Annotated in this window: 93 protein-coding genes, 1 pseudogene, 1 riboswitch and 1 other annotated feature; of the genes and pseudogenes, 12 read left to right on the plus strand and 82 right to left on the minus strand. The window is 35.5% G+C overall.

Annotated elements, in window-relative coordinates; all coding sequences use genetic code 11:
- Nucleotides 1–841 precede the first annotated feature (841 nt).
- From HCJ50_RS09490 to HCJ50_RS09520, 7 genes are all read right to left on the minus strand, one after another.
- Nucleotides 842–1,408 (minus strand): LOG family protein, encoded by a 567-nt coding sequence (locus HCJ50_RS09490; RefSeq protein ID WP_185348079.1) that lies wholly within the window; start codon nt 1,406–1,408, stop codon nt 842–844.
- Between the two features lie 14 nt (nt 1,409–1,422).
- A complete protein-coding gene (locus HCJ50_RS09495) occupies nt 1,423–2,148 on the minus strand; it encodes a uracil-DNA glycosylase family protein (protein ID WP_185348081.1) in 726 nt (241 codons plus the stop codon).
- Nucleotides 2,149–2,263: 115 nt separating this feature from the next.
- Nucleotides 2,264–3,988 carry a class I mannose-6-phosphate isomerase gene (locus HCJ50_RS09500; RefSeq protein WP_185348083.1) on the minus strand — a complete coding sequence of 575 codons (1,725 nt, stop codon included), beginning with the start codon at nt 3,986–3,988 and terminating at the stop codon, nt 2,264–2,266.
- A 6-nt stretch (nt 3,989–3,994) separates the two neighbouring features.
- Nucleotides 3,995–5,134, minus strand: a complete 1,140-nt coding sequence (locus HCJ50_RS09505; RefSeq protein ID WP_185348085.1) for a glycerate kinase family protein — start codon at nt 5,132–5,134, stop codon at nt 3,995–3,997.
- Nucleotides 5,131–6,813: a sugar phosphorylase gene (locus tag HCJ50_RS09510; protein ID WP_185348087.1), complete on the minus strand. Its 1,683-nt coding sequence runs from the start codon at nt 6,811–6,813 to the stop codon at nt 5,131–5,133. The genes HCJ50_RS09505 and HCJ50_RS09510 overlap by 4 nt, the downstream gene beginning before the upstream one ends.
- Nucleotide 6,814: 1 nt before the next feature.
- On the minus strand, nt 6,815–9,460 hold the full coding sequence (locus HCJ50_RS09515; protein WP_185348089.1) for a glycoside hydrolase family 38 N-terminal domain-containing protein: 2,646 nt from the start codon (nt 9,458–9,460) through the stop codon (nt 6,815–6,817).
- A 69-nt stretch (nt 9,461–9,529) separates the two neighbouring features.
- Nucleotides 9,530–11,485 carry a fructose-specific PTS transporter subunit EIIC gene (locus HCJ50_RS09520; protein ID WP_185348091.1) on the minus strand — a complete coding sequence of 652 codons (1,956 nt, stop codon included), beginning with the start codon at nt 11,483–11,485 and terminating at the stop codon, nt 9,530–9,532.
- Between the two features lie 156 nt (nt 11,486–11,641).
- Between HCJ50_RS09520 and HCJ50_RS09525 the strand changes: the two genes are divergently transcribed.
- Nucleotides 11,642–12,385: a MurR/RpiR family transcriptional regulator gene (locus tag HCJ50_RS09525; RefSeq protein WP_074673866.1), complete on the plus strand. Its 744-nt coding sequence runs from the start codon at nt 11,642–11,644 to the stop codon at nt 12,383–12,385.
- Nucleotides 12,386–12,468: 83 nt separating this feature from the next.
- On the opposite strand, the gene HCJ50_RS09530 is transcribed toward HCJ50_RS09525, so the two are convergent.
- From HCJ50_RS09530 to HCJ50_RS09540, 3 genes are all read right to left on the minus strand, one after another.
- On the minus strand, nt 12,469–18,543 hold the full coding sequence (locus HCJ50_RS09530; protein ID WP_185395668.1) for a LapB repeat-containing protein: 6,075 nt from the start codon (nt 18,541–18,543) through the stop codon (nt 12,469–12,471).
- Between the two features lie 212 nt (nt 18,544–18,755).
- Nucleotides 18,756–20,231, minus strand: a complete 1,476-nt coding sequence (locus HCJ50_RS09535) for a MucBP domain-containing protein (protein WP_185348093.1) — start codon at nt 20,229–20,231, stop codon at nt 18,756–18,758.
- Between the two features lie 184 nt (nt 20,232–20,415).
- Nucleotides 20,416–21,585, minus strand: a complete 1,170-nt coding sequence (locus HCJ50_RS09540) for a thiolase family protein (protein ID WP_185348095.1) — start codon at nt 21,583–21,585, stop codon at nt 20,416–20,418.
- Between the two features lie 154 nt (nt 21,586–21,739).
- Here HCJ50_RS09540 and HCJ50_RS09545 point away from each other — a divergent pair, with 154 nt between their 5' ends.
- Entirely contained in the window at nt 21,740–22,906 is a 1,167-nt protein-coding gene (locus HCJ50_RS09545) for a hydroxymethylglutaryl-CoA synthase (RefSeq protein WP_185348097.1), read from the plus strand.
- Between the two features lie 22 nt (nt 22,907–22,928).
- Here the strand turns inward: HCJ50_RS09545 and HCJ50_RS09550 are convergent, their stop codons facing one another.
- The 5 genes from HCJ50_RS09550 to murB form a co-directional block, all read right to left on the minus strand.
- Nucleotides 22,929–23,522: a VanZ family protein gene (locus tag HCJ50_RS09550; protein ID WP_185348099.1), complete on the minus strand. Its 594-nt coding sequence runs from the start codon at nt 23,520–23,522 to the stop codon at nt 22,929–22,931.
- 69 nt (nt 23,523–23,591) lie between these two features.
- The gene (locus HCJ50_RS09555; RefSeq protein WP_185348101.1) at nt 23,592–24,836 is read right to left on the minus strand and encodes an MFS transporter; all 1,245 of its coding nucleotides are present in this window, start codon (nt 24,834–24,836) and stop codon (nt 23,592–23,594) included.
- An 18-nt stretch (nt 24,837–24,854) separates the two neighbouring features.
- On the minus strand, nt 24,855–26,123 hold the full coding sequence (locus HCJ50_RS09560; RefSeq protein WP_185348103.1) for an alkaline phosphatase family protein: 1,269 nt from the start codon (nt 26,121–26,123) through the stop codon (nt 24,855–24,857).
- Nucleotides 26,124–26,187: 64 nt separating this feature from the next.
- Complete coding sequence (locus HCJ50_RS09565) at nt 26,188–27,225, minus strand: AI-2E family transporter (protein ID WP_185348105.1); 1,038 nt, start codon at nt 27,223–27,225, stop codon at nt 26,188–26,190.
- A 29-nt stretch (nt 27,226–27,254) separates the two neighbouring features.
- The gene (murB, locus tag HCJ50_RS09570; RefSeq protein WP_185348107.1) at nt 27,255–28,151 is read right to left on the minus strand and encodes a UDP-N-acetylmuramate dehydrogenase; all 897 of its coding nucleotides are present in this window, start codon (nt 28,149–28,151) and stop codon (nt 27,255–27,257) included.
- 215 nt (nt 28,152–28,366) lie between these two features.
- On the opposite strand from murB, the gene HCJ50_RS09575 reads away from it, so the two are divergent.
- Together HCJ50_RS09575 and HCJ50_RS09580 are read left to right on the plus strand one after the other, a co-directional pair.
- A complete protein-coding gene (locus HCJ50_RS09575; protein ID WP_185348109.1) occupies nt 28,367–29,353 on the plus strand; it encodes an ABC transporter ATP-binding protein in 987 nt (328 codons plus the stop codon).
- The gene (locus HCJ50_RS09580; RefSeq protein ID WP_185348111.1) at nt 29,350–30,864 is read left to right on the plus strand and encodes an ABC transporter permease/substrate-binding protein; all 1,515 of its coding nucleotides are present in this window, start codon (nt 29,350–29,352) and stop codon (nt 30,862–30,864) included. Before HCJ50_RS09575 ends, HCJ50_RS09580 begins: the two co-directional genes overlap by 4 nt.
- A gap of 47 nt (nt 30,865–30,911) precedes the next feature.
- Here the strand turns inward: HCJ50_RS09580 and HCJ50_RS09585 are convergent, their stop codons facing one another.
- The 8 genes from HCJ50_RS09585 to HCJ50_RS09620 form a co-directional block, all read right to left on the minus strand.
- Nucleotides 30,912–31,742 (minus strand): hypothetical protein, encoded by an 831-nt coding sequence (locus HCJ50_RS09585; RefSeq protein WP_185348113.1) that lies wholly within the window; start codon nt 31,740–31,742, stop codon nt 30,912–30,914.
- A gap of 137 nt (nt 31,743–31,879) precedes the next feature.
- Nucleotides 31,880–33,226 (minus strand): Nramp family divalent metal transporter, encoded by a 1,347-nt coding sequence (locus tag HCJ50_RS09590; RefSeq protein WP_185348115.1) that lies wholly within the window; start codon nt 33,224–33,226, stop codon nt 31,880–31,882.
- Between the two features lie 111 nt (nt 33,227–33,337).
- A complete protein-coding gene (locus HCJ50_RS09595; RefSeq protein WP_185348117.1) occupies nt 33,338–34,009 on the minus strand; it encodes an ABC transporter permease in 672 nt (223 codons plus the stop codon).
- Nucleotides 34,010–34,023: 14 nt separating this feature from the next.
- Nucleotides 34,024–34,950: an osmoprotectant ABC transporter substrate-binding protein gene (locus HCJ50_RS09600; protein ID WP_185348119.1), complete on the minus strand. Its 927-nt coding sequence runs from the start codon at nt 34,948–34,950 to the stop codon at nt 34,024–34,026.
- 1 nt (nt 34,951) lies between these two features.
- Nucleotides 34,952–35,608, minus strand: coding sequence for an ABC transporter permease (locus HCJ50_RS09605; RefSeq protein WP_185348121.1), 657 nt, complete (start codon nt 35,606–35,608; stop codon nt 34,952–34,954).
- 3 nt (nt 35,609–35,611) lie between these two features.
- Nucleotides 35,612–36,805: a betaine/proline/choline family ABC transporter ATP-binding protein gene (locus HCJ50_RS09610; RefSeq protein ID WP_185348123.1), complete on the minus strand. Its 1,194-nt coding sequence runs from the start codon at nt 36,803–36,805 to the stop codon at nt 35,612–35,614.
- 301 nt (nt 36,806–37,106) lie between these two features.
- Nucleotides 37,107–37,667: an energy-coupled thiamine transporter ThiT gene (gene thiT / locus HCJ50_RS09615; RefSeq protein ID WP_185348125.1), complete on the minus strand. Its 561-nt coding sequence runs from the start codon at nt 37,665–37,667 to the stop codon at nt 37,107–37,109.
- Between the two features lie 67 nt (nt 37,668–37,734).
- A riboswitch (TPP riboswitch) is annotated at nt 37,735–37,845 on the minus strand.
- 69 nt (nt 37,846–37,914) lie between these two features.
- The gene (locus HCJ50_RS09620) at nt 37,915–38,298 is read right to left on the minus strand and encodes an MmcQ/YjbR family DNA-binding protein (protein ID WP_185348127.1); all 384 of its coding nucleotides are present in this window, start codon (nt 38,296–38,298) and stop codon (nt 37,915–37,917) included.
- 139 nt (nt 38,299–38,437) lie between these two features.
- On the opposite strand from HCJ50_RS09620, the gene HCJ50_RS09625 reads away from it, so the two are divergent.
- Complete coding sequence (locus HCJ50_RS09625; RefSeq protein ID WP_185348137.1) at nt 38,438–40,039, plus strand: ABC-F family ATP-binding cassette domain-containing protein; 1,602 nt, start codon at nt 38,438–38,440, stop codon at nt 40,037–40,039.
- Nucleotides 40,040–40,078: 39 nt separating this feature from the next.
- On the opposite strand, the gene HCJ50_RS09630 is transcribed toward HCJ50_RS09625, so the two are convergent.
- The 8 genes from HCJ50_RS09630 to HCJ50_RS09665 all read right to left on the minus strand — a co-directional run bounded on the left by HCJ50_RS09630 (nt 40,079) and on the right by HCJ50_RS09665 (nt 50,173).
- Entirely contained in the window at nt 40,079–40,726 is a 648-nt protein-coding gene (locus tag HCJ50_RS09630) for a hypothetical protein (RefSeq protein ID WP_185348139.1), read from the minus strand.
- Between the two features lie 52 nt (nt 40,727–40,778).
- Nucleotides 40,779–42,119: a dihydrolipoyl dehydrogenase family protein gene (locus HCJ50_RS09635; protein WP_185348141.1), complete on the minus strand. Its 1,341-nt coding sequence runs from the start codon at nt 42,117–42,119 to the stop codon at nt 40,779–40,781.
- Between the two features lie 92 nt (nt 42,120–42,211).
- Nucleotides 42,212–43,879 (minus strand): ribonuclease J, encoded by a 1,668-nt coding sequence (locus tag HCJ50_RS09640; protein WP_185395667.1) that lies wholly within the window; start codon nt 43,877–43,879, stop codon nt 42,212–42,214.
- A 19-nt stretch (nt 43,880–43,898) separates the two neighbouring features.
- Nucleotides 43,899–44,780 carry a 4-hydroxy-tetrahydrodipicolinate synthase gene (gene dapA / locus HCJ50_RS09645; RefSeq protein WP_185348145.1) on the minus strand — a complete coding sequence of 294 codons (882 nt, stop codon included), beginning with the start codon at nt 44,778–44,780 and terminating at the stop codon, nt 43,899–43,901.
- A 14-nt stretch (nt 44,781–44,794) separates the two neighbouring features.
- Nucleotides 44,795–46,006 carry an aspartate kinase gene (gene dapG / locus HCJ50_RS09650; RefSeq protein WP_185348147.1) on the minus strand — a complete coding sequence of 404 codons (1,212 nt, stop codon included), beginning with the start codon at nt 46,004–46,006 and terminating at the stop codon, nt 44,795–44,797.
- A 21-nt stretch (nt 46,007–46,027) separates the two neighbouring features.
- A complete protein-coding gene (locus HCJ50_RS09655; RefSeq protein ID WP_185348155.1) occupies nt 46,028–47,071 on the minus strand; it encodes an aspartate-semialdehyde dehydrogenase in 1,044 nt (347 codons plus the stop codon).
- Nucleotides 47,072–47,269: 198 nt separating this feature from the next.
- A complete protein-coding gene (locus tag HCJ50_RS09660; RefSeq protein WP_185348157.1) occupies nt 47,270–49,435 on the minus strand; it encodes a peptidoglycan D,D-transpeptidase FtsI family protein in 2,166 nt (721 codons plus the stop codon).
- Nucleotides 49,436–49,564: 129 nt separating this feature from the next.
- Entirely contained in the window at nt 49,565–50,173 is a 609-nt protein-coding gene (locus HCJ50_RS09665; protein WP_185348159.1) for a superoxide dismutase, read from the minus strand.
- 306 nt (nt 50,174–50,479) lie between these two features.
- Here HCJ50_RS09665 and HCJ50_RS09670 point away from each other — a divergent pair, with 306 nt between their 5' ends.
- The 3 genes from HCJ50_RS09670 to HCJ50_RS09680 all read left to right on the plus strand — a co-directional run bounded on the left by HCJ50_RS09670 (nt 50,480) and on the right by HCJ50_RS09680 (nt 52,447).
- On the plus strand, nt 50,480–51,277 hold the full coding sequence (locus HCJ50_RS09670; RefSeq protein WP_185348161.1) for a DUF1189 domain-containing protein: 798 nt from the start codon (nt 50,480–50,482) through the stop codon (nt 51,275–51,277).
- Nucleotides 51,278–51,422: 145 nt separating this feature from the next.
- Nucleotides 51,423–52,130, plus strand: coding sequence for an AzlC family ABC transporter permease (locus tag HCJ50_RS09675; RefSeq protein ID WP_185348163.1), 708 nt, complete (start codon nt 51,423–51,425; stop codon nt 52,128–52,130).
- Entirely contained in the window at nt 52,121–52,447 is a 327-nt protein-coding gene (locus HCJ50_RS09680; RefSeq protein WP_185348165.1) for an AzlD domain-containing protein, read from the plus strand. Before HCJ50_RS09675 ends, HCJ50_RS09680 begins: the two co-directional genes overlap by 10 nt.
- Before the next feature lie 82 nt (nt 52,448–52,529).
- Here HCJ50_RS09680 and HCJ50_RS09685 read toward each other — a convergent pair whose 3' ends face one another.
- The 16 genes from HCJ50_RS09685 to recO all read right to left on the minus strand — a co-directional run bounded on the left by HCJ50_RS09685 (nt 52,530) and on the right by recO (nt 69,560).
- Nucleotides 52,530–53,417, minus strand: a complete 888-nt coding sequence (locus HCJ50_RS09685; protein ID WP_185395666.1) for a peptidylprolyl isomerase — start codon at nt 53,415–53,417, stop codon at nt 52,530–52,532.
- A gap of 146 nt (nt 53,418–53,563) precedes the next feature.
- Entirely contained in the window at nt 53,564–53,989 is a 426-nt protein-coding gene (zurR, locus tag HCJ50_RS09690; protein ID WP_185381144.1) for a transcriptional regulator ZurR, read from the minus strand.
- On the minus strand, nt 53,970–54,848 hold the full coding sequence (zurM, locus tag HCJ50_RS09695) for a zinc ABC transporter permease ZurM (protein ID WP_185348846.1): 879 nt from the start codon (nt 54,846–54,848) through the stop codon (nt 53,970–53,972). Before zurM ends, zurR begins: the two co-directional genes overlap by 20 nt.
- Nucleotides 54,823–55,596 (minus strand): metal ABC transporter ATP-binding protein, encoded by a 774-nt coding sequence (locus tag HCJ50_RS09700; RefSeq protein WP_185348848.1) that lies wholly within the window; start codon nt 55,594–55,596, stop codon nt 54,823–54,825. Before HCJ50_RS09700 ends, zurM begins: the two co-directional genes overlap by 26 nt.
- Nucleotides 55,597–55,740: 144 nt before the next feature.
- The gene (locus HCJ50_RS09705) at nt 55,741–56,667 is read right to left on the minus strand and encodes a manganese-dependent inorganic pyrophosphatase (RefSeq protein WP_185348850.1); all 927 of its coding nucleotides are present in this window, start codon (nt 56,665–56,667) and stop codon (nt 55,741–55,743) included.
- A 15-nt stretch (nt 56,668–56,682) separates the two neighbouring features.
- Nucleotides 56,683–57,576 (minus strand): deoxyribonuclease IV, encoded by an 894-nt coding sequence (locus tag HCJ50_RS09710; protein ID WP_185348852.1) that lies wholly within the window; start codon nt 57,574–57,576, stop codon nt 56,683–56,685.
- A gap of 15 nt (nt 57,577–57,591) precedes the next feature.
- Nucleotides 57,592–58,899 (minus strand): DEAD-box ATP-dependent RNA helicase CshB, encoded by a 1,308-nt coding sequence (gene cshB, locus HCJ50_RS09715; RefSeq protein ID WP_185348860.1) that lies wholly within the window; start codon nt 58,897–58,899, stop codon nt 57,592–57,594.
- A 162-nt stretch (nt 58,900–59,061) separates the two neighbouring features.
- On the minus strand, nt 59,062–60,183 hold the full coding sequence (locus tag HCJ50_RS09720; RefSeq protein ID WP_185348868.1) for a Nif3-like dinuclear metal center hexameric protein: 1,122 nt from the start codon (nt 60,181–60,183) through the stop codon (nt 59,062–59,064).
- A complete protein-coding gene (locus tag HCJ50_RS09725; protein WP_185348870.1) occupies nt 60,180–60,884 on the minus strand; it encodes a tRNA (adenine(22)-N(1))-methyltransferase in 705 nt (234 codons plus the stop codon). The genes HCJ50_RS09720 and HCJ50_RS09725 overlap by 4 nt, the downstream gene beginning before the upstream one ends.
- A gap of 67 nt (nt 60,885–60,951) precedes the next feature.
- A complete protein-coding gene (rpoD, locus tag HCJ50_RS09730) occupies nt 60,952–62,076 on the minus strand; it encodes an RNA polymerase sigma factor RpoD (RefSeq protein WP_185334743.1) in 1,125 nt (374 codons plus the stop codon).
- 95 nt (nt 62,077–62,171) lie between these two features.
- On the minus strand, nt 62,172–64,052 hold the full coding sequence (gene dnaG, locus HCJ50_RS09735; protein ID WP_185348872.1) for a DNA primase: 1,881 nt from the start codon (nt 64,050–64,052) through the stop codon (nt 62,172–62,174).
- A gap of 19 nt (nt 64,053–64,071) precedes the next feature.
- Nucleotides 64,072–64,512 carry a YaiI/YqxD family protein gene (locus HCJ50_RS09740; RefSeq protein ID WP_185348874.1) on the minus strand — a complete coding sequence of 147 codons (441 nt, stop codon included), beginning with the start codon at nt 64,510–64,512 and terminating at the stop codon, nt 64,072–64,074.
- Nucleotides 64,513–64,701: 189 nt separating this feature from the next.
- Nucleotides 64,702–65,526, minus strand: a complete 825-nt coding sequence (locus HCJ50_RS09745) for a pyruvate, water dikinase regulatory protein (protein ID WP_185348876.1) — start codon at nt 65,524–65,526, stop codon at nt 64,702–64,704.
- 34 nt (nt 65,527–65,560) lie between these two features.
- The gene (gene glyS, locus HCJ50_RS09750; RefSeq protein WP_185348878.1) at nt 65,561–67,627 is read right to left on the minus strand and encodes a glycine--tRNA ligase subunit beta; all 2,067 of its coding nucleotides are present in this window, start codon (nt 67,625–67,627) and stop codon (nt 65,561–65,563) included.
- A complete protein-coding gene (gene glyQ, locus HCJ50_RS09755; RefSeq protein WP_003766904.1) occupies nt 67,620–68,510 on the minus strand; it encodes a glycine--tRNA ligase subunit alpha in 891 nt (296 codons plus the stop codon). Before glyQ ends, glyS begins: the two co-directional genes overlap by 8 nt.
- 67 nt (nt 68,511–68,577) lie before the next feature.
- Nucleotides 68,578–68,752: a binding site (T-box leader), on the minus strand.
- Between the two features lie 40 nt (nt 68,753–68,792).
- A complete protein-coding gene (recO, locus tag HCJ50_RS09760) occupies nt 68,793–69,560 on the minus strand; it encodes a DNA repair protein RecO (protein WP_185348880.1) in 768 nt (255 codons plus the stop codon).
- A gap of 136 nt (nt 69,561–69,696) precedes the next feature.
- On the opposite strand from recO, the gene HCJ50_RS09765 reads away from it, so the two are divergent.
- Entirely contained in the window at nt 69,697–70,308 is a 612-nt protein-coding gene (locus tag HCJ50_RS09765; RefSeq protein WP_185395665.1) for a DUF4352 domain-containing protein, read from the plus strand.
- A gap of 38 nt (nt 70,309–70,346) precedes the next feature.
- Here the strand turns inward: HCJ50_RS09765 and era are convergent, their stop codons facing one another.
- The 16 genes from era to lepA form a co-directional block, all read right to left on the minus strand.
- Complete coding sequence (gene era / locus HCJ50_RS09770) at nt 70,347–71,252, minus strand: GTPase Era (RefSeq protein ID WP_185348884.1); 906 nt, start codon at nt 71,250–71,252, stop codon at nt 70,347–70,349.
- Complete coding sequence (locus tag HCJ50_RS09775) at nt 71,249–71,644, minus strand: cytidine deaminase (protein ID WP_185348886.1); 396 nt, start codon at nt 71,642–71,644, stop codon at nt 71,249–71,251. Before HCJ50_RS09775 ends, era begins: the two co-directional genes overlap by 4 nt.
- 24 nt (nt 71,645–71,668) lie before the next feature.
- Entirely contained in the window at nt 71,669–72,064 is a 396-nt protein-coding gene (locus tag HCJ50_RS09780; RefSeq protein WP_185348888.1) for a diacylglycerol kinase family protein, read from the minus strand.
- On the minus strand, nt 72,042–72,527 hold the full coding sequence (gene ybeY / locus HCJ50_RS09785; protein WP_185348890.1) for an rRNA maturation RNase YbeY: 486 nt from the start codon (nt 72,525–72,527) through the stop codon (nt 72,042–72,044). Before ybeY ends, HCJ50_RS09780 begins: the two co-directional genes overlap by 23 nt.
- A gap of 17 nt (nt 72,528–72,544) precedes the next feature.
- Nucleotides 72,545–74,701, minus strand: a complete 2,157-nt coding sequence (locus HCJ50_RS09790) for an HD family phosphohydrolase (RefSeq protein WP_185348892.1) — start codon at nt 74,699–74,701, stop codon at nt 72,545–72,547.
- 15 nt (nt 74,702–74,716) lie between these two features.
- Complete coding sequence (locus HCJ50_RS09795; RefSeq protein WP_185348894.1) at nt 74,717–75,676, minus strand: PhoH family protein; 960 nt, start codon at nt 75,674–75,676, stop codon at nt 74,717–74,719.
- Nucleotides 75,677–75,863: 187 nt separating this feature from the next.
- Nucleotides 75,864–76,310 (minus strand): GatB/YqeY domain-containing protein, encoded by a 447-nt coding sequence (locus HCJ50_RS09800; protein ID WP_185348896.1) that lies wholly within the window; start codon nt 76,308–76,310, stop codon nt 75,864–75,866.
- Nucleotides 76,311–76,329: 19 nt separating this feature from the next.
- On the minus strand, nt 76,330–76,503 hold the full coding sequence (rpsU, locus tag HCJ50_RS09805; protein ID WP_003719762.1) for a 30S ribosomal protein S21: 174 nt from the start codon (nt 76,501–76,503) through the stop codon (nt 76,330–76,332).
- Between the two features lie 197 nt (nt 76,504–76,700).
- On the minus strand, nt 76,701–77,468 hold the full coding sequence (locus HCJ50_RS09810; RefSeq protein WP_185395664.1) for a 16S rRNA (uracil(1498)-N(3))-methyltransferase: 768 nt from the start codon (nt 77,466–77,468) through the stop codon (nt 76,701–76,703).
- Nucleotides 77,469–78,413: a 50S ribosomal protein L11 methyltransferase gene (gene prmA, locus HCJ50_RS09815; RefSeq protein WP_185348900.1), complete on the minus strand. Its 945-nt coding sequence runs from the start codon at nt 78,411–78,413 to the stop codon at nt 77,469–77,471.
- 72 nt (nt 78,414–78,485) lie between these two features.
- Complete coding sequence (gene dnaJ, locus HCJ50_RS09820) at nt 78,486–79,613, minus strand: molecular chaperone DnaJ (RefSeq protein ID WP_185348902.1); 1,128 nt, start codon at nt 79,611–79,613, stop codon at nt 78,486–78,488.
- A gap of 141 nt (nt 79,614–79,754) precedes the next feature.
- Complete coding sequence (gene dnaK, locus HCJ50_RS09825; protein WP_185348904.1) at nt 79,755–81,596, minus strand: molecular chaperone DnaK; 1,842 nt, start codon at nt 81,594–81,596, stop codon at nt 79,755–79,757.
- Between the two features lie 32 nt (nt 81,597–81,628).
- Nucleotides 81,629–82,204, minus strand: coding sequence for a nucleotide exchange factor GrpE (grpE, locus tag HCJ50_RS09830; protein WP_185348906.1), 576 nt, complete (start codon nt 82,202–82,204; stop codon nt 81,629–81,631).
- Between the two features lie 41 nt (nt 82,205–82,245).
- Entirely contained in the window at nt 82,246–83,283 is a 1,038-nt protein-coding gene (gene hrcA, locus HCJ50_RS09835) for a heat-inducible transcriptional repressor HrcA (RefSeq protein ID WP_185348908.1), read from the minus strand.
- 146 nt (nt 83,284–83,429) lie between these two features.
- Complete coding sequence (gene hemW / locus HCJ50_RS09840; protein WP_185348910.1) at nt 83,430–84,587, minus strand: radical SAM family heme chaperone HemW; 1,158 nt, start codon at nt 84,585–84,587, stop codon at nt 83,430–83,432.
- 207 nt (nt 84,588–84,794) lie between these two features.
- A complete protein-coding gene (gene lepA, locus HCJ50_RS09845; protein WP_185348912.1) occupies nt 84,795–86,621 on the minus strand; it encodes a translation elongation factor 4 in 1,827 nt (608 codons plus the stop codon).
- Between the two features lie 244 nt (nt 86,622–86,865).
- Here lepA and rpsT point away from each other — a divergent pair, with 244 nt between their 5' ends.
- Nucleotides 86,866–87,120, plus strand: a complete 255-nt coding sequence (gene rpsT, locus HCJ50_RS09850; RefSeq protein WP_003726526.1) for a 30S ribosomal protein S20 — start codon at nt 86,866–86,868, stop codon at nt 87,118–87,120.
- 85 nt (nt 87,121–87,205) lie between these two features.
- Here the strand turns inward: rpsT and holA are convergent, their stop codons facing one another.
- The 12 genes from holA to HCJ50_RS09910 form a co-directional block, all read right to left on the minus strand.
- A complete protein-coding gene (holA, locus tag HCJ50_RS09855) occupies nt 87,206–88,237 on the minus strand; it encodes a DNA polymerase III subunit delta (RefSeq protein WP_185395663.1) in 1,032 nt (343 codons plus the stop codon).
- A 133-nt stretch (nt 88,238–88,370) separates the two neighbouring features.
- Nucleotides 88,371–90,593 (minus strand): DNA internalization-related competence protein ComEC/Rec2, encoded by a 2,223-nt coding sequence (locus HCJ50_RS09860; protein WP_311769593.1) that lies wholly within the window; start codon nt 90,591–90,593, stop codon nt 88,371–88,373.
- Between the two features lie 33 nt (nt 90,594–90,626).
- Nucleotides 90,627–91,187, minus strand: coding sequence for a ComE operon protein 2 (locus tag HCJ50_RS09865; protein WP_185349339.1), 561 nt, complete (start codon nt 91,185–91,187; stop codon nt 90,627–90,629).
- 71 nt (nt 91,188–91,258) lie between these two features.
- The gene (locus tag HCJ50_RS09870) at nt 91,259–91,864 is read right to left on the minus strand and encodes a helix-hairpin-helix domain-containing protein (RefSeq protein WP_185381130.1); all 606 of its coding nucleotides are present in this window, start codon (nt 91,862–91,864) and stop codon (nt 91,259–91,261) included.
- 103 nt (nt 91,865–91,967) lie between these two features.
- Nucleotides 91,968–92,699: a class I SAM-dependent DNA methyltransferase gene (locus tag HCJ50_RS09875; RefSeq protein ID WP_185349343.1), complete on the minus strand. Its 732-nt coding sequence runs from the start codon at nt 92,697–92,699 to the stop codon at nt 91,968–91,970.
- A 59-nt stretch (nt 92,700–92,758) separates the two neighbouring features.
- Nucleotides 92,759–93,115 (minus strand): ribosome silencing factor, encoded by a 357-nt coding sequence (gene rsfS / locus HCJ50_RS09880; RefSeq protein WP_185349353.1) that lies wholly within the window; start codon nt 93,113–93,115, stop codon nt 92,759–92,761.
- Nucleotide 93,116: 1 nt separating this feature from the next.
- Nucleotides 93,117–93,695 (minus strand): bis(5'-nucleosyl)-tetraphosphatase (symmetrical) YqeK, encoded by a 579-nt coding sequence (gene yqeK / locus HCJ50_RS09885; protein WP_185349355.1) that lies wholly within the window; start codon nt 93,693–93,695, stop codon nt 93,117–93,119.
- Nucleotides 93,682–94,248 carry a nicotinate-nucleotide adenylyltransferase gene (locus HCJ50_RS09890; protein ID WP_185349357.1) on the minus strand — a complete coding sequence of 189 codons (567 nt, stop codon included), beginning with the start codon at nt 94,246–94,248 and terminating at the stop codon, nt 93,682–93,684. Before HCJ50_RS09890 ends, yqeK begins: the two co-directional genes overlap by 14 nt.
- Nucleotides 94,249–94,265: 17 nt before the next feature.
- Nucleotides 94,266–94,556 (minus strand): ribosome assembly RNA-binding protein YhbY, encoded by a 291-nt coding sequence (gene yhbY, locus HCJ50_RS09895; RefSeq protein ID WP_185349359.1) that lies wholly within the window; start codon nt 94,554–94,556, stop codon nt 94,266–94,268.
- Nucleotides 94,556–95,377 (minus strand): shikimate dehydrogenase, encoded by an 822-nt coding sequence (gene aroE / locus HCJ50_RS09900; protein ID WP_185349361.1) that lies wholly within the window; start codon nt 95,375–95,377, stop codon nt 94,556–94,558. Before aroE ends, yhbY begins: the two co-directional genes overlap by 1 nt.
- 19 nt (nt 95,378–95,396) lie before the next feature.
- On the minus strand, nt 95,397–96,497 hold the full coding sequence (yqeH, locus tag HCJ50_RS09905) for a ribosome biogenesis GTPase YqeH (RefSeq protein WP_185349363.1): 1,101 nt from the start codon (nt 96,495–96,497) through the stop codon (nt 95,397–95,399).
- Nucleotides 96,494–97,015: a YqeG family HAD IIIA-type phosphatase gene (locus HCJ50_RS09910; protein ID WP_185349364.1), complete on the minus strand. Its 522-nt coding sequence runs from the start codon at nt 97,013–97,015 to the stop codon at nt 96,494–96,496. Before HCJ50_RS09910 ends, yqeH begins: the two co-directional genes overlap by 4 nt.
- Nucleotides 97,016–97,177: 162 nt before the next feature.
- Between HCJ50_RS09910 and HCJ50_RS09915 the strand changes: the two genes are divergently transcribed.
- Entirely contained in the window at nt 97,178–98,986 is a 1,809-nt protein-coding gene (locus HCJ50_RS09915; RefSeq protein ID WP_187127553.1) for a M3 family oligoendopeptidase, read from the plus strand.
- 34 nt (nt 98,987–99,020) lie between these two features.
- Here the strand turns inward: HCJ50_RS09915 and HCJ50_RS09920 are convergent, their stop codons facing one another.
- From HCJ50_RS09920 to mltG, 6 genes are all read right to left on the minus strand, one after another.
- A complete protein-coding gene (locus tag HCJ50_RS09920; RefSeq protein WP_185349366.1) occupies nt 99,021–99,725 on the minus strand; it encodes a 5'-methylthioadenosine/adenosylhomocysteine nucleosidase in 705 nt (234 codons plus the stop codon).
- Between the two features lie 52 nt (nt 99,726–99,777).
- Nucleotides 99,778–100,404 (minus strand): DUF1510 family protein, encoded by a 627-nt coding sequence (locus HCJ50_RS09925; protein WP_185349367.1) that lies wholly within the window; start codon nt 100,402–100,404, stop codon nt 99,778–99,780.
- Nucleotides 100,405–100,461: 57 nt separating this feature from the next.
- Nucleotides 100,462–100,944 carry a transcription elongation factor GreA gene (greA, locus tag HCJ50_RS09930; protein WP_185349368.1) on the minus strand — a complete coding sequence of 161 codons (483 nt, stop codon included), beginning with the start codon at nt 100,942–100,944 and terminating at the stop codon, nt 100,462–100,464.
- Between the two features lie 190 nt (nt 100,945–101,134).
- Nucleotides 101,135–101,764 (minus strand): uridine kinase, encoded by a 630-nt coding sequence (gene udk, locus HCJ50_RS09935; RefSeq protein WP_185349369.1) that lies wholly within the window; start codon nt 101,762–101,764, stop codon nt 101,135–101,137.
- A complete protein-coding gene (locus HCJ50_RS09940) occupies nt 101,761–102,414 on the minus strand; it encodes an O-methyltransferase (RefSeq protein ID WP_185349371.1) in 654 nt (217 codons plus the stop codon). Before HCJ50_RS09940 ends, udk begins: the two co-directional genes overlap by 4 nt.
- A 76-nt stretch (nt 102,415–102,490) precedes the next feature.
- Complete coding sequence (mltG, locus tag HCJ50_RS09945; RefSeq protein ID WP_185349373.1) at nt 102,491–103,561, minus strand: endolytic transglycosylase MltG; 1,071 nt, start codon at nt 103,559–103,561, stop codon at nt 102,491–102,493.
- A gap of 202 nt (nt 103,562–103,763) precedes the next feature.
- On the opposite strand from mltG, the gene HCJ50_RS09950 reads away from it, so the two are divergent.
- Nucleotides 103,764–104,390: a DedA family protein gene (locus HCJ50_RS09950; RefSeq protein ID WP_185349375.1), complete on the plus strand. Its 627-nt coding sequence runs from the start codon at nt 103,764–103,766 to the stop codon at nt 104,388–104,390.
- A gap of 81 nt (nt 104,391–104,471) precedes the next feature.
- On the opposite strand, the pseudogene HCJ50_RS15810 reads toward HCJ50_RS09950, so the two are convergent.
- Nucleotides 104,472–104,723 (minus strand): annotated as a pseudogene (locus tag HCJ50_RS15810) (IS3 family transposase); the annotation flags it as partial.

Genomic DNA, 104,723 nt, shown 5'->3' on the forward strand with positions numbered 1-104,723 from the left:
TTTGACACTTGGGTTTTCTTTCTTTTATTTTATCATTTTTTCTCTAACCCTGGGTCTACTTTTATTGTACTATGTCAATTTGTTCAGTATTATCTTGCTTTTCACTTTCATAAACTAACCTTCCCCTGTGTCTATCCCTAGACATTAGCACTTTTTTTCTATTAATCTCTACTTTGGTAATTCTCATAGTTTTCACCTCAATGATTTTTTGTTCTCTCTCCTATTGTACATATAATCACAAAAAAATAAAACACCTAAATGATGGATAAGTGTTATTAGACTTATCCACATTAGACGTTTTAGTCCTCTTTCATATAGAGGTAGTCTTTTACATCAAGCATTCTACGGCATTTATCTTTGAAGTTTTAGTCCTCTTTCATATAGAGGTAGTCTTTTACTTATGCAAATTTAAGTGGAGCAAATTTAAGGTTTTAGTCCTCTTTCATATAGAGGTGATATGTCTCTTACTTCAATAATAGTAATTAAAGTAAAAAATGTAAAGCGTTTAATGGAATAGTTTGAGGTTTGCGTGAGAATACATTGTTTTCCAGATACTCTATATCGCTTTAGAGCCATTTTCCATAAAGAAATATTTAGTTATCCTCTTGTTTATTAGACTTTTTAGATAGATACTTATGATATAAAAACCAATTGAATATTGTACCTAAGAACAAAAGTATTCCTGCAATCCATTTAAAGTTTTGATTTAGATGTGCATATGAAAAATACAGGGCGATAATTACTAGAATAATCATTCCGAAAAATAAATGAATGAAGCTTTTTTTCAAGACAATCATCTCCTTTTATGCTTTTTATGTAATATAACATAGAGTGACTTTTATTAAACTGAATATTTTCGAACTTCAGCTGGGACGTAATCAGTTATAAACTGGTTGATTTCTTCTAATGAATTTGAAAATAGGGTTTTATCTCTATCGGCTTGCGTGAGAAAAGCGTTTTTTACCATGCTGTCATATAAGTCTTTTAAAGGATCATAAAAACCATTTTCGTTAAATAGAATGCAAGGATTGGGGTTTTGACCGATTCTCGACCAGGAAATCATTTCGGTAATTTCTTCTAGCGTACCAGGTCCTCCAGGTAGTGCGATACAAACATCTCCTAGATCAAGCATTTTTTGTTTTCGTTCTGCCATTGTATGAACAGAATACATCTTGGTTAAATGCATATGTGCTAGTTCTCGGTCCATTAAAAATCTAGGCATTACGCCAATTACTTCTCCTTCTCCCTTAATTACAGTATCAGCAATTACGCTCATCAGTCCAACTTTTCCTCCGCCGTATACTAGTGTATGTTTTTGCGCGGTAATCCATTCACCTAACATTTTCGCGGCTTGTTCATAAGCTGGATTATTTCCTTTGCTTGCTCCACAGTAGACAATGATATTCAAATAAGTTCATCCTTTCATTTCATATAATCTTTGTTTTTTAATAATGCATTTAAATATTTCTCCATATATTTATCTTTATGTTGTGAATTGTATTGTGTGATAAAACGAGGATGTTCTAATGGAATAATGGTATGGAAAAACTGATATTGCTCATTTAGTTTTGATAAAAAAGCATAATTTTCGCCACTTCCTATACAATAACATACAGAGGTATCAATACCAAAATTTATTTGGCTACGTATGGATTCGATAATAAATGGTAATAAAATGGCTTGGATTTTTTTGTTTTCATAGTAATTACAATTGACTTCTTTTCCGTTTGGCTTTATTTTTGCTATACCTAGCGGGCAGACAAAATTCATATAGAAGTCTGAATAAAATTGCTGACAACCGCCATATTCATTAATAACATCATATAAAAAGCCTGACGAGGACTTATTTATATGAAATTTATCTATAAAAATACCAGTCTCGTTTTGGAGATGTTTAGCGTCTTCAAATGGCACACCTGTTACCGCTGATCCTTGACGTGCGGGTGAGCTTCCAAGTATTAGGCGACGAGGCTTGGTGTCATTATAATATTTTTGGTAAAATGCGGTCGTTATTTTATTTACTTGGTCTTTTTGGTTACCGTTATATGGATTGATTAATTTAAATCCAGTTGGTAATGCTAGTGTATCAAGTGAAAGCGTTTTGTTAAATTGAAGTATTTGTTTAGCAAATGTCTGGCTTTTCTTCATGTCATAGAGTCCCCTCAATGTTGTAATTTAATCTATTATCATATAAATTTTAACATATATTTTGAATGAATGAAAAAATAAGTAAAACCTCGATTGCAGGCTTTACTTATTTAGGTTAATTTTTTACAAATGCTTGAATAATGGCATGTTTTTTAATTGAATCTATAGCATGTACACGATATGTTTTGACTTGCTCAGGGACAATGAATGTTTCTCCATAATGAACAATGAAGGGTTGGAAGGAATTATCTAAGGACTCAATTTGTGCTGTCTCCCCTTCGACTAGATTTAACATATTAACGCTGCCATTTGTGTTTAAGATAATTGAACCTGTGAACCAGTGACGTTCGGTTTGGATGAACTCTAATTCATGGAGACCTGTTTGTTCGGATGTGATTTCGGAATCTTTATACAATATTTTTGTTTGGTTTATCAAATTATTTTGGACCCAGTTGGTATCTCGTTCCATTTGGATATTTGCTGACCCATGATCGATATGAAGTGGCCGCGGCAAGCCATCTAAACCAACACGTTCCCAGTCCCAAAGTTTAAAAGTAAAAATATATGGTGTGGCGCTTATTTCTAGAACGACGGTATCTGGACCGCCACAGTGAATAGTACCAGCTGGGATGGAGATATGATCATGTTTTTTTACTGGGAAGACATTAATATGCTTTTCATCGGGAAATCTAAAGTGACCTTGTTCTGCTTTTTTTAAATCTGCCAGAAGCGCTTCTTTGGTTGTATCTGATTTTACGCCAAGATAAATGGTGGATTTTTCCCCAGCTTCTAAAATATAATAGCTTTCATCTTGTGTATAGTGAATTCCAAACTTTTCTTGAGCATATTCAACGAGTGGATGTACTTGCAAGCTTAAATTTCCGCCGCCAACTGTATCAAGGTAGTCAAAACGAATCGGGAATTCTTTTCCGAAGCGACTATGCACTTTCGGTCCTAGTAGCTCATTTGGAAATTGATGTACAATATTGATTGCTGGAACTTCCACTTTTACATTATCAAAGCTTAAAATAATACTGTTTTCTTCTGGTATACCGTCAAAAGCCCAGCCATAGTTGGCGACATTTTGGTCTAATTGGAAGTTTTCTTTCATCCACTGGCCGCCCCAAACACTTGAATCAAAGTAAGGAACAAGGCGGAAAGGTTGTTCTGTAAACTGTTTTAAACCAGTGCGATAAGCTGCAGCTGAAATCATTTTAGGTTGATTTTTATTATTAGTGTCTAAAATGAAATCTGTCGTTTCGTAAAGTTGATTTTTTAAACGATCGGCCATACGCCACTCAAAAAAATAGCCGCGTTTAAATTTGCGAAGTGCATCTTCACTTGGGTTATTCGTTTTCCAATTTGTTAGGTTCTCGTATCTAAAACGGCGCTGAATTTCCCAACGTGTGAGATCCGCGTAGACGATAATATCTGGATCTGCAATAAGTGTGGCCCCTGTTCCATAGATAACAATAAGTCCAGGTGTTTCATTTATTTGTTTTTTTAATTTATAAACTTTTTCTGGGTCTAAAAATTCATTGAATACATAATTCGACATAATGCCGAAGACGCGATCTTCAGTTATTGTTCGCTTTATCATTTCTTGGACTTCTTGAGTAGTTATCATTGCATCATCTGCTAAAATGATTTTTTGGGGATTTAAAAGAGATATAAGATTGGTTTTAATTTCTTCTAAATTTACTCCTGGATAACATTCAATGGCAATAATTTTAGAAGTCGAACTTTTTTCTTTAAGTACTTTTGCTATATCTGCATAATTATCCCAACCAGTCTCAGATGATTTTATTTTTATTTCTGGTTTTAAGTCGTATTTAGCCATTCAAAGCTACTCCTTTTTAAAAAGTGATGTTAAATTAGCGATGTTTTCTGCTGTTCTTGCTAAATTGTCGCTTGTTTCACAAAAAATAGTCACGGAATCTGTTAGTTCGGGAATGATTGGGAATACTGCATCTATACCATTTTGATAAGCAAGCGAATTTTCAATACTTGTACTACCAACAATTGCTAAAACAAATGCACCCGCTTTTTTAGCTTCTGAGGCTACTCGAACAGGTATTTTTCCCATCACTGATTGTGCATCCATTTTTCCTTCTCCGATAATAACTAAATCTGCATTAGCTAATTGTTGCTTTAACTCAGAAAGTTTGATAACAAGGTCTGCTCCACTAACTATTTCTGCATTTAGAATAGCGGTCAGTCCTGCTGCAATACCTCCTGCTGCCCCGCTTCCCTTCATTAGAGAAACTTTTTTAGCAGCAAATGCATCTAACTTCTCTCCGTAATTGGTCATTGCTAGTTCGAGTTCGATAAGCATCTCCGGGGTTGCCCCTTTTTGCCTACCAAATGTGAATGTAGCTCCCTTCTCTCCCAATAATGGATTGGATACATCACTAGCAATTTGGAAGGAAACTTGTTTTAAGCGTGGATCTAGTTGCGTGACATCTAAATGGTTGAGGTTGGTTAAATGAATTCCCCCTTGCTCGATGCTGTCGTTATTTTTATTAAGAAGTTGAACCCCTAGTGCTTGCAATAATCCTGCTCCACCATCATTTGTGCCGCTACCTCCAAGTCCAATAATAATCTTATGGATGTTTTGATCTAAGGCAGCGAGTATAAGTTCACCAACACCAAATGAGCTTGCAAGTGCAGGATTTCGTTTATCAGTAGCAATTAAGTCTAGGCCAATGGCGCGCGCTGATTCAATCACTGCAGTTTTTTGATCTTTTAAAATACCATAGGAAGCAAGTATTTTCTTTCCATCTAATCGTGTAATTTCTGTTTGATATAACTCCATATCACAATTTTCTTTTAAAACATCTAAGAGCCCTTCACCGCCATCTGAAACTGGTGATAAATGAATCGTGTCAGTTGGTCGCGCTTTTTGCCAGCCAGTTTTTATTGCCTTCGCAACTTGCATGGCACTAGCACTTTCTTTAAAAGCATCTGGTGCAATGACAATGTTCATTTATGCCCTTCTTTCAACCAAATCACTTCATAAGGAAACAATGTTATCTCTCCTTCGATAGTTTGATTATTTAATAGATTTTTTCCTGCGCAAGGTAGCTGTTTGGTAGTTTTTTTACAGGAGACATTAACGATTCCATAGATACACTCATCGCTAGATTCACGTTTTAATGCAAAAATATCCGCTCCTAAATCTACTATTTCCTGCTTAGCAAATGGTGAGAAGGCTTGGTGGTTACGACGAATGCGGATTAGTTTTTTTAAAGAAGAAAAGATTTTGTTGCGATATGGATTTGATTTTAGTTCGGTGTATAGTTGATTTATTTCCAACTTTTCTCGATTAATACGGCGATTTATTCCCGTAGACTCTAGTCCGTTATAGTCATTTTTAGAGCCAACCAATGAATGGTAATAAATTGCCGGCACACCTTGTAACATAAGTAAAATGGCATGAGCTGCAACCGTTTTTTGTGTAATAAGCGCTTCTGTTATATCTTCCGTTTTATTTTTTAACGCCTCACTGTAATTAATATTTAATTCGTATACGGATTGCGTACCATCAGGATTATCTTTATAGGACACTTGTCCCCCATTTTCTTTCGTTTTTTCCACTAAAAAACCAATTTCTGCTTCTGATAAAATACCTGTAGCAGGACGCATTCCAATGCCATCGTGACTAGCTAGGAAATTGAAATAGGTGGCTGTGTCGGATATAGGAGAGATACTACTCGCCCATTTAGAAAGTTTATTAGAGTTATGGGTTGTCATTGTATGCAAAACGAGTGGCGGTAGTGGAAATTGGTAAACCATATTCGCTTCATTTTCACCATTTCCAAAGTAACGAATGTTTTCTTCGTGTGGGACGTTTGTTTCAGTAATAATTTGTAAATTAGGATAAAGTTCATCAATTAAAATACGCCAAAGTGAAATAATTTCATGCGTTTCTTTCAAATGCATACAAGTTGTTCCTGATTCTTTCCACAAAAAACCAATCGCATCTAATCTAATGCTTGTTGCGCCTTTTTCGGCATATAAAAGAAGGACATTTGTTAGAGCAATAAGACAATCAATCTCTTTCACATTTAAATCTAATTGATCTTCACTAAAAGTGGTCCACAGTTCTTTGCCATTTTCGTATTGATGAAAAAGTGGCGACGTTCTCGGGCGAACAACATTTCGATAGTCAAAATGAACATCTTTTTCAATGAAAAAATTTGTAAATGGTGCTTCTTGTTTTATATAACTTTGGAACCAACTACTTGATTTAGAAATATGATTAGCGACAAAATCAAGCATGACACGAAAATCTTTAGACAAATTTTGCACATCTTTCCAATCACCTAATGATGAATCAATCGCAGTATAATCTGTCACTGAAAAACCATCATCTGATGTATAAGGGAAAACTGGTAATAAATGCACATCTGTAATGACATCGGACGTCTCTTTTATTAAAAATTCATGCAATGTCTGTAGTGGTGCTTTTCCGGTTTCGTAAAAACTATCGCCATACGTAATAAGATAAATATTTTGCTCAGAAATGGTTGCAATTGCCTTTTGAGGGATTTCTTTGTAAGCATTTATACAATGAAGCATTTTTTCTAGATAGTCCGGTTGATAATTTTCTTGATAAATTAATTGCAATTTTTCTTCTATTTTCTCTGTAAAAGTTGTTTGCATATTACTTTTCCTCCAATAATAGTGTGACAAATCCTTTTTGTGGAAGACTTATGCTATTATTTGTAATTGGTGTTAGTTTTTCTTCTGCCAGTGAAACTAGCCAGCTACCCGCTCCAAGCGATGTTTTAAATGAAAGTATTTCGTCTTTTTCAGTTGGATTGAATAAACGGATGATAATGCCGTCACTCTCCCAAGCGTTTTTACAGGTACTCATAAAGATGGCGGGATTATTTATTTCGAATAAGGAAGTTTGATTTGGCAATTCTTGTACCGGATAATCAATTTCAAATCGTTCTAACCGTTCTTCAAAGGTGTTGAGAGTTTGTAACTGGTAACTTTCGATATGACCTTCAAACTGATTGGATTTTTCAAATAGATCCCGTTCATTTAAAGCTTCTTCTTGCGTGTAAATAGCATATTCGAATACCATTTCCTCTAGCATTTGTCCATCAGGGGTTGGAACGACTTTATTGTTAATGCCTGATGCCCTACCTGGTCTCCACATTAAATCATCTTTTCCAAGCAAACCATTACTTCTAAAAAGGGTTAAGGCAATTTCATTTGTCTCAGGTAAGATTTCATATTCTTTCATACCTCCGCCAAGAACTGCAAATGTCTTTGCTGCTTCTGAAACTGCTACGATATTTTCAAGTGGATAAATTGGTACGGGTGCTTCTACAAAGCCTTCCTCACGCCAATTAGCTAAGTAAGGGTTCGTTGTGCTTCGCTTCAGTAAACTATAACCTTGATCCGCATAAGAATGTTGTGGGTTAGTTATTTGTGTTTTTACTAGTGTGCGAATACGGTGGTCACAAACTTGATTATTTATTATATGGCGTACTCGAGCAAATTCTTCTCCATGAATCAATTCAATTTCTGTCATAATATCTAAAACTTTTGTCCGTTTTTTAGTTATTCGTTCTTCTAAATTACTAGGAATCGTCATGGAATGTTTTAACTGCATTTTACTAAATAACTGATTTTTTTCTACTGTTAATAGTTCACATGTTTCCATATAAATAGTTTCATCATTTGGTAGTGGAGAGAAATCAAATGAATCACCTGCATCTGCTACATTTTCAAAGCGAATAAAATTTGGTATTTCTGTTTTGGTTTTTTTATTGATTAGATTCAGTTTGCCATTTTGAAAATGAACGGCTATATTTTCGTTCTCAATGGATTGATCAGAAACAACCACGAGTTGATCTGCATTCTTTGCAGTAACATTTATCTCTACTGTCATGTATCCTAGTGCGGGAAGTACCCGTTCTTCTAAAAGCAGTTCTGTACGGTAATAGGCTGGAATGGTCACTTCTTTTTCTCCCGCCGCAGTTACGATTATTTTTCGCCCACCATCAAGTTGTTCTCGTTTAAGGATGCTATAAGGCCAGTTTTCTCCATTTGAAACTAGTTCAAATGATTTTTCAGCTGTAAAGACGACTAATTTTACGGCTTGTTTCGTTTTTCGTGGATTAGTATTGAAAACTAGTGCAATATTACTGTTTTCTTGTTTTTGGCTAACAGCGTGTGCAATTTGTTTTTTCAAAAGATTAATTAAGTCATCAGTCATTCGAAGCGCGCTAGTAAGACGGACGACAATATCGTGGTTGGCATCATCTGAGTTGGAAGCGCCAATTCCATTATGGGCATGACTATCAAACAATTTTTTCCAAATAATATCGAGCCATGGTTGTGGGTATTCTAGCCCAGCATTTTTTGCAATAACGGCTAAAGGCTCTAAAATATTAACAATTCTATTTTCAACTAAATAGTTAAGCCATTTTATGTCATAACGTTCTGAACGACAAGTATTATGGATACGAGACTTCTGACAAGCAATTAACTCCCCGCTTATTTCATTAGGGAAATTTGATTCCCAGGCCTCATCCATAAAGCTTTCATAATCAGATAAGACAAAGTGGTAGCCTAAATTCATTTCGTTTAGTTCGGCAATAATTTCAGGGAAGTTTTTACGAGCTAACACCTGATCTCCTCCTGCTGGCAAAAGAAGAACATCTGTATGCTCATTCATAGCTGCTAGTTTATCTAAAATCGGCAATAACCTAGTTGCTACGTATTCTTTGTCGCTGCTTAAAAATTTTCCAGGGCCATAACCAAAGAAAATATTATTCGTTGGTATGGTTGTTTGATCGGGAGCTACCCAAGTGAAATTTACATCATTTTGAACTTGTTCATTGTAAACGCCACGCTGGAAAATGCTATGCGTCATATTAAATGATTTATATATAGCTGGTAAGTAAGCATGTTGACCGAAAATATCTGGTGAATAACCAATCCGCATACTATGACCAAATGCTTCCCCCATTTTGTATCCATATAGCAGGTTTCGAATAACTGCTTCTGTTTTTACAAGTAACGAGTCTGTCTGTGTATACCAAGGTCCAACAAAAAGTTTTCTTTGCTGGATTAATTTCTCAACTCGAGCTTTATTTTCAGGACGAATTTCTAAATAGCGTTCAATAATTGACATCTGTCCATCAAATGAATAACTTGAAAAAGATTCTTTTGTTTCTAGTAAATGTAATAAATAATCCATATTTTCAACCAATAAGATATGGGAATCTTCCATGGTAAAATACCATTCATGATCCCAGTGGGAATGCGCAACCACATGTACTTTTTTCATTATTTAACAACCTCTCAATTCAATTGACAGATGCAATGAAATATACAATACATCTGTCAAAATTTCTACTTATTTTGTTTTATTTTCTTTGCGTTTAATTAAACCATAGCGAACAAAAATATTAGCAAATGTAATAAATCCGATACCAACAATCAGTCCAATTGCATACGCCCAAAAATTCTCTACTAATGGCCAACCCCAAATTGCTGGGAGTGGCAACCATTGAACAGCACCAAGTAAAACAGCAGTAACGGCCCCTAAAGATGCTCCTATCATATTAATTGGAATAGTAATAAGTGGATTTTGAAGCATAAATGGAATAGCTCCCTCACCTATTGCAATAAATCCTAAGAAAATGGAAGTCGTACCAGCAACGCGCAAGTTCTCATCGAATACACGACGTCTAACTACATATTTATCTAAAACAGTTGCAAGTCCAATACCGATTGGTGGAATAACGATTGCTAAAACACGAGCAGTTAGTGGGAAAATATTATCTGCTGCAAGTCCGATGGCAATTGCTCCGGCAGCTTTATTTACTGGGCCACCTAAGTCAAATGCAGTTAAGCAAGCGATAATGGTAGAAAGCACTACTGCGCTCGAATCTTTATTTTGAATGATTAAATTTTGTAACCAGAGATTTATTTGACCAAACACTGGATCAACAAAGTAAAAATTCAGTAAGAAAATGATCAGCACGGTAATCCCAGGAATAATAAACATCGGTTTCATCGCTTGTAAATTTTTATGAAGATGAATTTTTTCATTTAAGAATTTTGCTGTAAATCCAGCTACTGTGGCTAAGATAAGAACTCCAAAGAACCCAGATGGAATTCCGCCTTCTGTACCCCAGAAAGTATAGTGCAATCCACCAGCAAATGCACCGGCAATAAACCCAGGTGCAAGACCAGGACGATCCGCAATCGAATAGGCTAAAAATGCCCCAAATACAGGATAAATAAATTTCATTATCATATTTCCGTATAAACCAAGATAATGGAAAATCACGATTAGCTCATTGGAGTTTTTAGCAAATTCTGGGTTGGCAATTACTTTTTGAAGTCCAAATGCTGCAGCACCAAGTTGAGCAATCCCAATCATTAAACCTCCTGCGACAATGACAGGTAACATATAGGAAATCCCAGTTAGAATCCCTCGATAAATTTGAGAAAAGAAGCTACTTTTTCCCTCGTCATTAGGAACTGAAGCATCATCATCAGCTTTTACATGTCCATCAGGATTAGTTAGCACGGTTTCAATCATTTCTTTACCACTGCGTAATGGTTCAGCAACTCTTCTTTGGATAAACGGAAGTCCTTTAAAACGATGCTTATCTTTAGCAGTAATATCTGTCGCAAAGATGACGGCTTCTGCTCCTTTAAGTACTTCGGGAGTTATACGGTCTTCAATTCCGTTTGCTCCCTGCTTTTCTACGAGCACTTGAATTCCAAGCTCTTTCCCTGCTTTTTCAAGCGCTTCTGCTGCCATATATGTGTGAGCAATCCCAGCAGCACATGCGGTTATGGCCACGATTTTTCTTGTATAAGCAGTTTCTGTATCAACAGCTTTTTCTGTGTCCAATATAGTTAAAAATTCAGATACATTTTTTGCTTGGGTAATATTTGTAATAAATTGATCTTCGAGTAAACGCTTACTTAATTCTGCTAAAAGCTCTAAATGTGTGGATCCTGCTTCTGCCTCTGGAATTGCTAGCAAGAAAACATATTTTACTTGATTTGTTGGATCAATACTTTCCCAATTGGTAATTGGTCTATTTAATCTAGCAAATGCAAATGCGGCCTTTTTCACCGTTTTTGATTTACCATGCGGAATAGCAAATCCTTTTTCTAAACCAGTTTCTGAAATGGTCTCCCGTTCCAGAACAGCTTCTTTAAATTCTTTGGAGTCTTCTATTATTCCTTGTTTATGCAGTGCATCAATTAAATGATCAAAAACAGCTTCTTTAGAGTGCCAGTCTTGATCTAAAAACACAAGTTCTTTTGATGTGATATTACTTAGCTTCAATGCAATCATCTCCCTTAAAATAAGTTGGCCACCTAGGTTATCTTAGTTATACCATATTTAATTTTTTCAAATGTACGAAATGCGTACATTTGTACACTATTGTATTAAAATACGTATTTATGTATACTAAACGTATTAGTGAGGGGAGGATTTACTGTGGCATTAAACACCTTATACAATCTATTTGCAAAAGATATTGAATTACTAAGCATTGCTGAAAAACAGGTGTTTTTTTATATAGATAATCATGTTACAAACATCGAACAATTGACACTTGTTTCTCTTGCAGAAGAAACCAATGTTAGTACTACAACGGTCATACGAATGTGTCATAAATTAAAACTCTCGGGCTTTTCAGAACTTAAATTTTTACTTAGTTCGACAAAAAAAGAAAAGAAACCCACATCAAAAGATTTCACAGTTACTTTTCTGGAAAACGTTCAATTGGGTGTTCAACAATTACCCAAGGAGCAAATTGAACAACTTGCCACACGTATTTTACATGCCCCTAAGATTTATATTGCCTGCCTTGGTATGACTAAAATCTTAGGTGAATATTTTTCGAAAAACTTAGTAACTTCAAAAAAAAATGTTGTTTTTACTTATGACTCTTTTATTATCGATATTCTTCCTCAAATTGTGGAACGAGATGATTTGATTATTATTATTTCAGAGAGTGGAAACACAGCGAGTACATTATCACTTGCGGAGCATTTGAAGTATAACTTATCCAATGTTGTGGCACTAGTGAACAATCCAAATGCCAAAATTGCTCAATATGTGGAAACGTTAATTTGCGCTTCCAGTGAATTGTTTGATGAAAATATATATAAACATCATCATGCCCCCCTTTTGATTGCCATTGATTTAATTCTTAATTATTTTGAGCAGATTAAGTAAAATTTATTTTTGAAACGAAAAACAGAGATGCTAATTGGTTAGTAAAAATCAATTAGCATCTCTGACTCTATTTTCTGCTTATTTTATTTTGCTTTTTTTCTGCGGAATAACCAAATTCCGATTAGAAGAAGGATGATTCCAGTAAGGAGTAACATTGTGTTCCACGTGTCCCCTGTTTCTGGTATGTTTTTCTTGTTTTTGGAAGAGTCATTGTTATTTTGATGATTGCTGCTTTCTGAAGGGATGACAACCGCTGATTTGTCTCCTTGAATCGTTACTTGAATCGTTTTCTTGGTAACATTACCAGATGAATCAGTCGCAGTAACCGTCACTTTATAGGTGCCTGATTGGTTCCAGTTGACTGATTTGTTAATATCGGTTGTAATAGTCACATCTCCATTATTGTCTGTTGCACTTGCGCCAATATCTTGCAGGAATTGGATCTCGGATACCGTTTTGCCTTTTGGATAACTGATTTTATCTTTGGTAACCATTAATTCTGGTAAACTAGTATCGACTACTTGGACTGTCGTAGTTAATCGTTTTGCAGCATTACCAGCTTGGTCAGTCGCCATGAAGTAAATGTGATAGGTACCGAGTTTCGCTAAATTGACTTCCTTTGCATCCACTTGAACTTCCTTTGTAACCTTCCCATCGACAATGTCGCTTGCTTCGATACCAAAGAAAGTCAGCCAGTTTGGTGCTTTCGTGTTGATTTCTAGTTGTTTGGTTGTTTTAGATGTGGTGAAGCTTGGTGCAGTTGTGTCAACAATGGTTAAAGTAGCGGTTGTTTCTGCGGTATTCCCTACAGTATCTTTTGTGCTGACTTTTATTGTGTACGTCCCCGGCACATTTCCTTGGATGGGTTGACCTGGAGTATAGGAAATTTTTAAAGCTTCTCCAGTCATATAATCGGTTGCTTGGATACCGAAAACAGTGGACAATGCTGGCATTTGGTTGGTTGCCTCCATCGTTTGATCAGTCACATTTTCTAAAGTAGGAGCCACTTTATTTTCGATTTGCACGTACACGATGACCGGATTGGCTTTATTCCCGTAAGAGTCTTTTGCATTTAAAGTCACTTCATAACTGCCGACTTTATGTTGGTTTACTTTTTGGGAAAAATTGCTTGTCACTGGTACGTCTTTCTCTAGTTCATCCGTCACAGTTGCGTGAATATCACTTAAGAATTTCGCTTCGCTGACATTCGTTTTTCCTTGATACGTAATTTCTTTATCGGTGGAAATGACAGGTTTGTCTTTTTCTACCTGCACTTGGACTTTTTTCGTGGACTCGTTCCCTGCAGTATCGATTGCGCTTATGGTGACTTCGTATTTCCCTGGTTTTGCGAAATGGACTTGGGTAGCGAAATCAGTGCTGACGGTTAAATCTTTTGCGTCATCATTGTTGTCGGTCACTTTTACATGTGCATCTTGAAGGAAATCCGCCTCCGTTTTGCTCGCATTGATATGATAAGTCACATCGTCTGCGGTTATAACAGGTGCTTCTGTATCTTGCACGATAATGGAAATTGTTTGTGGAATTGCTTCGTTTCCGCTCGAATCTTCCAAGTTGACCTGTACTTGATACGAACCTTTTTTCACGGTAGAAATAGCGTCAAATACCGTATTAAAGTCACTAGTGAAAATCATGGGCCTTTTGTTTGGTTGTGGTGCTTGCCCTGGTGCCAAATCATAGTTGTCTCCACCAATCAGACCTGCTGCTTTGAATAAGTCTTGTTCGGTCAAAGCACGCATGTCTTCCACCGTATAAGTGAGCTTGTTGTTCGTTACTAAAATAGTCGGAGCAATGGTATCCACTACTTGGACTTGGACCGTTTGCGTGGACTCATTTCCAGACGCATCCGTGGCCTGGATAGTGACTGGATAAGTGCCGAGTTCATTCCAAACGACTTGGCGGTAATCAATGGTCGGTGTAATCGCTCCATCATGTGCATCATTAGCCGTTGCAATTAAAGGCTTCACCCAATTTATATCGGCTTCCGTGCTGTTCACTTCGATGGAAGCATCTGGATTGATAGCCAACACTGGTGCCGTGTTATCCATATCAAATGTTTTTTGCGCAGTTGCCGTATTCCCTGCTTCATCTGTAGCTGTGTTTGTAGCAGTATAGGTACCTTCATCATTTGGAATACGAATTATCTTTCCAGTCCCTTCATAAACGAGTACTCCTTGCTCATCTTCTACCGTCCATTTGTTGGTTACTTCCGTCGCGGTATCTTTCGAATCAATCGTAATGGCTTTGGGTGAAACGGTGCGATCTAATTCAATGGTCGTTGTTGGTAACCCATCATCAGTAATATAAATTTCTGAAGTGTTACCGACACCAGGTGTTAAATTGTTTAATGCATACACTCCGGTAGTACGGTTAAATGCTATATTCTGTGGTGCATAGACTATTTTAGTTCCTGATGGTGCGGTCACTTGTAAGGTATAATTGACCGGACTTTGAATAACGACATCACGAAAGGCAAATTCTCCTTTACTATTTGTGGTCACAGTGGGTTTCACTTCTTTACCGTCCTCATCTAGCAGTGATACTTGGTAGCCTTCTCCATAGGGCGTGATTTTCCGTTCGCCGGCTTTGTTCATAAAGATAACCGCTCCTTGGACAGGTGTGGACATATATATAGGTAGCTGAATGCCTGTGATAGCTTTTTGGTTTCCACTTGCTAAGTCATCAATAGTAAACTCCGTCGAGTCATTTTTGGTTAGCCAGCCAAGACTCGCATCTTTCGTGTCTACCACCACTTTGTTATTTCCTGTAGTAACAAAGTCGGCATTTTTATTTGGTAAATGAGCGGCAATTTTGTAAGTGCCATTTCTTAAGCCAGCAAAGTTAAACAACCCATTTTTTTGATTAGCAGAGTCAGGAGAAGTATAAATCGTGTCTGTTTTCTCCCATTCTCCGTTTTCTTTTTTATATAAATCTAACTGAACTGAGTTAAGCCCATTCTCTCCACTATCCTGTACACCATTTTTATTCAAGTCAATAAAGGAATCCCCTGCGAGACTTAAATCGGTAGCTGGTGTAGTACTTTTCACACCGCCGCGTGGTGGTTCAGAAGCTAGCTTACTCGTACCAGATGCGGTTTCTTTATCCACTCGGTAAGCGATAGAGTTATAAGCAATTTCACCGTTCCGTGGCGCATCGGTTGGAACAACCCCTTCAAAATGAAGGTCAATTTGGTCGCCTACTTTGAATTCGGTATTCGGTAATTTGATTCGGAAGCTTTTAACATCCGCCATGTTGGTTGGTGCGGTCATTTGCCACGCTGCACCAGGAACATCTTCCCCATCTGCATTAAATCGTTCTGGTGTGGTGCTAGTAGAATACTCGACGGTCGCAGTATCACTTTTCTTCCCATTAACGAGCACTTCGATTTCGCTTGTTGGGATGACGGAGAACTGCGAACCACGATCTCCGGTGCCAAGAACATATTGGTCGCCTACATAGGGTAAGATGTCGATAATTTCTAAGTTGTTCATATTTTTGGTTCCGTTATTTTTAAAATTTAAATTGTAGTCAACTTTTTTACCAGGAATTGTTGTTGCGGTGGTGGTGCTAACATCAACGAGTTCTTTATTCTCGCTTCCTTTGATTTTCATTTTGGTCGTTAAGCTGTTAGAAATACCTACGTTCGCGATCATTGTGGTGGATAAATACTTACTGGTAGTCACTCCAGGTAGTTTAGATTGGAGTTCACTGGATAAGGTTTTAGCGCTGAGCCCATTGTTACCTGCACCATTTACGGTCCAGCTAGTATCCGTCATCGAGCCCATTCCAAATTCTACTTTATTTTCACCACTGTTCACTTTATTTAGCTTAAAGTTTAAATCTATTGCCAACATTTCACATTGATTCAAACCTGGTGACAAACTGGTGTTAGGCGCCTCCCAGTAAAGCAACGTAGAACCGTCTGTTAGAGTTTCTTCACCACTAACATCTGCGGAAGCTTTTGGATAAAGTGTATCTATTCCATTACTCGGTGCGTATGTGTAGTTTAAGACACTAGCATAAGGCTGTTGAATATAATTTCTTAATAAAGTTACATCCATCCCTTTTGGAACAATAACAAAAATATAGGGATTTTCTAATTTATTGGCATAACTCGCCAGACGAACAGATTGGGCAATACTATCCCCATTAAAGAAAATCGAGCTATCAAAATTTTGACCATAATAACTTACACTTGATGGATAAAATACAGCACCATTGATTTTAGCTGGACTAGTGGTTGGCTCCACTACCTGAATCGTTTTCTTTAAGGCATTGGTAGTTGCATCCACTGTTTTACTTGTTTTATCAAAATCGGTATAGGTTATTGATTCTGGTTGTAATACGAATGAGTCACCAGCTTTTATGCCAGTATTTTGAAGGCGAAATGTGCCTGGGCTATAAGGAGGTAAGTCACTTGTGCTTACAATACCATCTTTATAAGTAATTCGGTACTTTTCGATTCGTTGCGAAGATTGGTCCACTTTTGTCAAATCCCACCCACTTCGAGTATTGGCAGCCATCGCTTTCCATACACCATTTTGATAATACTCTAATTTCTTTATTGAGTTAAGAGAATTATTGTTGGGGATAAAAGAGAGTGGCTTGAGTCCTTCGGGAACCGGTGCAGTAATTTGTAAGTCATTTACTCCGGACATAGAAGAAGCTACTCTGGGTGTGAATCCCCATTCGATAATATCATTTTCAGACATACTGGTTTTGGAAACATAACTATCGACAGTTACAGTGGATTTTGGAGCAAGTGCAGTAGAGCTCACTTTTAAGGTTGTAACTAAAACATCTTCATCATAGACATTTATAGTTCCTGTATAAACTGTACCTGCTACGGCATTTGCAGGCATGTTAGAAGATACTGTTAGTTGTACTTGGTTATACATATTAGCATTAATTGGACCAAACTCTACTACTTGTTTTTCGGATGTATTGCTAATTTGAGTAGGTGCTCCATTAATCGCACTAAGGGAAGACCAATATTCACCTGGTTTAATGATATTTAAATTAGACATACTAAAGTTAACAATACCTGCACCATTTTCTTTAAGATATTCTAATTTTAAATTTTTAAAGCTCTTATTCCCGCTACTCTTTTTAGTAATTGTGGGCCAAGTAATATCATACCCCTTTGGCATAAGCGAAAAAGATATGTTTCTACTTGGGGCAAAATCCCAACTGCCATCTCCAGCAGTGATGGGTTCATATTCTTTATTCGTGTCACTTCCAGCAAACGTGACGCTTACTGTCTTCTCGACAGGTTCATAGGTATCTCCATTATTGTTTGAAGCAGAAAGAGTCGCTTTTAAGTCTTTTGTCTTTCCAGGTGATGCATCATAGCTAGCTCGAACGACAATAGGAATATCAAACGGTGCTCCACTTGGAATGTTATCAACTAGATTAATAGTTAACTTATCTGTAGAAGAGCTATACGTTGCAGACTTCACATTCAGATTAGCCGCTATATTTTTTGGATAGTTCACTGGTTCTAGCCCGGAGCCAGTGAAATCAATTACAAGTTTCCCATCTTTTAATGTCGCTGAACCATCAAGAAAATTAATCGAGTAACTGACGGTCATTTGTTCCGTGTAATTGCTTAAGGTGGTTTTACTTGCTTCAGCTTGAAGTGAAAGTTTATCAGAAATAGACGAAGCAACTATTGGCTCATTTCTCAATAGATTGTTTCCTAATTTATTATTATCTTTAGGAAGTTCGCTTTCTGATTTTTGGATAACTAAATTTAAACTAGCAGCGATATTTGTGCCTGCTTTTAGTTCTAATTTATAGTTACCTGCTTTAGAAGCAATCAATAATAGAGATATTTTGTCTCCTGTTCCTGTAATTGTTACCTCATTCTTGGTTTTACCATAATCGATATTTTCAGTGATTTTTTTTGTATCGAGTTGCAGTTGTTCCGGCAGAACTAATGTGTAGACTTGACCTTTTACAGTGTTTTGGATGATTACTTCATTGTTATTTAGACCTGTATTTTCAGAGGACACTTGCATCTCCACGCTATCTTGTTGCGTCTTAGTCTCGGTTGCACTGGCTATAATGAATGTGGGGGCGACCGTTGCTTGTACTAAAATAGCACCTGCTAAGACGCCTGAGAAAATTTTTCTAATCATTTGTTCGCTCCTTTTAGGATTATATTGTTGCATCTAGTTCTATAATATCCTGCTCGCCCCTTATATTTTTGGCTATATTCATAAAAAAATAAGCCATTTCCCCTTTTTATGAAGAATTAGTGAATAATATGAGAAAATTCACTTTATTATTTTGCTAATTTGCATAAAAATAAGCCCTAATCGTGTTTACGACTAGGACTTACATGAAAAATTTATTTAATTTTTTTTCGGGCAGTAATCATATAACCCGCGCCTATTATTAATGTGATTCCAATAATTAAAGGAGTATTACTACTTGTATCCCCTGTTTTTGGAAGCGAATTTGGCATTTTTGTTAGACTTTGACTTGTAGCAAGATTCGCTTTTTCCGTGCTCTTGCTCGCAATTCCAGTTAATTTTAAAGGTTCCCTTGGAATTATTTTCGCATTATCTTTGTTCTTAGTATACACATACAATACATCTTGTGCGCTAGTGGTAAATGTTCCAATTTTATTGGTAGGTTGTTTAGTTAATGTGTAACCAACAAAAGATTTTGCTTCTGTTTCAAAAATTTCTCCAACATTTCCTTTTAAAATAATCGAATCAGAAAGGACATTTCCATTTGTATCTTCATAGGATACCGTTACATCTTCTGCAACAATCGGTTTCGTTTTCTCATAAATATAGTGAACGGATTGTGCTTCCGTCGTAAATGTTCCGGTGCTATTAGCGGGTTTCTTTGTTAGTGTATAGCCAACAAAAGATTTTGCTTCTGTTTCATATGATGTACCTAAATTACCAGTTAAAATGATTGGTCCCATTAAAGTCTTACCATCAGTAGCCTGATAAGTTACTGTTATATCTTGAGCAATAGCTGGTGGAGTAACTTTTTTATATTTGTAAATGACTGTTTGTGCGTCTGCAGAAAAGATTCCAGATTGGTTGGATGGCGTTTCAGCAAGTTCGTATCCATCAATCGTTTTAGCAGCTGCTTGATAAGAAGCTCCGATGTTTCCAGTGAGAGTTTCTGATTGGGCAATGGCTTGATTGGTTGCTTCATCAATATACTGAACAGTAACATTTTCACCTATAGATGGAGCTATTTCGTACACATAATTCACTTCTGTTACTTCAGTATTCGTTGTAAATGTCCCAGTTGCGTTATTGGGAGTTATTTTTAGCTGATAGCCATCAATTACTTTTGGTGTGGTGGTATAACTTTCACCGATTTTACCTTTTAGTGTATCAGAATTAGTTAATGGTTGACTAGCTTCATCTAGATAATTAACTTGAATCTCAGCTTTTTCAATAGGTGTAAATGGTCCCGCCATTTTGTAAGATTCTTGTCCAGGGTAAGCAACTGGATCTAATACGTTTCCTGTAATAGCAAAATAATTTAATGTGTCTCCTGCTTCAAGCGTTTTTGGTAACTTAAGACGGAAGTAAGTGTCGTTTTCAACCGTATAATCAAACACGTTGTATTGTTTATTGTTTAAAAAGACAAATGCTCCATTACCAGGATAATGCATGGGAACTTCTTGTTGTAATGTTCCGGTTATATAGTCATCACCAATATAAAGTTGATCAACTTGTGGAGCAGGAATATTTAACATTAATGGGGCTGCTTTGGCAGTATAAGGGACTAAAGTCATACTCACGATGGAAAATAATAAAAGAAATGATATATATAGTTTTCTTCGCTGTTTCATTAAAGACCTCCTGTTTCTCTGAATATACTATATTCTAGCACTAAAGAGATTCAGTATTGAGGCTAATAGGCACTTTTCATAATATTGACACATAAATATTCACACTTTAGACACAAATGAATAGTGGAAATAAAAAGCTAATGCAAGAAATTCTTGACATTAGCTTCGCAATGTATTTTTTATTTTATGCTTTTTCAACCACTATCGCAATTCCTATTCCACCACCGATACACAAAGAGGCTAGACCAGTTTGCTTGTTTTCGTGTTTTAATTCATTTAATAATGATACGACAATGCGTGCTCCAGAAGCGCCAATTGGGTGCCCTAATGCAATAGCACCGCCATAAATATTTAATTTATTTTCTGGAATTTCAAGGTCTCTAGCAACAGCAACCGATTGAGAAGCAAATGCCTCATTAAGATGGAATAAATCTATGTCATTAATCGAGTAGCCGCCTTTAGTTAAAGCTTCATTAACAGCGTAGTATGGCGCATATCCCATAATTGCAGGATCAACACCGACTTCTGATGTAACCTTAATTGTTGCTAAATAAGGAATATTTTCTGCTATAGCTTTTTCTTTAGACATTAAAATAATGGCAGAAGCACCATCGTTAATACCAGATGCGTTCCCTGCTGTTACCGTTCCCCCTTCTTTGAAAGCGCTTTTTAGTGTAGCAAGCTTTTCTAAAGTCGAATTAGCACGAATGGTTTCATCTTTTTGGAAAAAAGCTCCATCTGTAAGTTGTACTGGAATAATTTCATCTTCAAAAAGATTTTTTTCTTGGGCTCTAGCTGCTTTCATTTGCGAATTATGAGCGAAGGCATCTTGTTCTTCACGCGACACAGCAAATTTTTCTGCAACGTTTTCAGCGGTAATTCCCATATGGTATTCGCCAAATACATCGGTTAAACCATCGATTAACATACTATTTTTTAGGTTTTTAGGATTGAATTCTTCCTCAACTAATTCAGGATTAAGTAATAACGGTGCTTGGGACATATTTTCAGTCCCTCCTACTACAACAATATCTGCTTCTCCTAGTTGGATTGCTTGTTTACCAAACATAATGGATTTTAGACCAGATCCACAAACTTCATTAATAGTTACACCTGGTACTTGATAAGGAATTCCTGCATTAATAGCGATTTGTCGAGCTACATTCTGGCCAAGACCAGCTTGTAGCACATTACCAAATATAACTTGATCTACTTTTTCAGGTGCAATGTTGGTTCTTTCTAGTAGGCCTTTTACAACGGTTGTTCCTAGTTCTACTGCATTTACATCTTTTAAACTTCCACCAAATTTTCCGATTGGTGTTCGAGCGGCATCTATTATAACTACTTCGTTCATAGCAAACTCCTTTAAATGTAATAATGTATTAGTTATTATATCATGAAACTTGCTAAAAACTCACTAGATTAAGCCCGATGTATTGTATTTTCCTTCTTTTTCTACTAAAATTAAAGTACTTACAAATAAAATATAAAGGACTTGAGACGAACATATGAAAATTGGAATTGATAAGATAGGTTTTTATACTCCGGCGTTTTATGTGGATATGGTAGAACTTGCTGAAGCGAGAAATATTGATCCGAATAAATTTACGATTGGAATTGGTCAAGATAAAATGGCCTTTGCTCCGATCACCCAAGACTCCGTTACAATGGGAGCAAATGCAGCAAGACAAATTTTAGATGAAGCTGATTTGAAAGCGATTGATATGGTTATTTTAGCAACAGAATCGGGAATTGATGAATCAAAAGCTGGAGCGGTTTATATTCATCGTTTACTTGGTATTCAACCTTTCTCACGTGCGATTGAAATAAAAGAAGCTTGTTATGGGGCAACTGCTGGGATTAATTTAGCGAAAGATTATGTAGCAAAAAACCCTGAGAGTAAAGTATTAGTTATTGGTTCTGACATTGCTCGTTACGGCCTTTCTACAGCTGGTGAAGCAACACAAGGTGCTGGAGCAGTTGCTATGGTTGTTTCCGCTAATCCACGCTGTATTGCGCTCCAAGATGATAATGTGTTTTATACAGAGGATATTATGGATTTCTGGCGCCCTGTCTATTCTGAATATGCATGTGTTGAAGGAAAATATTCCACAGAACAATATATTCATTTCTTTGATACAATTTGGACGAGGTATACAGAAAAATTCAATCAAAAATTGGAAGATTTTGCAGCTATTTGCTTTCATTTACCTTATACGAAAATGGGCAAAAAAGCGTTAGATTTAATTATTGAAACAGCACCACCAGCAGTACAAGAAAAATTATTGGAAAACTATCGACTAAGCACTTTATATAGCCGGAACATCGGTAATATTTATACCGGTTCTTTATATTTAAGCTTTATCTCGCTATTAGACCATCAAAGTAACTTACAAGAAAATGATAAAATTGGTTTCTTTAGTTATGGCTCAGGCGCAGTTGGCGAGTTTTTCCATGGTGTACTACAACCAGGTTTTAAAAAATATCTTCAAACACAGACACATGAGGAATTATTAAATAACCGCTCTAAATTAGCGATTACCGAATATGAAACTAAATTTAAACAACAATTACCAAAAGATGGCTCAACACTTGAAATCAATCCATCAAGCGACCCAGCTGAAATAATGTTAACTGGAATTCAAGATCACAGACGACAATATGTAAGAAAATAACAGAAAAACCGACGAAGCTAAATTAGCTAGTCGGTTTTATTTTGTAGTTTTTTCTTATATTCAAAAAACGAATAAGCATATATCCAAACATAATACCAGAAACATTTAAAAATACATCCCCTGTATCAAAGTAACCTACATGCAAAATATATTGAGCGCCCTCTATCGCAAAAATCATCATCATGGCGTAAAGTATTGCTTTGATAAATCCTACTTTTTTTAATAAGAAGCCAATTGGAATAAAAGCTAGCACATTCCCAATAATAATTACACGTAAATTTCCTGATAAAAAAGTATCGATAAAACCAAAAGTATCACTAGAAAACCCTTGCGTATTCGAGGCTTTACCAAACAATAAACAAAGGAGAATGCCAAAATAAATCATATAGCAAAGGACAAGTAACGCTTTATTAATTTTCCAATTTATTAATTGAACAGTAACAAAATAAAGTAACAAAGCTGTGATGCCAACTGTAATATAGCCCATATGACTAACTGAGGCCATGACATGCTTTAAGTAAAAGTAGAGCCATTCCTGGAACCAGGAAAAATACATTGCCACTGCTGCAAAAACAGACATAATTGGTAGAATTAGAATAATAAAGTATCTTTTCATCCTGGCTTCCTCCCTTTCAAAAGTTACATTTAGAATAACATTTGAATATAAGGACTTTCTTAAAAGGAATTAAAGATTTTCTAAGTTTTTCTCTTTGACAAAAAGAAATAAAATTCCACCAACTAGAAAAAGAACGATTAAACTTGCTACACCATACTGCGTTTTCCCTGTGATTTGTGCAATAGCTCCCATTAACGCAGGACCAATTATAGCAGAAAATTTTCCGAAAATATTATAAAAACCATAAAATTCATTAGAACGCTTTTTAGGAATAATTTTTCCGAAAAAAGATCTGCTAAGTGCTTGAATCCCTCCTTGAGACGTTCCAACCAACATAGCTAAAATCCAAAAGTCCAATGCTGTTTTCATAAAGATGGCATAAATACAAATAATGATATACACAAAAATAGCTGTGAAAATAAGTGGTTTTGCACTAAAACGTTTCGCTAAAAAACCATATAACAAAGTAAATGGAAAAGCTACTAGTTGCGTCATTAATAAAATAAGAATTAAAGTTGTTTGTGATATCCCTAAATCAATTCCATAAGATGTTGCCATTCGAAAAATAGTGTCCACCCCATCAATATAAAAGAAATAAGCAATTAAAAAGAGGACAATATTCTGATGCTCACGAATATGACGAATAGTGTGGAAAAGTCTTTTAAAACTTGTTTTAACAGGATTTTTCACTGCTGGAATATAGTGGATTTGCTGGACATTTTTCCACATTGGGATGGAGAAGAATAGCCACCAAAGCGCTGTTAGGATAAAACCAATGTTAACAAGAGCTACATCACTAATTGGCAAAATACCAGTTGCTTGAAAAATAATAAAAATGATAAAAGGAATACAACTGCCAAGGTAACCAAATGCATAGCCTGCAGAAGATACTTTATCCATGCGCGCATTCGTTGTAACATCAATTAAAAAAGCATCATAAAAAATATTCGCCCCCGAAAAACCAATAAGTGATAAAACATAAAAACCTAGTAACAATAGCCAAGCATCTGTCGGGATAAAAATTAATAAAAAAGTAAAAGCAATCCCAATAGCTGTAAAAACACCAAAAAAACGTTTCTTGAAAAATTGGTAATCCGCAATGGTCCCTAAAATCGGGGCTAGTAATGAAATAAGCAACGTACCGATGGAGTTAGCATACCCCCAATATGCTGTTGATGTGGTGTCTGCAATACCTGCATTCGCCGCAACTCCTTTAAAATAAATAGGCAAAATTGCCGTTGTAATCATAATCGAATAGGCCGAATTTGCCCAATCTTGAAAAATCCAACTTTTTTCTTCTTTTGTATACGCCACTTAGATTTCTCCCCTTTTTTATTCGAATATATCACTTAGTATCTTGCCTGCTGTAGTTGGGAATTGTAACCCAAGTATTTTGGCAAATGTAGGTGCTTCATCAACTAATCTTGCATTAGCTATTTTCATTCCAGCTTTCATACCTGGACCGTTGAAGAGTATAGTTGTATTGTAATTCGCTTTTTCAGGAGAATAACCATGAACAGCTCTATAATAACCAGGTTTTCCAAGCTTTTCTTCCGTCACCTCTTCAATTAATGGACCATATAAATCATCCGTAAAATAGTAACCAACTTGCCCTTCCAACATTAGTGCGGCATTTGGATCTGCCCCTAAATGACAAATTTCTTCATGGGAAATAATGTTTTCAATTCCCTTTACTTCTTGAAGAACCTTGATAATTTCTGGAATTAGTTTATTACTATTGGTGTAAATATAACAAGAACCATCACAACTTTTTGCATAGACTTGCCATTCCGTGATTTTATTATCGACCGATTGACTCCATCCTTTTTCCGCAAAAAGAAGGTTTAAGCGAATCGCATGGGTAACATCTATCTGATAATGATCTCCAAGAACAGCAAAAACGGTATTTTCATAAATCCCTGCTTCTTTGGTGGCTTGAATAATTTGTCCGAGTCGGTTATCGTGACGTTTTAAAGCTTCTTTAGCTTCTACAGAATGAACCCCATGTGCATGACGCATACTATCCATATCAACTAAATGAGCTAAAAGTAAATTAGGTTTTTTTGTTTTTATTGTATCAACCACTCCAGCTGTTAAAAAATCATCTAGTGCAGGTTGATTAATACCATTTCTCAGATTTCCAAATTTCCGTTCCATATCAATTAAAAAAAGCGGAGAGCTACTATTTAAAGAAACCATCATCTGAGTTAACCAAAAGCGATTTGGGAAAATTTCAGCAATGTTATAATCAATTCCACTCTTTGCTGCTACAGGCCATAAAAATGCCGCTGTTGTCATTTGTTTTTCTTTCGCTAACTCATATAAAGTAGGTACTTGAATTGCTTTTTTATACCAATACCAATCAGGCGAGTCTTTTTCTGGCTGGATTCTCGTATTATTTACGATACCATGTGTTTTTGGATAGTGTCCCGTTATAATAGATGTGTGCGCTGGATATGTAAGAGATGGATAAATGGTTGTTACTTCTTCAATATGTGTCCCATTTTGAATTAATTCGTGTAACACAGGCAATTCACTCATATCTTTTAAATCAAGCGAGCCTAGAGCATCTAATGAAATAATAAACAGATGTTTTGTCACAATGTTTCTCCCCTTTCAAAAAAACAGGGGTTTTCCAACAAATATGGAAGAACCCCCGTACGAATTAAGTATGACTGATGGTGTCTTTTGGCTGTTCTATTTCTTCTTGCCCTGTTACACCTAAAACATCTAAGAAGAACATAACGACTGGTATACCAACGATTAAACCCCAGATTCCAAAGAAATGCTCTCCGAAAATCAAGATTATAAACGTATAAAATACTGGTAAATTAGTTTTTGCTGACATTAATTTTGGATTTAGTACATAAGATTCTAAAGCATGAATAATAACTACAACGATTAAAATGTAGAAAATGTATTCTACGCCACCGATTGAGTAGCCAATAATGGTTAATGGCACAAGAGAAATAATAACCCCTGCAACTGGAATTAGCCCAAGTAAGAAGACCATAATTGATAAAGTCATTAATTGCGGGAAACCAAGAATCCAAAGCGCAATAGTTGTTAAGACTGCATTGACTAGCGCAATAATAAACTGAGCTTCAATCACCTTTCCAAAAGTCCCAACAAATTTTGCTCCGAAAAACTTCACTTCATCGTAAATAAAGCCAATTTTACTTGTGGAAAACTGATTTGTGAAAGAAATTAAGTGATCTTTTCCTAGCGAGAAAAATAGACTTAACATCAAAGCAATAAAAACGTTCATAAGGACAGTTCCAACATTAGTTAAATACGTTAAAATAATTGATACGCCCTGCTCTGTGTATTTCATAATATCAAATTGATTTGCTAAACTAACAATATAATTAATAAAGTCATTATTGCTTTCAGTAGTAAAGAAACTATTAACAAATTTGACTAATTGATTTACTTGATCTCCTAAAACTGGAATATATTTAACAAATACAAACACAATAACAACAGCAATGAGAGCATATAGTAATAAAACAATAATTTGTCGATAAATCGAGATTCTCCGTAGAATAAAGTTCTCTAAACGAGTAATCAAGAAAGAGAATATAAATGTTAATAAAATAATGTTCATTTGACTCCGGAGTAGATATAAAACAAAGGCGATTAAAAGAAACACTCCAACACGCTTGACACTCTTATTTTGTAATAAAGAACTCAGCTCTTTCAAAAATGTATTACCTCCTATTTTCGATTTGGCTACTTATCTTCGCCAATAATTTTAACTTCAGTTTCAAGTTCAACATCCCATTTTTCGCGAACGGTTTTTTGAACATAAGCTATTAGGTTCATATAATCTGTCGCAGTTGCTCCACCGATATTAACAATAAAGCCAGCGTGTTTTAGTGAAACCTGTGCTCCACCTATAATATGACCTTGTAATCCACTATCTTGAATTAATTTCCCAGCAAAATGACCGGGCGGACGTTTAAAGACACTACCACAAGAAGGATATTCTAACGGTTGTTTAGCCTCTCTTGCAGCTGTAAGTTCATCCATTTTAACTTGAATAGTATTTTTATCTTCTAATTGCAAGGAAAAAGTAGCATCTAAAACGATATAATTTTTTTCAGCAATTGTACTAAAACGATAGGCAGCTTTTAATTCAGAGCGCTTCAATTTCTTTAGTTTACCAGAGGGAGTTAATACAGTAGCAGCTTCTAAACAATCGCTAATTTCACCACCATACGCGCCAGCATTCATATGTAATGCTCCACCAATCGACCCAGGAATTCCACAAGCAAATTCCAGTCCGCTTAAACTTTCATCTAAGGCAAACTTTGCCGTATCAATTAATTTGGCTCCACTCATCGCGATAATTTGAGTATTTTTTCTTTCTATTGTTTGTAGTAAGTCAAGATGCACGATTACGCCACGAATTCCACCATCTTTTATGATTAAGTTTGAGCCATTTCCAAGGATGGTTAAAGGAATCTTTTTTTGGTGACAATAAGATACAATTTCTTGTGTTTCTTCTATTGTTTTTGGCATCACAAATATATCGGCATTTCCACCTGTTTTCGTATACGTATATTTAGATAATGGCTCATTTAATTTAATCGCTATATGCGGAAATTCTGTTTGGATATTGTTCATTATTTATTTCAAACCTTTCATGGATGTAGTTTTAAAAATCACTGCCTCTATTTTATCATGGAACCACTTTTTTACAAAGAATTCCAGAGATTTTTATTAGATTAGGAATAATTTAAATAAATTTAGAGTAATTGGAGGGTATGTTCTTGTACTTTAAAAGTAAAAACGTTATAATTTAGAACATATATTCTACTAACAAAGAAAGGGATGAAAAAATGATTCGTTTTGATCGTGTGTCTAAAAATTATAATAATGATAAAACTGCAGTGAAAAATGTGACACTTGACATAAAAGATGGTGAATTTTTCGTTTTCATCGGTCCAAGTGGTTGTGGGAAAACAACGACACTCAAAATGATTAACCGATTGATTCCATTAACAACCGGAACGATCTATATTAATGAAAAAAGAATTAGTGATTATGATATTCATGAACTTCGCTGGGATATTGGTTATGTCTTACAACAAATCGCCCTTTTCCCCCATATGACAATTGAGGAAAATATTGCCATCGTTCCAGAATTAAAAAAATGGGATAAGGACAAAATTCGTGATCGGATTACTGAACTGTTAGAGAGCGTTGGCCTTGATCCAGAGACCTATCGACACCGCAAACCTGCTGAACTTTCAGGCGGAGAGCAACAGCGTGTTGGTGTTGTCCGCGCGCTCGCAGCTGATCCGGAAATTATTTTAATGGATGAACCTTTTAGTGCGCTAGACCCAATTTCAAGACAACGACTACAACAAGATATTTCGGCACTTCAAAAGAAAATCAAAAAAACGATTGTCTTTGTTACACATGATATGCAAGAAGCACTTGCTCTCGGTGACCGAATTTGTGTAATGCAAGATGGAGAAATCGTCCAAGTTGCAACCCCACAAGAAATTCTTAAAAATCCAGAAAATGATTTTGTGAAAGATTTCTTAGCATCTGGACATGTGTTTAAAACGCCTGTTTTAGAAGGTAGTTTTATAGTAAACGATTTAGTAGAAGCTGATTTATACCACAATTATCAAACAAGTGATGGCACGCTAAGTATTTCTTTAAAAGAACCTGTTGAGACTTTAATACGTCGTGTGGCAGAGGAAGAGTCTATCCCTGTTCTAGATGAAGCATCTGGCAATTTTGTAGGCACGATTACAAATAAACATGTCATGCAATTTTTAGCTCGCCACATAGAAAGTTCAGGTGAATTAGTATGAATACATTATTAGATACTTTTGCTGTTCGTAAAGATGAACTTTTCACTGCTTTGGTGCAACATATCCAAATTTCGTTTGTTTCGCTTTTTATTGCAGTGTTAATTGCTTTACCTCTTGGTATTTATTTAACTAGACATAAGCGACTTGCTGAACCAATTATTCAAGTAGCTGCAATTTTCCAAACGATTCCTTCACTGGCATTACTAGGTTTATTAATACCGCTTGTTGGTATTGGTATTGTTCCAGCGATTATTGCGCTAGTTATTTATGCCCTACTTCCTATTTTAAGGAATACATATACGGGAATTAAAGAAGTTGACCCAGCGCTTGTGGAAGCTTCACGTGCTATGGGAATGAATAAATGGAAAAGATTATACAAAGTACAACTTCCTCTAGCAATGCCAGTTATTATGGCAGGTATTCGTACTGCGATGGTGCTTATTATTGGAACAGCTACTCTCGCCGCATTAATTGGTGCAGGTGGTTTGGGGGATTTAATCTTACTTGGGATTGATCGTAATGATAACAGTTTAATCTTACTAGGTGCCATTCCAGCGGCATTACTAGCCATTTTATTTGACTTTTTATTACGTTTCCTCGAAAAAGCATCATTTAGAAGTACTGTAATTACAATCTCTGCTGGGATTTTACTAACAGCAGCAATTATTGTTGTCCCTTACCTAACTTCTGACAAAAAAGAAATTACTATTGCTGGTAAATTAGGTGCTGAGCCAGAAATTTTGATTAATATGTATAAAATTGTGATTGAAGATGAGACTGATTTAAAAGTGAACGTTAAGCCAAATATGGGGAAAACTAGTTTTGTATTTAATGCTTTAAAATCTGGAGACATTGATATTTATCCGGAATTCACTGGTACAGTTTTGGAAACTTTCTTAAAAGAAGATGCCAAAACACATAATCCGGAGCAAGTCTATGAACAAGCACGTGACGGCTTAGCGAAAGATTTTGATATGGCTTATCTAAAACCAATGAAATATAATAATACTTATGCCTTAGCCGTCTCCCCTGAGTTTGCTAAGGAGCATAAATTAGAAAAAATATCTGATTTAGGGCCAGTAACAGATCAAGTAAAAGCTGGTTTCACATTAGAATTTAAAGATCGTTCGGACGGATATAAAGGTATTCAAGAAAAATATGGTCTTACTTTTCCTAATTTGAAAACAATGGAACCTAAATTACGCTATAATGCCATTAAATCAGGTGATATTAATTTAATTGATGCGTACTCAACCGATAGTGAATTAGCGCAATATAAATTAAAAGTACTAGAAGATGATCAGCAGCTCTTCCCTCCTTATCAAGGTGCGCCGCTGTTGTTAACAGAAACACTTAATGAGTATCCAGAGCTTAGGAAACCATTAAACAAACTTGCTGGTAAAATTACAGACGACCAAATGAGGAAAATGAATTATGAAGTCAATGTAAATGGAAAATCAGCTTATACTGTTGCGAAAGAATTTTTACAAGAACAAGGATTAATAAAATAAAAAAAGAAGCTAAGCGGAAAATGAGAAATTTTCGCTTAGCTTCTTTTTTATTGTCGGATTAAATTTTTGACTTTGTTGATATTAGGTTTGTAGAAACGACAATGTGTTTCAAATTCCTTATTAAATTCAGCCGCAAGTTGAGTTAATGATTGTTCATGATCAAGCATCAAACCTTCTTCTAAGAGCGGTTTAAGTGAAATAATTTGATCGAAAACAAGACCTGCATTCGTGTCACTTAAGACAGAGATAATCTTGCTTAAGGATTTTTGTTTTTCAGAAGGCAATGCTTTTTGATGAAGATGGAACCATTTCGCTAATTGCTTTCGGTTTTTTCGAGTAGCCTCTAGATAGATAGTTTGCGCATAAGCAGCTTTAGCAAATGAAATAGATAGATTTTCAGCAGATATCCAGTCTTCCTCTAATATCTCGCCTTGCATTTTTATTTTTTCATTGAGCAAAGTTATATCTTCTTGGTAAATATCCATTTTTCGTTGTTGTTGTTTGTATATTTCCATTGCTAAATTAAGTTCGTCAACGGTTGCTTGCAGTGGTTCTCCAAAAATGGTATTATCATTTAAAATTAATTGGGTTTGTTCGATTTTTTCTGCAATAACGCTATCACGTTCTTTAATAACATGCGCGCGTTTTCCTAAGTATTCAAAATAAAAGTTGTATTTTTGGATGCGATTAACTACTGCTTCTGCTTCTTTTATTGTTGTCGGTTCTTCGTTTGCGTTTAAAACAGTTACACCAGCCACTTTACTTAATTTTGTATAAATAACAACTGAGAAGATTTCTCCGTCCAAATTAATTGTGTACGGTAGTTTATGTTGCTGTTCTAAAAGTCGTTTATGTTGTTTTAATAATTTATCCGTCATCTTTAATCAACACCTTTACTACGCCATTAGTATTATATAACTTAATTATATAGCATAAAGATGAAAATTTCGAGGGAAAGAAATGAGAAATTGTTTTTTAATAGTTTACATAATATAATTATTGTCTTCTTTCCTCGTTATAAAGACGTTAAAGTATAAAATAATAAGTAGATATTTAAGATGGCGATAAAAATTGCTACTGCCCAAGAAATAATTTTTAACCAAGGTGGATTAACAAATTCGCCCATTTTCTTTTTATCACTAGTAAACATGACAAGTGGAATTACGGCAAAAGATAATTGCATAGAAAGAATAACTTGACTAAAAATTAAAAGTTCGTTAATACCATTTGCTCCATAAAGTGCAGTGATGATAACGGCTGGAATAATTGCGAGAACACGTGTTAATAAACGTCTTACTACTGGTTTTAAACGAATATTTAAAAAACCTTCCATAACAATTTGACCAGCTAATGTACCAGTTAAGGTTGAGTTTTGACCAGAAGCAAGTAAAGCAACCGCAAAAATAGTACTTGCAATACTACTTCCAAGTGTAGGATTTAATAATTTATAGGCATCTTCAATTCCTGCAACACTGTTTTGACCAGTTGTGTAAAATGCAGCAGCAGCTAAAATTAAAATAGAAGCATTGATTAATAAAGCGATAGTTAAAGAAAAAGTAGAATCTATAAATGAAAAACGAATCGCTTCCTTCTTCCCTTCTTTTGTTCTATCGTACTGTCTTGTTTGCACGATGGATGAATGTAAATATAAATTATGTGGCATAACAGTAGCACCTAAAATACCAAGTGCAATATAAAGTATCGCTGGATTGGTTATGATTTCAGTTTGTGGAATAAATCCTTTGGCGATCGCTTGTACATCCGGATGGGACATAATCATTTCCGCTCCAAAACAAACTAAAATGGTGACCATTAAGGTAATGACAATAACTTCGATGTAGCGAAAACCTTTGTGCTGCAAAAATAGGACAAGAAAAATATCTAATGCTGTAATACAAACGCCCCAAATTAACGGAATACCAAATAATAAGTTAAGAGCAATTGCACTCCCTATTACCTCCGCAACATCTGTCGCAATAATCGCAAGTTCGGCTAAAATCCATAAAACAAATCCAAATGGTTTAGAAAAGCTGTCGCTAGAGGCTTGTGCTAAATCTCGTCCAGTAACAATACCTAATTTTGATGCCAGTGATTGTAATAAAATAGCTAAAATATTAGAAATTAAAATAACTGATAATAACGTATATCCAAATTCTGATCCCCCAGCAATTGATGTCGCCCAGTTTCCCGGATCTACGTAACCTACTGCAATAAGCGCTCCTGGACCCATAAATGCTAGTAATTTCCGGAAAAATTTCGCGTCCTTTGGTATTTTCACGGAATTATTTACTTCGCTCAAGCTGGGAGCATTCTGTGCTTTTTTCCAGCTTTCTTTTGTTCGTTCTGTTTTCTCTCTTTTCATGCTCCCTGACCTTCTTTCGTTTATGGTAAAAAGTTTACTACGGGAAACATTCTTTGTCAAATGAAAAAACACAACCTTTTAAAAAATAATAGGTTGTGTTTTTCAGTATGACTATAAGGCTTCTGTTAGGGTTTTTCGTTTGTTTTTCACAGGATTTAATTTACGTTCCAGCCAACCAAGTAAGAGGTCCGCTAAAATTGCCATAAATGCTGTTGGGATAGCTCCAGCAAGGATAATCGCTGTCCCATTCGTGGCATTTGTTCCCCGAACGATAATATCACCTAATCCGCCTGCTCCAACGAATGTTCCAATTGCAGCTACACCGATTGCGATGACTAATGCGTTTCGAATACCTGCCATAATAACAGATAATGCAAGTGGCATTTCTATTAACCGGAGAACTTGCCATTTAGTCATTCCCATTGCTTTACCAGATTCAAGAAGTGCCCCATCGACATTTCTAATACCTGTGTAGGTGTTTTTTAGAATTGGCAATAAAGAGTATAGGAATAAGGATAAAACAACAGTATTCGTTCCTAGCCCCATGACTAGCATTAATACCGCAAGCATTGCCAGTGCGGGAATCGTTTGGATAATATTAGCCGTTTGAATAACCCAGCCAGCTAAACGTTTTTTCCTAGCAATATATACTCCGAGTGGTATCGCTACGATTGCTGCGAAAATAACTCCGTAAGCACTCATTAAGAAATGCCGCCAGAACTCTTCCATGACATAACTTCCATTTGTTTGATAATAGTCAATTAATTGGCTTAATGTGTCCATCTTTTGGCACCTCCTTAGTTTTCACCTTCAAAGTAATTATTTTTTTCTAGGAACTCTTTTGCTACAATAGATGGTTCTTTGAGTTCTCCATCCGCTGCATAGTTAAGTTTTTGCATTTGTTCTGTAGAAATTTTGCCTTTTAATTTATTTATAGTAGATTTTAATTCAGGGTGTTTTTCTAAAATTTCATCTGTTGCAAGCGCTGAAGCATCATAAGGTGGAAAGAATTTTTTATCGTCTTCCAATAATTTAAGGTTGTAAGTTGGAATCCGACCATCTGTAGAATAACCGAGCGCTACATCCATTTGTTTATTTTTTAGCGCTGTATAAATTAAGCCAATTTGCATCGGAAAGATTTTTTTGAATTCGATGTCATATGCATCAGAAAAAGCTTTATAACCATCTCCAGCACGTTCCATCCAAGAGTTATCAACGCCAGCAGTTAGTTGGTCTTCCACTTTTCGCATATCACTTACGGTAGATAAATTATATTTTTTTGCTGTATCTTGACGCACCATAAACACATAAGTATTAGCGAAACCATAGGAATCAAACCAAGTCTGTTGAAAACGATCTTCAAAACCTTTTTGGACAGCTGCTAAGGCTTTATCTGGGTCTTTAATAGCTTCTTCTCCAAGTGGACCAACTAAATCTGTTCCAGTGTATCTTGTGGCAGTAATATCAACATCTCCATTTAGCATTGCTTGATGTTGAACGATGGTGGAACCTAGGTTATTTACAATTTCTACTTTTAAGCCAGTATCATGTTCAATTAATTCTTTTAAAATATTTGATACGATTTGTGATTCTGTGGTGGCCATTGCACCAATTCGTATGGTATCTTTGGAACCTCCGCCAAGGCCAGGCAATGCACAGCTTGATAAGAAGAGCGAACTAGTTATAAGTAAAACGCTCACTAAAGCAATAAGTTTTTTCTTCATGTTATTCTCCCCCTTCCCGAGCTTCGCGGATGGCTTTAGGTGTTAAACGATACTCTAATTTTCCAAGTGCGAATTCTACTAAAAGGGCTAAAATAGTAACTGGGATAGCTCCACCGAGTATTAAATCAGGACGATATAAATTTAATCCGTTGAAAATAAAGTCTCCTAATCCACCTGCGCCAATATAAGAAGCAAGCGTTGCCCAAGCAATAACATACACAGCGGATAAACGAATCCCGGCCATAATAACGGAAATGGAGTTGGGAATTTCGACATTAATAATTAATTGCCAGTTGGTCATTCCCATACCACGCCCAGATTCAATCAAATTTTTATCTACACCTCGAACGCCAATAAAGGTATTACGTAAAATTGGTAGTAAGGCATAAATAAACAATGCGACAATTGCAGGCAGCGTCCCTACGCCAAGAAACGGAATAATAAACGCTAAAATAGCAAGCGATGGTACAGTTTGAAGTACACTAACAATACCAATAACAAAATTTGCTACTTTTGGAGATCTTGTTAATAGAATCCCGGTCGGAACAGCAACAGCGATACCTAAAATCACCGCAGAAAGAGAGATAAATAAATGTTGCCATGTTTGAACGAGCAAGTTATGGCCGTTTTCTTGAAAAAAAGTAACAATAGCGTCCATAGCTTATCCCTCCTGCTTCATTTCTGGTTCTGTCGTTTCGGAATCCGGTTGTTCCTCCTGATTTACTGATTCCGCGTCAAATGAACCCCAAATGGAATCATAGACTATATCAACTAAACTAGCTCGTGTTACAATACCGACTAGTCGATTTTCTTTATCTACTACAGGAATATACTTGTAACCACGTTTTAAAATCCGTTGAACTGTATCGCGAAGCAACGTGTCTTCATGAACATAAAAGACATTTTTCTCAAGAATATCTACTACTGAAGTGGCTGTGCGACGATTTAAATCAATTTGTTCCACATCAATAAATCCTTTTAGTACATTTCCTTCATCTACAACAAGCAATGTATCTACGCGTTTCTCTTTCATGACTGTAATTGCAGCTTGCAAGGACTTATCTGCTGTAATCGAAACTGGATTTGTATTCATAATTTGTGCTACTTGAGTTACATCCGGTTTTGCTTCAATTAAACGGTCTTTCCCAATAAAGTCTTCTACAAAGGAATTAGCAGGATTACGTAAAATTTCGTCTGGGGTATCAAATTGCACTATTTCTCCAGCTTTCATAATTACGATACGATCAGCTAGTTTTATAGCTTCATCCATATCATGAGTGACAAAAATAATTGTTTTTCCAAGTTCTTTTTGTAAGTTTTTAAATTCTTCTTGCAAAGAATCACGTGTAATTGGATCTAGTGCCCCAAATGGCTCATCCATCAAAATTAAATTTTGTTCTGCCGCAAGTGCGCGAAGTACACCAATACGTTGTTGTTGTCCGCCACTTAGTTCATATGGGTAGCGATCTAAAAATTCTTCTGGTAAATCTACCAACTTAATTAACTCTTTTGCACGTTCTTGTTTTTTCTCTTCGGACCATTTAAGTAGTTTTGGAACGAGGACGATATTTTCTCTAATCGTCATATGTGGCATCAAGCCAATTTGTTGAATTACATAACCGATAGAACGACGTAATTTAACAGGATCTTCCGCCATGATGTCTTTATCATTTATGAATATTTTTCCTTCTGTAGGTTCAATAAGCCTATTAATCATCTTCATTGTTGTTGTTTTCCCACAACCACTTGGACCGATAAAACAAACAAATTCGCCTTTATCGATGTTAAGTGTTAGATCATTAACTGCTTTTTTGCCCCCTTTATAAGTCTTCGTTACGTGTTCAAATTTTAACACGCTTACACACCTCCATTTTTTTCTTTACCACTACCAAAAAATTGGCAATCAATAAATCTTTTCCCTAACTAGGATGATTGAAACTTTAAAATACAGAAAAACAGGTTAAAAACAAGTGATACACTCAAATAGAAGTCGCTTATGAGGTGTTTTCCTACATATGTATGTGGCTGGCGCTAAACTGCTATTCATCGTAAAAATGAGCATTGTTATTAAACTGCTTAATAGTATAACTTTTATTATAACATACTTATTTTTCGTAAAAAAAAGGTCTGCAAGCAAATGCTCACAAACCTGTTCCTTATTTTGGCAAGAATAGCTTAGGTGACGTTTTTAATAATATCGTAATAACTATTCCACTAACAGCTACGGTGGCCAGGCAAGTAGCTCCGTTCATTACTAGCGAAAATAATGCAGCACCCCAACCTTTAAAAGCATAAGCACCCCAAAATAAAACACCAGCAACATAATGCCAGAAATATCTAGCAACCCCACCAATTATCATAGTACCCCATGCCCACTGTATGGCTTTTTTTAGTTCTCCAGCTGCTAAATTACTCCGGACTTGCTTACTAAATACGCCACTAAAAGCAACAAAGCTAAAGGCGATAACATATTCAATCAATGCTTGTGATGGCATTAAAATATATGCTTTCCCAGTTAAGAAATGTAGTAACCCCCATAATAATCCGGCAAATCCCGCAGCCCAAAAACCTCGACGAATGGCAATCACATACATTGGTATCATGCCTAGTGAAATTGAAAAGCTTGATCCAATATCTAGTGGAATAAAGCTTAATACCATTGCAATTGCAGCAAAAATCGCACACTCCAGTAAAATAATTAATCGTTTGTTTTGCATAAAAAATAAACTCCCCTCTTCTTTTTGGTCAAAAACGTACCCCAGAAGAAAGCAGTTTCTATTGTTAGAAATGCAATCGCCACAATCCCTACGCTCGTATTAACGAACAGGTTCAAAGGGTCAGAATCCAAAAACATGTGGATTCAATCTCAGCTAAGAAGCCCCCCCTGTGGTAACGTCTATGAAATTAATTGTACAACCATTATTATAGCATGGCTTTGTTTTTTGTAAAGAATTTTTTCTTTTATTAGTCATTAGTAGAAAATCGTACGGTATTTTGTGCTTTTTTAGGAAGTTTTTGAAAAATAAGTTGATAACTATTTTGGATTAAAGCAAATTCTATTTCTGCTTCCACATCATATTGTTCATTGATAACTAATGTAATCCAATGTTTTTTATTTAGATGATAGCCAGGTTTGATACTGTTATACTCATCGCGTAATTGGTCTATTCTTTCTGGTTGGCATTTTAGGCTAACATATAAATCTCCATGATACATATGAATAAGCGCAAAAATCTTGCCACCAAGCGTTAGCGCATGCATTTTTTTATCAAATGGAAATGTTTCCTTAGCTCCTTGCAAAGTTAAGCAAATAGCCACTTTTTCTTCTAGCATTTGTTGATAATTCATGCTACTTCCCTCCTTATTCTAGTATTATAACATTTATTTATGTGTGTATACTTTCTTTGCATCACTAACCGTGTTAAAATAGTAGTAATTGTGTTTTTTCTGAAATTAAGAGAAAACAACTTAGTATTGGAGGAAGAAAATGTTAACTGTAAATAATGTCGGTTTACGCTATGGCGATAAAAAGCTATTTGAAGATGTTTCTATTAAATTTTTACCGGGTAACTGTTATGGTCTTATCGGAGCAAACGGAGCTGGAAAATCTACTTTCCTAAAAGTTCTTTCCGGTGAGCTTGATTCACAAAGCGGAAATGTGCATATTGGTTCTGGTGAGCGTCTTGCTGTCCTTCGCCAAGATCATTTCCAATATGATGAAGAATTAGTTTTGAATACTGTAATTATGGGGCATGAACATCTATATAAAATTATGGACGAAAAAAATGCCATTTACATGAAAGAAGATTTTAGTGATGCAGACGGAATTCGGGCTGCTGAACTAGAAGGTGAATTCGCTGAGCTAGACGGTTGGGAAGCAGAATCAGACGCAGCTGTTTTACTTAATGGTTTAGGTATTTCAACAGAATTACATGGTAAATTAATGAAAGATTTAACTGGTGGAGAAAAAGTAAAAGTACTTCTTGCCCAAGCATTATTTGGTAAACCTGATATTTTACTATTGGACGAACCAACTAACCACCTTGATATTCGAGCAATTCACTGGTTAGAAGAGTTTTTAATCAACTTTGATAATACTGTTATTGTTGTATCACATGATCGTCACTTCTTAAATAAAGTATGTACTCATATTGCCGACCTAGATTTCAGTAAAATTAAACTTTATGTTGGTAACTATGATTTCTGGTATGAATCAAGTCAATTGGCGCAAACAATGATGGGCGATCGTAATAAGAAAAAAGAAGAAAAAATGAAAGAATTACAAGACTTCATTGCTCGCTTTAGTGCCAATGCATCTAAATCAAAACAAGCAACAAGCCGTAAAAAAATGTTAGAAAAAATTACACTTGAAGACATTCAACCTTCCAGTCGTCGTTACCCTTTCATTCAATTTAAACCAGAACGAGAAGTTGGGAACGACCTTCTAACAGTAACCAATCTTTCTAAAACGATTGATGGTGTGAAAATTTTAGATAATCTTTCTTTCTCTATTAATCGTAATGATAAAGTGGCTTTAGTTGGTGATGATGAAGTAGCGAAAACAGTATTATTTCAAATACTTGCTGGTGAAATGGAGCCAGATGAAGGCAGCTATAAATGGGGAATTACAACCAGTCAAAGCTATTTCCCAAAAGACAACTCCGAGTTCTTTGAAGAAAATGATATGAGTCTTGTGGAATGGTTGCGTCAATTCTCTCCTGAAGATGACAGTGAAGCTTTCTTACGCGGTTTTCTTGGGCGTATGTTATTTAGCGGAGATGAGGTATTGAAGAAAGTTCGTGTCCTATCTGGAGGCGAAAAAGTGCGTTGTATGTTATCAAAAATGATGCTATCGGGATCTAATGTTCTTCTTTTGGACGAACCTACTAATCACTTGGATCTAGAATCTATCACAGCGTTAAACAATGGCTTAGAAGCTTTCAAAGGTGCGATAATCTTTGCTTCTCATGACCATCAATTACTACAAACAATTGCAACACGTATCGTTAACTTATCTAAAGACCAATTTTATAACAAAGAAATTTCTTATGATGAATATTTAAAAGAAGTTATGAATGTAACAGAATAAAAAAGTGTCCATACCCTTTTGATAGGATATGGACTTTTTTTATTTTAATTCTATTTTGTCAGTTTTTGTTGTAAGTGGTGTGGAAGAATCTTTAAAGTAACTAAGAAAACTATATGAAATCCAAGTAATATCAGAAACATTGTCTAATTTTTCTACTGGGAAAACAATTTTTCCTTTGACAGTTTCTCCTGGCTGAACTTCAGTTTTCTCAAATTCCGATAATACCGCATCTCCTCCGTTTATTTCCATCTTATTAGTCTCAAGTTGTCCTTGATTTGGGTATGTTTCCAGTATTTTATCAGCATTATTCGTAATTTCCAGAGCTAACGTAATATTACCTGGAACTGATTTCCCTTCAATAGTTGAGTAAGTTTCTTTCTTTTCAACTGTAACAGAGCTGATTTTTTTCTTAAAATTATCTGCGGTATCTTCATAATTTATTTGATAGGTTTTTGTTTCTGTGGCAGTTTGATTAGAGCCAGCAGAAGAATAATTAAACACATCATTTTGGACTTGCTGATAGTGTGAGAAACTAACAATAATACCAATGATTGAACCAACTAATAACAGCATTCCAGCGCTAGTCATAATCGCGCCTATTTTTCGTTTAGCTGGGAAGAATAAAATCACAATTCCTGCGATAAAAATTAAGAAAGCTGCTATTCCGACAATAATCCAAAGTTCCATCTATTCTGCTCCTTTTATGCGAATTTCTCCCCCACTATACCATATTTGACGTTCAGTTCAAAGCAGTTAAATCACTTGCTGGAGATGGATATGCAAAAAGAACGGTTTGTAAATCGGTTAATGTAAGATTTGCTTTCATTAAGAGAGCCATATAGTTAATCATATAATCTGCTTCTTCGCTTAGAAAATGTGCACCTTTTACCTGCTGCGTATTTTTATCGGTTATTATTTTTGCAAGTGCAAGTGATTCATTAGTTCGTTTATAGGTGTACCATTCTGTTGTGTCATGGCTTTTTATTTCATATTTGTCAGGTTGTTCTTGTGCTTCTGCTATACTAATACCAATGCTTGATAGTTTAGGGCTAGTGAAAACAACACTTGGTATCGCTGGATAGTCTATTGCAACTTGTTTACCAAGAATATTTTCGGCTACAATAGCTGCTTCCATGCTAACAACTGGGGTAAGCGCTGCCCCTTTGGATGCAGCAACATCTCCGCAAGCATAAATATGTGGATTATTTACAGTTTGCAAGTTTTTATTTACACTTATACCTTTTCTAGTATATTCAATCTGTGCATTTTCTAGGTTTAAATGCGCAATATTAGGCGCTCTTCCTGTGGCTCCAATAATTACATCTGTTCGAAGAGAAAAGGAATTTGGACCTGAAATTTCTAATGTATCTGCTTTTTTCTCCACTTTAGAAATATCTGTATCAAAATGAAAATGAACACCTTCTTCTTTCATCAATGAAACTAGCGCGGCAACAAAATCAGGATCGAATTTTTTTAGAGGTTTACTATTGTGATGAATTATATGTACCTCTTTTCCAGCAGCTAAAGCTATAGAGGCAAATTCAAAGGAAATATAACCCCCGCCAATAAAAGTGATACTGTCAGGGAGTTCCTGTAAAGACAAGAAATCATCACTTGTTTGGATATATTCGTTTCCTGGTATTTTCATTTTATTTGGTGCTGCTCCGGTAGCTAGGACAATATTTTTAGCTTTTAATATATCTTCTCCCACTTGTAATGTATTATTTGATTGGAATGCTGCTTTCCCAAAGAAAGTTTCGATTCCACTATCTTGAAAACTCCGCAAACGCTGCTCTGGAACATCTTCCACAAAGGTTTCTTTAAAAGCCATTAATTCAGTCCAACTTATTGTTGCAGCTTGTTTAATGCCTTTTCCACGTAATCGTTTTGAAAAATTGGTAGCTTCTGCAGCACCAATAAGTACTTTTTTTGGATCGCATCCTCTAAGTACACAAGTTCCTCCCCAGCTACGTTCTTCTACAATAGCTACACTTAAACCTCTACTCCTAGTTTCAAAAGCAACCGTAGTTCCACTTGCTCCGCTTCCGATTACGACAACGTCATATGTATATTCTGTCAATTGAATCACTCCTTCTAAATTAGTTTTCCCGTCTATTTTAGTTTTAAACGAAAAAACTGCCGCACATTCATGTATGTACAACAGTTTTATTACTATACTTCCATAATGATTGGTAAGATCATTGGACGACGCTTGGTTTGCTCAAATAAATAGCGATTTAATTGATCGCGAATATCTTGTTTTAATTTAGCCCATTCAAACCCAGCTTCTTGTAAATTTTTCTCCACTATTTTTGTCACTACTTTGGATGATTCTTCAATTAAATGCTCGGATTCGCGCACATAGATGAATCCGCGAGAGATAATTTCTGGTCCAGAAGTAATTGTTTTTGTTTTTCGATTTAATGTTACTACTACAATAAAAATCCCATCTTCTGAAAGTAATTTGCGGTCTCTTAGGACGATATTACCAACATCTCCTACACCTAATCCATCAATGAGTGTATTACCAGAATATACACGGTTTCCGGCAGTCATTTTATCATTTTTATATTCTAGGATTTCTCCTTTACCAACGATAAATACATTTGATTTTGGCATGCCAACTTCATGAGCTAGTTTTGCATGACTGATAAGCATACGATATTCACCGTGAACAGGAACAAAATAACGTGGTTTTAGTAAATTTATCATTAATTTTAAATCTTCTTGACTCGCATGACCAGAAATGAAAAGTGTATTACTCATGGTTAATACTTTTGCTCCAGCTTTATAGAGCATATCCATTGTTTTAGCCATCATTGTTTCAAGTGATGGAGATGGGGTTGTTGTAATATAAACAGTATCACCAGGTTTGATATTAAACTGTGGATGATTTCCTTTTGTCATCAATTTTAGGGATTGGATTGGTTCCCCTAAATTCCCTGTTTCGATAATCGTAATTTCATCATCATTATATTTTTTTACATCTTTTAAAGGAATGATTAAATCTTCCTCAATAATTATTTTATCTAGGCTACCAGCAATCTCAAAAACGCGTTCTAACTCTTTACCGACGATAGCTACTTTTCGTTTAGTTGCAACGGATGCATCAAGAACCTGTTGTAAACGAATTAAATTGGAAGCAACACAGGCTACAATGATTCTGCCATCTGCCATTCGAAATGCATGTCTAATTTCCTCTTCAATCAAGCTATCACTAGAAGTAGTTCCAGGATGTTCTGCTTCAGAGCTATCAGATAATAAGGCAAGTACTCCTTTTTCACCAAATTCAGCAATATGGCTTAAATCTGATGCATAACCATCTTGTGCTGATTGATCAAATTTAAAATCTCCAGTGTAGATAATAGAGCCTTCGCTTGTTTCCAGTACAATCCCAACAGAATCAGGAATAGTGTGTGTTGTGCGGAAAAAAGATACATCAATTTTAGGAAATGATAAAGTAGTGTCCGCATCAACAATATGGAAATTTTTAAATCTTAGTTTACGATGTTCTTTTAGCGCAGATTTAGCTAGGGCAATAGTTAATTCTGTACCATAAACAGGCGCTTTTACTTTTTGAAGTAAGTAAGGTAGTGCGCCAATTGCGTCTTCATGGCCATGTGATAGGAAAATCGCTTTAATTCTATCTTTATTTTCTTCTAAATATTTAAAATCTGGGATAACAATGTCGATTCCCAGTAATTCATTTTCTGGGAACATTAAGCCAGCATCTAATATAAAGATATCTTCGTCTATTTCTACCACATACAAATTTTTGCCACTTTCATCGACACCGCCGAGTGGGATGATTTTTATGTTTTTCGCTTTTTTTATTGTCAAAGCGTAGACCTCCTTTGAACTATTTAGAAAGTCCTTCTAATATAGCTTGTAATTTCGTTCCTTGTGCAGCGTTTAAATCTACTAGGGGCAATCTAACTGGACCAACATTAACTCCTTGTTGGTTTAATAGATATTTTGTTGGCGCTGGATTTGGTACAGCAAAAAGTTCATTCATTAGTGGAAGTAAATTGCGATGAATGCTCGCAGCTTTTTGAACGTCCCCTTTTTCAAACGCTTGTATCATTTCCTGCATTTCATTTCCAACAAGATGACTTGCAACAGAAATAACACCATGTCCGCCAACTGATAATATTGGTAATGTTAAACTATCATCACCACTATATACTAAGAAATCATCGGAAGTTCCAGCAATAATCGCACTAATATTATCTAAATTACCGCTTGATTCTTTTACCCCAATAATATTAGGTAGAGCAGCTAAACGAATAATTGTTTCTGGTTCGATATTTACGACACTACGTCCAGGAATATTGTAAATAACAACTGGTAGGTCAGATGCTTCTGCTACTGCAGCAAAATGAGCATATAAACCATCTTGATTTGGTTTATTATAATATGGCGCAACAATTAATACGGCATCAATTCCACCTAGTTCTGCTACTTCATTCGTAAATGCAATTGTTTCTGCTGTATTGTTTGAACCAGTACCAGCGATTAATTTTGCACGTCCATCATTTGTTTCAATAACTTGACGGAATAATTTTATTTTTTCATCATGTGATAAAGTGGGTGATTCGCCAGTCGTACCAGCAATTACTAAACCATCTGAGCCATTTTCGATTAAGTGGTTCACAAGATGATGAATTCTTTTTTTGCATACTTTATTTTTTTCTGGGTGAATTGGTGTCACCATTGCTGTAATAACTTTTCCTAAATCCATCTTTCTTTTCCTCCTTACTTAATTTCTAAACAAAATATGTCATGAAGGGCATTGACTGCCGAAATTAAGTCCTCTTCTCTTACTAATACCCAAATAGTAGTGTGACTATCCGCTGATTGTAAAATTGGTATATTTTTTTCAGATAATGCAGCTACTATTTTAGCTGTTACTCCAGGAACTCCAGTTATTCCAGCTCCAACAATAGAAACCTTCGCACAAGATTCACGGACATTTGTTTGTAAACCGGCTTCTGCTAAAAGTACTTTTACTAGTTGACGTTTTTCTTCTGGAACCGTGAAAACAACGGAATTCGTTGATATATTGATAAAGTCCAGACTTATGCCAGCATCTGCCAGTATTTTGAAAGCTAGTTGTTGTGTTTTTACTGTGTCTGTTAAAATTGATACCTGTGTTAGATTTGTTACATGAGCCACTCCTGTTACCAAGCGTTCTTTGACATCGAAATGATCAACTTCATCTGCTAAAGACGTAACAAGTGTTCCAGTAGACTCTAAATAAGTAGAACGAATCCGCATTGGGATCTTAGCAGTCATAGCAATTTCTACAGCACGCGGGTGAATAACTTTGGCACCTTGATAGGCCATGTTGCTTACTTCATTATAGCTTACTCTTGGAAGTGAACGAGCATGCTCCACAATACGAGGATCTGCCGTCATCATTCCGTCTACATCAGTAAAGATATCAATATAGTCAGCTTGTAAAGAAACGCCAAGGGCAGCAGCAGAAGTATCGCTACCACCACGACCAAGTGTTGTAATATCGCCGTTCTCTGCCATACCTTGAAATCCAGCAACCACTGCAACATCAAGTGATTTAAGTGCATTTTGGATTCTGGCGGTATCCACTTTTGTAATTTTAGCATTTAGATGGTTACTTGAGGTAATAATACCTGCTTGGCCGCCAGAAAATGATTCGGCTTTAATATTTGCTTCTTTTAACATATTGGTAAATACTGAAGCAGAAATAGTTTCACCAACCGAAAGCAGTGTATCCTGTTCTCTAGCAGACAATTTTGTTTCTTTTGCACCAATCAATTCTAATAGTGTATCTGTTGCATAAGGGTCACCATATCGCCCAATTGCAGAGACTACAACCACAACTTTGTAGCCATCTTTAAGTGCACGTTTTATGTGATCAAATGCCATTAACCTAATTTTTTCATTTTGGACAGATGTACCGCCAAATTTTTGTACGATGATTTTCATTTCTTACACCTCAAAATAGCTTTAAATAATCGCTAATTTTACTAAACTTTCAGCGATTTGAATAGAATTCCAAGCAGCCCCTTTTAGTAAATTATCGGAAACAATCCACATATGGAAGCCTTTTGTGTCATCTAAGTCAGCACGAACTCGACCAACAAATACTTCTTTTTTTCCAGCGGCATAAATTGCTTGCGGATATAGTTGGTTGGCAGGATCATCTTCTAAAATAACTCCAGGAGCAGTTTTTAGGATGTTTTGAATAGCTGTAGCATTTACTCCTTCTTTGTCTACTTCAATATAAACACTTTCGGAATGTCCACTTACTACTGGAATACGAACACAAGTAGCTGCTACTTTCATGCTAGCATCTTCCATGATTTTTTTCGTTTCATTGATCATTTTCATTTCTTCGTATGTATAATCATTTTCCGTGAAAACATCAATTTGTGGTAGAGCATTAAAGGCGATTGGATAGTGTTTTTTATCCCCTTTTACTGGCATGATTTCAGGGGTAAAGGCTTTATTGTCTAACACAGCTCTACTACCTTCTTGTAATTCTTGAATAGCACTTACTCCAGAACCAGAAACAGCTTGATAGGTGGAAACAATCACTCTATTTAAACCAAAAGCTTTTCGAATCGGTTCGAGCGCTGTCACCATTTGAATTGTAGAACAGTTTGGATTCGCGATAATCCCGTTATGTGAATGAAGTGCTTGTTCGTTTACTTCAGGAACTACCAATGGAACAGTCGGGTCCATTCGATACGCACTTGTATTGTCAATAACAATTGCTCCACGTTGAACAGCTTCTTTAGCTAATGCTTTAGAGACAGAACCTCCAGCACTAAATAAAGCAATATCAACACCTTCAAAACTTTCTGGTTTCGCTTCTTGAATCGTTATTTCTTCATCACGGAATATTAATTTTTTTCCTGCAGAGCGAGCTGAAGACAAGAACGAAACTTGCTTTATCTTAAAAGTCGCCGCCTCTTCTAGTAATTCAATCATTTGAGTACCAACTGCACCAGTAGCGCCTACAACTGCGACATGATAACTTTTTGTCATTGTTTACAATTCCTCCTTCAAATTCATCCTCTTATCTCTGCATTAAAACAGAAATCTGGTTAATTTTACACTTACTTCATCATACCATAAAAGGAGCTATTTCGCAGTTTTTTATGTGTGTTTGCGTTTATTTTTTTAATTGTTTGTCAGTTTATATTAAAAAAAACCACTTTCGCAAAAATGAAAGTGGTTTTTTGGTTAATTTTCGGTTTGTTTTGACTGAGCTTCTGCTGCTTCTTTTTTGTTATTGATAGGTTGTTCTACTTTAGAATCGCTTTTATTTGCTTTTGCGCGTTCTTGTTTTAGTTCAAAATATTTATCGAATACTTCTTTGGAAATGGTCATATTCGTTTTGTGATCCGTACCATACGGACGATAAATCCAAGGAACAACAACGGATATAGCAATTTCTGGTTTTTTGACTGGTGCGTAACCTACAAACGTAGTATTCCACACACTAGCCATTTTATTTCCTTCTTTCGGTCCATCATAAAAGGCATCCGCAGTCCCTGTTTTACCAGCAACATCGTATTCGCTAGAAGTAAAGACTGTTCTAGCAGTACCCGTTGAACCATGTGTTACTTCATAGAATCCTTGTTGTACGGTTTTCATATCGCTCTCTGAAACGCCAATTTTGTTTAACACTTTAGGCTCATTGGAGGTTGCGAGAGTTCCGACAGTATCACCATTTGTACTTGGATTTCTAATTTCTTTTAACATGCTTGGGGCAATTCTTGAGCCGCCATTAGCAATAGTTGAAACGTATTGTGCCATTTGTAGTGGTGTATAGGAATCGTATTGTCCAATAGCAAAGTCGAGAATTTTACCAATTGTTTGGTCATCCCCTTTGTAACCAGTTTGTTCTCCTGGTAGGTCGATTCCGGTTTTTACACCTAGCCCAAATTGATTGTAATAATAACGCATATCATCAAAAGTACTTAATGGTGCTTTTAGCGGGCCGTTTGGAACATATTTAGCGCCCCCCATTTTCATAGCTACTTGATACATATAGGAGTTAGATGAAATTTCTAGTGCACCAATTGGGTCAAGTGGTCGGTTACCAGCTCCAGTTCTGTTAAACCAAGAACTCTTTGGTTTCGTTCCTTTTAGTGCAATTGGTTGATCAGTAAATACTGTGTCTTTTGTGATAGCACCATCCATAATACCGCCTAAGATGGTAGAGCCTTTCACTGCCGAGCCCATGGCATATGCAGTAGTAAATGTCCCAAGTGAGTAGTCTTCAAATTTGCCTTTTTCATTTAGTTTTTGTCCAGCAAGCGCAAGAACTTCACCAGAATATGGATCCATAGCAACAACGAAGGCACGGTCAAATAAATCAGAACCGCCATATTGTTTTCCTTGTGAAATATTTTTACGCAAGATTTCTTCTACTGCTTTTTGGAACTCAACATCTACAGAAAGAACTAAATCTTTTCCTTTAGAACCTTCATATTTGCTGACTGTTTCAATAATATTCCCTTTAGAATCTAGTACGCTTTCCGATTGTGATTTGGATCCTGCAAGCACGCTTTCGTATTGTGCTTCTAAATAACTTTTACCTACACGATCATTACGACTATACCCCTGCGATAAATAGTATTCCGCCTTATCTTTTGGCAAACCTTCTTTTGCACTAGATACGGAACCTAAAATAGAGCGTAATGTTTCATCGTATGTGTAATAACGATTCCAATCCGTTGTTGTATCAACTCCTGGCAAGCTATCCATGTTTTCACTAACACGTGCAATTTCTTCATCAGTAACATCTTTATTCTTCACTACTGATTCAGTCATTGCATATCCAGTAGTCATTTTTTTATAGATGGTCGCAACTTTTAAGTCTTCTTTACTAAGACTGTCAATATCTGCTTGTGTAACATTTTCTACTTGAATCTTGTATGCTTTCGAAGCTTCTAGTGCTTGCTCCTTGGCAGAAAGACGGTTTAAAGACTCTGTTTGGTGTGTTAAAATCCAGTAATCTTGTAAATCACGCTCTGTTAATTTCTCTGGCTCAACAGTTATTAACTTTTCAAGTGTTTGAGCAACATGTAGCGTTTCTGATGTTTCTGTTTGCTGACTTCGTGTGTAAGTGATTGATTTAACCGCTGAATTTCCGACTAATAAATTGTAGTTGCGGTCATAAATACTTCCACGTGGAACATTTTTTGAAACAGTTACGTTATCTGTCTCTTCTAATTGCCGTTTGTACGTATCCCCTTGAACGATTTGAACAATACCTAATCGTAAAATTAAAACAGAGAATAATATAAAAATAATAAAGAATAGAATATTTAAACGTAATGGAATAATGGCGCGTTTTTTCTTAGTGGAATCTTTTTTCTTTTTTCTAAAATTTAGTTTCACGCAAAGTTACCTCACTTTTCAATAATACCTTTCCCTATTGTAGCTGAAAAACCGTCATTTTTCCACTGTAAGTTTATTAGAAATTCATTAGAAATAAAAAAAGACCCACCTAAGTGAGCCTTCTAGTTATTATTTTGCTGCGTCAAAGCGTTTGTTTGCTTCATCCCAGTTAATTACATTCCAAAATGTGTCAATGTATTCAGGACGACGATTTTGGAATTTAAGGTAGTAAGCATGTTCCCAAACATCTAAGCCAAGAACAGGAGTTTTACCTTCGCTAAGTGGAGAATCTTGATTAGCAGTTGAAACGATTTCTAGTTTACCGTTGTTCACTACTAGCCATGCCCAACCTGAACCAAAACGCGCTGCTGCTGCCGCATTGAATTTTTCTTTGAAATCATCAAATGTGCCAAATTCGCTTTCGATTGCTGATTTTAAGTTACCAGTTGGAGCACCACCACCATTTGGGCTAAGAATAGACCAGAATAAAGTATGGTTAGCATGACCACCACCATGGTTACGTACAGCACCACGAATTTCTTCAGGAACACTATTTAAATTAGCAACTAATTCTTCTGCAGTTTTGTTTGCAAGGTCTGGATGTCCTGCAACTGCTTCATTTAGTTTTGTTACATAAGTATTGTGGTGCTTTGTATAATGAATTTCCATTGTTTCTTTGTCAAAATTCGGTTCCAAAGCATCATAAGTATAAGGTAATTTTGGTAATTCGTAAGTCATAAAAAATTCCTCCTCGGATAGTTTATTATTTATGTGAAAAGAAATTAGCTTATAAGGCGAAAGTTATAGAACCTATTTCCATAGAACTATGTAACACCTTAAATAACGTTTCTCTTTACACCATTTAGCCTACCACGACCTAGATATGCTTGCAATTTTTCTGCTTAGTGATGTTTCAATATTGATTTTGCAATCATTTCAAGCTATGATTAAGGTTAGGTGGAAAAGAACATCCTTTTGCACATACAGGTATCTTTTTCCCGAAAAACGAAAAGTTAAACCATTAGGCGAGGTGTTGAAAAAAGAATGAATATTTTTAAACGCTTCTGGAAAAGTTTATATTCCCCTGCGGATATTGCATCGTTCCGAAATGATAAAATCAGAAAAAGCATTGTCTATATCATCGTTTTATCATTTGTTACTTTCCTTCCATTAGCATACTTTACGAGTGTTACAACAAAAAATGCGTTAAAAGTTGGCGAAGAAACTATTACAAAGGAAATTCCGGATTTCAAAGTGACAGACGGAAAACTTGTTTTAACAGATAGCCAAGTAAAAAACTTACCTATCTCTATCGATCAAGATCAATTACATATTTATTTTGATGCTTCTGGAACGCTTGATGAAGATGATGTGGATAATAAAATAGCTTCTTATGATAGTGCAGTTGCCTTTCTTTCAGATGGTATTTATATTACTGCTGCTGGGGTATCACAATCATTTAGCTATGAAACGGCTGGTATTAGTGATAAAGGTGATTTGGTTAACTTATATACATCAATTGAATCTCTCGCGAAGTACTTTATTCCTATCGCTCTACTAGTGTTATTTATTTTTACGTTAGGTTCCGTTTTCTTCCGAGTGGCACTTTATGCACTCTTTGGTTTTATTTTATCAGGTTTTGGAAGAACTGGAATTGCTTTCCGCCAAAATTGGATGATGGCCTCTTACAGTATTACTTTAGCGGCTGTTTTCACAATGGTCATGGAAGCTTTACAAATAATTGTCCCATTTGGAATGGAAATTAATATGGTTGTTAGTATGATTTTTGTTTTCCTTGCGATCCGTTCTATTCCACCAAATGAAACAACACTAGAACAGTAAAAATGGACCACTTGTACTTTTACAAGTGGTTTTTTTATTTGAATGAAGCTGATTTTAAGTGGTATGATTAAAAAATCAATGTTATCAATGAATGATTACATCGAATAGTTATTGCTGCATTTGTTTTGAGGGGAGAGATATTTTTTTGGATAAAGAAGTGGAATTAAGTTTTTATGATGGTGTAAAAGCTTGTTTACCAACTGTGTTAGGTTATGCTGGGATTGGTATTGCTGCTGGTGTAGTTGGAAAAGCCTCGCATTTAAGTGTACTTGAAGTAACTTTACTCGCAATTATTGTTTATGCAGGAGCTGCTCAATTTATTATATCTGGTTTATTATTATTACAAAGTCCAATTTCTGCTATTATATTTACTACTTTTTTAATTAATTCGAGACATTTTTTAATGGGAATGGCTGAAGCACCGCACTTTAAGCAATACTCTCTTTGGAATAATATAGGAGTTGGTTCATTACTAACAGATGAGACATTTGGCGTTTCAATGAATCAGATTGGAAATAAAAAACCAGTGAATGCCAAATGGATGCATGGAATCAATGTGACAGCTTATCTTTCTTGGATTATTGCATGCATTGTTGGCGCGTTTATTGGAAATTGGCTTCCAAATCCAGAAAAATTTGGGCTTGATTTTGCCTTATCAGCTATGTTTATAGGGTTGCTTTATTTACAAGTTATCAGTGATAAAAGTAAAAAAATTAGTACTAGCTTATCTGTTATGTTGATGGTTGCATTGTTTTTAGTAATTTTTATGCGATTTACGACACCTGAAATAGCTATTTTAATTGCAACACTGTTGGGTTGTTTGATTGGAGTGATAATAGAAAAATGGCAATAAGTACATATACATTATTTGTGATTATTGGTTGTGGAATTGTTACCTTTATTCCTCGAGTACTTCCTTTTATTTTTGTGCGCAAATTAGCCTTGCCTGATATCGTCATTCGTTTTTTATCTTTTGTTCCATTAGCAATTTTAACTGCTCTTTTTGTTCAAAGCTTGCTTACAACGAGTAAAAATGCTTTTCCAGTCATTAATATGGAAAACTTACTCGCATCTCTACCTACTATTATAACTGCTATTTTAACTAAAAATTTAATGTGGATTGTGATTGTTGGCATTATTTCTATGGCAGTTATTCGATTAATTTTATAGAAAAACCCTTTACTGGCGTGTGTTTTTGACGGGAATCAAAGCCAGTAAAGGGTTTTTATTTATGGGTAGATCAGAAGTAAGCTTAATTGGATGTTGTGGTACTTGTTGTTTCCGTGTTAGTACTTGTATAATCAGAAAATGCATCTTTTAAATCACTATCTTTTATATCTATGTTAGCTGCTTTTAATTCTTTTTTTAGGGCAGCAGTCATATTTTCAGAGGTTAGTTGTGATTCGATATAGGAAGCTTTTACGGCTGCTTTGTCTTTTGCATACGTCGTTTTATCGGTTTTCTTCACTAATTGAATTAAATGATAACCATAGCTAGATTTAACTATTTCGCTAACATCATTTGTATTCTCTAATGCATAGGCAGCTTTTTCGAATGTTTCATCCATTTCACCAGTACCAAATGGATCAAGTAGTCCACCATTTGTACTTGTTGCTGTGTCTGTCGAATATTCTTTTGCTAAATCAGTGAATTTTTCTCCATTTTTTAATTTTGTTTGTATTTCTTTTGCTGTTGCTTCGTCATCGACTAAAATATGGCGGACAGTAATATCCGGTTGCCAAGTTTTATAATATTTTTTTAGCTTACTTTCGCTAACATTCATATTTGCTTCTGTTGCTTTTTGAATAAGTAAATTATATTCAATATTTTCTTTAAAGGAAGTTTTCGTTAAATTACTTGAAGCAAGCGTTGATTCAAAAGAATCGCCATATTGTTCCTCGTATTTTTTATATTCTGCATTAACTTCTTTTTCTGAAACAGTGTATTTATCCTCTAGTATTTTTTTAAAAGTTAGTTGTTGTACGACCTCATTCCCATATGTAGCTTTCATCGCTTCATAAAGATCATCTTGTGTTACACTCCCAGCATCTGTTTTTACGACAGCGCTACTACCACATCCTGCGAGAATAAGTAATGTTGCTGTTATAACTGAAATAATCATTTTTTTTAATATTGTCAAGCTGTTCCTCTCCTTCTACTTTCGGCTACTTCTTACTTTAACCATAAAAAGTGTCTAGAATGAGAAACAAATATGAAATAATTATGAACATTCTCGGCAAAATAAAAATGGTACGAGTTTAATAAAGTTCCTCGTACCATTCACTATTAAGAAGCTTGCAAACACTCTGGGCATTCACCATAAACTTCAAATTTATGACCATCAATCTGATAACCAGGTAATGCTTCTGTTAAAAAGTCCATTGGGCACATCATAATTTCTTTTGTTTTACCACATTTCATACAAATAAAATGATGATGATGATGCTCATGTGTACAAGCAAGACGAAAATTCCGCTCCCCAGAAAGATCCGTTTCTTCAAAAATACCTAACTCAACAAATAACGAGAGGTTTCGGTAAATCGTATCAAAACTTATTCCAGGAAAATCATCTTTCATATTTTCTAATACATCTTTGGCAGTTAAATATTTATTTTTGCGTGCTAATAAATTAATTAGAAATTCACGTTTATCTGTGTGTTTATAACCTTGTTCCTTCATTTTCATCAATGCTTCAGTTGCTGTAAGTCCCATTTTCTTCACCTCGATTAGCAATTAAGATTTTTTGACGTATTTTTTGGTATAGTATCGTGACGATTAAAATTAACACGGAAATAATAACGATTGCTCCACCTGGTGCTAAGTTTAAATAATAAGCAATAAATAGACCACCGATAACAGCTATTTCCCCAAATAATATGGATAAAAGAATTGTTTGTTTAAACCCTTTTGCAAGTCGAATTGCTGCGGCAACTGGTAATGTCATTAGTGATGAAACAAGCAAAATACCAACAATTCTCATGGAGGATGCAATAACAAGTGCAACTAAAACCATAAAAATAATATCAAATACTTTTGCTTTTAAACCAGAGACTTTTGCATATTCTTCATCAAAAGACAATAAAAATAGTTCTTTGTATAGAGATAAAATAACGATAAACACAATAATTGCTATTACAACAATTGTAAGCATATCTGTGCGACTAACGGCACTTACACTTCCAAATAAATAACTAAATAAATCTGTGTTAAATCCATTAGCAAGAGAAATAAAAATAACTGAAAAACCCATACCAGCGGACATTATTATCGGAATTGCTAGTTCTTCAAAATGTTTATATACGGTCCGTAATTTTTCCATTAATAAGGAGCCAACAACCGAAAAACCAAATCCAAGGTATAGTGGATTGAGTGTCGCAAGCGGTAAATACATTTTACTTAAAAATAAACTAACCGCAATTCCTCCAAGTGTCACATGGCTTAATGCATCTGCCATCAATGATAGCTTTCTAACTACAATAAAACTACCTAATAGCGGTGCAATGACCCCAATTACTAACCCCACTACAAACGTATTTCGGATGAAATCATATTGGAAAAGTGTCGCAATCAATACAATCTGCCTCCCTTCTACGCTGTTCTGTTAATATTTCAAGTTCTCGGTCTGCTAAATAATGTTGGTATTCATGGGCAGTACCATCAAACACAATCCGTTTATTAATACTAATTACATGATTAACGTAGGTGTTAACAGCCATTAAATCATGTGTCACTAGTAAGAGTGTCATTTGCTCTGTTTGATTTAATTCTTGAAGTAGTTCATAAAATGCTTTCACATTCTCGACATCCACTCCGACTGTTGGTTCATCTAAAATAAGTAACTTTGGTCGACTAACTAATGCACGAGCAATAAAAACACGTTGTTGCTGTCCACCAGAAAGTTCACCAATATTTCGATGTAAATAATGCGTCATCTCTACTTTATTTAGCGCATAGTCAATTGCTTCTTTATCTGCTGTATTTAATGTTTTAAATAATCCCTTTTTTTTCGTTAAACCACTTGCAACGACTTCTTTGACAGTTGCTGGAAATGCGGAGTTAAACGCATTGGATTTTTGGGAGACAAAACCAATTTTCACCCAATCTTTAAAATCTGCTTGTTTTTCACCAAATAGCGAGATACTGCCTTGTTGTTTTTTTAGAACGCCTAAAATTAATTTTAGCATAGTAGATTTTCCTGAGCCATTCGGACCTATCAAGCCGGTAAAACTGCCTTTCTCTACTTGAAAATGAATGTTTTCTAAGGCATGCTCTTTATCATAATGATAGCTTACATTATTAATTTCTATGATTTTATCCATTCATTTGCTCCTTTGGCAGTATTTGCTTGTCGCTTGTACTAGTATATAAAATAATTGCTTAAATGTAAATCGGAATAACTTCGAATTAAAAAAATCTACAAAAAACCTGGAAATGAATGGCGCTCATCTCCAGGTAAGTATTTATTATTTTGCAAAATTCTCTGTAAGAATAGGTACTACTTGTTTTTTACGAGATACTACACCTTGTAATGGTGCTTGGTTATCGATAAATTTAACACTATAGGCTTGCTCCACAACATTAGTTTTCTCACCGATAGCTATACCAACAGAATCATTAGTAAGAATATTGGTAATTACAAATAAGTATAAATCTAATCCTTTTTCAGCAATAATATTTGTCATAAGTGCTTCTACTTCTGCTCTGCGACTTAAAACATCGTCTACATCAACCACATTAATTTGGGCGATTTCGACTTTATTATCATTCATATTAAATTCTTTTGCATCAAGTAATAATTCAGCGACCGTTTTTTTACTAACATCTGCGCCAGCTTTTAGCATATCCATTCCAAATGTTTGAATATCTACATCAGCAATAAGTGCTAATTTTTCAGCAGCTATTTTATCTTCTTTTGTACAGGTTGGTGATTGGAAAAGTAATGTGTCAGAGATAATTGCCGAAAGCATCAATCCAGCAGTTGATTTACTTACCTCTATTTCACTTTCACGGAACATTTTTAAAAGTATGGTTGTTGTGCATCCAACTGGTTCAGCGCGATAATAAAGTGGATCGGCAGTTTCGAAATTGGCAATCCGGTGATGATCAACAACAGAAACAACGGTTACGTCGGCAATATCATCTGCACTTTGTTGACGCTCATTGTGATCCACAAGCGCTACCTGCGAAACTTCATTTGCAACTGTTTTTACTAAACGAGGAGCTGTTACTTGGAAGTAATCTAGAACAAAAGCAGTTTCACTGTTAAGTTCCCCTAAACGAACTGCTTCAATATCTGCTCCTTGTGCTTTTTTTAATTCTGCATAACTAATGGCAGAACAAATCGTATCTGTATCTGGATTTTTATGACCGAATACAAGTGTTTTTGTCATTATTTTCGTCTCCTTTTAGTCATTTATAATTTTGTTTAATAAATCCGGGTCAAATTCGCCACTTTTTAGCATGGCAATTTCCCGTTTGTAAGGCGGTTTTTTAGATGCTTTATCTTCACCAACATAAGGCGTTTCTAATATTTTTGGAATATCAGCTAGCTGTGGATGATGGACGATATAATGAAGTGCATCAAAACCGATATGGCCAAACCCAATATTGGCATGTCTATCTTTATGAGCGGCACATTCATTTTTGCTGTCATTTATATGTAGCACTTTTAAGCGATCAATGCCAATAATTTTATCGAATTTATTTAATACGCCATCAAAATCATTCACAATATCATAACCAGCATCATGTGTATGACAAGTGTCAAAAGTGACAGATAATAATTCATTATGAGTCACGCCATCAATAATTTGCGCTAATTCTTCAAATGTACGACCGCATTCAGAGCCTTTTCCAGCCATTGTTTCTAATGCGATTTGAACTTCTTGGTCATGAATAAGCGCTTCATTTAAGCCTTGAATAATTTGTTTTATTCCTTTATCAGCACCCTCACCTACATGGGCTCCGGGATGAAGTACCATTTGCTTAGCTCCAAGTGCACGCGTACGAGCTATTTCAGATTGTAAAAAGGTAACGCCCAACTCATATGTTTCTGGCTTTACAGAATTACCGATATTGATAATATAAGGAGCATGAACGACGATGTCTGCCATATCATGAGCTTTCATGTGTTCTAAACCGGCTTCAATATTTAATTCTTCTATTGGTTTTCTTCGCGTATTTTGCGGAGCACCAGTATAAATCATAAACGTATTTGATCCGTAAGAAGCAGCTTCTTCACTCGCACCTAGAAGCATTTTTTTACCATTCATAGATACATGAGAACCAAGTCTTAACATAAAATCACTCCTCGTTTATCTTTTTTTCCGTCTTTCCCGACGTTTAATTTCGTTCATTTTATAGTTGATTTTCTTTTTATAATTTGGTTTTCCTTTTTGTTTTGCTTTTTTTCGCATACCAATTTCACGTGGATCTGCCGTTTCACGTTTTGCTTCACGTTTGGCACGGCGATTACGGTCTTCAAGTGTAACGAATTCTTTGTTTTTCCAATCGACATGTTTAAACTCAATACCCATTTTTTCTAATTGATTGAGACGATCTTCATCAGCCGGCTCAAATAATGTTAGAGCAATACCGGAATGGCCAGCACGTCCTGTCCGACCTGTTCGATGGATATAAAAATCTAAATCGTCAGGTAGTTCATAGTTAACAACATGACTAATACCTTGAATATCAATACCACGCGCAGCTAAATCAGTTGCAACGACATATTGATAATCTAAGTTTTCGATTTGTTTCATTGTTCGTTTACGCTCACGTGGATTCACATCACCATGAATCTTGGCAACTTTTAATCCGCGTTCTGTTAAACCATTAGCCACTTCATCAGCAGTTGTTTTTGTATTGGTAAAAACAATAGCCAAATAAGGTTGCGAACCAACTAAAACATTTTTAAGTAAGTCTAGTTTATTTCGACTACGTGTCGCCATAATTCGATGTTCTACGGTTTTAGATGCAGCAACTTTTGGTTGAATATGCTCATAACGTGGATTTTCCATGTATTTGCTTAAAAATGGTTTTAGTTTTTGTGGAATGGTTGCAGAGAAAACAAGCATCTGCAAGTTAGCCGGCATTTTTCCAGCGATATGATCCACATCATTTAAGAATCCCATATCAAGTGTCATATCAGCTTCATCGATTACTAATGTTTTTGCAGTGTGCACAAATAAAGCTTGCTCACGAATTAAATCATTAATACGACCAGGTGTCCCAACAATGATTTGTGGTTGTTTTTTTAGTTTATCAATTGCTCGTTGTTTATCCGTGCCACCAATAACAAGTTGAACAGCTAGTTCTTTCTCGCTGTATTTGGTTACTTTGCGAATTTCATTATAAATTTGTGTAGCAAGTTCACGGCTGGGTGCTGTAATAACAGCTTGTACGGCGTCTTTTTCTGGATTCACATTATTAATTATTGGCAAAATAAAAGTATGGGTTTTTCCAGTACCTGTTTGAGATTGGCCAATAATACTTTCACCTTTAAGAATCCCTGGGATGAGCTTTTGTTGTACTTCTGTGGGTTCGTAAAATCCTAATTTATCTATTGCAACCCCAATAAAAGGTTGAAAGTCAAACTGGTCAAACCTTGATTTCTTCGTCATAAAATATTTCCACTCCGTTCTATACCTAATTGCCATTATAGCACAGATTAAGTCATTCGTGCGTGCTATAAGACAACTTTATCAAAACAATCAAATAGCGTTTGGTAAAACAGAAAAATAAAGCTGGCTATTTTTTAATTTAATCAAAAATAGCCAGTTTTATTAGCAAAATTGAAAAGGATCAGTATTAACTTCCGAAACAATAAAATCCCCTTCATAATCTAAAATTTTAGCTTGTTCTTCCATTTTTTCTTTTAAATAGCCTTTCATTACTTTTTCAATGTTATGGCCAGGGTCAATTGTTGGTAAATTAATCGCCAGTAAATCATGTGCTGTGTGGTAATAAATATCTCCTGTTATATAAACATCTGCACCAGTTGCTTTCACTTGATGAATAAACTTGTTGCCATCTCCACCGATAATTGCTACTTTTTTAACAGTTGATTTTAAGTCACCAATAAAGCGTACATTCTCTACTGCATAAGCTGTTTTTAGTTTATCTATAAACGATACCATTCCAACTTTTTTTGGAAGGGTACCAACTCGACCAATACCTTCTTTATAAGTTAAGTTTTCTAACATATACACATCTATTGCTGGTTCTTCATATGGATGAGCAATTTTAACAGCTTTTAGAATAGTTTCTGTTAAATGTTCCGGAAAAACAGCTTCAATTTTCACTTCAGGGACTTTCGTTAATGTTTCTTTTTTACCAATAGTTGGGTTTGCATTTACACTAGGTTTAAATGATCCCATACCGTTTACTTGAAAGGTACATTCTGTATACTCTGTACCAATTTTGCCAGCCCCATTATTTACAAGTGCTAAACGAACGGATTCCAGTTCATTCTCTGGCACATAAACAGCCATTTTGCAGTAGGGTTCTGTGTAGGTTTCTTCAATAATTTTTATGTCTTTTAATCGTAGTAAATCTGCTAAAATATCATTAACACCGCCTTGTGCTACATCTAAATTCGTATGAGCAGCAAAGACAGTTATATCATGCTTAATCAGTTTCTTAATCATTTTTCCTTGTTGTGTTGTTGTGTCAATTTGTTGTGTAGGACGATATAAAAATGGGTGATGCGCAATGATTAAATCAATATTTTTTTCAATTGCTTCATCTACTACTTCTTCCAGAACATCTAGAGTAAACATGACTTTTCTTACTTTTCTAGATAAGTCCCCTACTTGCAGGCCGATTGGGTCACCTTCCATAGCTAATTTTTTAGGGGCGATTTTTTCAAGAATTGCAATATATTCATAACCATTGGCAACTTTCATTTTAGCACATCCTCTACTAATGCAATTTTATGTTTTAATTCATGAATTTTTGCTTGATTTTCGTCTGATATTGGTTGGTTATTTGAAATGGTTTGGATAATGTTTTGCCAAGTGTTGGCTTCATGGCGCCATTTGCTTTTAAATATGGCACTTTGTTCTTTTAATAAACATGGGCCAAAAAAGATTTCTTGTGCTGTCCATTCTACTGATTCTTTGGAAGGTTGAAGAACAATAATTTCATAAATTTTATTATCTTCTCGTAAAATAGCTTCCGAGGTAATTGTCCAATTATTTTTTTCAGACCACTCTCTTAATTGAAATGCTGCGATATTTGGTTGGAGAATCAGCTTAGTTACATTTGTAAGTTTTGCTACACCTTCTTCTAAAATTGTCCGAATTAAAGTGCCACCCATCCCTGCAATTACAATGGTATCAATAGCATCAGCAGCAGTAATTACCTCTAAACCGTTTCCTTTTCGAACATCAATTTGAGAAGTGAGGCCAATTGACGCGACTTGTTTTTGCGCAGATTTAAATGGACCTTCTACCACTTCTCCTGCTACCGCGAATGAAGCCATTTTATTTTTGATAGCAAAACACGGCAAGTATGCATGGTCGCTGCCAATATCAGCAATGCGTTCATTATTTGTTATGTATGAAGCCACTTTTTCGAGTCGCTTCGATAATTGCTCTTCGTTCATTTGGTTCCCTACTTTCATTTTCATTAAAAAGGCAGGAGAACGATTTGTCCTCCTGCCTGGTTATGCTTTATTCTAGGAAGTCTTTTAATTGTTTGCTACGGCTTGGATGGCGCAATTTACGTAATGCTTTTGCTTCAATTTGGCGAATTCTTTCACGTGTTACTCCGAAGACACGACCAACTTCTTCTAAAGTACGTGTTCGACCATCATCTAAACCGAAACGAAGACGAAGGACATTTTCTTCGCGATCTGTTAACGTATCAAGCACATCTTCTAATTGTTCTTTTAATAATTCATATGCCGCATGGTCAGACGGAGAAGTAGCATCTTGGTCTTCAATAAAATCTCCAAGGTGCGAGTCATCTTCCTCACCAATTGGCGTTTCAAGTGAGACTGGCTCTTGCGCAATTTTTAAAATTTCCCGAACTTTTTCAGTTGGTAGATCCATTTCTTCCCCAATTTCTTCAGGTGATGGATCACGTCCTAAATCTTGTAGCAAGGAGCGTTGAACACGAATTAATTTGTTGATAGTTTCTACCATATGCACTGGAATACGAATAGTTCTAGCTTGGTCAGCGATAGCACGGGTGATAGCCTGACGAATCCACCATGTTGCATAGGTACTGAATTTAAATCCTTTATTGAAATCGAATTTTTCAACGGCTTTCATTAGTCCCATGTTTCCTTCTTGAATTAAATCAAGAAATAGCATCCCACGACCAACATAACGTTTGGCAATACTTACTACTAGACGAAGGTTGGCTTCTGCAAGACGACCTTTTGCTTCAATATCTCCAGCCTCAATGCGTTTTGCTAAAGCGATTTCCTCATCAGCAGTTAACAAGTCTACTCGACCAATTTCTTTGAGATACATACGCACAGGGTCATTGATTTTTACACCTGGTGGTACACTCAAATCTGTTAAGTCAAAGGATTCGGTTTCCTCTTTAACAAGTTCTGTTTCATCTGGATCTTCATCATCAGCATCATCAGAAACTTCAATTCCTGCTTCGCCAACGTGTTCTAAATACTCATCCATTTGATCGGAATCTAATGTGAATGGAGCTAATCTGGCAGCGATTTTTGCATAAGTTAAAATCCCCTTTTTCTTGCCTTCCTCTATTAGGGCTTCTTTTACTTGCTCAACATTTAGTTCAGCAACTGGTTTTGTGTTTTGTGTTTTATCACTCATAACTGCCTGTATTCCTCCTTCCAAAAATGCCGCTAACCTTATTAAAAGGCCTCTCTTAGGTAATAATACCATCATTTAGCGGTTTTAAAACTTCTTTAATCCAATTGACCACTGTTTAATTGGCGATTGAGCTGGACGATTTCAAGCATCACTCGAATTTCGTTTTCTTTGTCATTATCTCGGTTGTATCCAGCGAGTTCTTGTTCCAGTTCTTTCTTCATTCGCTCTAACTTAAATCGTTTTAGACTTTTAATATAGTCTTCAAATTGTGCTCTGCCTTGTTCATCCGGGCTAACAACCATTTCCAGACTACTAATAAGCCCTTTCATTGCAATATCTTGCACGCTATCCATAAACTTATTGGGATCTGCTTCGTTACCTTCTGCAAAATAGCCAATCAAATGAATATAAAGCGTTTGATAGTTATCGTGGTAAAATTCTGTATCACCAAGCAATTGTTTAATTAACATAAAACTATCACGACTTTCTATCATTGCTTTCATCAATTGTTGTTCTGCTGTTGTGTGCGCTGATAACGTTTGTGTTGGTTGTTCAAAAGAAAACAGCATTTCCGAATTCTCTTGTGGGACAAGCCCCATAAAAGCATCATCTATTGGTGGTTCATTATAGCTAGGTGTTTGACGTGTTTTTTGGTTTGTTTTAATTGATTGTTGTAGCTGTTGTTTTAAGGTTTCTATCGTTAATTCAAACTCTTCAGCAAGTTGTTTTAAATATAGTTCTCGCTCTACTGCCTGATCAAGTTTAGCAATTTCCCGTAAACAATCATCAATATAAGCGATTTGATCTGTTTCGTTTTGCAAATTACGTTCTCTTCGCAAATAATGAATTTTGAAAGCAGTCCAAGTCATTCGCTGTTGTTTATATATTTCTTTGAATTTATCAGCACCACTTGCACGGATAAAGTCATCTGGGTCTTTTCCAGCTGGTAATTGGAGGACAAATACATCTAATCGATTTCGCTCTACTAAAAGTGTCCCTGCTTTATAAGCTGCTTCTATTCCGGCTCTGTCGCCGTCATAACAGATAATTGCACGACTAGTAAGCCTTTTAATTAAATCGGCATGTTCTTCGGTAAGACTTGTTCCCATCGAAGCAACCGCATTTTGAACACCGGCTTCTTCAGCCGAAATAACATCCATAAAACCTTCCATAAGGGTAATTTCTTCTTGTTTTCGAATTGCTTGTCTAGCTTCCGAAAAATGAAATAATGTACGCCTTTTATTGAAAATGGGTGTTTCTGGACTATTTAAATATTTCGGTCCATCATCCCGGTCGAATAGACGGCCAGAAAATGCAATTATTTGGCCACGGTCATTCGAAATTGGAAACATAATTCGATTACGAAAGCGGTCCACCATTTGACCATCATCTCGTTCTGATAAGAGACCTGCTGTATTCGCAAGTTGTAAATTCATCCCTCTTTTTTCTAGAAAGGATGTGATAGTTGCATGATGATTTGGTGCAAATCCAATTTGGAAAGCAGCCATCATTTGCTCGGACATACCACGCTCTTTTAAATAGGCAAGTGCAGTAGCCCCTTCTTCTGTCTCCATCAAAATGTAATGATAGAGTTTAGCAGTGAGTTGATGCATTTCCGTCATTTTGGATGTGTCTGAATTTTCTTTTGGTAAGTGCGCCATGTCACGTTCTTCTGGAAGTTCGATAGCTACATCTAAATGACTCATATCCGCGACTTTTTTTACCGCTTCTACAAATGTTAATCCATCATGTTCCATTAGAAAAGAAAAAACATTTCCGCCTTTTCCGCACCCAAAACAATGAAAAATTTGCTTTTCTGGTGAGACAGAGAAAGAAGGTGTTTTTTCACCATGGAAGGGACATAAACCAGCATAATTACGACCTTGTTTTTTTAGTTGAACGTAATTACCAATAATATCGACAATATCCGCTTGATTCCGGACTTGATCAATTACTTCTTCAGGAATCCGCGCCATGTTGACAGTCAACTCCTATTTACTTATTTTGCAAAAATGTTGTCATTCGATCTTGAAATAATGACCTATCTTGATCACTCATTGCTTTTGGACCTTTACTATATTTGCCCTGTTGCCTGTCTTTGGCATGTCTATAGCGAATATCTAACATTAATGACATTTCTTCTTCTCGGTAAAGCTCTCCGCGATTTGAAAAAACGTAGGTGCCTTTTGCAAGTAAAATGCTAGCAAGACCAATATCTTGTGTAACGATAATATCGCCTTTTTTTGCTATGTTCATCATTCGCATATCCGCCGACTCTTTTCCAGTATCCACAAAAATCCAATGCTCTCCATTTGTATTTAGAGAATAATGATTAAAGGAAGCCACAAAAATAACTTCTATTTGAAATTTTTCTGCAACTTGTTTTATTTCTGCTTTAACTGGGCAGGCATCCGCATCAACCAAAATTTTTGGCACACATTCCATCCTCTCTTCTAAAATCTCTGAAGACAAGTTAAAAAACGAGTTTTTAACCCGTTTTTTAATATATTATTCATAGATTCAGCATTTTATTCGCGATGTTAGATTATACGGGAAGAAGCTAATTTTTACAAGCTATTTTTCCCGTATAATATATATATTCGACACAAAAACCAAAAGTCCTTCTTATAATTCTAAATTTTCATCAACAATTTCACCAATATGGATTAAAATCTCATTTGCTGTCTCTTCAATTGCTTTATTAGTAACATCTAAAACAAAACAATTTAGTTTACTTGCGAGTTTATTGAAAATAGCTAGTTCTTCATCAATACGTTGATTACTCGCATAAGTACCCGCTCCTGGTAATCCAATGGAGATTAATCGTTCTTGTCTAATTTTAGTTAACTTTTGCTTACTAATTTTTAAACCTATAATTTTTTTAGAATCAATTTCGAATAGTTCATCAGGAATTTGCGCTTCTGGAACGATTGGAATATTAACGATTTTCAACCCTTTTAGCGCTAAATATTGTGATAATGGTGTTTTGGATGTTCTAGAAATACCAATTAACACGTAATCTGCCTGTAAAATACCACGTGGATTTCGCCCATCATCATTTTCTACGGCAAATTCAATTGCAGCCACTTTGTTAAAGTAGGCTTCATCCATCGAACGAACACGACCAGGTTCTGAAAGTGGTTTAATTTTGTAAGTTTCTTCTAACTGATTTAAAAGTGGACCAAATAAGTCAATAATTGGCACACCAAAAGCTTGCGCAGTTCGATTTAACTCTTCACGAACGCTTTCTAAAACAATTGTATGCACAATAATACCATTGTTTACAGCTACCAAATCAACTATTTCCTCAATCATATGAGCAGAGTCCACGTGGTGAAAACGATGAATGAATTTAGGTGTTTGACCAAACTGACTAAGTGCAGCTCTTGTTACCAGTTCGGCCGTTTCTCCTGTTGAATCGGAAACTACGTATACGGCTGGTTGTGTCATATACTCATCCTCCTCTTTTATCGATTTCTTTTCTTTATTTTACATTAATTTCATCCATTTGAGCAAATTCTTTAATAAAGCTTGCTAATTCAAAAAGTAGTGCAAGACGATTGTTTTTCAGTTCGATATTATCACTCATCACAAGTGTATTGTCGAAATAATCATCAATAATCGTTCTAAGCGCAGCAAATTCTTTTAATCGCTCTACAATTGTTAAATTGGCATAATTGTATTTTAACTTTTCTAATGCATCAAAGAGCGCTTGTTCATATTCATTTTCAAATAATGCAGGATCTACTTCTATGCCTTCCTCATGTTTTTTGGAAATATTTACCACACGTGTTAGGGCTTCTATTGTTGGACGGAACCAGTCGGATTCTACATGTTTATTAAGAATTTGCGCACGATCAACTAATTGTGGAATAACATTAGGATCTCCACCAATAACTGCATCAATAATATCATGACGAATATGGTGATTTTGTAAAACAACCCGCAAGCGATTTTTCAAGAAGGTTTGTACTTCTTTTTTCACTTCTTCTCCTGGAAGTTCGACTGCACCTTCTGCACGTTCCATATCTACAATGCGAGAAAGGAGCTCAAGCACTGGAATATCCCATCCATTTGCTTGGATAATCCGCATTGCTCCAAAAGCACTACGACGTAAACCAAATGGATCAGCGGAACCAGTTGGAACGATATTCACACAGAAAAATCCTACTAAAGTTTCTAATTTGTCCGCAATCGCAATCAGAGAACCTAAATCAGTTTGTGGTAGCTCTCCTTCAGCTGAATTCGGTAGATAATGTTCGCGAATAGCTGTTGCAATCGCAGGTTTCTCTCCTTGTAATAAAGCGTATTTCTCTCCCATTATTCCTTGCAGTTCTGGGAATTCACCTACTACATTTGTAACCAAATCAAATTTGTAAATATCGGTTAAGCGAATAATATCTTCTTTGTCTTCTTCTTTCCAATATAAGTAGTCCGCAAGCATTAATGCCACTTTTTGAACACGTTTCATTTTTTCTGTTAAAGTCCCTAGTTTTTCATGAAATACAATATTCGGAAGTTTAGCTACTGCTTCATCAATAGTCATTTTCAAATCTTCTTGGTAGAAGAAATCGGCATCAGATAAACGAGCGCGCAGTACTTTTTCGTTTCCTCGAGCAACTGTTTCTAGATTTTCATGATTTCCGTTTCTAACTGTTACAAAATGTGGTAACAGTTTATCATCTTGACTGAAAACTGGGAAGTAACGTTGGTGTTCTTTCATTGTCGTAATTAATATTTCTTTGGGCAATTCTAAATAAACTTTTTCAAAATTCCCTGCTAAAACAGTCGGATATTCAACTAAATTTGTAACTTCTTCTAGTAAATCATCATCATTTTTGATTTGCCAATTTTCTAGTGCTGCTAGTTCTTTTAATTGTCCAGCGATAGCTTCTTTTCGATCTACTGCATCAACTACAACAAATTGTTCTAATAAAGCGGTTTGATAGTCGCTAGGTTGTGTGATTGTAGCGGTTTTTCCAAGGAAGCGATGACCACGAGAGCTATTACTTGTTGTTACACCAGTAATTTCAAATGGAATTATTTCTTCGCCAAACATAGCAATCAACCATTTGATTGGACGAATATAGCGTAAATCATTGGTACCCCAGTGCATACTTACAGGAAAAGTCATGCTTGTTACTACTTTTTGAAGCTGTGGTAGTAATGTAACAGTTTTTTCACCAATAATTTCTTTTTTTATATAAATGTATTCCACGCCTTTGATTTCGCGGAATGTTAAATCAGCAGGGTCAACTTGTTGGCTTCTAGCAAACCCTAATGCTGCTTTTGACCAATTACCTTCTTCATCTAAGGCAATTTTTTTTGCGGGTCCCTTTGCTTCTTCCACACGATTAGCTTGTTCTTCTGCCATATTCTCAACAAGAACAGTTAGACGTCTTGGTGTAGAAAAAGTTTGTATATCGGAAAAAGTGATTTGCTTTTCATGAAGCCAATCAGTCATTCTTTTTTTTAATTGTGTTACGGAGCTAGTCACATATTGCGCTGGCATTTCTTCTAAACCAATTTCTAATAGAAAATCTTTACTCATGACGTTTTCCTCCCTCTTCTTTGACTAATGGGAAGCCAAGTTTTTCTCGTGATTCATAAAATGTTTTTGCGATACGTCTTGCCAAGTTTCTAATTCGACCGATATATTGGGCACGTTCTGTAACAGAAACTACCCCACGTGCATCAAGCAAATTAAATGTATGCGAACATTTTAAAACATAGTCGTATGCCGGAAAAACAAGTCCTTCTTGCATTTGGCGAGCCGCTTCTCTTTCATACGTATCAAATAAAGTTAATAGCATATCTGTGTTGGACGTTTCAAAAGCATATTTAGAGTTTTCAAATTCTGCTTGGAAAAAAATATCACGGTAACTAATGCCTTCCGTCCATTCTAAATCAAATACATTTTCTTTATCTTGAATATAACTAGCTAAACGTTCCACTCCATATGTGATTTCAGAAGTAACAGGGAAACATTCCAGGCCACCCACTTGTTGAAAATAAGTAAATTGAGTGATTTCCATTCCGTCTAACCAAACTTCCCAGCCAAGTCCTGCACAACCTAGAGAAGGATTTTCCCAGTTATCTTCTACAAATCGAATATCATGTTCTAATGGATTAATTCCCAGTTTTTCTAGTGAACCAAGGTAAAGTTCTTGAATGTTATCAGGAGAAGGTTTCATCACTACTTGGAATTGATGATGTTGAAATAATCTATTGGGATTTTCTCCGTAACGACCATCTGCTGGACGACGAGAAGGCTCCACATAACCTGCTTTCCATGGTTCAGGACCAATTGCTTTTAAAAACGTATATGGACTCATTGTTCCCGCACCTTTTTCCACGTCGTAGGATTGTAACATGATACAACCTTGTTCAGACCAATAATCTTGCAGTGTTCTAATCATTGTTTGTAAATTCATTTCTTCCACCTCCAGAATTAATTCAGACAATATAAAAACTCTCGTCTCTATATGCTGATTTAAAGCATATAGGGACGAGAGTTATCTCGCGGTTCCACCCTATTTGGAATTAAAGTAATTCCCACCTTGATTTCGTTGTACTCCAGAACGCCTTCACAAAAAGATAAATACTCGGCTCACACCAAATCCCGAATTCGCTTTAAATAGAGCTTTTTGTTACTATTTTCCTTCAATGTACCTATTAGTTGATATATTAAAAGATACTGTATTTTAGCCGAAAAGTCAATCTTCACTATCTTTTTTTAGCATATTTTCCCATTTATTCATATCTCGCAAGAATTTGCGGCTTTTTAGATATAGTCCAGAATATTCATCATAATAAGTATCAATTGCTTTTTGTAACCATTCTTTTGTTTCTGGTTTTACATCAATATTACCTAATCTATCCAGTTGGAAAATAAAAAATAGCCGTAATAATTTCACTACATTTTCTGGCAAGTGCATGCGATAAGGGTCCTTATCAAAGCAGCGATGACAAATTATCCCATTGCTCCGAGTAGAAAAATCGAAATGTCCGGTCGTTTCCCCGCAAATAGCACATTTATCCATTGTTGGATAAAGACCAAGTACCGGAAGCATTTTCATTTCAAAAATTTGCGTCAAAATTTGGGGATCATAGCCTTCATCAATATCACGTAATATTTGAAAAGTTAACCCATATAAATAAGAATTTGGTTGCCGTTCTTCCGTAGCTTTATCAAGTAATTCGCATACATAGGTAGCATATGCAGTCATAAAAATATCTTGTTGAATAGAAGAGAAATTTTCGATTACTTCTCCCTGCTGGAGTGTACCAAGTCCATTTCCACCAAAGAAAGTAAAATAGCCATTTGTAAATAATTGTGTGACTGCGGCTAATCTACTTTTCGTTTTTTTTGCACCACGAGCCACCACACCAATTTTTCCGAATTCACGCGTATACATTCGAACAATTTTATCAGATTCGCGGTAACTAGTTTGGCGTATAACGATTCCCTCGCATTTTTCCATGTGGTTAGCCCCCTTTGCATTCGTCTTATTATATCATTTTCTAAAGGAATATGTCTTTTATTATTTTGCACTATCTTTCCTAGGTCAGCTATTGTAAAATAAAGAAAAAAGGTGAAGCAGAAAGGGAATTGATGTGATGAATTTTTTACTTATATTTGTTGGTTTATTCTTTCTTACATTCATAGGTTTTATTGTTGGGATTATACTACTTATTGTAAGAAAAGAGAAATGGGCTGGAATTATTGCAGCTGGCCTATCAATGGGAATTGGTTTTTATATTATACTAGGAGGTTTAAACCTGATTACGAGTAGTCTTTTGCAAAGTTTTAGTAATCCTTTCGCGTTTACTTATGATTTAGAAGGTTATGCAGACGACTATTCTGATGAATATTCCGATGACTTTGTTGATGATTTTATTAATGTAAAATATGGCGAAACTGTAACAATGACAGATGAAAGTTTAGTTACTGTCTACAAACCAGTCATGTCTCGCGAACAAACAGGTTATGATGTTTATGCTGTAAAAGTTAAAGTGGAAAATCCAAGTACAGAAAAAATAACTTTCTACTCGGATGATGTATCTTTATTTGATCTTGCGGATGAAGATTATGGAGAAGATGTTACAGAAGAGTATTTAGAAGAAACTATTAATCCAGGAGAAACAAAAATTTTAACACTATATTATGAAGTTTACAATTTTGGTCCGTACGATGTGGAGTATGGCGATTACAATTGGACGGAACAGTAAAAAAAATCCCGTACGCCATTTGGTGTACAGGATTTTTTTTAATATTCTTCTCTATCGAAACCATAATCTTGTAAATAATGTTCTTTATCGCGCCAATTTTTTTGAACTTTTACCCAAATTTCTAAAAATACTTTTGAACCAAGCAAGCGTTCAATTTCTTTTCTTGCGCGCATACCAATTTGTTTAAGCATTTGTCCTTGTTTTCCAATGATAATCCCTTTTTGGGTACTTCTTTCAACAATGATAGTTGCATTAATCGTTAGTTTTTCTGTTTTAGGATTTTTCTCAATACCCTCAATTACGACTGCAACGGAATGTGGTACTTCTTCTCTTGTTAATTGCAATACTTGCTCACGAATTAACTCGGAAATAATAAACCGTTCAGGATGATCAGTAATTTGGTCTTTCGGATAATACATTGGTCCAATCTCTAAGTTAGCATTCGTTTGGTCTAACAAATTAGGAACATTATTCCCTTGAAGCGCAGAAATCGGGATAATTTCTTCAAAATCTAGCAATTCTCGGTATTGTTCGATTAATTTGAATAACGCTTCTGGAGAAATTAAATCAATTTTATTTATTAATAAAAAGACGGGTGTTTGTACATTTTTTAATTTTTCAATGATAAATTCATCTCCACGACCAAACCCAGTAGATGCATCAATAACAAAATAAATTAAATCCACTTCTTGAAAAGTATTTAAAGCAATTTTTACCATAAAATCGCCTAGTTTATGTTTTGGTTTATGTATTCCTGGTGTATCAATAAAAACAATTTGTGATTCGTCTGTTGTGTAAACACCTTGTACTTTGTTTCTAGTAGTTTGCGCTTTATCACTCATAATTGCAATTTTTTGACCAATAATATGATTTAACAAAGTTGATTTCCCGACGTTAGGTCGCCCAACAATAGCTACAAATCCTGATTTAAATGGTTCACTCATAACATATCCTCCGATGCAAATGCGCCTGGTAAAAGTTCTTTCACTGTTACCGTCGCTGTTTTTCCTGTTAAATTTGTTAAAATTACTGGCATATCTGGTGCACAAAATTCACTAATGACTTGCCTGCATGCTCCACATGGTGAAACAGGTCCTTCTGTATCCGCCACAACAACTAATTGCTTGAAATCACGTTTTCCTTCTGATATTGCTTTGAAAATTGCTGTTCGTTCGGCACAATTGGTTAAACCAAAAGAGGCATTTTCAATATTGCAACCTAAAACTACTTCATCATCAGCTGTTATAAGCGCAGCCCCAACTGGAAAATTGGAATAAGGAACATATGCAAATTCTCTAGCTTGTTTAGCAAGCGAAATAAAATTATTTTCTTTCATTGAGCAAGTCACAATCCCTTCTTTTTATAAAAACATCTGGCAAAAGTATGGTATAAAAATAATTAAACCAATAAAACTAGCTACAACAGCTGCTAGTAACACTGCTCCTGCTGCAACATCCTTTGCTTTCTTTGCTTCATCTATATATTGTTCTGTAGCTACATCAACAGCCCTTTCAATTGCTGTATTGACCATTTCAAGTGTTAATACACCAAAGATGGAAAGTATTAATAAAATCCATTCTGATTTAGTGACATGAAAGAAGAAACCACAAATAACAACGGCTAGCGCTGCAAATGTATGAAAACGCATATTCCTCTCTTCTAAAAAAGCTGTTTTTAGTCCAGTGAATGCATGCTGAAATGATTCTGCATAATTTTTACTACGTTTATACTTTCTATCTTTCAAGTCCATAAGCATCCAACACTTCTTTTTGTAAGCCAAACATAATTTTTTCTTCTTCTGGCTCCATATGATCATAACCAAGCAAATGTAATAGTCCGTGAACTGCTAGAAATCCTAATTCTCTTGCTTTTGTATGTCCGTATTCTTGTGCTTGCTCTTCTGCTTTTTCAGTGGAAATAATAATATCTCCAAGCATTTTTGGTGTTTCTAAATCAAAATCATCCCAGTCGATTTCTGTTTCTCCTTCACCAAGTTCTTCTAGCGCAAAAGAAATAACATCCGTTGCTTGATCCTTATTTCGGTAGTCACGATTAATTTCTCGAATACCCTCATTAGTCGTAAAAGTTAAAGATAGTTCGGTTCCTTCGTCAATTTTTAAATACTCTGCGGCAAATTGCAAAATATTTTCTACCAGTTTTTTATCGTCTGTTGGAAGTTCTTTTGTTTCATCTATTAAATCAATTTCTAAGATTGGCATTTTTTTGCCCTCCTCTTTTACTCTTTATCATCAGGATATTGAATTCGTTGATGGTATATTCCATTTAATGTGGCAATTAATGTATCACGAATCATTCTAATTTCTTTTATCGTAATATCACAATCTGTAAACTGATTATCAAGAAAACGATCTTTAATGATGCCATCAATAATTTCTGTTATTTTCGCCATAGTTGGTTCAGCGGCAGAACGCACTGCTGCTTCTACGCTATCAGAAATATTTATAATCGCAATTTCTTTCGTTTGTGGTTTTGGACCACTATAACGGTAATCACTCTCTTTTATGTCTGGATTGGTTTCTTTAGCTTTATAATAAAAATATTTTAGTAGTGTAGTTCCATGATGTTGTAATGCAATATCAATAATTGGCTGTGGCATATGATTCTCTTTTAAAATTTCCGCACCATCTTTTGTATGCGAGAGAATTATATCACGACTTTGTTCTGGTGTCAGCCTATCATGTGGATTAATTCCTTGTAGTTGGTTCTCCACGAAATATGGTGGTCTTAAAGTTTTACCGATATCGTGATAAAAACAACCTACCCGAACGAGTAAACTATTTGCCCCAATTTTATCTGCACATGCCTCCGCTAAGTTGGCTACCATCATACTGTGGTGATAAGTTCCTGGTGCTTTCATTAAGATTTTTTTCAGTAATGGATGGTTTGGATTGGCAAGTTCTACTAAACGACTAGCAGTTAGCAACCCAAAAATCGTTTCAAATAATGGAATAATTCCTATACCTAAAATAAATGCTCCAAATCCGCCAACAAATGCATAACCAAGCGACATCACAGTAGAAAATTGCAAGAGCGAGTTGTTATTAATAAATAATAAAATAAAGACATATCCCATATTAATTAACCCAACCATAAATCCAGAAAAGACAATGGCAGAACGTTTGCTATAATCACGTAATGCTACAACACTTGTTACACCACTTAACAAAATGAAAATGGTGATGCCGCTGGTGGAATCATTTTGGAAAACAAAAAGACTCGTTGCTGCGATATAAATAACACTTAAAAAGGCATATTTTTCGTTGAGCAAAATTTTAAGTATCATCGGAGCAAAGGCTGCTGGGAAAAGATAGGAAATATTGGATACTCCTTGGGTTTCTAAGAATAAAATAATCATAAGCATCACAAGTGACGTTACATAAACTGAAGAAAAAATAAGCATTGTCTGCATTTTTTTTGCTTTTGATTGTGTTTGTTTTTTGGTGTAAAGAAATAGTAGCGCAGCTAACGCAATAATAAATACAGCAAAGCCAGCGTATTGTTTTATAGGCATTTTTTGATCAAGTAAATGTAACATATTTAATTGACGATAGGTTTCTCTATCCACAATTTGCCCTTCTTGCACGATAACCTGTCCTTGCAAGATTTTCACAGGAACAACTGCTTGTGAAGCTTCTTTGCGTCGGTCTTCTGTTTGCTCTCCACTATAAGTTTCATTCGGTACAATGGCATAGGAAACTAAAGCCTTTGAAACGTTTTTATAATAGGAAGGTATTGCAGAAAGCTCAATATCATCGCGCGCTCTAATTTTAGCAGCATTAAGGTTTTCGTCACGAATATTGTCTTCCATTGTTTTTGCTACTTCTGTTGTAATAACTTCTTCCATCGTATTGAAATCTTTGCTATCGGCTTCAAGTAACGTGATAAAAATTTCATCCGAAAGATTGGAAGTGATTTTTTCAGATACATTACTAGATAATTTTGTTTTTAAGCTTTTTAGTTTTGCTTCAGTTGAAACTGGTGCTGGTGTGGGCTTATTTTCTTTTGCTGCTTTTTCTTTATTTTTAGTATCGGTCTCTTGTGCCTCTGTGTTTACTTCATTTACATATGCAAATAAACTTTTAATGAGAGCCACTCGATTTTGTCCTGTTTCACGATTGTAGACATAAACATCTTCCACATCATTACTAGCTTTTGTGCGTTCTTCTTTTGTTTTCTCGGTATCCTCTACGGTTTGTGGAGAACGAATTGTTTTTTCAGCAACTTGGAATAATTTTACATTATAAGACTCTGGTTTGGTCATTTGGCAAATAAGCAAATATGCTATGACAGCGAAACAAATTAGGAGTACTGGAAAAAGGTATTTCTTTCCATTTTCGATGTACCAATGTCTCCATTTTTTTGGTAACTTCACATCTTAGTCTCCTCTCTAACTTTGTTTCCCTTCATACGCTTTAATAATTTCAGCAACAAGAGGGTGTCTGACAACATCATGGTGTTCAAAATAAACAAAACCGATATCTTTTACATCTTTTAAGACTTGCTCTGCGTTAACAAGACCACTTGTCGCGCCTCTTGGTAAGTCGATTTGCGTCATATCACCATTAACGATCATTTTAGAATCATAACCAAGTCGAGTTAAAAACATTTTCATTTGAGCGATGGTTGTATTTTGTGCTTCATCAAGAATAACAAAAGCATGATCAAGGGTACGACCTCTCATATAAGCTAGAGGAGCGATTTCAATGACGCCTCTATCCATTAATCGTGTTGTATGTTCTGTGCCAAAAATATCGTATAACGCATCATATACAGGCCGTAAATAAGGATCTACTTTTTCTTTTAAATCACCTGGTAAAAATCCTAAACTTTCGCCGGCTTCAACAGCAGGTCTAGTTAATATAATTTTGCTGACATTTCCTTTTTTCCAAGCATCTACAGCCATAACAACAGCTAAATAGGTTTTCCCAGTCCCAGCTGGCCCGACTCCGAACACAATATCATGTTTTTTTATCATTTGAATATACGTTCTTTGGCCAAATGTTTTTGGTCTAATCGGTGTTCCTTTTGCATTTTTAGTAATTTCTTCTTCAAATAATGTATGGAAATATATCAGTGTTCCATTTTTTTGCATTTTTACAGCTTGCGCAATATCACGTCCATCAATATGAATGCCCCGTTTCACTGTTAAGATTAATTCTTCTAAAACTGCTGTTGTGTGTTGGACTGCTTCTTCATCACCGGTAATTGACAGGGCTTCCCCTCGTGTAATAATTTTTACTTGAAGTAATTCTTCTAAAAGTTCTATATTCTTATTGTTAGTGCCGAATAAATCTTGGATATTAGTATCATCTGTTAATTCGACTATTTCATTAAATTCATTTAGCATTGGCTAACCCCTTCACCTGTTATAAGTGCCTTGTTTAGTTACATTATACACGAAACTTACGTAGTTGAAAAACGAAGCGATGATAATAAACGAATTCTTCATAAAAACAAATACAAAAAAACAGGAATCCCTCGTAAAATACGAAGGTATCCTGTTTTTTTACGTTTCAAAACTAGATTGAATTAGTTTATGAAAGATATTTTTTTACGAATTGGTTCACTGCACCACCATCAGCTTTGCCTTTTACTTTAGGCATTATAGCAGACATTACTTTGCCAAAATCAGCTTTAGTAGATGCGCCAACTTCATCGATCGTTGCTTTCACAATATTCTCAAGCTCTTCAGGAGTCAATTGTTTTGGCGCGTAGTCCTTAACAATGACAATCTCGGAACGGACTTTATCAGAAAGGTCGTCACGTCCAGCTTTTTCAAATTCAGACAGAGAATCTCTGCGTTGTTTGAGTTCGCGGGAAATAACGGTTACTTCATCATCCGAAGTAAGATCTTTCACACCTTGGTGAATTGCTTCGTTTTGTAAAGCTGCTTTCAACATGCGAATAACAGAAAGTTTTTCTTTCTCTTTATCGCGCATCGCTTGCTTCATATCTTCATTTAACTTGTCAAGCAGTGTCAACGAAATCATCGCCTTTTAATTAGAATTTGCGTTTTCTTGCTGCTTCGGATTTTTTCTTACGTTTTACGCTTGGTTTTTCATAAAATTCGCGCTTTCTGGATTCTTGCAAAGTTCCACTTTTGGAAACAGTACGTTTAAAGCGACGAAGAGCATCTTCAAGCGATTCGTTTTTACGAACTACTGTTTTTGACATCTCTCTTTCCCTCCCTCCGGCACTTACATGCACTCACTTAAATCCTTCATTTAAGTTCCAGAATAGGACATAACGGAAAATAAATTATGAATTATTCTGAAGTAATGCAGATAAGCATTCACTCATTAAAAATTATATACGAAACATCGGGCATCGTCAACATGAAATCGTTAACTTTCGCATAAAACTTTGAAATGTTAGCTGTTTTTATTTTTTGATAAATCAAAATAGAATGATGCTGCTGATAAAACATAAAGCGGAGCGGTTTCTGTTCTTAAAATTCTTGGTCCAAGTCCAGCAAGTTTTATGTTTATTTGTTGCATTAATTGTAGTTCTTTTTCGCTAATACCGCCTTCTGGTCCAAAAATACACAAAACTGACTGTCCGGGTTGGATTGTTTGAAACAGATGAAAGAGCGTGCTATCCTCGCCTTCTCTAGCACTTTCTTCATATGCTGCGATAACATAGTCGTAATCAGCATGCAAAGTTATTAAATCTTTCAAACTCGCTGCATACTGAACTTGTGGGATTAATGTACGGTGTGATTGTTCCGCTGCTTCTTGAGAAATTTTTTGAAGACGCTCTACTTTTTTGACGACTTTTTTTTCGTCCCATTTTACTACAGAACGTTCTGCTTTAAAAGGGACAAATTTGTGTGCTCCAAGTTCTGTGCTTTTTTGGATGATGAGTTCGAGTTTATCACCTTTTGGCAACCCGCTTGCAATCGTGATTTTAATAGGTAATTCTGTATCTTCAGTCAACCATTTGACTAGGCTTAATAACACTTCATCCTCATTAATAGCTGTGATAGCAGCAATACAAGTTTTTTTGCTAGGAAAAACGATAAATACTTGGTCGGATACTTTCATTCGCATAACTCTTGTAATATGATGAAAATTTTCTCCTGCTATACTTAATGTGTCATGGTCATTTTCCAACTCATTTGCTACGAAATAACGCTGCATTTATTCCACTCCTCGTTTGGAAATAATCGCAACCCAGTCCCCTTGTTGCTCGATTTTTTCGATAATCAGTCCAGCGTTTTTTAATGCTGCTTCTACTACTTCTGCTTTTTCTTTAATAATTCCGGAAGCGATAAAAATCCCACCAGGTTTAAGTGCCATATATACGTCTTCAGTGAAAAGTAAAATGACTTCAGCTAAAATGTTAGCGACAACAATATCGACATTTGTTTTATTGATATCTTGGAGAAGGTTATTTTGTTTCACTGTAATAATATGTTCTGTTTTATTTAAACGAATATTTTCTTCCGCTGAGCGAGTTGCAATTTCATCCAGATCTGTTGCTAAAATTGACTTTGCGCCCAGTTTAGCGCTAGCAATACTTAACACGCCAGAACCTGTTCCTACATCAATAATGACATCATCTGGCTGCATATAATCACTCAAAGCACGGATACAAAGTTGGGTTGTCGGATGAGTCCCTGTACCAAATGCCATTCCCGGGTCTAATTCAATAATTAGCTCATTTTCAGAAGGTGTATAGGATTCCCAACTAGGTACAATTGTAATTCTATCTGTAATTTGAACGGGATGGTAATATTTCTTCCAGGCAGTAGCCCAATCTTCATCATTTACATCATTTACTACGAATTGGAACTTCCCAAGTGGAATATCAAATGAAGTTAAATTTCTAAGCGTTTTTTCGATTTCTGGGATTTGCTCTACGAATTCTGTCGTTTTTAAAAAATAAGCTTTAATAATAACGCCATCTTCTGGATAATCTTCTCGTTTTAATGCATAGATTTCACCGAATTTATCTTCTCGTTCACGCAAAAAATCAGCTATATCTTCAATGGATACTCCTGCCGCTCCATATTCAGTAAGGACATTTGCAACAGGTTCTACTGCTTCGTTTGTTGTATGAACTTCGACTTCTGACCATTCCATTTTTTAACACTCCTTTAGTATGTAGAAAAGGTCGATGGTTGCTTTTCACACAACTATCGACCTCACCGTTCATCAATCGCCTTTAAAAGCTCGTTTCATTTTGTCAAAAAATCCGGATGTTTGCTCATCTACTTTATCTCCAGTAGTGGAAGCAAAGTCACGTAGAATTTCTTTTTGTTTATCGTCTAATTTTTTTGGAACGATTACTTTGACAATGACATGTTGATCGCCAGTACCATTACCACGAAGATGTGGAACACCTTTACCACGCAGGCGGAAAGTCGTTCCCGTTTGTGTACCATTAGGGATTTTCAAACGAACTTTTCCGTGAACAGTAGGTACATCAATCTCATCGCCTAATGTAGCCTGTACAAATGTAATTGGTACTTCTACATAAATATCATCTGCTTCTCGTTCGAAAAATTCATCTGGAATGACCACAAATACAACATATAGGTCGCCACTTGGTCCACCGTTAATGCCAGCTTCACCTTCACCAGATACGCGCATTTGTTGGCCGTCATTCACACCAGCTGGAACTTTAACTTTAATTTTCTTCGTTTTAGTTACACGGCCTTTACCGTGACATGTGGAACATTTTTCTTTAATTTCTTTTCCTGTACCATTACAGTATTGACATGTACGTTTGTTTACTACGCGGCCAAATGGGGTATTTTGTTCAACATTGATAGAACCTTTCCCACCACAATGGCTACATTTTTCTGGTGAAGTACCAGGTTTTGCGCCAGAACCATGACAAGTATCACAATTTTCTTCGCGAGGGATTTCGATTTCTGCATCTTTACCAAAAATAGCTTCTTTGAATTTAAGACGCATTGTATATTGCAAATCGCTACCTTGTCTAGGTGCGTTAGGATCTTGTTGTCGCCCTCCACCACCAAAGAACGTATCAAAAATATCTTCAAATCCAGAGAATCCACCACTGCTATAACCACCAGCGCCACCGCCAAAACCTTGATTTGGATCTACATGACCATATTGATCATATTGCGCGCGTTTTTGGGTGTCACTTAAAACTTCATAGGCTTCAGATATTTCTTTAAATTTTTCATCGGCTCCTGCTTCTTTATTTATGTCCGGATGATACTGTTTGGACAGTTTCCGGTAAGCTTTTTTTATTTCGTCCGCTGAGGCGCTTTTGGAAACACCAAGCACTTCATAATAATCTCGTTTTGCCATCCGCCATCACTCCTGTCCATAATATATTTTATAGTCCTAACGTATTGTAACATTTGAAAGAGATGTTGTAAAAACTTTATTTCAGATAAAAAGCCAAAGCCACAGTAGACTTTGACTCATTATCCTTAGCTTTTTTTATTATTATTTGTTTTCTTTATCGTCGTCATTTACTTCTTCAAATTCAGCATCTACTACATCGTCATTTTGAGGAGCTTCTTGTCCTTCTGCACCAGCAGTTGCTTGTTGTTCTGCTGCAGCTTGTTCGTACAATTTAACAGATAGATTTTGAACGATTTCGTTTAAGCTGTCTGTTTTTTCTTTAATTACATCGAAATCTTCCCCTTTAAGGGCTTCTTGTAGTTCATCGCGAGCTGCTTCTGCTTTTTTCACTTCTTCTTCGTCTACTTTGCCTTCTAGTTCTTTCAATGTTTTATCTACAGTGAATACTAATTGGTCAGCATTGTTACGAAGTTCTGCATTTTCTTTGTTCTTTTTATCTTCTTCTGCATTTGCTTCTGCATCTTGAACCATTTTTTCGATTTCTTCGTCTGTTAAACCTGAAGAAGATTTAATAACGATATTTTGTTCTTTACCAGTTCCAAGGTCTTTCGCACGAACTGTTACGATACCATTTTTATCAATATCAAAGGATACTTCAATTTGTGGAATTCCACGTGGTGCTGCTGGAATATCTGCTAATTGGAAGCGACCTAATGTTTTATTATCTTTCGCCATTGGACGTTCACCTTGAAGCACATGGATATCTACGGCTGGTTGATTATCAGCTGCTGTAGAGAATGTTTGTGATTTAGATGTTGGAATAGTTGTATTACGTTCGATAAGTGTAGTCATCACACCACCCATTGTTTCAATACCAAGAGATAATGGAGTTACATCAAGTAGGACAACATCTTTTACATCACCAGTGATTACGCCACCTTGAATTGCTGCACCCATTGCTACAACTTCATCCGGGTTTACACCTTTATGAGGTTCTTTGCCTAATTCTTTTTTGATTGTTTCTTGAACTGCAGGAATACGAGTAGATCCACCAACTAAAATTACTTGGTCAATATCGCTTGCAGAAAGGTTTGCATCTTTTAACGCTTGACGAGTTGGTGCGATAGTACGCTCTACTAAGTCATGTGTTAATTCATCAAATTTAGCACGAGTAAGGGTTACTTCTAAGTGAAGTGGACCGGCTTCTCCAGCTGTAATAAATGGTAAGGAAATTTGTGTGCTTGTCACGCCAGAAAGATCTTTTTTCGCTTTTTCAGCAGCATCTTTCAAACGTTGTAGCGCCATTTTATCTTGGCTTAAATCAATGCCATTATCTTTTTTAAATTCAGCAACTAGATAGTCGATGATTTTTTTATCAAAGTCATCTCCACCTAATTCATTGTCACCAGCAGTGGAATGTACTTCGAATACGCCATCACCTAGTTCTAAGATAGATACGTCAAATGTACCACCACCAAGGTCAAATACAAGGATTGTTTGGTCTGTTTCTGTTTTATCCATACCATAAGCAAGTGCTGCTGCTGTAGGTTCGTTAATAATACGCTCTACTTCAAGTCCAGCAATTTTACCAGCATCTTTTGTTGCTTGACGTTGTGCATCGTTAAAATAAGCAGGAACAGTAATAACAGCTTTATCTACTGTTTCACCAAGATAATCTTCTGCATAACTTTTTAGGTATTGAAGGATAATGGCGCTAATTTCTTGTGGAGAATAGTCTTTTCCTTCAATTGTTTCTTTATAATTGGTACCCATGTGGCGTTTGATGGAACTTACTGTATTAGGATTTGTAATAGCAGCACGTTTCGCTACTTCCCCTACTTGACGTTCGCCATTTTTAAAGCCTAAAACAGAAGGAGTAGTACGTGCGCCTTCTGGATTTGTAATGATTTTTGCTTCTCCGCCTTCTAATACTGCTACTGCAGAGTTTGTTGTACCTAAGTCAATTCCGATAATTTTACTCATTGTTATTTCCTCCTGTGAATTTAGTAAGATTTTTATTGGTTTACTTTTACCATGGATGGGCGAATTACCCGATCTTTTAATTTGTAGCCTTTTTGAAGTTCAGCAGTAATTTCATTGCTCGCTGCACTTTCATCGCTATCTTGCATAACTGCTTGATGGAAATTAGGGTCAAATTGCTCCCCAATAGCAGAAATACTTTCAATACCTTCTTTTTCAAAAGCGACAAGGATTTGGTTGTACACCATTTCCATCCCTTTTAAAATTTGTTTTACTTCTTCATGCTCAACGTCTGTTTGAAGTGCTTTTTCAAAACTATCAAGCGCAGGAAGTAAATCTTGGGCTAGACTTTGTGACCGATATTTTTGCTTAGCATCAAGCTCAGCAGTATGTCTTTTTTTGACATTTTCAAAATCGGCTTGCGTTCGCAAATAACGATTTTCCATTTCATCTAGCTTGTTTTCAAGTTCTAACATTTTTGCTTGATCTTCAGTTAAAGATTCTTCTTTCACTTCTTCTTCGGTTGAATTGTCTGATTCATTCAAAACATTTAATTCTTCTTGTTCGATTTCCTCAGCAAGTTTTTCTTTTTTGCTTTTTTTCTCAGACACATTTGCCACCTCCTGAAAAAACAGTTGCTTTTTCAGCCTTTCTATTTTTGGTTATCACGATAAAGTTTCGTTAACACATCGGTTAAATCTCGACTCATTACATCAACTAATCCCATCATGCGGCTGTATTCCATTCTCGTTGGACCTAGGAGAACAATACCACCAACACGTTCCCCAGCGATATTGTAAGTTGCTGTAATGATACTACAATCTTCCATTAGACTATTATTGTTTTCTCGCCCAATTTTCACTTGTAAGCCATCCGGGATATCTCTGAACAGCTCATAAACATCTTGTTCTTCTTCCATCAAACTAAGCATTTCACGGACCTTATTAATATCATGAAATTCCGGCTGATTGAAAATGTTTGTTTTTCCACCAATATACACTTTTTGTTGACTTGCTTGAGCGAAAGAATCGGAAAAAACATGCATAAAACTTTCATAATTTCTAACGTGTTTTTCGAGTAATTCTTTCACTTCCATTGGTATTTGTACTTTTAAATCCTCCAGCGATAACCCAACTAATCGTTCATTTAGAATATTAACCATGCGCTCAATATCCGAAAGTGTTGTCCCTTCTGGAATGGTAACAAGATGGTTATCTACATGCCCTTGATCAGTGATTAAAATAAGCATTGCTTGAAAATGATTGATTGGTACAAATCTAAAGCCACTTAAATGATTTTTTGTTGCTTCTGGTCCAAGCAAAATGGATGTGTAATTGGTTAAATCAGATAGCATTGAAGCCGAATTTTGAATTAGCCCTTCCATTTCGTAATAGTTTTCTGAAAAGAAGGAACGAATCATTTGCCTGTCTGATTTATCTAGTTTTTTAGGCTTTAGTAGATAATCGACATAAAAGCGATAACCTTTTTCTGAGGGAACGCGTCCTGAGGAAGAATGGGTTTTTTCAATAAAACCATATTCTTCTAAAACGCCCATCTCATTTCGTATTGTAGCTGAACTGTAAGGTAAAGCTTTCTCTTTCAGCAGATTTTTCGAACCAACCGGCTGAATGGTCCAAGTGAAATGATCGATGATGGCACGGAAAATCAAAAGTTGTCTTTCAGTTAACATATCTATCACCTCTTTTAGCACTCAATAAGGTCAAGTGCTAAATACAAGTATAAATTTACCAAACAATTCCAGCTTAGTCAACCGAAAACACTCGATTTCAGACTAAAGTAGGATTGTTTGGTCAAAAAAGGTCAAATGGTGCGGTTTTAGAGAAATTCTTGAAAAACATTATTCCCTAAAAATCGTCCATTTCTCGTAAGCGCCACATTTTCTCTGTTATTTTCTAGCCAGCCTTTTTCCATTGTTTTTTGAATTGCTTTTGGAAAAATAGTTTCTAAATCTTGGCCAAATTTTTGGTAAAAAGCCATTTTGTCGACACCACGTACTTTTCTAAGCCCTAAAAACATTTCTTCTTCCATTTTTTCTTTTAATGTTAGTTCTTTTTGTTGAAAAATGGGTAGCTTGTTTTCTTGTAGTGGCTCCATATATTTTTTTATTGGACCAAAGTTGCTATAACGGGTATTTCCAATATAGCCATGTGCTCCTGCTCCAAAACCATAGTAATGTTCATTGCTCCAGTAAGTAATATTATGTTTACTCTGGAAACCTTCTTTGGCAAAATTACTAATTTCATATTGTTTTCGACCATGTTTTTCCATTTCATTTAAGAGTAAATCATACATATTTGCCTCGGCATCCTGTCCCGGAAGGAAAAGTTTCCCTTTTTGCATTAAATTATAAAAGATTGTTTTTGGTTCAATAATGAGTGAGTACGCGGAATAATGCGGCAAATCGAGTGCCAAAGCTTGATTTAAAGTGTCTTTGAAATCTGCTTCGGTTTGTCCTGGTAAACTAAAAATCAAATCAATGCTAACATTTTCAAATCCGACTGTGCGCATATTTTCTACGGATTGGTAGACATCTTTTACAGTGTGAATTCGGCCGATTTTTTTAAGTAATTCATTATTAAAACTTTGTACTCCCATGCTGATTCGATTAACACCATAATCTTTCATCGTTTGTAACTTACTAATCGAAAGGTCCCCTGGATTCGCTTCAAAGGAAAATTCTGCTCCTTCCTTTAATGAGAAAATTTCTTGAACTGCTGTACAAAGTTTGGCAATTTGCGATTCGTTTAATGTAGTAGGCGTTCCCCCACCAACAAAAACGGTATCTACTGGCTCAACACCCGTTTTATTCGCAGTTAATTTCATTTCTTTTATAAGTAAATTAACGTATTCGTCGACCGGTTGTCCTTCAAGGAATACTTTATTAAAATCACAGTAATAGCAAATATGTTCGCAAAATGGAATATGAATATAGATTGCAGACGAACTATTACTTGATTGGTTTTCGTTTATCATTATTATCAATTCCTTTAAAATTAAAATCCAGCTAGTTTTATTAAAATACTAGCGCCAATGTTCCATAGACAGTTTACCATATTTTCGTTTTTTTATGTGTAGACCAAACCAAGCGGCATGGGCTTTTTTTGAAATAGCAGCGAGTCTCTATATTAAAAGGGTTGTGTCTTGAGGCATGAAGCCCAAAACGCAACCCTTCATTCTTTATTATTTGGTTTCGTCCATTTTTAGAATTGCCATAAATGCTTCTTGCGGAACTTCAACGGAACCGATTTGTTTCATTCGTTTTTTACCTTCTTTTTGTTTTTCAAGAAGTTTTCGTTTACGTGAAACATCGCCACCATAACATTTTGCAAGTACGTTTTTACGGAGTGCTTTGATAGTGGAACGAGAAACTATTTTTGTTGCAATTGCTGCTTGAATAGGCACTTCAAACTGCTGTCTTGGGATAAGTTCTTTTAATTTCTCTACGATAATTTTCCCACGTTCGTAGGCAAAATCACGGTGAACAATGAAACTTAATGCATCAACTTTTTCAGCATTTAGAAGAATATCCATTTTTACAAGTTTGGATGCTTTATAGCCAATTAACTCATAATCAAAGGAAGCATAACCCTTGGTAGAAGATTTTAATTGATCAAAAAAGTCATATACAATTTCAGATAATGGGATTTCATAAACAATGCTAACTCGAATGTCGTCTAAGTATTCCATTGTAATAAAATTACCGCGTTTGTTTTGTGCGAGTTCCATAACCGCGCCAACATAATCATTAGGTACCATGACAGTGGCTTTTACATATGGTTCTTCTACGCTTTCAATGACACCAGGTTCAGGCATTTCAGCAGGATTATCCACAATGATATTCGAGCCATCAGTTAGGTTCACATGATAAATAACACTTGGCGCAGTTGTGATTAAATCGATATTAAACTCGCGCTCGATTCGTTCTTGAATGATTTCCATATGAAGTAATCCTAAGAAACCACAACGGAATCCAAATCCTAAAGCTTGAGAAGTCTCTGCTTCAAATTGTAAAGCGGAGTCATTCAATTCTAGTTTTTCAAGTGCATCACGAAGATCGTTGTATTTAGATGAATCTATTGGATAAAGACCACAATAAACCATTGGATTGAGCTTGCGGTAACCATCTAACGCTTCTTCTGCCGGATTATTAGCAAGTGTAATTGTATCACCAACACGCGTATCACCAACATTCTTGATAGCGGCAGTTAAATAACCAACATCTCCAACTAATAATGCATCTTGTGGTGTAGCTTTCGGTGAAAAGACACCCACTTCTGTTACTTCAAATTCTTTCCCATTAGACATCATTCTGATTCTATCGCCGGCTTTTACGACACCATCCACAATTCGAATGTTAGCAATAACTCCACGATACGCATCAAATACAGAGTCAAAAATGAGAGCTTTTAATGGTTTAGAGACATCTCCTGTTGGTTCTGGAACTTTTTCTACAATTTGCTCTAAAATATCTTCAATCCCAATACCAGATTTTGCAGATGCTAATACCGCTTCAGATGCATCGAGACCGATAACATCTTCAATTTCTTCACGAACTCTTTCTGGATCTGCAGCAGGCAAATCAATTTTATTAATGACTGGTAAAATTTCTAAGTCATTGTCTAGCGCTAAATAAACATTTGCCAGTGTTTGCGCTTCAATCCCCTGTGCAGCATCTACAACGAGGATAGCACCTTCGCAAGCAGCTAAACTTCGAGATACTTCATACGTAAAATCGACATGCCCTGGCGTATCAATCAAATGGAAGATATATGTCTCCCCGTCTTTTGCTTTATATTTTAATTGTACAGCATTTAATTTTATGGTTATCCCACGTTCACGTTCTAAATCCATCGAATCTAGTAGCTGATTTTTCATTTCACGATGCGTCAATGCACCCGTTTTTTCAAGAATCCGATCAGCGAGTGTAGATTTACCATGATCTATATGCGCGATAATCGAAAAATTTCTAATTTTCTTTTGTCTTGCATTCATTTCTTCTTTATTCATTTCCCCAGCTCCTGATTAGAACTCATCGCATAAATCCGATGGCAAGCTATCCTTGATTATATCAGTAGAATGCTTAACATTCAATGACTTCTTTATTAATTATAGATAAATTTAAAATTAAATGGAAAGTATTATTGCAATATGGCTGTGATTTCGGTATAATAGCATTTGTTCTGATATATTTTAAAAAGGTATGTTATATGAAATAAATACTACCTCATTAGTTTGGACGGAGGTGAATGGAATGCCAAATATTAAATCTGCAATTAAACGTGTAAAAACTGCTGAAACTCGCAACAGCCGTAATGCATCTCAACGTTCTGCAATGCGTACTGCTATCAAAAAATTTGATGAAGCAGCTGCAAACAACGCGGACAACGCGAAAGATCTTTACGTAGAAGCTTCAAAGAAATTAGATAGCGCTGTGAGCAAAGGATTGATTCACAAAAACAATGCTGCTCGCAACAAATCTCGCTTAGCTGCTAAATTAGCTAAATAATACCGATATCGGTATAAAACATCACACCTTGTGTGGTGTTTTTTGTTTGTAAAATAAGCTTTGTCTGTGGAGACAAAGCTTATTTTTATACCATTTTTTGTCGATTATCTTGTAATTCAAATAAAAACCATTCTAGTTTCTGTTCTTTATCACCAAAACCAGTTTTCATTTCATAGTCTATTTCAGCTAATCGTTTTAATGCTTGCTTTAGTTGCGTTTCCGAAAAATTCTTTGCTTGTTTGGATGCCAATTTTACTCGAAATGGATGCACTTTTAACTTAGTTGCTGCTTGTTGTTGTGAATATCCTTGCTGTTCAAGTAATTTTAGTTGGTTTAACAATCTAAACTGACTTGAAATTAGTGCGAGAATTTTGATTGGTTCTTCTTTTTGTTTTAATAAATCATAATAAATTCGAAGTGCACCAGCGATATCCATTGCAATCATTTTATCTAACAATAAAAAGATATTTTGTTCTAGTGATCGGACTACTAAAGATTCAACATCTTGAATCATAATTTCTTTCGTTTCAAAACAAAATAACATTAATTTTTGTAATTCATTCATCGCTGTCGTAAGTTGTCCGCTTGTTAATTCAATAAGCCGAGTAATTGCTACTTGGGACATTTGCATTTGGTTTTCACTTAATTTGCTTTCAATCCACTTCTTTAGTTCATTTTCACTTGGTCTTTTAGCTTCAATTACTGTGGCAGTTTTTTTAAGGAGTTTAGTCAGTTTTTTGCGTTCATCTAATTTCTCCACTCGCGCCACAAAACAAAGTACGGAATAGTCCACTGGTTCTTTTAAATATGCTTCTAATTTAGCAATATCATGCTCGACTTTATTTTTACTTTTTTCTGATGTTAAAAAAATCGGATTGTTTGCCATTACTAAGCGTTTATCTCCAAAAAATGGCATGCTTTCTGCTTCTTGAACAACTGCTTCTATCGGCATTTCTTCTAAATCAAGATTAGCATAATTAAATTCTACATCTTCTCCATCTAAAATATTATCTATTAAAAGTTGTTTTGTTTCGTTAATAATATAATCTTCCGTACCAATGATTAAATAAACAGGGGCTATTTTTTTGGAACGAATCTGTTTCCATTCTGGCAGCATCATTTTCGCCTCATTTCACTCTTAGTTACCTTTCTATGGTAAAACATGGAATAAGAGATAGCAAGTTTTATTTCTGCATTTTTTAACGACCAATCAAGCAAACCGGAAAGATAATAGTCTTAATTTGTACTTTTTATTTAAGCACAGTTTTAAAACCTTTTCCAAATGTATACGTTATTTCTCCTTGTAAATCTGTTCGGATAATTGTTGCACCTGCTTCTTGTAGTGTATTTAGCGTTTCTGTGTGTGGATGCCCAAAACGATTTTGAACTCCACAAGAAATAATAGCAAAAGTTGGTTTTACTTTATCAATGAAACTCTTAGTAGTAGAAGTTTTACTGCCATGGTGCCCTACTTTTAATATATCAGCTTTTATAGGTTGACTTAATAAAACTTCTTCACCACTAGCTTCTATATCTCCTGTAAAAAGCCATACTTTATTGTCTAACTGCGCCTTTATAACAAGTGAATCGTTATTTCCGCCTTCTCCAGCATGCAATGGATAGAGATATTCAAACGTACTATCACCAATTTGCCAATTCATACCTGCTAATACAGTGGTTTGTTTCACTTTTGGCATAGCTTTTAATGTGTCTTTCATTATTGTTTTCTTGTCAGCCCCTTTGGCAAACACTAGTTCTTTAATCGCTATGTTTTTTTGTAATTCTTCTAGCCCTTCCATGTGATCTGCATCGCTATGAGTAATAATCACTTTGTCTAGAGTACTAATTCCTTTTGATTTTAGTACTGGTGTCAAAATACTAGATCCAATTGTAAAAGGTTTTCGCCTTTGTGCCCAAGCTTCTTTAGTAAATGGAAGTTGTCCCCCAGTATCAATTAAATAATTACCTTGATTATTTGGTAGTTGAATTAAAACACTGTCTCCTTGGCCGACATCAATAAAACTAATTTTCCCGGTAAGGTTAAAACTTGAGATATAACATAAACATATAAAACAGCTAAAGAGAATTTTGGGGAATGATTTTCTTTGCCAATGATAAAAAAATAATGTTATGACAAGAATAAATAGGCAACATAAGACAGTATTTGGTCTGCCTGTAGTGATAGTTTGTTTTGGAAGCTGCGCAAAAATGTTAGTCAAAAATTCCATTATTTGGATACAGACTGAAAGAATAGTTTCTGGAACTGTAATTAATAAGGGAGAAATAAATGATAACAATAATACTATGAAACAACCTGGCAAAAGAATAATTGTAAATATTGGGACATATAGTAAGTTGAAAAATATACCTACCCAAGAAAAGGAATAAAAATGATACATCATGACAACCGAGGACATCATAGTTGAAATTAAAGATATCGAAAGTGATTGAATTAGTGGATGTTTTTGCTTTTTTAAAATAATAGATGAGGAAATAATGATGCCAAATGATACAGCATAAGAGAGTTGAAAACCAACTTCATAAATAACATAAGGTCGTATAAGAAAAAACAAAATAAAAGAGAGGCTTATAACAGAAAAGGAGCTGCATTTAATAGAAAATTTTTCGGTTAACAATAGTAATCCAGTCATCATTGCAGCACGAATAACCGGCGCATTCATCCCTGTTAATATACTGTAAAATGGCAAAAAAATTAATAGTAGTGTGGCAGTCCGCTCTCGAGTAATACCTATTTTCACTAAAACAAAATAAATTGCTCCAATCAACAAGTTAACATGAAGTCCTGAAATTGCAAGTAAATGTACTACTCCCATTTGTTGATAATCTTCATAAAGTTCTGCTGAAAAACCACTCTTATCTCCAGTGATTAATGCAAGAAAATAGGAATTAATTTTAGGTGAGATATTTGTGTTTATATGTTCTATTAGTTTTAAGCGAATGTTTTTAATGTATAGTAAAAAAGAGGATGATTTATTTTGGGAAATATGGAGTGTTGTCGCTTGTATGGTATAGTTAATTCCTTGTCTATAGAGATATGCTTTATAGTTAAACTGATCTTGGTTACGATTCACTTGAGGTTCTTCTAACGTTCCAACAATTGAAACAAAACTTCCATAAGTGAGCTGTTTTAAATTTTGCTGCTCTTTTTCAGTAAGGATTTTATAGTTTAACTGTAATTTTTCATTATTGCAATAAACAACTGATTGAAAACTATCACCATCCACCTTTAAATCATCTGTTATTTGACAATTTGCTGCAAAATCTAAAGTAGTAAACTGTGAAGTATTTCGACTATCCATAAAATTGAAGTAAAAAGTACTAAAAAGATAAATGAGGATTAAGAAAAGAAGTAGCTTGGATTTCTTTTTAAAAGCAATGATAGCGAGCAAACAGATACACATGGGAACGAAAGAGCCTCCAATGGCTGCACAAATAATAGCTAAAATGATAATAGCCAAATAACGCTCGATAACGTCCCCTCCCTATTAAGTTAATTTTTCTGCGATGTTTTGAAAGAGTAGTTCTGCTTTCTCGGATTCAATATCCGCTTCAATTGCGGCTTCTTTTACTAAAGTATGCATTTTTTCTGAATTCCAATTGTTTATTTGGAGAACAGATTCATCAAATTCTACTTTTTGTAATTCTACACCCGCTAAATCGAATAGTTCTAATGCATAAGGATGATTTTTGTAATCCTCCGCAAAATATACTTTCTTTATACCTGCTTGAATGATCGATTTAGTGCATGCTAGACAAGGAAAATGTGTCACATATAATTCCGCGTTATCTGTTGAAGCACCAAATTTAGCACATTGTAATATTGCATTCATTTCGGCATGAATGGTACGAATACAATGTCCATCCACTACATAACAACCATGTTCAGCACAATGATCTCCGCCAGCTATAGAACCATTATATCCACCAGCGATAATGCGCTTATCTCGAACAATAGTTGCACCTACCATTAACCTTGTACATGTGCTTCGTGATGATATTAAATGACTTTGTGCCATAAAAAACTGATCCCATGCGATTCTTTGCACTCTAAAAACTCCCTTATGATTTGATAAATATTAGTATAGGTGTTCAATAGGAAGTTCGTCAACCACTTTTATTATTTTACATCCAAATATTCTTTTAGTTTTTCTACTGTTTTTTCTCCAATGCCTGTGACCTTTTGTAAATCTTCTATAGTCTGAAATAATCCTTCTTTTTCACGATATTCAATAATGGCTGTCGCTTTTGACGCACCAATCCCCGGAACTTGTTGTAAATCAGTTGTAGTAGCAATGTTGAGATTAATCTTCTCTTCCGTAGCCGTGTTTTGTTGGTTTTGATTTACATTGTCTGCTTCTGCTACTTCTTCTCCTTTTTTATAAACATAAATACTCATTTCATCTTTTAATTTCTCTGCTAAATTCAAATGGGCATTGTTGGCTTCTTCAGTGAGTCCTCCAGCAGTTTTAACAGCATCTTGCACTCTTGCATCTAAAGGAAGCTTATATACGCCAGGAGAACGGACAGCCCCTTTGATATCAATATAAATATATGCTGGCTTTTTTATTTGTTCGTTTTCTGCTTTTGTTTCAGTAGCATCTACTGGAGTTGCGGTTACTTCAGCTATTTCTTCATTCGGTAAAAATAGATAGATAAGCCCAATGCAAATAATAGCGAAACCAATTAACAAATAATTTTTATGTTTTTTCATGTACGTAACCATTAATATCACCATCCTTAATAATAATATTCGCCATGCGCTTCGAAATTCCTTTTTGATCATTAAGAGGAAAAAAGGCAAAAAAAAAGAAAGCAATTAATTAAAATTACTTTCTTGCTACAAAAAAGATTCTTTCACTTGTATCAGTTGGTTTTTCTTGGCTGAAATCTGCATAAACCTCTATTTTTGTAAATTGATATTTTTTTAGAAGTTTTTTATAGGTGGCAATTGGAAAAGTTCGTTCTTTATGTAGTTCGTCTACACGATGATAAGTTTCATCTTCACCTAAGATAAAGAAAGTAAGTTCATGTTCTACTGAATGCGGATATTTTCCAGGAAAAGAATTCCAAATGGTCGAAATTTCTTCTTCGCTATCTCCGTATGAGTAATCTTTGAAACCCGTATCTATTTTATAGACAGAATGAACATCAAATAAAAAAAGGCCATTTGGTTTTAAGTGTGCTGAAACAGCTTGAATTGTATCTTCCAATGCTTTTTCAGTTTCTAAGTAATTAAGTGAATCACAAAAGCAAGTCACCACATCAAAAGTCTGTTTTATGGAAAGTTTAGACATATCTTGCTCTAAAATGGACAATTCTATTTCTGCAGCGGCAATTTTCTCTTTTGCAACAGCGACCATTTCTTTGGAAAAATCTACCCCGGTCACACAATGCCCTAAAAAACTTAAACGAATAGCAAATTCAGCAGTTCCGCATGCAACATCAAGAATATCTTGTGGTTTGTCGCCAATAAAATCAGTAGAAAATTGAACCCATTCATCATAAAGTTCTGAGTCCATTAGTCTATCATAAAATCCTGGGAAATATTCATAACTCATTATACTTTTCTCCTTAAAAAAACAGGCGAGAAAAATTTCCCCGCCCATTTTGTAATTATTTAAGAAACAAACGCAGCAGAAATATCTACAAGCGGTGCATCTCCCCATAGTTTTTCTAGGTTATAGTAAGAGCGCTCTTCTTTGTGGAACACATGGATAATCACATCACCTAGATCGATTAAAATCCACTGTGCTGCATCAAATCCTTCTAAGCGTTTTACATCCACTTTGTTTTCTAGTGCTTTTTCTTTAATTTCACGAGCAATTGCTTGCACTTGTTTGTCCGAATTACCGTGACAGATAACAAAATAATCGGCAAAACTTGATAACCCCTTCATATCTAGTGCTAAAATATCCTCTGCTCTTTTATCGTCTGCTGCCTTTGCGGTCAGCATTAATGTGTCATAACTGTTCAAATTATTGATAGTCTCCTTCCAAATTTAAATTAACAAAATAATTATAAGCATCAAGCGTATCCGGGAAAACGGATTGTTGCTTTTTGATTAAATGCGTGATGGTACTTGATAAAGCAAATAACATTGCTGCATCCAGTGATTTTACTGCCAGCCTACGTGCTTTATATACTCCTGGGAAGGTTCTGCCTGGCTCTATATAATCCGCCAAATAAATTAATTTATCAAAATCAGACATGGACGCACTTCCTGTAGTATGCACACGAATTGCTTCTAGTATTTCGTTATCTGAAATACCAAATTCCGTCTCTGCTAAATAAGCACCAACAGGGGCATGCCATAATGAACGATGAAATGCAAGTAGTCGTGGATCGTAATGTTCGTTTTCGATGATTTTTTTTGCTTCTTCATCTGGATAGTACTTTGCATAATCATGTAATAACGCAGTAATTCTCGCTTTTTCTACATCCATATGATAATGTTCTGCAAGTTCTACAGCTGCTTTTTCTACGCCTAATGTGTGTTTAAAACGTTCACTTGGCATAGCTGCTTCTACTTTTTTTAACATTTCATTTCTTTCCATAAAGTTGATGCTCCTTTATATATGACCAAACTTTTTCTGGTAAAACAGCTTGTGCATTTTCGATATCATTTCGAATTTCTGTAGAAGAAATGGTCATTTCTGGCATAGTAATTTGGAGAACTTTATACGGAACCTCAGTTTGATAACAAGGACGATTAATCCCCACAAATGTCACCATTTTTACTAAGTCATCTATATGATACCACTTTGGCAAATATTCTACCATATCGCCGCCGATAATAAAGTAAAAATCCATATCAGGCTGTTCGCTTATCATATCACGCATTGTATCATACGTATAGGATTTTCCCGCACGTGCTAATTCACGTGCATCCACTTCAAAAGCCTCATGGTCAGCTATCATTAATTCAAGCATTTCTATACGAGCTTGATTTGATGCCATTCCACTAATTTGTTTGTGTGGCGGAATTTTATTTGGTAGAAAAAGAATTTTCTCAAGTCCTAGTTGTTTTTTTGCTTCTTCTGCCATTCGTAAATGCGCTAAATGAGGTGGATCGAATGTACCGCCTAAAATACCGATTTTATGTTTCATGACGCTTTTCCTCCAAATTACGGTAACTTAATTTGTTGTTTGTTAACAGAAGTCTTATAAAGAATAATTGTTCTGCCAATAACTTGGACAATATCTGCACCTGCTCGGCTGCTAATTTTTTCGGCAATAGTTTGTTTATCTTCATCACAATTTTGAAGAATGGATATTTTAATTAATTCTCTTGCTTCAAGCGCTTCTTTTACTTGAACAATCAAGTTTGGCGATACGCTTCCCTTTCCAACTTGGAAAATTGGTTGAATACTATGAGCTTCTTTTCTTAAAAAACGTTTTTGTGTAGCTGTTAACATTAGTTTCCTCCTAATTGTTCGAGTACTGCATCTTTCATCAGTGAACGATTTGGTTTTACGCCAGTCCATATTTCAAAAGCAAGTGCTCCTTGATTAACAAACATCGGTAAACCATTTTGCGTGATTGCTCCGTATTTTTTTGCCTCTTTCAAGAAGGCAGTTTCGGCTGGATTGTAAATAATATCTGAACAAATTGTTCCTTTCGTTAAATTAGCTAACGAAATGGGGCTTTTGTTTTTGGAGGCCTCTAAACCAATCGAAGTTGTTTGGATGATTATCGTAAAATCAGCTAAGTTTTTTTCAGCTTCATCTAGTGTCATTGCTTGATGATTGCTATGATTTTTTGTCATTTCCACCGCTTTTTCTGATGTACGATTGGCAACTGTTATTTTTGCGGTTGTATAATTTTTTAGTGCAAGATAAATAGCTTTACTTGCGCCACCTGCTCCTGTAATTAAAATGGAGTCATTTTCGGTAATCAATCGAATTTCTTCTAAGCCTTCTAGGTATCCTTTGCCATCTGTGTTGAAACCATACCATTTTTTATTTTTTCGAAGGACTGTATTTACTGCACCCGAAGCTGTTGCTAGACTATCAAGCTCATCTAAAAATGGTAAAATCCGCTCTTTAAAAGGAGTGGTTATATTAAATCCAACGACTCCTGAATCCATTAGTCTTGTTATTTCTGTTTCAAAATCAGCTTCTTCTATTAAAACAGAATCATATTTAGCATTCATTCCAAGTTCTTGGAAAATCCGGTTTTGCATAGCTGGCGATAAAGAGTGTCTGATCGGATTTCCGATTACTACATATTTTTCCAAATGACAAGCCTCCTTTATTTTAAACGAGTGATGTCCGGATAGTTGCGCTAACGCCTTCTGGGACCCAAGCAGTAATTTTCGCGCCACCTTCTGGAATCGTTATCCAGCCAAGTCCAGAAAAGACGATATCGGCTTTTTCTTTGACATTAAACGTATATGGAACTAGTTTTGGCAGTGTTTTCATTCCTTCTTCGGTAGGTGGTTGAAGGACTAACCCAGCTTGTTTTTCATATAGTGCATCTGCTTTTTCTAATTTTGTTCGGTGAATTGGCAAGTTGTTTGATACATAGACAACTAGTGATTTTCTGCCACCGGAAACATAATCTAGTCTAGCAAGCGCGCCTAAAAATAGCGTTTGTTCTTCATTTAATTGAAAAACAGCGGGTTTTATTTCTTTTTTAGGTGTGATTGCTTTTAAAGTAGCGGTATCAATGAAATGAGCCATTTGATGATGATTAATAATCCCTGGTGTATCTACTAATTCACTTCCATCCGCAAGTGGAATTTCAATTTTATCAAGTGTTGTTCCTGGGAATTGTGATGTAGTAATTACATTGTTTTCACCAGAAGCTTGTTTAATAATCCGATTAATTAACGTTGATTTTCCAACATTCGTACAACCAACAACGTATACATCTTGCCCATTTCTAAGCTCGTCCATTTTTTCTAATAAGGTATCAAATCCGTGTCCCCGTTCTGCGCTGACTAATACAACATCTGCGGCTGTTAAACCTTGCTCTTTAGCACGTGTTCGCATCCACCGCGTTAATTTATCACGTTTTAATGATTTTGGTAAAACATCTTCTTTATTTCCTACTAATAAAACCGGATTATTTCCAGCAAAACGTGGTAATCCTGGCAACCAACTGCCATCAAAATCAAAAATATCTACTACATAAACAATTAAAGCTTGTTTAGAGCTAATTTGATTTAAAATGCGTAAAAAATCATCATCCGTTAAAGCAACATCTTGAATTTCGTTGTAATGCTTCAACCGAAAACATCTTTTACAAATTACTTGTTCATTATTTAGAGATGATTTTGGCGCGTAACCAATTTCGTTCGGATTTTCGGTTTGAATAACTGCTCCACAACCAATACATCTAATTTCTTCTGTCAAAGTGATTCCTCCCACTTGAGTTTGTTTTTCTTAGCTAATCGTTTCAAAATAATGCTTTCCATCATTCGGTTTAATTTCGTTGCCATACCATCTGTTTGTTTTACTGGACGAACAAAAATAGTAGTTAACTTTTGCCGATTTCCGCCGAATATATCTGTCATAATTTGATCTCCAATCATCACAGTCTCTTCTGGCGTTGCATTCATTTCTTTTAATGCCCAGCGGAAATTACCCCCAAGTGGCTTTTTTGCTCGAGCTAAATAAGGGACATCAATTGCTTTTGCCACACGAGCAACTCGTTCTTCATTATTGTTAGAAAAAATCATCACTTTAATTCCTTCTTCTTTCAATATCGTAAACCAGTTGATTACTTCATCGGTAGCATCTAATTGATCCCATGCGAGCAGTGTATTATCTAAATCAGTTAAGATCGTGGTTTTACCCATTTTCCTAAGTTGTTCTGCTGTTATTCCAAATGGAGTATTCAACATTTTATCTGGTGAGAATTGCTTTAGCACGTATTGGCACCTCATTCTTTTATTTAGTACAGTCTATTCTATCATACATTCAATTAGACTAATAATCTATAAATTTTACCATCTTTCTGTTTATTTTACAAAAAAAGCTGAGAAAAATGGTATAATACCTAAAGAAATGTTATTTTTCAAGGAGGAATACAAATGTCGAATAATTATGCATTAACCTGGGATTTAGAAAATATATATGCTGGAGGTAGCGGCTCAGAAGAATTGCAGCAAACACTTAAAGAAGTAAAGGAAGATTTAGATAGTTTTGTTGCGAATGTTTCTGAGTGGAATATTCCCGAAAATGTTGAAGCTTCCGTAGAATTCCTCTTACTAGTCAACCAAAATGCGGATATCTCTAAAATCTTATTAACAGCAGGATCTTTCTTAGAATGTCTTGCTTCCGCGGATATTAATGACACACGTGCGAATGAAATTTCTGCACTTATTTATCAATATGTTGCTACACTCGCAACCGCAGAAGATGAATGGCATGATAAATTTGCTCAAGTTTCAGACCGTGTATGGGACGAATTAATGGAGCAAAATGGTTTATCTCAAATTAGTTTTATTTTAAGCGAGGCAAGAACAAACCGTCGTAAAAAAGGAACTAAAGAGCAAGAAGCTGCTATTAACGCACTAGCTGTAGACGGTTATCGTGGCTGGTCTGATCATTATGATACAATTGTTGGAAAATTACGGATGAAAATAACGTTAGATGGTGAGGAAAAAGAAGTTTCTGCTGGTCAAGCGCTTAATTTATTAAACCATCCTGACCGTGAAGTTCGTCATACTGTTTTTAAAGAATATACTCGTGTTTGGCAACAAGAGTCTCGTCTTTTTAGTGATACATTAAATCATTTATCCGGCTTCCGTCTTGCTACATACAATATTCGTAAATGGGATAATACATTAGATGAACCCCTTTCAATTAACCGCCTTGATGAACAAACACTAAAATCAATGTGGAATGTCATTCAAACACATAAACCCACATTTGTTCATTTCTTAGATAGAAAAGCAAATTTACTTGGTCCCGAAAAATTAAGCTTTTACGATGTGGAAGCTCCACTTGTATTCTCCAGCGAGCCAAAAACATACACTTATCAAGAAGGTGCCGAGTTTATCATCGAGCAATTTAATAAATTCAGTCCTAAAATGGCAAACTTTGCTAAAAATGCTTTTGAAAAAGGCTGGATTGAAGCAGAAGATCGTGATAATAAACGTCCAGGAGGCTTTTGTACCGATTTCCCTGTTGAAAAAGAGAGCCGGATTTTTATGACCTATGATGGGGCTCCTGGAACTGTAGCTACACTTGCTCACGAACTTGGTCATGCATTCCACTCACACGTTATTCGGGAAGAACCTTTTGAAAACACAGATTATGCAATGAACGTTGCCGAAACTGCTTCTACTTTTGCAGAAATGATTATTGCAGACGCTTCTGTCAAAGATGCTAAAACAAAAGAAGAAAAAATTACTTTGCTAGAAGATAAAATTGGTCGAAGCATTGCATTCTTTATGAATATTCATGCACGATTTATTTTTGAAAATAATTTTTATGAAGCTCGTAAACAAGGAGTTGTCTCGGTAGATCGACTTAATTCCTTAATGGAAGAAGCACAACGAGAAGCTTATTTAGATGCTTTAGATGAGTATCATCCACAATTCTGGGCTTCTAAACTGCATTTTTATATTGCGGATGTGCCATTTTATAACTTTCCTTATACTTTTGGTTACCTATTCTCTCTTGGTATTTACCATAAAGCGCAATCAGCTGGTGCAGGATACGAAGATGAATATATTGCCTTACTAAAAGATACTGGTTCTATGACTACGGAACAACTTGCTGCCAAACATTTAGGCGTTGATTTACGTAAAGCTGATTTCTGGGAAGAAGCTGTTCAACTTGCTGCCAAAGATGTAGAAGATTTCCTTTCTTTAACAGAAGAATATGTAAAATAAAAAACATCCTGGAGCCTAAAACTCCAGGATGTTTTTAAATTATTTTAAGTAACTCTATAATACAAGTAGCCGACTGTTTGGCTGCTAAATGGATAAATTCATCAAATGACATTGTTGCTTCTTGGTTTGCTAAATCTGAAATAGCACGAATAATTAAAAACGGAATATCAAATTGATAGGCCACTTGCGCAATCGCAGCAGCTTCCATTTCAACGGCTTTGACATCTGGGAAAAATGTTCGAATAATCTCGTGCTGATCAGGACGCATAATAAATGAGTCATTAGTAATCACTAAACCAAATACAGCTTTGTTTTCACTTGTTGAAAAGTAATCACGGTAAATGGTTTCTGCTTTTTTCAAAAGAACCGCATCCCCTTGATAAAAGGCAGGCATGCGTGGTACTTGCCCATAGGTATAACCAAATTCTGTTACATCAACATCGCCATAAGCTAATCTATCTGAAATAATCACATCCCCGATAGTTAAACCTTCGCCCATTCCGCCAGCAGAGCCCGTATTAATAATTAGCTCGGGTTTAAATCGATCTGCCATAAGTGTTGTTCCTAATGCAGCATTTACTTTGCCAATACCTGATTCAAGTAAAACCACTTCCTTGCTGGCAATTTCACCCGTGTAGAATTTCGCACCAGCAATCGTTATTACCTCTGGATTTTTCATAGTAGCTTTTAACAGTGCTACCTCTTCTTCCATTGCTCCAATAATACCAATTTTTTTCATTATGTAACCTCCAAAAAAAAAGCACAGTAAGCTTCAAATTAACTTCTGTGCTTTATCTCTTATCGTTTGTTTTAAGTTCTTCTACTTTTGTTGGTTGCCAGCCTTCACCATCTACCCAAGTAATATAGACACGATAAGCTTTATCGGGAGTTTCTTTAGTAGAAAGCGTTCCGATTGCTTGTGTTGCCGGATCAGCACCTTGTTCTACAAACCAAAGTGAAGTATTTTCGATTGGGATGTCTGTTGCTAAAGAAAATGCTTTTCGCTTTTCTTGCCAGTCGACACTGGTTGAGCTATAGGAGTTCACGTGTTCACCAGTTTGTTCTGTGCCAATTGGTTCCCAGTCTTTTGAAATTACTTTTGCCACATTTGGGTCATCACTATCGGTAGTTTCTGTTGTATCTTTTGCTGCTTTTTCTTTTTTGCTGGCTTTGTTTGATTTGGCGGCATCTTCTTTTTTCGCAGTGGAAGATGCCGTTTGATTCGGTTGATCTGCTGGGTCGCTTTCTGTTTTAAACAAAACAAAATACAAGCTACCAATGATAAGTAAGCTTACCACGATAATTAAGATATTTAAGACCAAATTGGTTTTTTTTCGCTTGGTATTTTGCTGTGAGCGCGAACCTTCTACCATATTTTGTTTAATACGACGATTATTCGATTGTCGATTATCTGCCATTTGCTTTCACCACCTTATAAGTAACCGCTGTAAAAACACAACTAGCAAATTGCTAAATTAGGATGCAGTGATTTTTTGAATCTTCACGCTCATATCGCCAGCTGGTGTTTGAATAGTTACTTCTTCTCCTTCTTTATGACCAAGTAAACCTTTGGCAATTGGAGAATCATTGGAAATTTTCCCTTCAAACGGATCTGCTTCTGCACTACCTACAATTGTGTATGTTTCTTCATCGCCATCAGGTAATTCAATGAAAGTAACTGTGTTTCCAAGTGTTACAATACCAGTATGTGCTTCTGCTGCATCAATGATTTGTGCATTACGAATCATATTTTCGATAGTAGTGATACGGCCTTCTACAAAAGCTTGTTCATCTTTTGCCGAATCATACTCGGAGTTCTCAGATAAATCCCCAAAACTACGGGCAATTTTAATTCGCTCAACTACTTCTTTACGTTTTACAGTTTTTAACTCTTGAAGTTCATTTTCTAATTTTGCTTTCCCATCCAGGGTCATTGGAAATACTTTTTCTGTCGCCAATCTATTTCTCTCCTTTTGTTGGTTCATTATAGTATAGAAAAGCACGGAGGTATCTCTCCGCACCTTCACCAAATATTACTACTCGTCAGAAAGATTAACATGTCACGCTTGAAATAGCAAGCAAATGTCTCTCTATTTACTAGAAAAATTTTACCTTACTTTTGCGGGTTTGACAAGTGATACCTTCATTTTACACATGTTTTTGTAAGATGGATTCAATTTTAGTGGTCATTAAGTCAATAGCAACGTGATTTTCGCCGCCTTCTGGAATAATAATATCTGCAAATTTTTTAGTTGGTTCAATAAATTCGTTATGCATCGGTTTAACAACAGAAAGATATTGTTCAATGACGGAATCCATCGTTCTTCCTCGTTCTTTCATGTCTCTTAATAGACGACGAATAAAACGAATATCATCATCTGTGTCCACATACACTTTTATATCCATTAAATCTCTAAGCCGTTTATCTTCTAGTATTAAAATGCCTTCTAAGATAATTACTTCTCGTGGCTCTTGAATTTCTACTTCTTTTTTTCGGGTATATTTTGCATAATCGTAAATTGGTTTTTCAATGGTTTCATATCGCCGAAGTGCTGCAATATGGGAAATAAGCAGTTCAGTATCAAAAGCAAGCGGATGATCATAGTTTACTTTTAAACGGTCTTCAAAACACATATTTGCTTGATCATGGTAATAAACATCTTGTGCAATCATTAAAATGGAATGTCCGCTAAAATGATCACAAATTGCTTTTGTTACGCTTGTTTTCCCAGAACCGGAACCACCTGTTACACCAACTACAATGGGTTTTTTTGTCATGATTCGCCTCCAGTTTTCTTTCTTTTTGATATAGATAAGCCGTCACCAAGAGGAATGGTGGTTGTCGTAAAATCAGGGTGAGTTACTAGAAAATCATTAAAATGACGCATTTTCCTAGCTACGCGAAGTTTTCGCTGCTTTTCAGGCGACATATCTAGCGCTAATCCTTTGAAAAGAACATTATCACTATAAATAACACCATCTGCGGCTAAAGCATCGGTATAAATGTGGAAAAATTTCTCATATTGCGCTTTGGCAGCATCTATAAATATCGCATCAAATGGGCCATATGCCAAAATTTCTTCCGCCCCTTCAATAGCATCGGTTAATAGGACTTTTATTCTGTCAGAAGCTCCATATCGCTCAATGTTATGTATTGCTTTATTATAGCGTTCTTCATCACGCTCAACTGTGATAATTTCTGTATTTGGTAGTTTATCAGCCATTTTTAAAGCGGAGTAACCAATTGCCGTCCCTAGTTCTAATATTTTTTTTGGTTTTTGAATATCTAAAATTTGAAGTAAGCAATAGAGTGAGTCTGGCTCCATAATTGGTACTTCATTTTCTTTCGCATATGTTTCTAGCTCCACAAAAAAAGGGCTGCTCTCAGGAATATGTTTTAATAAATACTCATGGATCATATCATTCACTTTTCATTTCACCTATCCTCACAAACAAAGCACCTGTCAAATAACATGCAAAACATGTATCTGACAAGTGGTTGTTTTAATTATTTTTAGTAATATGCTCTTCCTTTAATTTATTATGCTCTTCTAATGTCTTAGAAAAGTATACTTGTCCTGTTTTTGTGTTAGCTAAGAAGTAAAGATAGTCAGTTTTTTCAGGATATAAGGTTGCTTCCATTGAAGAACTACCACTATTTGAAATTGGTCCTGGTGGCAATCCTTTATTTTTGTATGTGTTATATGGTGAATCTACTTTTAAATCTTCATAGGTTGTTTTACTTTTGTGTTTTCCAAGTGCATAAAGAACAGTTGGATCAGTTTGAAGAGGCATATCTTTTGCTAAACGATTATAAAAAACGCTAGCAATTTTGTTTCGGTCGACATTTTCTGTTGCTTCTTTTTCGATAATAGAAGACATGGTTAGAAAATGGTGTACGGACATTTTTTGTTTGGTTAATTCATCGCGATATTTAGCAATATTCAATTCCGTTGCTTTGACCATTTCCTCAATAATTGTTTCGGCTGTTGCATTTGTTTCCTTAAAGGTGTAAGTTGCTGGGTATAAATATCCTTCTAGTGGATGTTTAATCGCTTTATTTAATACATCATTTGTCACTGTTTCTGGGTATTTATCCATCATAGTTGCAATAAAGTCAGGATTATCCATTGTTTCTATAACATCCGCTTTTTTAAGTTTAGGTTGATAGCTAACGATTCTTTCAGCAATTTGGTCTAGTGTATAACCTTCTGGAATAACTAGTTTTTCAGGTGCAATGGTTTTGCCCTCTTGCATTTTTTTTACGATTTCGTCTGTGTTCATTGCTGGGCTAAGTTCATAATTGCCTGCTTTTAAATTAGTATCATTATTATATTTTACATAAAAAGAAAAAATCGAAGCGTTGTTAATTACTTTTTTATCTTCCAAAATAGTAGAAATATCAGAAATGCTCGATCCAGCTGGAATTTCTACGACCATTTTATCTTTACTTGCTTCATCCCTTGGTTCCAGTTGTGATTTTACATAATAATATCCAGAAAAAGTAGCTATAACTAAAATTAAGACAATAATAGAAATAATGATTGTAATTTTTTTTCCTTTTGTATTTTTCATTTTAGACCTCATTTCATTGAAAACAATTCTTATCTATTATACCGATTATCTAATTAAAATGCTATTCAATATAGAAAAATTTCTTAAAAAGTGACGTTTTTATGTTTTTTCGGTATAATGAATAGCGTGATTTATCGAACAAGACAGAATCGGTCAAAGACTTGCTTCTGCCAATTAAATATCGTTTGAAGGAGTCTTTTGAATGTTACATACATTAATACAAAGCTTACAAGATTTTACTATGTGGTTAGTTGATTCACTTGGGCATTGGGGTATTTTTCTTGGAATGTTGATTGAAAGTGTTTGTATTCCGCTCCCTAGTGAAGTGATTATGTTATTTGGTGGTTTTATGGCGGAGGCTGGAAAATTAAATTTCTGGCTAGTCGTATTTGCTGGTATCGCGGGCAATCTTGTTGGTTCTCTAATTGCTTATTATATTGGTAAATTTGGTGGTAGAGCGCTCGTACTGAAATTTGGAAAATATATATTTTTAAATGTTAAACATTTGGATAAAGCAGAACTTTGGTTTGGCCGTTATGGTGCTAGAGCCGTTTTCTTCGGTCGTGTTTTACCAGTTATTCGAACATTTATTTCTTTACCAGCTGGTATTGCAAAGATGAATGTATGGAAATTTGTTATTTATACGATTCTAGGTTGTATCCCGTGGAATATTTTCCTCACTTGGCTTGGTTATTCGCTTGGCTCCAATTGGAGTGTAGTGGAAAAATATACGCGGCCTATTAGTTATTTAATGTTAGCGTTAGTTATTGGAATTATAATTTATCTTGCTTATAAAGTATGGAATAAACGAGCAAGAAACACAAAATAAAAAAGCTTGTCTTAACAATAAGCTTGTAGCGAGACCCAAAAGTTAGACCAAATGCCGACCAGAGAAATCTGGTTGGTATTTTTATGCGGTCATCCGTTCGCGGTACTGAATAGGACTACAACCAAGTTTCGTTTTAATTCGATGATGATTGTAGTAATGTATTCAATCTTCTATTGCTTGTTTCAATTGTTTAAAGCTGGCATAAATTACCCCATAATACATTTCTTGTTTTAACAGTCCAAAGCAATTCTCCAATGGAGAATTGTCAAAACAGTTCCCTTTTCGTGACATACTTTGAAAGATGTTTTGCTTGGTTAACTGCTTTTTGTATGC

This window comes from Listeria immobilis (assembly GCF_014322765.1).
GTDB classification, from domain to species: Bacteria; Bacillota; Bacilli; order Lactobacillales; family Listeriaceae; genus Listeria; species Listeria immobilis.

What these genes read in the sequence shown, in the direction of transcription:
- HCJ50_RS09495 (WP_185348081.1), bottom strand. Translation starts at nt 2,148, where the DNA reads ATGAAGAAAAGCCAGACATTTGCTAAACAAATACTTCAATTTAACAAA.
- HCJ50_RS09500 (WP_185348083.1), bottom strand. Translation starts at nt 3,988, where the DNA reads ATGGCTAAATACGACTTAAAACCAGAAATAAAAATAAAATCATCTGAG.
- HCJ50_RS09505 (WP_185348085.1), bottom strand. Translation starts at nt 5,134, where the DNA reads ATGAACATTGTCATTGCACCAGATGCTTTTAAAGAAAGTGCTAGTGCC.
- HCJ50_RS09510 (WP_185348087.1), bottom strand. Translation starts at nt 6,813, where the DNA reads ATGCAAACAACTTTTACAGAGAAAATAGAAGAAAAATTGCAATTAATT.
- HCJ50_RS09515 (WP_185348089.1), bottom strand. Translation starts at nt 9,460, where the DNA reads ATGAAAAAAGTACATGTGGTTGCGCATTCCCACTGGGATCATGAATGG.
- HCJ50_RS09530 (WP_185395668.1), bottom strand. Translation starts at nt 18,543, where the DNA reads ATGATTAGAAAAATTTTCTCAGGCGTCTTAGCAGGTGCTATTTTAGTA.
- HCJ50_RS09535 (WP_185348093.1), bottom strand. Translation starts at nt 20,231, where the DNA reads ATGAAACAGCGAAGAAAACTATATATATCATTTCTTTTATTATTTTCC.
- HCJ50_RS09540 (WP_185348095.1), bottom strand. Translation starts at nt 21,585, where the DNA reads ATGAACGAAGTAGTTATAATAGATGCCGCTCGAACACCAATCGGAAAA.
- HCJ50_RS09545 (WP_185348097.1), top strand. Translation starts at nt 21,740, where the DNA reads ATGAAAATTGGAATTGATAAGATAGGTTTTTATACTCCGGCGTTTTAT.
- HCJ50_RS09550 (WP_185348099.1), bottom strand. Translation starts at nt 23,522, where the DNA reads ATGAAAAGATACTTTATTATTCTAATTCTACCAATTATGTCTGTTTTT.
- murB (WP_185348107.1), bottom strand. Translation starts at nt 28,151, where the DNA reads ATGAACAATATCCAAACAGAATTTCCGCATATAGCGATTAAATTAAAT.
- HCJ50_RS09575 (WP_185348109.1), top strand. Translation starts at nt 28,367, where the DNA reads ATGATTCGTTTTGATCGTGTGTCTAAAAATTATAATAATGATAAAACT.
- HCJ50_RS09580 (WP_185348111.1), top strand. Translation starts at nt 29,350, where the DNA reads ATGAATACATTATTAGATACTTTTGCTGTTCGTAAAGATGAACTTTTC.
- HCJ50_RS09585 (WP_185348113.1), bottom strand. Translation starts at nt 31,742, where the DNA reads ATGACGGATAAATTATTAAAACAACATAAACGACTTTTAGAACAGCAA.
- HCJ50_RS09590 (WP_185348115.1), bottom strand. Translation starts at nt 33,226, where the DNA reads ATGAAAAGAGAGAAAACAGAACGAACAAAAGAAAGCTGGAAAAAAGCA.
- HCJ50_RS09595 (WP_185348117.1), bottom strand. Translation starts at nt 34,009, where the DNA reads ATGGACACATTAAGCCAATTAATTGACTATTATCAAACAAATGGAAGT.
- HCJ50_RS09600 (WP_185348119.1), bottom strand. Translation starts at nt 34,950, where the DNA reads ATGAAGAAAAAACTTATTGCTTTAGTGAGCGTTTTACTTATAACTAGT.
- HCJ50_RS09605 (WP_185348121.1), bottom strand. Translation starts at nt 35,608, where the DNA reads ATGGACGCTATTGTTACTTTTTTTCAAGAAAACGGCCATAACTTGCTC.
- thiT (WP_185348125.1), bottom strand. Translation starts at nt 37,667, where the DNA reads ATGCAAAACAAACGATTAATTATTTTACTGGAGTGTGCGATTTTTGCT.
- HCJ50_RS09620 (WP_185348127.1), bottom strand. Translation starts at nt 38,298, where the DNA reads ATGAATTATCAACAAATGCTAGAAGAAAAAGTGGCTATTTGCTTAACT.
- HCJ50_RS09625 (WP_185348137.1), top strand. Translation starts at nt 38,438, where the DNA reads ATGTTAACTGTAAATAATGTCGGTTTACGCTATGGCGATAAAAAGCTA.
- HCJ50_RS09630 (WP_185348139.1), bottom strand. Translation starts at nt 40,726, where the DNA reads ATGGAACTTTGGATTATTGTCGGAATAGCAGCTTTCTTAATTTTTATC.
- dapA (WP_185348145.1), bottom strand. Translation starts at nt 44,780, where the DNA reads ATGGATTTAGGAAAAGTTATTACAGCAATGGTGACACCAATTCACCCA.
- dapG (WP_185348147.1), bottom strand. Translation starts at nt 46,006, where the DNA reads ATGAAAATCATCGTACAAAAATTTGGCGGTACATCTGTCCAAAATGAA.
- HCJ50_RS09655 (WP_185348155.1), bottom strand. Translation starts at nt 47,071, where the DNA reads ATGACAAAAAGTTATCATGTCGCAGTTGTAGGCGCTACTGGTGCAGTT.
- HCJ50_RS09665 (WP_185348159.1), bottom strand. Translation starts at nt 50,173, where the DNA reads ATGACTTACGAATTACCAAAATTACCTTATACTTATGATGCTTTGGAA.
- HCJ50_RS09670 (WP_185348161.1), top strand. Translation starts at nt 50,480, where the DNA reads ATGAATATTTTTAAACGCTTCTGGAAAAGTTTATATTCCCCTGCGGAT.
- HCJ50_RS09680 (WP_185348165.1), top strand. Translation starts at nt 52,121, where the DNA reads ATGGCAATAAGTACATATACATTATTTGTGATTATTGGTTGTGGAATT.
- zurR (WP_185381144.1), bottom strand. Translation starts at nt 53,989, where the DNA reads ATGGGACTTACAGCAACTGAAGCATTGATGAAAATGAAGGAACAAGGT.
- HCJ50_RS09700 (WP_185348848.1), bottom strand. Translation starts at nt 55,596, where the DNA reads ATGGATAAAATCATAGAAATTAATAATGTAAGCTATCATTATGATAAA.
- HCJ50_RS09705 (WP_185348850.1), bottom strand. Translation starts at nt 56,667, where the DNA reads ATGACAAAAACACTTGTATTCGGTCATAAAAATCCAGATACAGATACG.
- HCJ50_RS09710 (WP_185348852.1), bottom strand. Translation starts at nt 57,576, where the DNA reads ATGTTAAGACTTGGTTCTCATGTATCTATGAATGGTAAAAAAATGCTT.
- cshB (WP_185348860.1), bottom strand. Translation starts at nt 58,899, where the DNA reads ATGACGAAGAAATCAAGGTTTGACCAGTTTGACTTTCAACCTTTTATT.
- HCJ50_RS09720 (WP_185348868.1), bottom strand. Translation starts at nt 60,183, where the DNA reads ATGAAAGTTGCCAATGGTTATGAATATATTGCAATTCTTGAAAAAATC.
- HCJ50_RS09725 (WP_185348870.1), bottom strand. Translation starts at nt 60,884, where the DNA reads ATGAACGAAGAGCAATTATCGAAGCGACTCGAAAAAGTGGCTTCATAC.
- rpoD (WP_185334743.1), bottom strand. Translation starts at nt 62,076, where the DNA reads ATGAGTGATAAAACACAAAACACAAAACCAGTTGCTGAACTAAATGTT.
- dnaG (WP_185348872.1), bottom strand. Translation starts at nt 64,052, where the DNA reads ATGGCGCGGATTCCTGAAGAAGTAATTGATCAAGTCCGGAATCAAGCG.
- HCJ50_RS09745 (WP_185348876.1), bottom strand. Translation starts at nt 65,526, where the DNA reads ATGACACAACCAGCCGTATACGTAGTTTCCGATTCAACAGGAGAAACG.
- glyS (WP_185348878.1), bottom strand. Translation starts at nt 67,627, where the DNA reads ATGAGTAAAGATTTTCTATTAGAAATTGGTTTAGAAGAAATGCCAGCG.
- glyQ (WP_003766904.1), bottom strand. Translation starts at nt 68,510, where the DNA reads ATGAATTTACAAACAATGATTAGAACACTGCAAGATTATTGGTCTGAA.
- recO (WP_185348880.1), bottom strand. Translation starts at nt 69,560, where the DNA reads ATGGAAAAATGCGAGGGAATCGTTATACGCCAAACTAGTTACCGCGAA.
- HCJ50_RS09765 (WP_185395665.1), top strand. Translation starts at nt 69,697, where the DNA reads ATGAATTTTTTACTTATATTTGTTGGTTTATTCTTTCTTACATTCATA.
- era (WP_185348884.1), bottom strand. Translation starts at nt 71,252, where the DNA reads ATGAGTGAACCATTTAAATCAGGATTTGTAGCTATTGTTGGGCGACCT.
- HCJ50_RS09775 (WP_185348886.1), bottom strand. Translation starts at nt 71,644, where the DNA reads ATGAAAGAAAATAATTTTATTTCGCTTGCTAAACAAGCTAGAGAATTT.
- HCJ50_RS09780 (WP_185348888.1), bottom strand. Translation starts at nt 72,064, where the DNA reads ATGCTTATGGACTTGAAAGATAGAAAGTATAAACGTAGTAAAAATTAT.
- ybeY (WP_185348890.1), bottom strand. Translation starts at nt 72,527, where the DNA reads ATGCCAATCTTAGAAATTGATTTAATAGATGAAACAAAAGAACTTCCA.
- HCJ50_RS09795 (WP_185348894.1), bottom strand. Translation starts at nt 75,676, where the DNA reads ATGCTAAATGAATTTAATGAAATAGTCGAATTAACAGATGATACTAAT.
- rpsU (WP_003719762.1), bottom strand. Translation starts at nt 76,503, where the DNA reads ATGTCAAAAACAGTAGTTCGTAAAAACGAATCGCTTGAAGATGCTCTT.
- HCJ50_RS09810 (WP_185395664.1), bottom strand. Translation starts at nt 77,468, where the DNA reads ATGCAGCGTTATTTCGTAGCAAATGAGTTGGAAAATGACCATGACACA.
- prmA (WP_185348900.1), bottom strand. Translation starts at nt 78,413, where the DNA reads ATGGAATGGTCAGAAGTCGAAGTTCATACAACAAACGAAGCAGTAGAA.
- dnaJ (WP_185348902.1), bottom strand. Translation starts at nt 79,613, where the DNA reads ATGGCAAAACGAGATTATTATGAAGTGCTTGGTGTTTCCAAAAGCGCC.
- dnaK (WP_185348904.1), bottom strand. Translation starts at nt 81,596, where the DNA reads ATGAGTAAAATTATCGGAATTGACTTAGGTACAACAAACTCTGCAGTA.
- hrcA (WP_185348908.1), bottom strand. Translation starts at nt 83,283, where the DNA reads ATGTTAACTGAAAGACAACTTTTGATTTTCCGTGCCATCATCGATCAT.
- hemW (WP_185348910.1), bottom strand. Translation starts at nt 84,587, where the DNA reads ATGATAAACGAAAACCAATCAAGTAATAGTTCGTCTGCAATCTATATT.
- lepA (WP_185348912.1), bottom strand. Translation starts at nt 86,621, where the DNA reads ATGAATAAAGAAGAAATGAATGCAAGACAAAAGAAAATTAGAAATTTT.
- rpsT (WP_003726526.1), top strand. Translation starts at nt 86,866, where the DNA reads ATGCCAAATATTAAATCTGCAATTAAACGTGTAAAAACTGCTGAAACT.
- holA (WP_185395663.1), bottom strand. Translation starts at nt 88,237, where the DNA reads ATGCTGCCAGAATGGAAACAGATTCGTTCCAAAAAAATAGCCCCTGTT.
- HCJ50_RS09870 (WP_185381130.1), bottom strand. Translation starts at nt 91,864, where the DNA reads ATGGTTACGTACATGAAAAAACATAAAAATTATTTGTTAATTGGTTTC.
- HCJ50_RS09875 (WP_185349343.1), bottom strand. Translation starts at nt 92,699, where the DNA reads ATGAGTTATGAATATTTCCCAGGATTTTATGATAGACTAATGGACTCA.
- yqeK (WP_185349355.1), bottom strand. Translation starts at nt 93,695, where the DNA reads ATGGAAAGAAATGAAATGTTAAAAAAAGTAGAAGCAGCTATGCCAAGT.
- HCJ50_RS09890 (WP_185349357.1), bottom strand. Translation starts at nt 94,248, where the DNA reads ATGAAACATAAAATCGGTATTTTAGGCGGTACATTCGATCCACCTCAT.
- yhbY (WP_185349359.1), bottom strand. Translation starts at nt 94,556, where the DNA reads ATGTTAACAGCTACACAAAAACGTTTTTTAAGAAAAGAAGCTCATAGT.
- HCJ50_RS09915 (WP_187127553.1), top strand. Translation starts at nt 97,178, where the DNA reads ATGTCGAATAATTATGCATTAACCTGGGATTTAGAAAATATATATGCT.
- HCJ50_RS09920 (WP_185349366.1), bottom strand. Translation starts at nt 99,725, where the DNA reads ATGAAAAAAATTGGTATTATTGGAGCAATGGAAGAAGAGGTAGCACTG.
- HCJ50_RS09925 (WP_185349367.1), bottom strand. Translation starts at nt 100,404, where the DNA reads ATGGCAGATAATCGACAATCGAATAATCGTCGTATTAAACAAAATATG.
- udk (WP_185349369.1), bottom strand. Translation starts at nt 101,764, where the DNA reads ATGACAAAAAAACCCATTGTAGTTGGTGTAACAGGTGGTTCCGGTTCT.
- mltG (WP_185349373.1), bottom strand. Translation starts at nt 103,561, where the DNA reads ATGAAAAATACAAAAGGAAAAAAAATTACAATCATTATTTCTATTATT.
- HCJ50_RS09950 (WP_185349375.1), top strand. Translation starts at nt 103,764, where the DNA reads ATGTTACATACATTAATACAAAGCTTACAAGATTTTACTATGTGGTTA.